The organism is Streptomyces sp. NPDC104761 (genome assembly GCF_055583445.1).
Genome location: NZ_JBVJNZ010000012.1, coordinates 145,875 through 261,217, shown reverse-complemented (window position 1 = coordinate 261,217; position 115,343 = coordinate 145,875). Strand labels below are relative to the sequence as shown.

The following is a 115,343-nucleotide window of genomic DNA, read 5'->3' as shown; positions in this document are numbered from 1 at the left end:
GCACCCGCTTCGGTCGCCGGCGAGGGGCCGATGGAGGCTGACCAGCGGAAGCCGGCACTGGTCCAGCTGGTCCGCAGCCGGTTTCCTCAGGTGCGGGTACTACGCTCGCCCGCCATGACCGCACACGCCGGATCGGACGCCGAACCCGTCGGGACACCCGGGCCCGAGGCCGCGGACGACGAGGGTGAGGACCTCTACGAGGACGCCCGCAGGGCCCGCTGGACCGCCACCGTGACCGGGGTGCTGCTGGCCCTGATGGGGCTCACCGCCGCGCTGATGAGAGTGGGCGGCGGCGTGCCCGCCCTGGTGCCGGCCGCCTACGGCTCCGGCTCCGCCGTGTGCGTGCTCGCGGCGGTCCTGGGGGCCCGCGGCCGTACCCGCTGGGCGCTCTGGCTGATGATCCTGGGGGTCATGACCATGGCTCTCGGTGACCAGTTCGACTGACGCACCCGCGCCGGACCGGCATCGGGCCGCCCGGGCACCGCGCCGCACATGAGAGGCTCGACGTGCCGATCGAGGACGCGGTGGAACTGGAGAAGACGATGTACGCGATATCCCTGGGCGACGACGCCGAACTGCGCCCACTGGAGCCCTGGCACGCCGAGGAGTTCCTGGCCCACCTGGACCGCGGGCGGGAGTTCATCGGACAGTTCATCTCCTTCGGCTCCAAGGAGACGGACGTGCCCGCCGCACGGGCCATGCTCCAGCGGTACGCGGACATGCGCGCCGCCGACACCGCCTCCCTGCACGGCCTGTGGCTTCAGGGCACGCTCGTCGGCGGGGTGCTCTTCCTGAACTTCGACGCCGAACACGGGAACGCCGAGGTCGGCTGCTGGCTGGAGCCGGCCGGCACCGGGCGCGGACTCGTCACGCGCGCGATGCGGGTCCTGCTCGACTTCGCGGTCGACCAGCGCGGCATCCACCGGATCGAGTGGGTCGCCGCCTCGGGCAACGAGCCCAGCCTGAACGTGGCCCGGCGGCTGGGGATGACCCGCGATGGCGTACGCCGTCAGGCGCACCCCTATGGTGGCGTACGGCACGACCTGGAGGTGTGGTCGATCCTCGCCCCGGAATGGCGTGAAGCACGCGCGCGTGCCGCTGCGAACGATCATTAAGACGCCTCTCAGACAGGATCCGTACGGTGCCGGACATGGGAACCAAGACAGCTGACGAGACCGGTGCCGCGACGGGCGCCGAGGCCACGACCGACGAAGAGAAGGTGAGCGTCACCAAGAACGCCGACGACATGCCGGAGGCCGCTGCCGAGGCCGCTTCCGAGACCGCCGACGGCACGGACACCGACCTCGACGCGGAGAACGCGGAGAACGCGGAGGACCTGGAGGACGACGCCGACCTTGCCGAGGCCGAGGCCCCGTCCGGGGTCGGGCAGGGTGCCGCCGCCGTCGTCTCCGCCGCGCTCGGCCTGGTCTCCCTCACGGGTGGCTGGATCGGGACGGTGGCCGCCGCCCGCGAGACCCTCGTCGGCCAGCTCCAGACCTCGTCGAGCGCGAGCGTCGCCAAGCAGGTCAAGGAGGTGTACGGCGACGCGTGGGCGACCACCGCCCTGTGGGCCGGCCTGTTCGCGCTGGCCGCGCTGCTCACCGGCGTCGTGGTGCTGGCCCGGCCCGCCTTCGGCGCTCCCGGCAGGCAGCAGGCGCCGTGGATCAAGTCGGTGGCCTGGGCGGGTGTCGCGCTCGGCGTCATCGGCCTGCTGCTCGCCGTCCTCAAGTACTCCGACGCACTCCTCGGGCTGCCGTCGACCAGCTGAGCCCGCCGCGACGGCGCGGTTCGGAGGGGCCTTAGGGCGTCCGTAAGCACCTTACGGACGGTCTGAGGCCCCTTACGCGTGTCCGGGGTCCGGCGGCCCCGCGAAGATGCGGAACTCTCCCGATGTGGCGCACCCCCCTGGGAGACGAAGGTGGAGGCATCGCGAGAAGCGAAGCCCGATCACCCGATCTCACAAGGGACACACCATGTTCGAGTACGAACTCCACCGGATCCGATCCGCCGAACTGCGCCGGCAGGCCGCGGACGCCCGTCTCGCCCGCGAGGCCGTCCGCTCCCGCCGCGCCGCCCGCCGCGAGGCCCGGGCAGCCGGGGCGGCCGGGCACACCACGGCGACGGCAGACGCCCTGGCGGCTCAGGAGGCCCATACCGACCGCCGTGACCGGCGCCGGCTCCCGCGCGCCGCGTGAACACGGCAGGCCCGGGCGGGACAGGCCGCCCGGAGACCGGGAACGGGGAAGCCGGTGGCCGCACGGGGGTCGGCCACCGGCTTCCCCCGTTGCCGTCCACCGGTACGACAAGCGCACCGGCGCTGTGGAAAACCGCTGCCGTGGGCTCCGCGGCCCATGCGATGCTCTGGCCTGTGGAAACCAGGTCCGTGAGTCCCGTGTTCGTAGGCCGCAACGACGAGTTGGACACACTGAACGACGCGCTGGAGCGTGCCGGGGCCGCCGAGCCGCAGGCGCTGCTGCTCGGCGGCGAGGCCGGTGTCGGCAAGACCCGGCTGGTCGAGGAGTTCGCCACCGCCGCCTGCCGCCAGGGCGCGGTCGTCGCCCTGGGCGGCTGCGTGGAGATCGGCGCCGACGGGCTGCCGTTCGCCCCCTTCTCCACCGCGCTGCGCGCGCTGCGGGCCGCGCTGCCCGACGAACTGGCAGAGGCCGCCGCGGGCCAGGAGGACGAGCTGGCCCGGCTGCTGCCCGAACTCGGCGAGGCCACCTCCGGCCGCCATGACGAACAGGGCATGGCCCGCCTCTTCGAACTCACCGCGCGTCTCCTGGAGCGGGTCGCCACCGAGCGCACGGTGGTCCTCGCCCTGGAGGACCTGCACTGGGCCGACGCCTCCACCCGCCACCTCCTCGCCTACCTGCTGCGCACCCTGCGCACCGGCAGGCTCGTCGTCCTCGCCACCTACCGCTCCGACGACATCCACCGCCGCCATCCGCTGCGCCCCCTGCTCGCCGAACTCGACCGGCTGCGCACCGTCCGCCGCCTCGAACTCGCCCGGTTCACCCGTGAGGAGGTCGGCCGCCAGATCGCCGGCATCCTCGCCGCCGAACCCGACCCCGCCCAGGTCGACGAGATCTTCGAACGCTCCGACGGCAACGCCTTCTTCGTCGAGGAACTCGCCGTGGCCGGCGCCGAGGGCTGCTGCACCGGGCTCACCGACTCCCTGCGCGACCTGCTCCTGGTCCGGGTCGAGGCGCTGCCCGAGAGCGCCCAGCGGGTCGCCCGGATCGTCGCGGAGGGCGGCTCGACCGTCGAGTACCGGCTGCTGGCCGCCGTCGCCCAGCTCGCCGAGGACGACCTGATAGAGGCGTTGCGGGCCGCCGTCGGCGCCAACCTCCTCACCGCCACCCCGGCAGGCGACGGCTACCGCTTCCGGCACTCCCTGGTCCGCGAGGCCGTCGCCGACGACCTGCTGCCCGGTGAACGCTCCCGGCTCAACCGCCGTTACGCCGAGGCACTGGAGGCCGACCCCCAGCTGGTGCCGGCCGACGCGCGCGTGACCCGCCTGGCCAGCTACTGGTACCAGGCACACGACCCGGCCAAAGCCCTGCCCGCCGCCCTCGACGCCTCCGTCGTGGCCCGCCGCCGGCACGCCTACAGCGAACAACTGCGGCTCCTGGAGCGGGCGATGGAGCTGTGGGACACCGCCCCCGAGGAGGTCCGTGCGGCCCTGCGCCCCGTCGACTACACCGACGTCTACCCTCCTTGCGGCTGTGATCCCGCCACCACCCCGCTGCGCTACCTGGACCTGATGGCGGAGGCGGCCGTCGCCGGCCGCTTCTGCGGCGAGCGCGAACGCGCCCTGAAGATCACCAAGAAGGCGCTGCGGATCCTCCAGGACGAGCACGACCCGCAGCGCGCCGCCTGGTTCTGGGTACAGCGCTCCCGGCTGGTCCAGGGCCTGGCCCGCGGCGACGGCTGGCAGGAACTCGGCACCGCCCAGGACCTGGTGCGCGGCCTGCCGCCCTCCGAGGTGCACGCCGACGTGCTGGCCAACGCCGCCGCCTGGTCCATGCTGCACGAGCCGGGCCCGGAGGCCTTCGCCGCCGCCGAACGGGCCGTGGAGTACGCGCGGATGGTGGGCGCCCGCGAGATCGAGCTCAACGCGCGCGTCACCCTGGGCACCCTCATGGTCGACGCGGGCGACGTCGACGACGGCCTCGCGGAGCTGGAGCGCGTCAAGGACGCCGCGCTCCAGGAAGGCGTCGCCCACGTCGCGGGCCGCACGTACACGAACCTCCCCTCCGAGCTGGAGTCGGTCGGCCGCTCCCGAGAGGCGGTGCCGATCCAGCGCGAAGGCATCGCCTTCACCCGCAGATACGGCCTGCTGGACGCCGAGGCATGGGTCTGGGGCAACCTCTCCGAGTCGCTGTACGCGCTCGGCCGGTGGGACGAGGCCGCCGAGGCCGCCGCGGGCGCCCTGGGCTCCGCGGCCAGCGCCAAGCCCCGCGGCGCCGGCGCCCTGCACCTCGCCCACATCGCCCTCGCCCGGGGCGACACGGCCGAGGCCGCCCGCAGGCTCGCCATCGCGCGCGCCCACTACGGCACCCACGACCCGATGCCCCAGGCACAGCTGCCGGTCGCCCGGATCGCGATCGGCGTCGCCGCCGCGGAGGGCAGGCTCCTCGACGCCCGCACCGAGCTGGAGCGCGCCCTGGCGGCCGGCTTCCCGCCGGGCACCCACCGCTACGGCTGGCCCCTGCTGCTGGCCGCCGCCACCGCCGAGGCCGACGCCCGCGCCCTGCCCGCGGCGGCCGACGGCCGCGCCGAGACCCTCGACCGGCTCGCCGAGACCACCCGCAAGCTCGCCACCGTCGCACCCCTGTGGCAGGCGTACGAGCGCTGGACCCGAGCCGAGCTGCACCGCGCCCGGGGCACCGACACCGCCGCCCTCTGGTCGGACGTGGTCACCGACTTCGAGTGCCTGGACCGCCCCTACGACCTCGCCCGGGTCCGCCGCCGCCTCGCCCAGGCCCTGCTCGAAGAGGCCACCGGGGACGACGAACGCGACCGTGCGACGGAACTCCTCCGGCTGGCCGGGGCCGTCGCCGACCACCTCGGTGCCCGCCCGCTCGCCGAGGCCGTCGCCCTCCTCGCCCAGCGCGCCCGCCTCACCCTCGCCGCCCGCGCCGCCCGCCCGGTCCTCGACCCCGTGGAGAGCCTCGGCCTCACCAGCCGGGAGCGTGACGTCCTGCGCCTGGTCTCGGCCGGCCGCACCAATCGCCAGATAGCCGAGGAGCTCTTCATCTCCCCGAAGACCGCGAGCGTCCACGTCTCGAACATTCTGGGCAAGCTGGGCGTTGCAGGGAGGGGCGAGGCGGCGGCGGTGGCACACAGACTGGGGATGTTCCCCGCCGAGGCACTCGACCCGATCAGGTGAGGGGACGGCGGAGGAGGCACCGTGTTCAACATGTTCGAGGAGCTGTTCGCACCCGGCCGCAAACACACCCACGAGGAGCAGAAGCGGCTGGAGCTGACCCGGGAGGACGTGGGAGACACGGATCCAGGGCGCGGGCCGATAGACCTCGCGTCCGGCAAGGTCGTCATACGGCTTCCGCAGGAGGACCCGGCGGCGGAGTCGGCGGCGGACGTCGGGGACGAGCCCGCGGCGGACGTCGGGGACGAGCCCGCGGCGGACCCCGGGGACGACGAGGCGTGAGCGGCGCCGCCCGCGCCGGCTACTTCACCTCCAGCTCCAGGATCCGGTCGTCGCCCGGTTTCGGCTTGCCCCGCCCGTCGGTGTTGCTGGTCACCAGCCACACCTTGTCGCCGCCGGCCGCCACGACCGTGCGCAGGCGGCCGTACCTACCGGTGAGGAAGGCCTGCGGAGCCGCGGCCGCGGTGGTGCCGTCCAACGGGATGCGCCACAGCCGCTGCCCCTTCAGACCGGCCATCCAGATGACGCCGTCGACGTAGGCGATGCCGCTCGGGGAGGCGTCGTCGGTGTGCCACTGGGCGATCGGGTTCACGTACTTCGGGTCCGACGACCTGCCCTCCGCGTCCGGCCAGCCGTAGTCGCCGCCCGGCTTGACGGCGTTCAGCTCGTCCCAGGTGTCCTGCCCGAACTCCGAGGCGAACAGCCGCTGCTTGTCGTCCCAGGCGAGGCCCTGCACGTTGCGGTGGCCGTAGGTGTAGACGGGGGAGTTCGGGAACGGGTTGCCGGGGGCCGGGTCGCCCTCCGGCGTCAGCCGCAGGATCTTGCCGCCGAGCGACTTCCTGTCCTGCGCGAGCCCCCGCTGTCCGCTCTCCCCGGTCCCCGCGTAGAGCATGCCGTCCGGGCCGAACGCGATCCGCCCGCCGTTGTGGATGTACCCCTTCGGAATCCCCTTGAAGATCGTGTCGGGGGCGCCCAGCTGCTCCTTGGCCGGCTTGCTCTCGTCCCACAGCATGCGGACGATGCGGTTGTCGGAGGCCGACGTGAAGTACGCGTAGATCATGTGGTCGGAGGCGAAGTCGGGGGAGAGCGCGATCCCCAGCAGGCCCCCCTCACCGGCCGCGGACACCCCGGAGACGACGCCCAGTTCCGTGATCTTCCCGGTCTTCTCGTCGACCTTGCTGATCGTCCCGTCGTCCCGGTCGGACACCAGCAGCCCCGCCCCGTCCGGCAACGGCGCGAGCCCCCAGGGCGACTTCAGCCCCTCGGCGACCGTACGCACGACCTTGACCGACCCCTTGGCGGGCGCCGCCGAGTCCGATGCCCCGACGGACGCGGAGGTCCCCGAGCCGCTCGCAGACGCCCCTCCGGCAAAGGACGGCGTGGGCAGGTCCCCACCACCACCCCCGGAGGAACACCCCGCCACCAGCACGAGTCCGGCCGTCGCCAACAAAGTGGGCACAGCTCGACGTCGCACGATCACAGTCCCTTCGAACAGCCCGGCTCGTCCGACCGACGGTAGTACAGCGCGCCCCCAAAGGGGCGCTGGGGGCACCCCCGGCCGAAGGCTGGGGGAGGAACTGCGCGACCAGCTCCCACGGCGCCGCACCGGACCACCGGCAGAGCGCGGCAGTCCCCGGGCTAGTCCCAGGAGCCCTGCGCGGCAGGCAGCCCGCCCAGCTCCGCCAGATCCTCCGCCGTCAGCCGGACCTCCACCGCACCGGCGTTCTCGGCCACCCAACGCCCCTGCTTCGTCCCCGGCACCGGCACCACATGCGCCCCCTGCGCCAGCACCCACGCCAGCGCCACCTGAGCGGCGGTGACACCGCCACCCCTCTGCCGGCCCGCCACCCTCCGCAGCCCCGCCACGATCGGCTGGTTCGCCGCCATCATCTCCGCCGTGAAGCGGGGGTGCCGCGCCCGCAGGTCGTCCGGCTCGAACCCCTCACCCGGCGTGAGCGTCCCGCTCAGGAAGCCGTTGCCCAGCGGCATCGCCGCGAGGAACCCCACCCCCCGGGCCGCACACCACGGCAGCAGCGACTCCAGCGCCTCCGGCGACCACACCGACAGCTCCGCCTCGACCGCGCTCACCGGAAACACCTGCTGTACCCGCTGCAGCTGCTGCAGGGTAGCGTCGTGCAGTCGCGCGCCGGACCTGCGCCCCCCGCGCGCCCCCACGGCGCACAACCCCAGCGCCCGCACCTTTCCCGCCTGCACCAACTCCGCCATCGCGCCCCAGGTCTCCTCGACGGGAACCTCGGGGTCGGCGCGGTGCAACTGGTAGAGGTCTATGACATCGGTCTGCAGCCGCCGCAGCGACGCGTCGCAGGCCCGCTTCACATAGCCGGGCCTGCCGTTGGCCACGATGTGCTGGTCGCCCACCAGCAGCCCCACCTTCGTCGACACGAAGGCCTCCGCACGCCGCTCCCTGAGCACCCGCCCCAGCAGCAGCTCGTTGGTGAACGGACCGTACATGTCCGCCGTGTCAAGGAGTGTCACGCCCAGGTCCAGCGCCCGGTGCACCGCTCTCAGCGACTCCTCGCCCCGCTGCCGCGACCCGCTGTACCCCCAGCTCATCGGCATGCACCCGAGTCCGACGGCCCCCACCGTGAGCGCCCCCGCGCCGATCGTCCTGCGCTCCACCAGCCCGTGAACCTCCTTCTTGGGCTCCCAACCTAACCCGCCCGCCGCGGCGGCCCTGACATAGCCTCCTGACCATGACCCAGGACGCATGGCTCCCCATCCCGCCCGACGAGTTCACGGACCTGCCCGAAGGGCTCAACTACCTCTTCTGGGACGGTGACCAGGAGTTCCCCGGTGACCCCGCCGAGTGCGCCGTGTACGTCGTCCCCTACATGAAGCGGCAGGCCGTCAAGGTGCGCCCGCTGGCGGGAATGCGCACCGTGCGGCTCATCCAGACCCTCACCGCGGGCGTCGACGACATGACCGCGGCCCTCGACCTGATCGTCCCCGGGGTGCAGCTCTGCAACGCCCGCGGCGTGCACGAGGCGAGCACCGCCGAACTCGCGCTCACCCTGACGCTGGCCTCCCTGCGCGGTGTCCCGGGGTTCGTCAGGGCCCAGCAGCAGGAGCACTGGCAGGGCGGCTTCCACCAGGCCCTCGCCGACAAGTCCGTCCTCATCGTCGGCTACGGCGCCATCGGTTCGGCCGTCGAGGACCGGCTCGTGCCCTTCGAGGTTGCGCGGGTGGCGCGCGTCGCGCGCTCCGGGCGCGCCTCGGCGCGCGGTCCCGTGCACCCGCTCACCGAACTGCCGGATCTGCTTCCGGAAGCCGATGTCGTCATCCTCACCACGCCCCTCACGGACACCACGCGCGGCCTGGTCAACGCGGAGTTCCTCGCACGGATGAAGGACGGCGCACTGCTCGTGAACGTCGCGCGCGGGCCCGTCGTGGACACCAAGGCCCTCCTCGCCGAACTGGAGAGCGGCCGCCTCACCGCGGCCCTGGACGTCACCGACCCCGAGCCGCTGCCGGCCGGACACCCCTTGTGGCAGGCGCCCGGCGTGCTGATCAGCCCTCATGTCGGCGGCCCCACCTCGGCCTTCCTGCCGCGCGCCAGGCGACTCGTCACCGACCAGCTGAACCGTTTCGTGAACCGGGAGCCGTTGCGCAACGTGATTTTGACGACGGGGTCCACCGACAACTGACCATCGCGGCAATACGCGTGTAATCCGCTTCCGGTACGGTCCGCAACCTTCCGGGCGCGGTGCGTGCGCGCATAGCCGCTGGTCGTCACGGAGCGTAGAGAAGCTATGTCCCTGAGTGACGAGACTGGTGTATCGTCCCGGAAGGGGCTGCGCCGCGCACAGTACGGCGCCGGGGATGGACATTTCAGATTTGTGAGGGGGGCGACGGGCGATGCACGGCCTATGGACGAACGATCCGACGCGGCGGAGCCGCCGGCGGCGACCCTGGCGCACAGCTGCGCGCAGACGCGGCCACCACACCAGCCATCACCACCACCACAGGCACAGCGGACGCAGGAGGCACGCTCACCCGGCGCACCGGGACCCGCGGGACCCGGGAGCGGTGCGGACCGGGAGGGTCCGGTGACGACGCCGACGCCTGTGACGACCACCCTCCCCGGAGCGCTGCGGGCGCAGCCTCCGGCGGGGAAGCAGTACCCCCGGCCGCCGGCGACCGGCGGCGGGACCGGCGTGGTCCGCCAACTCGTCCTGGCCCTGATCTGCGCGGGATACGCCGTCGGTGCCGCGTTCGACTGGGGCTCGAACCAGATCGCCCTGTTCATGGGCGACTTCGGTCTGACCGCGGCCGCCGGCACCGCCGCCGTGTCGTGCTTCTTCTACGCCCGCTCCCCGCGGGTCCGCTTTCGACCTGCCTGGCTCCTGTTCGCCCTCTCCTCGGCGATGGCGGCCCTGGGCAACGCGGTCTGGGGATGGTACGAGGTCGTGCTCCACCGGCCCGTGCCCAGCCCCAGCTACGCCGACCTGTTCTTCCTGTGCTTCGCCCCGCCCGCCATCGTCGGCCTGCTGGTGCTGGCCAAGCGGCCCATGACCAGGGCCGGCTGGATCTGCCTGGCGCTGGACGCCTGGCTGATCGGCGGCTCGCTGCTCACCCTGTCGTGGAGCCTCGCGCTCGCCCAGGCCGCCCGGTTCGACGGCCCCAGCGTCGCGCACACCGCGCTCTCGCTGGCGTATCCGCTGCTGGACATCGCCCTGGTCAGCATGGTCCTCGCACTGCACTTCCGGCGCTCGCCTGGCAACCGCACCGCGGTGAACACCGCGATCGGCGCCCTCGCCCTGACCGTGATGTGCGACGCCCTGTTCACCTCGCCGCTGCTGCACAGCAGTTACCGCTCCGGCCAGCTCCTCGACGCGGGCTGGTTCGCCGGCTCGCTGCTGCTCGCGTACGCCCCCTGGGCCGCCCCCCGGCCGCAGGGCGCCCAGGATCCCGAGGGGCACACGCGCGTGGTCCACGAGCACGTGCCCGGCGGGCGTGCCCCGGCGGCCAAGCAGCCGCCGGCGCCCGCCCCGGGAGGTGATCACAGCCGGTACCCGGCCGGACGGCCGATCACCGGATCCCTGGCCGCCCTCACCCCGTACCTGGCCGCCGCCGTGTGCACCCTTGGCATCCTCTACAACGTCCTCAACGGCCGCAGTCCGGACCACGTCGTCCTGATCACCGCCGGCTGCGTGGTCCTCGCGCTCGTCGTGCGGCAGGGCATCATGCTCCTCGACAACATCACCCTCACCCAGGAACTGGCGCAGCAGGAGAACCACTTCCGCTCCCTGGTGCAGGGCTCCAGCGACGTCATCATGATCGCCGCACCCAACGGCATCCTCCGGTACGTCTCCCCGGCCGCCGCCGGGGTCTACGGCAGGGCCGCCGAGGACCTGGTGGGCTCGGAGCTGGCCAACCTGATCCATCCCGAGGACCTGGGCTGCGTGGTGCACGAGGTGCGCCGCTTCCTCGCCGCCAGCTCCGCGGAGGAACCCACCACCCGCATCGAGTGCCGGTTCCGGTCCGGCGAGGGCGGCTGGCTCAACGTCGAGTCCACCGTCAACCGCCACCACGGCGGCCTCATCTTCAACAGCCGGGACGTGACCGAGAGAGTGCGCCTGCAGGCGCAGCTCCAGCACAACGCCGAGCACGATCCGCTCACCGACCTGCCCAACCGTGCCCTGTTCACCCGGCGCGTGCAGCAGGCCCTGTCCGGCCGCCGCTCCTCCGACCGGGGCCCGGCCCTGAGGAACACGGCGGTGCTCTTCATCGACCTGGACGGGTTCAAGGCCGTCAACGACACGATCGGGCACCAGGCCGGGGACGAGCTGCTCGTCCAGGCCGCGCGCAGACTCCAGGACGCGGTCCGCCAGGGCGACACCGCGTCCCGGCTGGGCGGCGACGAGTTCGCGGCGCTGATCGTCGGCGACGGCACCCGTGACCGCAGTGCCCGGGAGCGGCACATCCTGGAGCTCGCCGACCGCCTCAGGGTGACCCTCTCCCAGCCGTACGCCATTGACGGCAACGATGTCCGTGTCAACGCGTCCATCGGTGTCGCCTTCGCCGAACCGGGTCTCGGCGCGGGCGAGTTGCTGCGCAACGCCGACCTGGCGATGTACCGCGCCAAGTCGGCCGGCAAGGGCTGCGTCAAGCTGTACAAGCCGCAGATGCAGCAGGACGTCGTACGCAAGGCGGAGCTGGCCACCCGGCTGCGGGCCGCCCTGCACGACGGCGAGTTCGCCCTGCTGCACCAGCCCGTGGTGTGCCTGGAGAACGGCCGGATCGAATCGGTCTCCGCGCAGGCACGCTGGCGCTCCTCGCAAGGGGTGCTGTTCACGCCGGCCGAGTTCCTGCGGGTCGCCGAGGACAGCGACAAGACGGCCGAGCTGGACCGCTGGATCCTCCAGGAGGCGGTCGAGCAGGCCGCCGAGCGGGCCGCCGGCGGGCTCGTGGTGCCGGTCGCCGTCCGGACGTCCGCCCGGCGGCTGCTCGACCGGACCTCGCCGCTCGGCTCCGTGGAGGCCCTGCTCGCCCGGCACGGGCTGCCCTCGGGGGCGCTGCTCCTGGAGCTGTCCGACACCGACCCCAGGGTCCCGCTGGACGAGCTGGAACGGCGGCTGACCGCGCTCAGCCGGCACGGTGTCCGGATCGCGCTGGACGGCTTCGGCAGCGGCTACGCGGCGATCACGGCTCTGCGCAAGCTCCCCGTCGACGTGCTCAAGCTCGACCGCAGCCTGGTCGAAGGGGTCGTCGAGTCGGCCCGGCTGCACAAGATCACCAGCGGGCTGCTGCGGATCGCCTGCGATCTCGGCCTGCAGTCCGTGGCCGAGGGCGTGGACCTGCCCGAGCAGGTCACGGCGCTGCGCGCGATGGGGTGCACGCACGGGATGGGCATGGCGTTCTCCGGCCCGGTGGACGAGTACCGGCTGCGCCGGGCGCTCGGGTCCGGCCACTATCCGGTTCCGCACGCACCGGCCGAGCCGGCGTTCGCGGGAAGCGGCCCGGGGGTGTACACCGGTGGTGTGCCTGCCGGTGTACCCGCGGTGCTCGGAGGCGGAAGTGGCCTACGCTCACATAATGAGACTCCTGTCCCACCCACTTGACACGTGGTGCGCGTCAGAGGGAGGGTCAGTTCCATGCGCACCCGAATTCTCGTACTTGGACAGCGCGTCGGCTGAGCTGGGACCCACCGGAGGACGATCCGGAATCCCCAGCGACCACACCGGCGCGCTCCCCTCGCTTGCCTTTTGGCACGAGGGGTTTTTTGTTGCACCAGCACCAGACGTACGGCAGCGAAAACCCGTACGAACCTCGCAAAAACCCTCAGCATCGAGAAGAGAATGCCGATGACCGAGCAGGCCACCGGGGCCCACCATCCGCAGCCGCGGCCCCGTTCCGGAGGACAGCACACCCCGACCGTCGAGCACGTCACGGGTGCGAAGTCCCTCATCCGCTCGCTTGAGGAGGTCGGCGCTGACACGGTATTCGGCATCCCCGGTGGCGCGATCCTGCCGGCCTACGACCCGCTGATGGACTCCACCCGGGTGCGCCACGTCCTGTGCCGGCACGAGCAGGGTGCGGGCCACGCGGCCACCGGCTACGCGCAGGCGACCGGCAAGGTCGGCGTCTGCATGGCGACGAGCGGTCCGGGTGCGACGAACCTGGTGACGCCGATCGCGGACGCGCACATGGACTCGGTGCCGCTCGTGGCGATCACCGGGCAGGTCGCGTCCTCCTCGATCGGCACGGACGCCTTCCAGGAGGCGGACATCGTCGGCATCACCATGCCGATCACCAAGCACAACTTCCTCGTCACCAAGGCCGAGGACATCCCCCGGGTGATCGCCCAGGCGTTCCACATCGCCTCCACCGGCCGCCCGGGCCCGGTCCTCGTCGACATCGCCAAGGACGCCCTCCAGGCGAAGACCACCTTCTCCTGGCCGCCGGTCATGGACCTGCCCGGCTACCGTCCGGTGACCAAGCCGCACGCCAAGCAGATCCGCGAGGCCGCCAAGCTGATCACCTCCGCGAAGCGGCCCGTCCTCTACGTCGGTGGCGGCGTCATCAAGTCGCACGCCACCGCCGAGCTCAAGGTCCTCGCCGAGCTCACCGGAGCGCCCGTCACCACCACCCTGATGGCGCTCGGCGCGTTCCCCGACAGCCACCCGCTGCACGTGGGAATGCCGGGCATGCACGGTGCGGTCACCGCCGTCACCGCGCTGCAGAAGGCCGACCTGATCGTCGCCCTCGGAGCCCGCTTCGACGACCGCGTCACCGGCAAGCTGGACAGCTTCGCCCCGTACGCGAAGATCGTCCACGCCGACATCGACCCCGCGGAGATCGGCAAGAACCGCGCCGCCGACGTGCCGATCGTCGGCGACGCCCGCGAGGTCATCGCCGACCTGATCCAGGCGGTGCAGAAGGAGCACGGCGAGGGCCACCAGGGCGACTACACCGCCTGGTGGAAGGACCTCAACCGCTGGCGCGAGACCTACCCGCTCGGCTACGACCTGCCCGACAACGGGTCGCTCTCGCCGCAGCAGGTCATCGAGCGCATCGGGCAGCTCGCCCCCGAGGACACGATCTTCGCGGCGGGCGTCGGCCAGCACCAGATGTGGGCCGCGCACTACGTGCAGTACGAGCAGCCCGCCACCTGGCTGAACTCCGGCGGCGCCGGAACCATGGGCTACGCGGTCCCGGCCGCCATGGGCGCCAAGGCCGGCCAGCCGGGCAGGACCGTCTGGGCGATCGACGGCGACGGCTGCTTCCAGATGACCAACCAGGAACTGACCACCTGCGCCCTGAACAACATCCCGATCAAGGTCGCCATCATCAACAACGGCGCCCTCGGGATGGTCCGCCAGTGGCAGACCCTCTTCTACAACCAGCGGTACTCCAACACGGTGCTGCACTCCGGGCCCGACGACGTCAACCCGGACGCCCGCGGCACCCGGGTCCCCGACTTCGTCAAGCTGTCGGAGGCCATGGGCTGCTACTCCATCCGGTGCGAGTCCCCGGACGACCTCGACAAGGTCATCGAGGAGGCGAACTCCATCAACGACCGCCCCGTCGTCGTCGACTTCATCGTCCACGAGGACGCCATGGTGTGGCCGATGGTCGCCGCCGGCACCTCCAACGACGAGATCCTGGCCGCCCGGGACGTCCGCCCCGACTTCGGCGACAACGAAGACGACTGAGCGAGAGACACCAAGAGAGACGCTGAGAGAGAGACGCAGAAGAAAATGTCCAAGCACACGCTCTCCGTCCTGGTGGAGAACAAGCCGGGCATCCTGGCCCGCATCGCCGCCCTGTTCTCCCGCCGCGGCTTCAACATCGACTCGCTCGCCGTCGGGGTCACCGAGCACGCCGACATCTCCCGCATCACGATCGTGGTGAGCGTCGAGGCGCTGCCGCTGGAGCAGGTCACCAAGCAGCTCAACAAGCTCGTCGAGGTGCTCAAGATCGTCGAACTGGAGCCGGGTTCGGCCGTTCAGCGCGAACTCGTTCTGGTGAAGGTGCGCGCCGACAACGAGACGCGCTCCCAGATCGTCGAGATCGTCCAGCTGTTCCGCGCCAAGACCGTCGACGTCTCCCCGGAGGCCGTCACCATCGAGGCCACCGGCAGCAGCGAGAAGCTGACCGCGATGCTCAAGATGCTGGAGCCGTTCGGCATCAAGGAACTGGTGCAGTCCGGCACCATCGCGATCGGACGCGGGGCCCGTTCGATCACCGACCGGTCGCTGCGCGCCCTCGACCGATCTGCGTAAGGCTTGAGCAAGGCTTGACACGGGCGGCCGACGATCCGCCTTGGCCCGCCGGCCGCCCGTATGCCGAGACCCCGAAACTTCCCGTCCGCCCACCGTCATACGGTGGGACGCAACACCTGCACACCAAGGAGAGAACCCAAAGTGGCCGAGCTGTTCTACGACGCCGACGCCGACCTGTCCATCATCCAGGGCCGCAAGGTCGCGGTCATCGGCTACGGCAGCCAGGGTCACGCCCACGCGCTGTCGCTGCGCGACTCGGGTGTCGACGTGCGTGTCGGTCTGCACGAGGGCTCCAAGTCCAAGGCGAAGGCCGAGGAGCAGGGCCTGCGCGTGGTGACCCCGTCCGAGGCCGCCGCCGAGGCCGACGTCATCATGATCCTCGTCCCGGACCCGATCCAGGCCCAGGTCTACGAGGAGTCCATCGCCCCGAACCTGAACGACGGCGACGCCCTGTTCTTCGGCCACGGCCTGAACATCCGCTACGGCTTCATCAAGCCCCCGGCCGGCGTCGACGTCTGCATGGTCGCCCCCAAGGGCCCGGGCCACCTGGTGCGCCGTCAGTACGAGGAGGGCCGCGGCGTGCCCTGCATCGTGGCCGTCGAGCAGGACGCCACGGGCAACGGCTTCGCGCTGGCGCTGTCGTACGCGAAGGGCATCGGCGGCACCCGCGCCGGCGTCATCAAGACCACCTTCACCGAGGAGACCGAGACCGACCTGTTCGGTGAGCAGGCCGTCCTGTGCGGCGGTACCTCCGCCCTGGTCAAGGCCGGTTTCGAGACCCTGGTCGAGGCCGGCTACCAGCCGGAGATCGCCTACTTCGAGTGCCTGCACGAGCTGAAGCTCATCGTCGACCTGATGTACGAGGGCGGCCTGGAGAAGATGCGCTGGTCGGTCTCCGAGACCGCCGAGTGGGGCGACTACGTCACCGGCCCGCGGATCATCACCGATGCCACCAAGGCCGAGATGAAGAAGGTCCTCGCCGAGATCCAGGACGGCACCTTCGCCCGCAACTGGATGGACGAGTACCACGGCGGTCTGAAGAAGTACAACGAGTACAAGAAGCAGGACTCCGAGCACCTGCTGGAGACCACCGGCAAGCAGCTGCGCAAGCTGATGTCCTGGGTGAACGAAGACGCGTGAGCCCCAGGTGACAGGGCCGGGGCGAGCCGCCCCGGCCCTGTTGTCCACCCCGTCGAACCCCGGACGGGTGATCCTTCCGCAGAGGCGCAGGACGACCTCCGTCCCGCCACTACACTGCCGTACTACATACGCGTCAGGCCCACAGCGTCGTGCGTCTCCACGCGGCTAGCCAACCTCCACCGCCTGCGGCCGTCGGGACGGCCGTCCGCATTGGACATGTGAGGACTCACGTGAGCTCGAAACCTGTCGTACTCATCGCTGAAGAGCTGTCGCCCGCCACCGTCGACGCGCTGGGCCCGGACTTCGAGATCCGGCACACCAACGGAGCAGACCGAGCCGAACTGCTCCCCGCCATCGCCGACGTGGACGCGATCCTGATCCGCTCCGCCACCAAGGTCGACGCCGAGGCCATCGCCGCGGCGAAGAAGCTGAAGGTCGTCGCACGAGCCGGCGTCGGCCTGGACAACGTCGACGTCTCCGCCGCCACCAAGGCCGGCGTGATGGTCGTCAACGCCCCGACCTCCAACATCGTGACCGCCGCCGAACTCGCCTGCGGTCTGCTGATCTCCAGCGCCCGCCACATCCCGCAGGCCAACTCCGCGCTGAAGAACGGCGAGTGGAAGCGCAGCAAGTACACCGGTGTCGAGCTCGCCGAGAAGACCCTCGGTGTCGTCGGCCTCGGCCGGATCGGCGCCCTGGTCGCGCAGCGCATGTCGGCCTTCGGCATGAAGGTCGTCGCCTACGACCCCTACATCCAGCCCGCCCGCGCCGCCCAGATGGGCGTCAAGGTGCTGTCCCTGGACGAGCTGCTCGAAGTCGCCGACTTCATCACCGTGCACCTCCCGAAGACCCCCGAGACGGTCGGTCTGATCGGCGACGAGGCGCTGCGCAAGGTCAAGCCGTCGGTGCGGATCGTCAACGCCGCGCGCGGCGGCATCGTCGACGAGGAGGCGCTGTACGCGGCGCTCAAGGAGGGCCGGGTCGCCGGCGCCGGCCTCGACGTCTACAGCAAGGAGCCGTGCACCGACTCCCCGCTCTTCGAGCTCGACCAGGTCGTCTGCACCCCGCACCTCGGTGCCTCCACCGACGAGGCCCAGGAGAAGGCGGGCATCGCCGTCGCCCGGTCCGTCCGCCTCGCCCTCGCCGGTGAGCTGGTCCCGGACGCGGTCAACGTCCAGGGCGGTGTCATCGCCGAGGACGTCAAGCCGGGCCTGCCCCTCGCCGAGCGCCTCGGCCGCATCTTCACCGCGCTCGCCGGTGAGGTCGCGGTCCGCCTCGACGTCGAGGTCTACGGCGAGATCACCCAGCACGACGTGAAGGTGCTGGAGCTCTCCGCGCTCAAGGGCGTCTTCGAGGACGTCGTCGACGAGACGGTGTCGTACGTCAACGCCCCGCTGTTCGCGCAGGAGCGCGGCGTCGAGGTACGGCTGACGACCAGCTCCGAGTCGGCCGACCACCGCAACGTCGTCACCGTGCGCGGCACCCTCGGCAGCGGCGAGGAGGTCTCGGTCTCCGGCACGCTGTCCGGCCCGAAGAACCTCCAGAAGATCGTCGCGGTCGGCGACTACGACGTCGACCTCGCGATCGCCGACCACCTGCTGGTGCTGCGGTACGAGGACCGGCCGGGTGTCGTCGGCACCGTCGGCCGCATCCTCGGGGAGGCCGGGATCAACATCGCCGGCATGCAGGTCGCCCGTGCGGCGGCGGGGGGCGAGGCGCTGGCTGTGCTCACCGTCGACGACACGGTGGCCCCCGGCGTGCTGGCCGAGGTCGAGGCGGAGATCGGGGCCACGTCGGCTCGTTCGGTGAACCTCGTCTGATTCTTCTTGCCCGCCCGCCCACCCGACTCGGTGGGCTGGAAGGCTCGCGTCATGTCCTCAAACGCCGGACGGGCTGAGTGGATCAGCCCGTCCGGCGTTCGCATGGTCAGCTTCTGCGCAGTTCACCCCCTCCGCAGCGTCAGAGCCGCTCCCACCGCCGCCAGTGCCAGCAGTACCGCCCCCGCGATCGCCGCCCCCTGCATCCCACTCGTGAACGCCTCCCGGGCGGAGCGGACCAGGGACTCTCCCGCGGGCCCCGGCAGCCGGGCCGCCGTCGCCAGGGCGCCGCCCAGGGTCTCGCGAGCGCCTGCCGGAGCCGTGGCCGGCATCTCGTGGCGGTAGACCGCCGTACCGATCGAGCCCAGTACGGCCATGCCGAGCGCACCGCCGAACTCCGCGGCCGTCTCCAGGAGCGAGGACGCCGTCCCGGCCCGCTCCACCGGAGCCCCGGTCATCGCCAGGTCGGTCAGCTGGGAGACGATCGCGACCATCCCGCAGGCGAGGACACCGGCCCCGGTCAGCACCAGCCACAGCGAGTCGGTGCCGGTCAGGGCGAGCAGCACGAACCCGGCCGCCATGGCCGCGAAACCGCCGGCGACCACGTACCCCCGGTCGGCGCCCCGCTGCACCAGCTGTGCCGTGAGCGGCCCCGCGGCCCCGATGAACACCGAGGGCAGCAGACTCCACAGCGCCGCCGCGAGCGGGCTCATCCCGAGGACCGACTGCAGGTACTGCGTGGTGTAGATCGCCGAACCCATCATCGCGAGCGAGGCGACCAGGTTCAGGACCAGCGCCGGGGTGAAGCCCCGGGCCGTCAGCAGGGCCGGCGGGATCAGCGGGGATGCGGTGGTGCGCTGACGGTGGACGAAGAGGGCGGCGAAGAGCAGGCCGACGGTGACCGAGACGACGTAGAGCGGGTGCCAGCCCTCGGAGGGGATCTCCTTGACGCCGTAGACCACGGGGAGCACGGCGGCCATCGAGAGCGGGACGCTCAGCCAGTCGAAGCGGCCGGGGGAGGGGTTGCGGGACTCCGGGAGCAGGAACGGGCCGACGACCAGGAGCAGGGCCATCGCCGGGAGGTTGACCAGGAAGACCGAGCCCCACCAGAAGTGCTCGACGAGGATCCCACTCATCACCGAGCCGAGCGCGATCCCGCCCGTCATCACTCCCGACCACAGGCCGATCGCCTTCGCGCGCTGGCCCGGGTCGGTGAACATCGTGCGCAGCAGCGCCATCGTCGACGGCATCAGGGTCGCGCCGCCGATGCCGAGGACCGCGCGGGCGGCGATCAGGGTCCCGGCGCTGTCCGCGTACGCGGCGAGCAGCGAGGCGCCGCCGAAGGCCGCGGCGCCGGACAGCAGCAGGCGCCGGCGGCCGATGCGGTCGCCAAGGGCGCCCATCGTCATCAGCAGACCGGCCAGGACGAAGCCGTAGATGTCGAGGATCCACAGCTGCTGGGTGCCGCTCGGAGCCAGGTCCGCGCCGATCGCCGGGAGGGCGAAGTAGAGGACCGAGACGTCCATCGAGACCAGGAGCAGCGGCAGCATCAGCACGCCGAGTGCGGTCCATTCACGGCGCCCGGCAAGGGAGTTGGGCTCGGGTGTGCTCGTCGTCGTGCTCGTCGGGTTCGTCATGCCAAGGAATGTACGGGCGTCTTAAACGCTTGTCTAGAACGATTGTATAATTCACGCGTCTAGGACGCTTGTATGGAACTCGGGTAGGGTGGCCGGCATGGGACACCGTGAGGATCTGCTGGAAGGCGCCAAGCGCTGCCTGCTGGAGAAGGGGTTCGCGCGGACGACGGCGCGCGACATCGTCAGGGAGTCGGGCACCAATCTCGCCTCGATCGGCTACCACTACGGCTCCAAGGACGCGCTGCTCGCCCAGGCCTACATCGCGCTGGTGGAGGAGATGTCCTTCGAGGGCGGCGACGGGGGGCTGACCGGAGCCCCCGGCTCCCTCGAACGGTTCCGCGAGGTGTGGACGAACATCGTCGGCAGCATGCGCGAGCCCGGCACGATGTGGCGGCTGAGCGTGGAGATCATGGCGATGGGTGATCAGATGCCCGAGGTGCGCGACCAGTTGGCCCGCGCCCAGCGCGAGGGCGGCCGCGGACTGACCTCACTGATGATGGGCGTACCGGAGGAGGAGGTCTCCGACGAGACCGCGGACACCCTCGGCCGCTTCTACATGACCCTGATGTCCGGCCTGATCTCCGCATGGACCTTCGACCCGAAGACCGCACCCGACGGCGACGCGCTCACCGAGGGACTGCGCCGGATCGTCGAGGCCGCGAACCGGGGCTGACGCGCCTCACGGGCCGGTGCCGGGGCGCCGGTCAGCCGAGCGGGTACGTGATCACGGCACGGGCCGGGAACCGGAGGGCGTCGCCGTACAGCGGTGAGCGCTCCACGGTGACCCGGACGCCGTCGACGGAGTGGTAGTACCAGACGGGGCTCCGCAGGGCGGGCCCGCACAGGCCGTCCGGGAGCCTGTACGGCTCCCCGGCCACGCCGACGCTGCCGTGGCGCTCGTCGAACAGGTCCGCGGCCGCCGGCACGATGCCCGCGTCGCGCAGGTAGTCCGGGAGCAGGCCGCTGCGGAAGGACACGGTGGCGCTGCCGTTCCGGGTGAAGTAGTGGACGTCCGCGGCGTCGGAGGGGATCGGCGTGCCATGGACGAGGATCCGGTCAGGCAGCCGCTGCTCGCTTCCGGCGCAGGCCCGTTCGTCGCCGAGCGGATGGGGCAGGTCGTCCCGGAAGAGCCAGACGGCTCCGGACGCGCAGCCCGCGAGGGCGAGCGCCCCGATCCCCAGTGCGGCCGCCCGGCGGCCCGGCCGGAGCCGTCCGCGGGCCCGGCGCTCCGCCGCCGCCGGCTCGGCGGCGCCGCCCTGCCGTATGCCCGGACCCGCATCACCCATCGTCCGCCCCCGCCGACACCCTTGATGTGAACACGCGGAGCATACGCCGACCGGCCTCCCGCCAAGGCACCGGGAACGCGCGCCTCAGGCGAGCCGGGCCGCCTTCAACGCCATGTGCAGCAGCAGGCGGTCCTCGCCGTCGTCCAGGTCGAGACCGGTGAGCTGTTCGACGCGGGACAGGCGGTAGTACAGGGTCTGACGGTGGATGCCGAGCGCGGTGGCCGTGCGGCCCGCCTGGCCCGCGTGGTCGAGGTAGACCTCGGCGGTGCGGGCCAGTTCGTGGTGGGCCGGGGTGAGGAGCGGGGCCACGGCCGGGTCCTGCGGGGCCTGTGGCGGCAGCGCGGTCAGCAGGCGGTACGGGCCGATCTCCGCCCACTGGGCGACCGGCCCGAGCCGCGGCTCCGCCAGCGCCGCCCGGGCGGCCGCCGTGGCCTCCTGCCAGACCGCGCCCAGCCCCGCCAGCCCGGTCCGGGCCCCGCCCACCCCCGCGGCGCAGCCCTGCGGCGCCGGGGCCGGCCCGGCCAGCCCCGCGGCGACGGCCGCCGCCGTCCGTGCCCCCGCCCCGCGGGCCGTCGCCGACCGGGCCTCCTCCGCCTCCTTGAGCAGCCGGGCGGCCGCCGTCAGGGCCGGCGTGGCCGCGTCCGTGCTGCGCAGCCGGACCAGTACGGCGAGGCTGTGGCCCGTCGCGCCCCAGGGCAGGGCGCACAGCGCGGTGGCGTGCGGGACCGTGCGCGGGGACGGGGCGTCGTCCGGGTCGGCGGACGGCCAGGGCGCGACACAGACCAGGGTGTGCGGGGCGTCCGCGCGGGTGCCGAGGGCGGTACGCAGTTCGGCCACCGCCATGTCCCGCTGCCAGCCGCCCTCCGCGACCAGCACCGCCCGCAGCTCCCGGCCGAGCCCGGCCCCCGCCTGCGCCTCGTCCGCGAGCAGCGCCCCGATCCGCCCCGCCACCCCCATGGCCGCGGCCAGCTGGGCGTCGGTCGGACCCGGGTCGGAGTCGAGCAGCCACACATAGCCGAGGACGACACCCCGATGGCGTACCGGAAGGCAGATCCGCCCCCGGTACACGCCGGCCTCCGGGGTCGGCGGGATCCGCACCGGACCGGTCGCCCGGGTGATGCCGAACCCCTCGAACCAGGTGCGGACCGCAGCCGTCGATCGCCGGGTCAGGATCGAGCGGGTGCGGACCGGGTCCAGCGCCGACGGATCGAGATCGCCCTCGCTGTCGTACGCCCCGAAGGCGATCAGCTCGAAGTCGCGGTTCTCCAGGGTCGCCGGGACGCCGAGGAGCTCCGAGATCTCGTCGACCAGCTCCTGGTAGTCACCCTTGAATTCCGACGTCACCCGGGCATTCTCCCCCAATCCACGGCCGCCTTCATACATCTGTCTGAGATCCCCTGCACGGATGCGTGACAGCTGTCGATGGCCCACGATCGGAGGGATCCCCGACTATCACGGTGGTTCCCCGTGCCGTATCCACATCGTCGGATCGCGGCCTGTCTGGCATGTGTTGTGGAGGTGCCCCGTGCTGGGTCCCGTGATTCTCGCCGCGTCGCGCAGCGACCGGATGCGACGTCTGATCTCGGCGGCCCCGGTGACGAAGCAGGTCGTCGACCGCTTCATCCCCGGCGAGTCGGTCGCGGACATCGTCCCGATCATCGAGGAGCTCACGGGCCGCGGCCTGGAGCTGACGATGGACGTCGTCGGCGAGGACATCACCACCCCCGAGCAGGCCGCCGCCGCCCGGGACGCCTACCTGGCGCTGATCGACCGCCTGCGCGAGCTGGGCCTCGGCGAGCGCGTCGAGATGTCGGTGAAGCTGTCCATGTTCGGCCAGGCGCTGGAGGGGGGCCACGAACTGGCCCTCGCCAACGTCCGCCCCGTCGTCGAGGCCGCCGCCGCCATCGGTACGACCGTCACCCTCGACGCCGAGGACCACACCACCCTCGACTCGATGTTCGCCATCCACGAGGAACTGCGCCGGGACTTCCCGCAGACCGGCTGCGTCATCCAGGCCTACCTCTTCCGCACCGAGGCCGACGCCCGCCGTCTCGCCGCCTCCGGCAGCCGGGTCCGCCTGGTCAAGGGCGCCTACAAGGAGCCCGCCGAGGTCGCCTACCAGCAGAAGCACGAGATCGACAAGGCGTACGTACGGATCCTGCGGACTCTGATGGACGGCGAGGGGTACCCGATGGTCGGCTCCCACGACCCGCGCCTGATCTCCATAGCCCAGGAACTCGCCCGGCGTGCCGGCCGCAAGCCCGACGAGTACGAGTTCCAGATGCTGTACGGCATCCGCGGCGACGAGCACCTGCGGCTGGCCGCCGAGGGCCACCGGATGCGCGTCTACACCGCGTACGGCACCGACTGGTACGGCTACTTCATGCGCAGGCTCGCGGAGAAGCCGGCCAACCTGCGCTTCTTTTTGAGGAGCATGATCAGCCGTGGCTGATGTGACTTGGCTGTGCGGCGGCTCCGGCCGGGGGTCCGGGGGTTGTCCCCCGGGCAAGCACAGCCTGCGCTCGATGGTCAGCAAGGGCTGAGCCCCGCCAGGCGCCCGCCGAGCCGCGACAAGCCAGCCGCGACAAGCCAAGCCGCGACAAGCCTCAACACCCGCTCAAGTTCAAGGAGTTACGGATCCCATGGACGCTGTGACCCAGGTCCCCGCCCCCGTCAACGAGCCGGTGCACGGCTATGCCCCCGGCTCCGCCGAGCGCACCCGCCTGGAGGCGAAGCTCAAGGAGCTCGCCGAGAACCCGCTCGAGCTGTCGATGACCATCGGCGGCGAGAAGCGGCTCGGCGGCGGCGAGCCCTTCCAGGTCGTGCAGCCGCACAACCACAAGGCCGTCATCGGCACCGGCCGGCACGCCACCCAGCAGGACGCCCGGGACGCGATCGACGCGGCCCTCGCCGCCGCTCCCGCCTGGCGCGCGATGTCCTTCGACGACCGCGCCGCGATCATCCTGCGCGCCGCCGAACTGCTCGCCGGCCCCTGGCGCGAGACGATCGCCGCCTCCACCATGCTCGGCCAGTCCAAGACCGCCCAGCAGGCCGAGATCGACACCCCGTGCGAGCTGGTCGACTTCTGGCGCTTCAACGTCCACTACGCCCGCCAGATCCTGGCCGAGCAGCCCCCGGCCAACTCCCCGGGCGTCTGGAACCGCCTCGACCACCGCCCGCTGGAGGGCTTCGTCTACGCGATCACGCCGTTCAACTTCAGCGCGATCGCCGGCAACCTGCCGACCGCGCCGGCCCTCATGGGCAACGTCGTCGTGTGGAAGCCGTCCCCGACCCAGACCCACGCCGCCGTGCTGCTGATGCAGCTGCTGGAGGAGGCCGGTCTGCCCAAGGGCGTCATCAACCTGGTCACCGGCGACGGCGTCGAGGTCTCGAAGGTCGCTCTCGAGCACCGGGACCTGGCCGGCATCCACTTCACCGGCTCCACCAAGACCTTCCAGTACCTGTGGAAGACGGTCGGCAACAACATCGAGAAGTACCGGTCGTACCCGCGTCTGGTGGGCGAGACGGGCGGCAAGGACTTCCTCGTCGCCCACCCGAGCGCCGACCGGGCCGTCCTCAAGACGGCGCTCACCCGCGGCGCCTTCGAGTACCAGGGCCAGAAGTGCTCGGCGACCTCCCGCGCCTACATCCCCGCGTCCATCTGGAACGACGGTTTCCGCGAGGAGTTCGCCGCCGAGGTCGACTACCTGACCATGGGCGACGTCACCGACCTGTCGAACTTCATCGGCGCCGTCATCGACGACCGCGCGTTCGCCAAGAACAAGGCCGCGATCGACCGCGCGAAGACCGATCCGACCTGCGAGATCGTCGCGGGCGGCTCCTACGACGACTCGGTCGGCTACTTCGTCCGCCCGACGGTCGTCGTGTGCAGCGACCCGGAGAACGAGGTCTTCCGCACCGAGTACTTCGGCCCGTTCCTCGCCGTGCACGTCTACGAGGACGACCAGTACGACGAGATGCTGACCCAGATGGAGTCGGTGTCCGACTACGCGCTCACCGGCTCGGTCATCGCGGGCGACCGCGCGGCGGCGGCGTACACGATGGAGAAGCTGCGCTACGCGGCCGGCAACTTCTACATCAACGACAAGTCGACCGGCGCCGTCGTCGGCCAGCAGCCCTTCGGCGGCGGCCGCGCCTCCGGCACCAACGACAAGGCCGGCGCCCCGCAGAACCTGCTGCGCTGGACGCTGACCCGCGCGATCAAGGAGACGCTGGTCGCCCCGACCGACTACGCGTACCCGCACATGGGCTGACCCCCCAGCCCTCCCGAGCACGGGCCGGGAAGCCTGACCCACGAGCAGGCTTCCCGGCCCGTTCCCATGCCCGGCCCCGTCGCCCGCCGGTTGGTACGAGACTTGGGCCATGTCTCTCCGCATCGCGCACACCGCCGACCTCGACCCCGCCGACCTGCGCGCCGCGCGCACCCTCCTCCACGAGGCGTTCGGCGGGGACTTCGCCGACAGCGACTGGGAGCACGGGCTGGGCGGCCTGCACGCCCTCGTCCACGACGAGGCCGGGCTCGCCGCCCACGGCTCGGTCGTCATGCGCCGCGCCCGGCACCGGGGCCGCTGGCTGCGCGTCGGCTACGTGGAGGCGGTGGGCGTACGGCCCGACGCCCGGCGCCGGGGGCACGGCGGGCGGGTGATGGCGGCGCTGGAAAGGATCGTCGAGCGGGCGTACGACCTCGGCGCGCTCGGCGCGAGCGACGACGGCGCCCGGCTGTACACGGTCCGGGGCTGGCAGCGCTGGCCCGGCCGGATCTGCGCGCTGTCCCCGGACCGCGGGATCGTGCGGCTCGTGGCGGAGGAGGGGGACGTGTTCGTGTGGCCCGCCCTGGCCGGTGCCCTGGACCCCGCTCACGAGCTGATCTTCGACTGGCGCGACGGAGACGTCATGTAACCCGTTCGCCCCAGCTGCCCCAGGGGTCAAAACCCCAGCTCGGGGGCGGGTGGCCGACCTCGCCGTCTCAGATAGTAGGAAGTCCGAGTAATTGTGCAGACAGAAGCGGGCCGCTCCCTTACTTTTGTAGGAGCCGAACGTCTCGCTCGATCAAGCGAATGGCGGTCGTGAGCCGGGCCCCGTGCAGGCAACCCCTGCGGCACCGCTCCCCGCCCCTTCCGGCGTCTCGTATCCCCCTGCCGTACTCCACGTATGCCGAAGGAGTCGATTCCCATGGCCGAGACGACCGTCCGCCGCCGGGTCCGCCACGTGTCCCGCACCAGCGAGTCCGAGCGCAAGAACGCCGCAGCCGCCCTCCAGCGCGCCCTCGACCGCCGCGACAACGGCGGCGAGACCGGCCACTGAGCCGTCGGCGCACCGTTGACGCACCGCCGGTAACCCGTGTAGCAACCCCTCAACGGGAGCCGCACCCGCACGGAGTACGGCGCGGCCGGGACAGCCGCGCCGTACTCCGGGGATCAGCCGCCCCGGCGGATCTCGAAGTGGTCGATCCGCGCACCGCTCTGCGCCAGTGCCGACACCTTCAGCCGCGGGGACGGACCCGCCTCCGCCTCGACCCTGAGGAAGGAGAAGCCGGTGTACCGCACCCGCGACCACTCCACCGTCTCCGCGACGTTGTGCTGCCCCGCGGCCCAGTGGAAGCTGTGCACCGCGTCGTGCCGGGTGACGTGCCCCTCGTAGCTGTCCCGCACCCCCGGGGGGAATCCGTACAGGTCCCGCCCGCCGCCGCCCGCCGTCACGTACACGATCCCGTCCCGCGTCGGGTCGGTCGAGCCGCCGACCGGGACCGCGCGGCCGACCCCGCCGCCCTTCACCGCGTCGGTGCGTTCGTACACGTGGTTGTGCCCGTTGATCACCAGGTCCACCTGGTACCTGGTGAACAGCGGCAGCCAGGCCGCCCGGATCCCGCCGTCGGAGGCGTGCGAGGACGTCGAGTACGCGCAGTGGTGGAAGAAGACGACGACGAAGTCCACGTCCTTCGCCGCCCGCAGCTCCTTCAGCTTCCGCTCCAGCCACCTCGTCTGCCGGCCGCCGCTGTAGCCGAGGTTGGCGGGGATCTCGTACGACACGTCGTTCGCGTCCAGCGCCACGAAGCCGACGTTGCCGTAGGTGAACGCGTACACGCCCGGTGAGCCGTGCGGGTCGAAGCCGTTGTCGGGAAGGGCGAAGCGGGCGTACTGGCCGCCGTAGCCGTCGGGGGAGTACCAGGCCTCCATGTCGTGGTTGCCGGTCGTCACCATCCACGGCACGGACCGCGCCACCGGGTCGTTCTGCTTCAGGAACCGGTCCCACTCCCGGGCGTCGTAGCCGTCCGAGGTCTTCCCCGCGCCGTTGCCGTCCGCGTAGCAGATGTCGCCCGCGTGCAGGTGGAAGGCCGGGTTCTGCTTCAGCAGCGCGTTGTCACTGGCCTTCCCGGCCCGGCTGACGCCCTGGTCGCCGAAGGCCGTGAACACGAACCGCTCCGGGGTCGCGGGCGCGGTGCGGAACGGGGTGATGGTGGCGCGGTGGCCGGGGGCGGCCGGGTCCCAGCCCTCGTGGCCGACGCCGTAGTAGTACGTGGTGCCGGGAGCGAGGCCGGTCAGGGCCGCGTGCGCGTAGTACTGCTCGACCACCGGGCGCACCCCCCGCACCCCGGGCGTGTGCAGGTGCCGGATCTCCGCGGCGGCGCGCGTGCCCAGCTGGTCCGGGCGCGTCCCGATCCGCACGAACGGCCTCTTCACGGCGGACGGCACCTGCCAGGAGATCCGCATCTGCGTCCGCGGGTCGGCGCCGAAGGCGAGGTGCCGGCCGAACGGCACGACCGCCGCACCGCGGACCGCGGAGGTGGCCGGAGCCGGGCTCCCCGACCTCGCGCAGCCGCTCACCAGCGCACCGCCCGCCACCGCGCCCGCCGTCACCAGCGTGCGACGGCTCACCAGCCGACCGCGCAGATACTCGTACTGCTCGGCCATGCTCATCCGGGCGGCGAGCCGCGGCGGGACGCCGAAGCCGGGGATGTCCGTGCCGGGGCGGCCGGTGCCGGGGATGTCCATGCCGGGAGCGTGCCCGGCACGGGCCGACACCAGCCCCACGTACGGGTGAACGCCGGTCGAAGGAACAACCCGCCGCGTCCGCATGCCGGACGGTGTGTGTCATCCCATGGGACGCGGAGTAGGGTGCCGACATGTCTCGCAGCATCGATCTCGCAGTGATCCCCGGTGACGGCATCGGGCAGGAAGTCGTGGCCGAAGGCCTCAAGGTCCTCTCCGCCGTCCTCCCCGAGGACGTGAAGCTGGAGACCAAGGAGTACGACTTCGGCGCCAAGCGTTACCACGCCACCGGTGAGACCCTCACCGACGCCGACCTCGACGCGCTGAAGCAGCACGACGCCATCCTGCTGGGCGCCATCGGCGACCCGAGCGTGCCCTCCGGCGTCCTGGAGCGCGGCTTCCTGCTGAAGCTCCGCTTCGCCTTCGACCACCACGTCAACCTGCGTCCGTCGAAGCTCCTCCCGGGTGTCGCCACCCCGCTGGCCGGCGAGCCGCAGATCGACTTCGTCGTGGTCCGTGAGGGCACCGAGGGCCCGTACACCGGCAACGGCGGCACCATCCGCAAGGGCACCGCCCACGAGGTCGCCACCGAGGTGTCCGTCAACACGGCCTTCGGCGTCGAGCGTGTCGTCCGGGACGCCTTCGCCCGCGCCCAGGCCCGCCCGCGCAAGAAGCTCACGCTGGTCCACAAGAACAACGTGCTGACCTTCGCCGGGCACCTGTGGACGAACGTCTTCAACAAGGTGGCCGCGGAGTTCCCCGAGGTCACCACGGACTACATCCACGTCGACGCGGCGACTATCTACCTCGTCACCGACCCCGGCCGCTTCGACGTCATCGTCACCGACAACCTCTTCGGCGACATCATCACCGACCTCGCCGCGGCCGTCTCCGGCGGCATCGGCGTCGCGGCGAGCGGGAACATCAACCCCTCCCGCGAGTTCCCGTCCATGTTCGAGCCGGTGCACGGGTCCGCGCCCGACATCGCCGGCCAGGGCAAGGCCGACCCCACCGCCACGGTCCTGTCCGTCGCCCTGCTGCTGCGCCACCTCGGCTACGAGGCCGAGGCCGCCCGCATCGACGAGGCCGTCACCGCCGACCTCACCGAACGCCAGGGCAAGCCCGCCCGCTCCACCTCGGAGATCGGCGACGCCCTCGCCGTACGAGTAGCCGGCTGACCCGCCGAGCCCCTCGAAGACACTTCGAAGCCGCCGGGTCGCTCCAGCGCCCGGCGGCTTCCCCATGCCTGCCGCCGGGTGCCACCATCAACCCCGGGTCCGCATTCACCCCGATTCCTTCCACCTCGGCCCCCGCGCGATAATCGAACGCGGAGCCGCGCCCTGAGGGAATGCTCGGACGTCCTAGGACAAGGGTGTGAGCGCGGCCCATCACTACAACCGGTGAAGGACACCTACTCATGACGACGCCCACGATCGAGCTCAAGCCGTCCGCACACCCGCTGCCCGCCGCGGAGCGCGAGGCGATCCTGGCCAGCCCCGGATTCGGCCGCCACTTCACCGACCACATGGTGACGATCAAGTGGACCGAGGGCCGCGGCTGGCACGACGGCCAGCTCGTCCCGTACGCGCCGATCCCCCTCGACCCGGCCACCAACGTCCTGCACTACGCCCAGGAGATCTTCGAGGGCCTGAAGGCGTACCGCCGCCCCGACGGCTCGGTGGCCACCTTCCGCCCCGACCAGAACGCCAAGCGCTTCCAGCGTTCCGCCCGCCGGCTCGCCATGCCCGAGCTGCCGGTGGAGACCTTCATCGAGGCCTGCGACCTGCTCGTCCAGCAGGACAAGGCATGGGTCCCGGCACACGGCGGCGAGGAATCCCTCTACCTGCGCCCCTTCATGATCGCCACCGAGGTCGGTCTGGGCGTCAAGCCGGCCAACGAGTACCTCTTCCTGGTCATCGCCTCCCCGGCGGGCGCCTACTTCCCCGGCGGCGTGAAGCCGGTCTCCATCTGGGCCTCCGAGGACCGCGTCCGCGCCGTCCCCGGCGGCATGGGCGACGCGAAGACCGGCGGCAACTACGCGGCCTCCCTGCTCGCCCAGGCCGAAGCCGCCGCCCAGGGCTGCGACCAGGTCTGCTACCTCGACGCGGTCGAGCACAAGTGGGTCGAGGAGCTCGGCGGCATGAACCTGTACTTCGTGTACGGCGACAGGATCGTCACCCCGACCCTCACCGGCTCCATCCTCGAAGGCGTCACCCGCGACTCCCTCCTCACCGTCGCCCGCGACCTCGGCTACGAGTCCGAGGAGGCCCGGGTCTCCATCGAGCAGTGGCAGCGCGACTCCGAGAACGGCACCCTCACCGAGGTCTTCGCCTGCGGCACCGCCGCCGTGATCACCCCCGTCGGCACGGTCAAGCGCGCGACCGCCGAGTGGCAGCAGTCGGGTGGCGAGCCCGGCGAGGTGACCATGAAGCTCCGCGAGGCCCTCCTCAACATCCAGCGGGGCACGGTGGCGGACAAGCACGGCTGGATGCACCAGCTCGGCTGATCGATCTTCGGCTGTCCGTTCGACGCGTATCACCTCCCCCGTACGGGTATCTCCTGAGTCCACACGGGGGAGGGAGCACGCGTGAGCGGACGGTCGCCATGGTCACGGCTGCGCTGGCTGATGCGCACGTTACGCACCCCGCGCCGCCCGCAGAGCCTCACCGTGCTCGCCCTGCTCACCGCCGTCGCGGGCCTGCTGCTGTGGCGGGCCTCGACGATGGACAACTACGGGCAGAACCTCGCCCTCAACCTCGGCACCGACATCGTCGGCGTGGTCGTCACCGTGTTCGTCATCGGCCCGCTGATATCCCGGGCCCAGGAGGGCCGGGTCCGCGAGCACACCCGGCTGGACTACGAGTGGTTCGCCGCCCAGGTGCACGGCTCGACGTCCAACGTGAAGGTCCTCGACACCTTCTCCAACCTGTTCGGACCGCAGTTCTCCGAGCGCCTGTTCCGGGGCGTCAGATCGGCCACCGCGAACGGTGCCCGGGTGCAGATCCTGCTCCTGGATCCCGACTCCCTCGCCGTCATCCTGCGCGGCCGCGAACTGGGCGAGCAGAGCGCCGACATCCGCCGCGACATCATGCGCAACCTGCGCACGCTCGACGGGTTCGCCCGCCGCCTCGACGCCACCTCCCGGCAGCTCCTGGAGGTACGGCTGTGCTCCACCTCCCCGGGCGTCACCCTCTACCGCTGGGACGAGCGCTGCCTGGTCTCCTTCCTGACCGTCGGCCGGCTCTCCGGCGAGGGGGTTCAGCTGGAGGTCGCGGTCCGCTCCCCGCTGGGCACCTTCGTCGAACAGCGCTTCGACGAACTGTGGCAGCAGGGCAAGCCGATGGAACGCTTCACCCGCCTGCCCGTCACCCTCGTCGACGCCACGGACGGGCGACGCGAGTTCGTCTGCCACTTCGTCTTCCTCGACGACCGCCTGTACGTCGCCGCGCCCGACCTCGTCACCTATCTGGCCCGCCGCCGCCTCGACCAACTCAGCGCCTACAGCGAAGCGCTGACCGGGTCCGGCGCGCACGACGTCATCGTCGTGGACGACGAGAGCGAGCTGCACCGGCGGCTCATCCTCCACTTCGGGGAGAAGTACGATGCGCAGGCGGCCGCCTTCGTGGAGTTGCGGCCGTCCACGGTCCTGGTCACGGAATAGAGGGCCCCCGCACGATGAGTTCAGCGCACCACCCCCGTTTCCGCGCCTTCACGCCCCGTGACCTGGACGGCCTGCTCCGGCGGGTCTCCCTGACGGACGATCAGCGGCTGGCGCTGCGGGCGGTCTCCTCGGTCCTGCCGTTCCGTACGAACGCCTACGTCGTCGACGAGCTGATCGACTGGTCGGCCGTGCCCGAGGACCCGGTCTTCCGGCTGACCTTCCCGCAGTCCGGGATGCTGCCCGCGCCGGACGTGCGCCGGATGGCCGACCTGCTGACGGGGGACGCGCCGCGTGCCGAGATCCAGCGTGCCGCGCACGAGATCCGGATGCGGCTCAACCCGCATCCCTCCGGCCAGCTCGACGCCAACGTCCCCGTGCACGAGGGGCAGCGGCTGACCGGCCTCCAGCACAAGTACCCGGAGACGGTGCTGGTCTTCCCGCGCCAGGGCCAGACCTGCCACGCCTACTGCACCTACTGCTTCCGCTGGCCGCAGTTCGTCGGCGAGGCCGACCTGCGCATCGCGACCGACGACATCGCCGCGACCGATGCGTATCTGCGCGCCCACCCCGAGGTCGCCAGCATCCTGGTCACCGGCGGCGACCCGCTGGTGATGAGCACGGCAGTACTGCGCCGCTACGTCGAGCCGCTCCTCGCGATCGACACGGTCCGCTCGATCCGCATCGGCACCAAGTCCCTCGCCTTCTGGCCGTACCGCTTCACCACCGACCGCGACGCCGACGACCTGCTGCGGCTCTTCGAGGAGGTGGTGGCGAGCGGCCGGCACCTGGCTCTGATGGCCCACTTCACGCATCCGCAGGAGCTGCGGCCGCCCGTCGTCCGGGAGGCGATGCGGCGTGTCCGGGACACCGGGGCCGTGATCCGCTGCCAGGGCCCGCTGGTGGCGGGGATCAACGACAGCGCGGACGCCTGGGCCGAGCTGTGGGAGGAGACGACCACGCTGGGGGCGGTGCCGTACTACCAGTTCGTGGAGCGGGACACCGGCCCCCAGGGCTACTTCGGCGTCCCGCTCGCCCGCGGCCACGCCGTCTTCCGCGACGCCTACGCCCGCGTGTCGGGCCTCGCCCGTACGGTCCGCGGGCCGGTCATGTCGGCGATGCCGGGCAAGGTCTGCGTGGACGGCGTCGCCGAGGTGGCCGGTGAGCGGGTCTTCGTCCTGCACCTGATCCAGGCCCGCGATCCGGGCCTCGTCGACCGGCCGTTCTTCGCCGCGTACGACGAGGGGGCGACGTGGTGGACCGACCTGAAGCCGGCGTTCGGGGCGAGCCGGTTCCTGCCGGGGCTCGAACCGGGGTGATGGGCGGCGGACGTCGTCGGGTGCGGCGCCCCCAGACCCCCCTTCGGCCTGAACGGCCTCGTCCTCAGACGGCGGACGGGCTGAGGTGTGGCTGGGCGTCGTCGTCGGACATCGGTCGAGGTGTGTCCGTCCGGTTCGACGTCAGAAACAGGTAGACCAGTCCGCCCACGGTCCCCGACAGCAGGAAGCTGCAGTCCACCCCGCCCGTCAGGGACAGCAGGGGGCCCTCGTACGACGGCAGGGAGACCGCGAGCAGGCCGACGGCCGCTCCCAGTGCCCAGGACGCGGTCGCCCGGACGTTCCAGCCCGCCCGGTACCAGTAGATGCCGCCCCGCGAGCGGCGGTTGAAGACCTGGAGGGCGTCCGCGTCGTACACGCCCCGGCAGCGGGCGAAGCCGATGAGGGTGATGACCGCCCAGGGGGTGCCGATGGCGGTGAACAGGAGGACGAAGGAGGTCATCGCGGACTGCGCGTTCCAGGCGTAGTGGCCGGCGAAGACGCAGGCCGTGGCGACGACGGCGACCGTGTAGGTGGCGCGGGCGCGGGACGCCCGGGGGAGGATCGCGTCCAGGTCGAGGCCCATGGAGTAGAGCATGAGGCCCGCGTTGCCGACCGAGCCCGCGGAGGCGGAGAGCAGGAGCGGGACCAGGTACCAGGCGGGGGAGGCCGACACCAGCGGACCCGCGTAGTCCGTGGCCGCCCGTGCCGCGTACGCGGTGAACGTGCCGAAGAGCTGCGGGACCAGCAGGCCCAGGATCAGGCCCAGCCAGGTCGCGTGCAGCACCCGGCGGGAGGTGTGGCGGGCCGGGGAGATGTAGCGGGTGTAGTCGCCGAGGAGGGTGATGAAGGCGACCGGCCCGGACAGGCCCGCCGCCACCGCAGCCAGGCACCAGGTCGGCCAGAAGCCGCCCAGCAGGTAGCCGCCCGCCTCAGGCAGCGCGGAGGTGGTGAAGTGCGGCGCGTAGGCGAGGATGCCGAGGATCAGCAGGGCCGTCATGCCGACGGCGAGGACCTTGGACATGGCGAGCAGCACCCGGTAGCCGTAGACCGCGCCCGCCACCGTCGCCGCCGCGAGCACCGTGTAGACCACGGCGTACGCCGCCCCGTCCGCGGGCAGCCCGAAGAGCCGGCCCAGCACGCTCACCATCACGTCGCCGCCGATCCACACGGTCAGCGCGGTGTAGCCGAGGGCCAGCAGGAGGCCCACCACCGAGCCGACCAGCCGCCCGCGCACCCCGAACTGGGCGCCCGAGGAGGTCGAGAGGTTGGTCGCGGTGCGCAGCGAGACCAGCGCCAGCGGGGCCGTGAACACCGTGCCGATCAGCGTGCCCGCCACGATCGCGCTCACCGACGCCCACCAGCCGAGCCCGAAGGACGGCGGCAGCCAGCCGAAGATGATCACGCCGAGGCAGAGGTTGGAGCCGAGCAGGATCGAGACCAGGTCCTTCGGGCCGCTGGCGCGTTCCCCGTCCGGGATCGTGTCGACTCCGCGCTGTTCTATCGGCATGGCTGGTCTCCTTCGACGGCCGCCCACAAGTTAGAGCGACGTTCAATGTGGGCGACCTGGCGTGTGATGTCAATGGTTCCCTTCTCGTAATCCGGCATTTAGAGTGTTGTTCTAAATGGAGCCAGGGATGAGGAAGCCAAGGAGGTGCCGGGCGTGCGACTGACCCCTACGGAACGGGACCGGCTGCTGCTCTTCGGAGCCGCCGAGCTGGCCCGTGCCCGCCGCGCGCGGGGCCTCAGGCTCAACGTGCCGGAGGCCACCGCGCTGATCGCGGACACCGTCTGCGAGGCCGCCCGGGACGGCCGGCGGCTCGCCGAGGCGATCGAGGCGGCCCGCTCCGTCCTCGGCCCGGCCGACGTGCTGCCCGGCGTCGCCGACATCGTCACCGAGGTGCACGTCGAGGCCGTCTTCGACGACGGGTCCAGGCTCGCCGTGGTCACCGACCCGATCGGGGGCGGGGGACTGGGCGAGGACGCGCCCGGCGCGCTGCTGCCGGGGCCCGAACACGCCGACCCGGAGGCGGTCGTACGGCTGAGCGTCATCAACACCGCGACCGTGCCCGTCTCGGTCACCTCGCACTTCCACTTCTTCGAGGCCAACCCCCGCCTCGACTTCGACCGCGCCGCCGCCTACGGCCTGCGGCTCGCCGTGCCCGCCGGGTCGTCCGTGCGGTTCGGGCCGGGGGACTCGCTGGAGGTCGGTCTGGTGCCGATCGGCGGCGACCGGGTCGCCATCGGCTTCGCCGGTCTCGTCGACGGGCCGCTGGACGCGCCCGGCGCCCGCGAGGAGGCGCTGCGCCGCGCCGCCGCCTGCGGATACCTGGGGGTACGAGAGACACAGGAGGCCGATCGATGAGCCGCCCCGGAGGCCACCCCGCCGAGGCCCGCCGCCTCACCCCGCACGAGTACGCGGCCACCCACGGCCCGCGCGCCGGCGACCGCGTCCGCCTCGGGGACTCGGGCCTCGTGATCCGCGTCGAGGACGACTCCCAGCGCTACGGCGACGAGTTCCTGGCCGGCTTCGGCAAGACGGCCCGGGACGGGCTGCACCTCAAGGCCGCCGCCGTCCGCGAGACCTGCGACGTCGTGATCAGCAATGTCGTCGTCATCGACGCCGTGCTCGGGATCCGGAAGGTCTCCATCGGCATCCGCGAGGGGCGGATCTGCTCGATCGGGCGGGCCGGGAACCCCGACACCCTCGACGGGGTCGACGTCGTGGTCGGCACCGGCACCTCGATCGTGTCCGGAGAGGGGCTCATCGCCACCGCCGGGGCCGTCGACACGCACGTCCACCTGCTGTCGCCGCGCATCATGGAAGCCTCGCTGGCCTCCGGTGTCACGACGATCATCGGGCAGGAGTTCGGTCCGGTGTGGGGCGTCGGCGTCAACTCGCCCTGGGCACTGAAGCACGCCTTCAACGCCTTCGACGCCTGGCCGGTCAACATCGGTTTCCTCGGCCGGGGTTCGTCCTCGCACGCGGCTCCGCTGGTCGAGGCCCTCGCCGAGGGCGGCGCCTCGGGCTTCAAGGTGCACGAGGACATGGGCGCCCACACCCGGGCGCTGGACACGGCCCTGCGTGTCGCCGAGGAACACGACGTCCAGGTCGCCCTGCACAGCGACGGGCTGAACGAGTGCCTGTCGGTCGAGGACACCCTCCGGGTCCTCGAGGGCCGCACCATCCACGCCTTCCACATCGAGGGCTGCGGCGGCGGACACGTGCCCAACGTCCTGAAGATGGCCGGCGTCCCCCACGTCATCGGCTCCTCCACCAACCCCACCCTGCCCTTCGGCCGGGACGCGGTCGCCGAGCACTACGGGATGATCGTCTCCGTCCACGACCTCAAGACCGACCTGCCCGGCGACGCCGCCATGGCCCGCGACCGGATCCGCGCCGGCACCATGGGCGCCGAGGACGTGCTGCACGACCTGGGCGCGATCGGCATCACCTCGTCCGACGCGCAGGGCATGGGCCGGGCCGGGGAGACCGTCCGCCGAACCTTCGCCATGGCCGGCAAGATGAAGGCCGAGCTGGGCGCCCCGGACGACGGCCACGACAACGAGCGCGTGCTCCGGTACATGGCCAAGCTGACCATCAACCCGGCCATCGCCCACGGCCTCGCGCACGAGGTCGGCTCGATCGAGGTCGGCAAGCTGGCGGACATCGTGCTGTGGTCGCCCGAGTACTTCGGGGCCAAGCCGCAGCTCGTCCTCAAGTCCGGCTTCCCGGCGTTCGGCGTCACCGGTGACCCGAACGCGGCCACCGACACCTGCGAACCCCTCGTCCTCGGCCCCCAGTTCGGGGCGCACGGCGCCACCCCGGCCGACATCTCCGTCGCGTTCGTGGCGCAGGCCGCCCTCGACCAGGGCCACGACACCCTGCCCACCCGGCGCCGCCGGGTCGCCGTCCGCGGCACCCGTGGCATCGGACCGGCCGACCTGCGGCGCAACTCCCGCACCGGAGCGGTCGACGTCGACCAGCGCACCGGCCTGGTCACCCTCGACGGCGAACCGCTCCGCTCGGAGCCCGCCGACTCCGTCTCCCTCAACCGCCTGTACTTCCTCTGAGGATCACCGATGACTGCTGCCTCCGACGGTTTCCGGATGCCCGCCGAGTGGACCCCGCACGCGCGTACCTGGATGGCGTGGCCGGGTCCCAACCCCACCTTCGACGACGCCGACGACCTCGTCGCCGCCCGGGCGGCCTGGGCGTCGGTGGCCCGTGCCGTCCTGCGCTTCGAACCGGTGACCGTCGTGTGCGGCCCCGGCCAGTCGGCGGCGGCTCAGGCGCTGCTCGGGCCCGGCATCGACACCGTCGAGCGGGACCTGGACGACGCCTGGATGCGGGACATCGGCCCCACCTTCCTGACCAACGGGCGTGAACTGGCGGCCGTGGACTGGACGTTCAACGGCTGGGGCGCCCAGCACTGGGCCCGCTGGGAGCACGACGCGAAGATCGCCGCGCATGTCGCGGACCTCGCGGGCGCGCGGACGTACGCCTCGAAGCTGGTCAACGAGGGCGGTGCGATCCACGTCGACGGCGAGGGGACCGTCCTGCTCACCGAGACCGTGCAGCTGGGCCCCGAGCGCAACCCGGGCTGGACGAAGGCGGAGGTCGAGGCCGAGATCCACGGCATGCTCGGCACCCGCAAGGCGATATGGCTGCCCCGCGGCCTGACCGGCGACTACCCCCCGTACGGCTTCGGCACCCTCGGCCATGTCGACATCGTCGCCGCCTTCGCCCGCCCGGGAGTCGTCGTCGCGCACTCCCAGCCGGACCCCGCGCACCCGGACCACGAGGTGAGCAAGGAGGTCATCGGCCTGCTGCGGTCCCAGACCGACGCCCGCGGCCGCAGCCTGGAGGTGGTCGAGGTGCCCGCCCCGACCGTCCTGGAGGCCGACGGCCACTGGGCCGACTACTCCTACATCAACCACTACCTCTGCAACGGCGGGGTCGTCCTGTGCGGCTTCGACGACCCGCGCGACGAGATCGCCGCCGGGATCTTCCGCCGTCTCTTCCCCGAGCGGACGGTGACCCTCGTGGACGCCCGTACGATCTTCGCTGGGGGTGGCGGTATCCACTGCGTCACCCAGCAGCAGCCGAAGGTCCAGTAGCAGTTCGAGGAGCCGAAGATGGCCGGTGGGCGCAGACAGGCCCCGCCCCGCGAGGACGTGCTCGCCGCCGCCATGACGATGATCGCCGGACGGGGCCTGGAGAAGCTCACCATGGCCGCGCTCGGCCGTGAGGTCGGGATGAGCAGCGGCCATCTCCTCTACTACTTCCACTCCAAGGACGAACTCCTGCTCCAGACCCTGGAGTGGAGCGAGGGCCGGCTGGGCGCCGAGCGCGGCCGGCTGCTCACCCGGCGCGGCACCGCCCGCGAGCGCCTCGACGCCTACGTCGACCTGTACGTCCCCGACGGGCACCGGGACCCGCACTGGACGCTCTGGCTGGAGGTCTGGAACCGCTCGCAGAACGCCGACGAGGCGGCCCGCGACCGGCAGGCCGCCATCGAGGGCGCCTGGCACCGCGACCTGGTCGCGCTGGTCGCCGAGGGCATCTCGCGCGGCGAGTTCCGGCCCGTCGACCCCGACCGGTTCGCCGCCCGGCTGCGCGCCCTGCTCGACGGCTTCTCCATCCACGTGGCGATCGGCCTGCGCGGCACGGACCGGGCGCAGGTGCTCGGCCACGTGCGCGACTTCCTGGCGGCGGAGCTCCTCGCGGACGCGTGACGGACTGCACACTGTTCGCATCATGAGACGGACGGTGAGCACGGGGGCGGTCTGTGCCAGACTGCGTCCGTGCTCTCGTTCGCCATGATTATTGGCAGCAGGCGCGCCGGTCCGCAGTGACCACCACGTACGACCAGGTACGGGTGGCCATCGTCGTCCTCGACCCGCGCGCAGACCTCTCGCACCCGCGAGGGGTTTTTTCGTTTTCCGGCCCACCTTCAGCCGGGGGACGGGCGCGAGGGACCATGGAGGGACGGTGGAGCCGGTCATTCCGGTACGACCGAGATTCGACATCAGGAGCCTTGAGACCATGACCGAGACGGAAACCAACGAGCTGGACGACTCGTTCCACGTCTTCGACACCACGCTGCGCGACGGCGCGCAGCGCGAGGGCATCAACCTCACCGTCGCGGACAAGCTGGCCATCGCCCGGCACCTGGACGACTTCGGCGTGGGCTTCATCGAGGGCGGCTGGCCGGGCGCCAACCCGCGGGACACCGAGTTCTTCGCCCGTGCCCAGCAGGAGATCGACTTCAGGAACGCCCAGCTGGTCGCCTTCGGCGCCACCCGCCGGGCCAACGCCAAGGCCGCGGACGACCCCCAGGTCAAGGCGCTGCTGGACTCCGGCGCCCCGGTGATCACTCTGGTCGCCAAGTCCCACGACCGGCACGTCGAGCTGGCGCTGCGCACCACCCTCGACGAGAACCTGGAGATGGTCCGCGACACGGTGTCCTTCCTCAAGGGCCAGGGCCGCCGGGTCTTCGTCGACTGCGAGCACTTCTTCGACGGCTACCGCGCCAACCCCGAGTACGCGAAGGCCGTCGTACGGGCCGCGTCCGAGGCCGGCGCCGACGTGGTCGTGCTCTGCGACACCAACGGCGGCATGCTCCCCGCCCAGGTCAACGCCGTCGTCTCCACCGTCCTCGCGGACACCGGCGCCCGGCTTGGCATCCATGCCCAGGACGACACCGGCTGCGCGGTCGCCAACACCCTGGCCGCCGTCGACGCCGGTGCCACCCACGTCCAGTGCACGGCGAACGGTTACGGCGAGCGGGTCGGCAACGCCAACCTGTTCCCGGTGGTCGCCGCCCTGGAGCTGAAGTACGGCAAGAAGGTGCTGCCCGAGGGCCGGCTCCGCGAGATGACCCGCATCTCCCACGCCATCGCCGAGGTCGTCAACCTCACCCCCTCCACCCACCAGCCCTACGTGGGTGTCTCGGCCTTCGCGCACAAGGCGGGCCTGCACGCCTCCGCGATCAAGGTCGACCCCGACCTCTACCAGCACACCGACCCGGCCCTGGTCGGCAACACCATGCGCATGCTGGTCTCCGACATGGCCGGCCGCGCCTCGGTGGAGCTCAAGGGCAAGGAACTCGGCGTCGACCTCGGCGGCGACCGCGAACTGGTCGGCCGGGTGGTGGAGCGCGTCAAGGAACGCGAGCTGAAGGGCTACACCTACGAAGCCGCCGACGCCTCCTTCGAACTCCTGCTGCGCGCCGAGGTCGAGGGCAAACCCCGCTCCTACTTCCGCGTCGAGTCCTGGCGGGCCATCGTCGAGGACCGCCCCGACGGCACCCACGCCAACGAGGCCACCGTCAAGCTCTGGGCCAAGAGCGAGCGCATCGTCGCCACAGCCGAGGGCAACGGCCCGGTCAACGCCCTCGACCGCGCCCTGCGCGTGGGCCTCGAGAAGATCTACCCGCAGCTCGCCAAGCTGGACCTCGTCGACTACAAGGTCCGCATCCTGGAGGGCAAGCACGGCACCGAGTCCACCACCCGCGTCCTGATCTCGACCTCCGACGGCAGCGCCGAATGGTCGACGGTCGGCGTCGCCGAGAACGTCATCGCCGCCTCCTGGCAGGCCCTGGAGGACGCGTACACATACGGCCTGCTGCGCGCGGGCGTCGAGCCGGCCGAGTAGCCGGACACCGGCGGCTGCCGCCGCCCCACCGTGCCGGCGGCCGGGTACTCGTGTACCCGCCGTGTCGGGGCCGGGTGCCCGTGCCCGCCGTGCCGGCTGCCGGCTGCCCGCCCCCGCCGTGCCGGACACCGGGTGGAGGGCCCGGCGCCGGTTCGGCCGACGCCGGGTGGGGGGCCTCTCACCTTTCTCCCGACCGAGTCGGGTGGTGGGTGGGCGAAGGCCCGGGGGTCCAGGGGGCGGAGCCCCCTGGGGTGGGTTCGCCTACTGCAGGTGCCACTTCTGGTTGGCGGCGCCCGTGCAGGACCAGATCTGCGCCCGCGCCCCGTTCGCCGACGAGTTGTCCGTGACGTCCAGGCACTTGTTCGCCGCCGTGTTCACCACGTCACCGGTGGACGAGTTGTACGACCACTGCTGCGCACCGGTTCCGTTGCAGTCGTACAGCTGCACCTTCGCGCCGTCCGCCGTCGACGCCGAGGTCACGTCGAGGCACTTGCCGAGGGCGCGGACCGACCCGTCGGACTGCACAGTCCACTGCTGGGCGGTGGAACCGTTGCAGTCGTAGAGCTGGACGGCCGTGCCGTTCGCGGTCGCACCGCCCGCCACGTCCAGGCACTTGTTCGCGAGCCCCACGAACGCGCCGGTCTGGCTGCCGCCGCCCGACTGGGTGCCGGACCAGGTGAAGGTCGCCGAGGTCTTGCCGGGGAGCGAGTAGGTGGCGTGCTGGGAGCCCCAGTTGATGGTCACCGTCTGCGCGCTCGACGAGTCGTTGTAGGCGATCAGCGCCTTCGAGCCGTCGGGGTTGCGCCAGGCCACGTTCGGCACGGTGGTGGACGCGGTGGAGGCGATCCGCTGCGCGCCGGGCCGGACGAACTTGGTCAGGTGGCCCATGTCGTAGTACTCGACGGTGTAGTCGACCGTGCCGCTCGCGCCGTCCCCGTTGTGCACGGTGATCAGCCCCGTGCAGGTGCCGCAGCCGCCGTTGTGCGGGCCCATGTTCTGGTCCACGGCCAGCGACCACTTCGTCACCGACTTCGCCCAGTTGCGGGTGTAGTCGATGATGTTGGACATGTCCTCCTTCTGCTGGTTGGCGACCCAGGTGCCGCCGGAGTGCTCGGTGCCGAAGGCGTCCAGCGTCGGGTACTGGTTGTGCACGGTGGTCTGCTCGGAGACGTCACCGCCGTAGCCGTGCCAGGCGATCCCGCCGAAGTTCGGGTGGTTGCGGATCGTGGAGTCGTTGACGAGGGCGGCCGCGTAGGAGTCGTACACGTCCCAGTTCCAGTCGTGCGCGAGGACCTTGGTGGACAGGCCCGCCGACTGGAGCTGCGGCAGCAGGTCGTTCTTGAGGAAGTACTGCAGCCCGGACGCGTTCCAGCTCATCGACGGGTAGCCGGAACAGCAGGTGGGCTCGTTCTGCGGGGTCACGTAGGAGACCTTGACGCCCTGCGCCTGGTACGCCTGGAGGTACTTCACGAAGTACGCGGCGTAGGCGGCGTAGTCCTCCGACTTGAGCCAGCCCCCGTTGAGCGAGCCGCTGTCCTTCATCCAGGCAGGCGCCGTCCATGGCGAGGCCATGACAGTCAGAGAGGGGTTCAGCTGGAGCGCCTGCTTGGTGAGCGGCACGACGTCCGCGAGGTCGTGCGAGATGGAGAAGCTGTTGAGGTTCGGGTCGGTCTGCCCGGCGGGTACGTCGTCGTACGTGTACCCGTACCGTGCCAGGTCCGAGGCGCCCATCGGATTGCGCAGGAACGAAAGACCGATGCCGTTCGTCGGCGAGAACAGCTTCTGCATGGTGGCGTCCCGGGTGGCCTGGGACAGCGCCCCGCTGCTGTTCATCAGCCAGGCCGCGGTGTCCGTGAAGGACGCGCCGCCGCCGGTGAAGGTCTGGTAGCGGGTGTTCTCGTCGACGGTGATGTTCGTGCCGCCGCCCCCGGTCCCGGAGGAGAAGGCGAACGGCGTCTGCGCCTGGAGCCCGCGGGTGACATGGCGCCCGGCGGAGTCGTCGGTGGTGGTGAGGTACGCGGTGACCTGCTCTCCGGCCGCGTGCGCCGACGGCACGACGGCGCTGAAGCCGGCCGCGGTGAGCAGCCCGGCCAGCAACAGGCGCAGGGTGTGGGGGGTTTTTCTCATGGGCACATCGCCCTTCCTGACGGGACGTCTTGACGGGGGTGCGAGCCGTTAGTTAACTCACGACGTGATCTAAGCCATGAGTGAACTGTGAGAGCCCCGAGTGAACCAGAGAGTCGAGGGAAGGTCCATGCCAAGAGCCGCCCTGCTCGTCTCCACCGCACTGCTCGCAGCCCTGATCCCCCTGTCCGCCGCCAGCGCCGCCGACGACCCCGCGCCCACCCCCGTCGACCTGTTCGAGGGTGAGGTCCCCTTCGCCTCCCAGCCCGCCGAGGGCATCTTCACCTGGGGAGGCGACAGCGACGACCCGCCCGCCCTCCAGTTCGCCGACCGCGCCGACGCCCCCGAGGGCGCCAAGGTCCTCTCCGGGACCTACGACATCAGCGGCTACGGCGGCTTCACCCACGACTTCGCCGCGACCGAGCCCGCCCACGACTGGTCCGGGCACAAGGGCATCCGCTTCTGGTGGGACGGCCAGGACAACGGCAAGAAGATCGCCTTCGAGATCAAGGACGGCGGCACCAACGGCGAGGCCTCCGAGCTGTGGACGACGTCCTTCACCGACGACTTCACCGGCTGGAAGCAGATCGAGATCCCGTTCACCGACTTCGTCTACCGGACCGACTACCAGCCGGTCGGCGGCATCGACCACGTCCTCGGCCTGACCCAGATGTGGGGCTACGCGGTCACCCTCCCCGTCGGGGTCAAGGGGCAGTTCGCCATGGACGACGTGGAGCTGTACGGCAAGGCCGACCAGGCGCTGCGCGCGTCGGTCACCACGGACGCGGCCGTCTACCCGGTGAAGGAGGGCTCCACGGCGAGCGTGAAGGTCACCGTCGCCACCACCGGCTCGGCCCCGATCGACGACCCGGTCACCGTCGCGTACACGACGCAGGGCGGGACCGCCGAGGCCGGCAAGGACTACAAGGCGGTCTCCGGCACCGTCACCTTCCCGGCGGGCACGGCCTCCGGGACCACGCAGACCATCAAGGTGCCGACGCTGAAGGACCGGTCGGCCGAGTCGGCCGAGACCGTCCCGCTGAAGCTCACGGTCACCGGCGCCAAGGCCCCCGCGGAGACCCCGCAGGTCGTCATCGACGCGCACGGACTGCCGTACCTCGACAGCAAGCTGCCCGTGAAGAAGCGGGTCGCCGATCTCCTCTCCCGGATGTCCCTGGAGGAGAAGGTCGGCCAGATGACCCAGGCCGAGCGGGGCGCCGTGGGCACCGGCGGTGACGTCGCCGCGTACGACCTCGGCTCACTGCTCTCCGGCGGCGGCTCGACCCCCACGCCCAACACGGCCGCGGCCTGGGCGCAGATGATCGACGACTTCCAGCTCCGGGCGCAGGCCACCCGGTTCCAGATCCCGCTCGTCTACGGCGCCGACGCCGTCCACGGTCACAACAACCTGGCCGGCGCCACGATCTTCCCGCACAACATCGGCATCGGCGCCACCCGCGACCCCGGGCTCGCCGAGCAGGCCGGTGCGGTGACCGCCTCCGAGGTCCGGGCCACCGGCGTCTCCTGGGACTTCGCCCCCTGCCTCTGCGTCAGCCGTGACGAACGCTGGGGCCGTTCCTACGAGTCCTTCGGCGAGGACCCGGCGCTCGTGAAGTCCATGGAGACCGTCATCCAGGGCCTCCAGGGGCGCGCCGACGGACGGGACCTGAAGGACGACGACAAGGTCCTGGCCACCGCCAAGCACTTCGTCGGCGACGGCGGCACCGCCTACGGCTCGTCCACGACCGGCACGTACACCATCGACCAGGGCGTCACCACGGTCACCCGGCAGCAGCTGGAGGCCATCCACCTGGCGCCGTTCCAGACGGCCGTGGACCGGGGCGTCGGCACGGTCATGCCGTCGTACTCCTCGCTGGAGATCGTCGGCGACGGCCAGGGTCCGGTGAAGATGCACGCCCGCGCCGACATGATCACCGGGGTGCTCAAGGGCCGGATGGGCTTCCAGGGCTTCGTGATCAGCGACTGGAACGCCATCGACCAGCTCCCGGGTGACTACGCCTCCCACGTCAGCACGGCCGTCAACGCGGGCGTCGACATGATGATGGTGCCGTACGGCTACAAGGACTTCACGTCGACCCTGATCGCCCAGGTGAAGGCCGGCACCGTCAGCGAGCAGCGCATCGACGACGCGGTGTCCCGCATCCTCACCCAGAAGTTCAGGCTGGGCCTCTTCGAGCACCCCTACGCCGACACGTCCGGTGCCTCGAAGATCGGCTCCACCAAGCACCGGGCCGTCGCCCGCCAGGCGGCCGCCGAGTCGCAGGTGCTGCTGAAGAACTCCGACGGCGTCCTGCCCCTGAAGAAGTCGCAGAAGGTGTACGTCGCCGGGTCCAACGCCGACGACCTCGGCAACCAGACCGGCGGCTGGACCATCACCTGGCAGGGCCAGTCCGGCACCCACACCACCGGCACCACCATCCTCCAGGGCATGAAGAACGCCGGGGGAGACGTCACCTACTCCAAGGACGCCTCGGCGCCGACGAGCGGGTACGACGTGGGCGTGGTCGTGGTCGGCGAGACCCCGTACGCCGAGGGCGTCGGCGACGTCGGCAACGGCAACGACCTCGTGCTGTCGGCCGCCGACCAGGCCGCCGTGGACAAGGTGTGCGCGGCCATGAAGTGCGCCGTCCTGGTCGTCTCCGGGCGCCCGCAGCTCATCGGCGACCGGCTCGGCGAGATCGACGCCCTGGTGGCGTCCTGGCTGCCGGGCACCGAGGGCGACGGCGTGGCCGACGTGCTCTACGGCAAGAAGGCCTTCACCGGCCGGCTCCCGGTCACCTGGCCGAAGTCCGAGGCGCAGCTGCCGATCAACGTCGGCGACGCGTCGTACGACCCGCAGTACCCCTACGGCTGGGGTCTGACCACGCTGACCAAGGCACCCAGGGGCGGTGAGGCCACCCTGAAGGCGCTCGGCGCGGCGGCGAGGGCGGCCGAGCGCGCGGGCTCCGGCTCGGCGGGCCGGAAGGTGGTCACCCAGGCCCGGCTGCTGGTCCAGGCGAAGATCGGGCAGTCGGTCACCGCGGCCGTCTCGAAGCCCTTCGCCGACGCGGACCACCTGCTGCTGACCGGCAAGTACGCGGCGGCGGTGGAGAAGCTGACGGAGGCCTACCGGGCAGCGTAGGAGGACAGCGCTGCACAGGAGGCTTCGGGGTAGTTTCGAAGCATGAACGCGGTGCGACGGACCACCCGAAGCCTCCCGGGGCTGCTGTTCCTGGCCCTTGCGCTGGCCCTGGTCGCCCTGGCCGCGCCCGCCCCCCGGGCGAGCGCGGCCACCGGCGTTTCGGCGGTGGCCGACGCCTTGCGCAAGAACCCGGTGTACGTCGACCCGGCGGCCGCCGCCCAGCTCTCCACGGCCGACGCCGACGCGCTGGCCCGACAGATCAAGGACGCGGACAAACCCCTGTTCGTCGCGGTCCTGCCCGCCGGTTACCCCACCCAGGACCTCTTCACCGACCTGCGCACCGCCACCGGCATCACCGGCCTCTACGCCGTCCGCCTCGGCGACCGCTTCGACGCCCGCGCCGACTCCTCGGTCCTGCCCAGGACGGCCGTGCAGAACCTGGTCACCAGCGTCCAGGGCGAGAGCGCCAAGGCCCAGCTGACCGACTTCACCGACCGCGCCCTGACCAACATGGGCGGCAAAGCCCCCGCGAGCTGGGGCGGCGGCGGCACGGGCGGCTCGGGAGTCTCCAGTACGGCGCTGATCGCGCTCGGCGCCGTGGTCGTGGCCGGCGGGGCGGGCGCCTACGCCCTGGTCCGCCGGGGCCGCCGCCGCCACGAGGAGGAGCAGCGGGCCGCCCTGGACCGGCTCCGGGTGGTCGTGGACGAGGACATCACCGCGTTCGGCGAGGAACTGGACCGGCTCGACTTCCACCCGGCCGAGCCGGGCGCCGACGACGCGATGCGCGCCGACTACGAGAACGCGCTCAACGCCTACGACCGGGCGAAGTCCGCGATGGCCGGCGCCCGCCGGCCGGAGGACGTCCGGGCGGTCACCCAGGCACTGGAGGACGGCCGTTTCTCGCTGGCCCGGCTGGCCGCCCGCCGCGAGGGCCGACCGCTCCCGGAGCGCCGCCCGCCCTGCTTCTTCGACCCCCGGCACGGCCCGTCCGTCACCGACGCCACCTGGACCCCGCCCGGCGGCGCGCCCCGCGAGGTCCCGGTCTGCGCGGCCGACGCCACCCGCCTCGCCGACGGCCGCGATCCCGCGGTCCGCGAGGTCGACACCGACTACGGCCGCCGCCCCTACTGGGACGCGGGCCCTGCCTACGGCCCCTGGGCGGGCGGCTACTTCGGCGGCGGCATCCTCCCCGGCCTCCTCATCGGCACCGCCCTGGGCGGCTGGATGTCCGCCCCCGCCTACGCGGCCGACTACGGCACCGGGTACGGCGACTTCGGCGGCTTCGACTCCGGCGGCTACCAGGGCGGCGACGTGTCGGGCGCGGACTTCGACCCCGGGGACTTCGGCTCCTTCGGCGGGGGCGGGGACTTCGGTGGCGGCGGGGACTTCGGGGGCGGGGGCGGCGACAGCGGGGACTTCGGCGGCGGTTTCTGAGCCGGCTGGGCTACTCCGCGTCCCCCAGCCGCTCCAGCACGGCGGCGGCGAGCGACAGCACCCCGCGCTCGGTCTCGCCCAACGCCCCGAGCGCCCCGGCGAGCCAGGCGTCCCGCTGTGCCATGTCGTCCTCCAGGGCCCGCCGCCCGTCCTCGCTGAGGCTCAGTACGGACTGCCGCCGGTCCGACGGGTCCGGCGCCCGCCCGATCAGCCCCTCCGCCTCCAGTTCCGCGAAGACCCGCGTCAGCGACTGCGGCCGCTGTCGCTCGGCGGCCGCGACCTCGCCGGGCGTGGACGGCCCGTGCCGGTACAGATGGCCGAGCACCGTCAGCTGATTGGCACTGAGGCTCCCGTCTCCGCGCTCCTGCCGCAGCCGGCGGTTGAACCGGAGGACGGCACGACGGATACGGGCGGCATCGGCGAGGTGCTCCATGGCGGAAAATCATACGCGATGACTTACTACTTCTCCGCATCCATGCCCGTATTATCGCCACCGTGACCGCCAAACTCATACGCAACGCGTACGAAGCCGGGCTGACGATGACGGCCGTGCTGCTCTCCTGGGGAGCCGCGCTGGCGCTGGAGGGGATAGCCGGGCTGCACACCGACGTGCTGGTCCTCGCGGTCGCCCTCACCCTGACCCTCGCCTCGACGCAGCGCACCGCCGACACCCGCCGGCGGCTGACGTCACTGGTGCTGCTGCCCGTGACGGCCGCCGCCTCGATCTTCGTCGGCCGCCTGTTCGCCTCCCACTACGCGGCGGGCGCGGCCGTCTACACGGCCGGGATGGCACTGGCCATCTGGATCCGCCGCTTCGGCCCGGCCGCCACCAAGGCGGGCACGCTGATCGCCCTCCCCCTGGTGGCCCTGCTCGTGGTCCCCGGCCCCGCGCTGCCGGCACAGGCCCAGAGCGGGCTGGTGACCTGGGGCTGGTCGGCGCTGATCGGGGCGATGGCGTGCGGCTCGGTCTGGCTGGTGCAGTCCCTCGGCGACCGTTTCGCCCCCTGGCCCCCGGCCCCGGCCCCCGCCACGCCCTCGCGCCGGTCCCGCCTCCATCCCCGCCCCAGCACCCGCATGGCACTCCAGATGGCCGCCGGGATCGCCGCCGCCTTCACCGTCGGCCACCTGCTCTTCGACGACCACTGGCCCTGGGTCGTGCTGACCGCCTACGTCGCCGCGAGCGGCAACCGCGGCCGAACGGACGTACTGCGCAAGGGAATCGAGCGCCTGGCCGGCGCCTGCGCGGGCACCCTCCTGGCGACGGGCGTGGCGGCCATCGGCATCACGGGCCACACCGCCGTGGCCCTGATGTTCACGACCCTCGCGATCGCCCTCTGGCTGCGCCCCCTCAACTACGCCTGCTGGGCCGCCGGCATGACCTGCGCCCTCTCCCTCCTCCTCGGCTACTTCGGCCAGCACGCGGCCTCCCTGCTGCCGACCCGCCTGGAGGGCATCGCGGTGGGCGCGGTCCTCTCGGTGGCCTCGGCGTGGTGGCTGCTACCGGTACCGAAACGCCGCGAGCCCGCCACGACACGGCCCGCGTGGACCTGATGGTGCCGCGTCGGGTTCTGGGTCTGGTTCTGGGTCTGGTTGTGCTGGTGGTGAGGGGCGGGCCACAGATGGTGCATGTGCCGGTTCAGCACCGCAGCAGGTCCTGAAGGGCGCTGCAGGGCCGGAAGCGGGCGAGGTATGCCGGGCTTGGGCCGTGGCGCTCGGTCAGGTGGAGGCCGGCGGCGTCGGCGAGCCGGTGCAGCCGGCCGAAGGGGATCCAGTGCCGGTCGAAGAACTCGCCGATCACCAGCCGCCCGCCTGGTGCCAGCACCCGTGCCGCCTCGCGCAGCACCCGATCCGGCTCGGGGATCTCGCCGAGCGCGGTCACGGCGTAGACGGCGTCGAATGTCCCGTCGGCGTAGGGCAGTTCACGTGCGTCCGAGCGGGTGGGCCTGATCGTCGTCAGGCCGTCGCGCTCGGCGCGGCACATCACGTGGTCGAGCATCTCCTGCTGGATGTCGAGCACATCGAGCCGCCCCTCCGGCCCGAGCTGCGGGGCGACGTGCAGCGACTGCAGGCCCGTCCCCGGGCCGATCTCCAGGATCCGCTCGCCCGGCCGTGGTTGCAGTACGGCGTCCATCCGTTCGGCTGTCAGGAACGGCAACGGCACGTCGAGGAGGCCGCGTTGGGCATACGGATAGGGCGCCCTGTCGCCCAGCCACCAGGCGGCGGCCAACGCGGCGCCCACGCCGGCGGCGACCGCCCAGCGGGTCCGGGCCGGGATCGGGGCGACGGGGGCGGTGGTGATGCGGTGCATGGTGTTCTCCGGTGATCGATGTCGTCCGCGGTATGGGGCTGGGCGGTCACCTCAGGCGGGCCGGCGCAGCGCCCGCAGCGCCAGCCGGCCGCACAGCGCGGCGAGCGGCAGCTCGGCGCCGAGCGCCATGGCGACCGCGGTGGCGAAGTCGCCGCCCGGGGTTGCGGTCGTGGTGTCGAACCAGGCGTCCACCACGAGCAGCGTCGCGGTCGCGGCGGCTGCCAGGGCGTGCCGCCGGTCACCGCGGGCGGCGAGGAGGCCGGTGGCGATCAGGCCGAGCGCCTCCAGCGCGTCGAGCCCGACCCAGGCGACCGGCCAGTGCGCCGCGGTCGCGGTGGCCGGCAGGCCGGTGGCCAGCACGTACAGCCACGGCAGCAGACCGAGCCCGCAGGCGACCAGCAGTCCCCCGGCCCGCCGCATGCCCCGCGCCGGGCGCGGCTCCTCCGCCTCTTCGTGGAGCGGGATGACCGCGGCGCGGTCGAAGCCCTCGGCACCGGCCAATTCGTCATTGCGCAAGACCAGTTGACGCATCGTCTTCTCCCGCTCCCCGTCGGCTCTCCCCTTCACGTGCTCCACCCTCCGCTGCACACGGGGGCGCCGTCAGTCACGCAGGGTTCCGACCCGGGGTGGAGAAAAGTGCACCCCCGAACCGGAAGGGAGCGTCATGGCACGGGGATGGCCTGCGGCTTTACCGTGTGACGCATGCAACTCACCACGTGGCTGCGGCTGGCGCTGGTCCGGCCGTTCCGCAGGGCGGGACACCGGACCACGCTCGTCGCCGCCGGCCTGCCGCTCCACCTCGCCGTCATACCACTGTGGCTCTGGCTGGCCGGCGCGATCGCGGGGGCGCCGGCCGTGATTCCGCTGCCCGTACTGCTCACGCTCGTGGTGACACCTCTGCTGACCGCCGGGCAGCGGCGGCGCTACCGGGCGCTCGTCGGCCAGGACCTCCCGCGCCCCGCCGTACCCAGGCCGGGACGCAACTGGAAGGCGGCGGTACGCCGGCTGACCACGCGCGCCTTGTGGCGGCAGGCCTGCTACCACGCCGTGGCGGGTCCGCTGCTCGCCGTCCTGGACCTCGCCGTCCTCGCCGTCTGGGCGGCCGCTCTCGTGGCCGCCTCCCTCTACGTGTGGATCTGGGCGCTGCCCCCGCAGTGGCGGGTCGCCGACCTCGGGTACAGCACGCAGGCCGCGTACCTCACCGCCGGCGGCCTCGCCCTGCTGTTCCTCGGGCCCCGGCTGACCGGCGCTCTGGTGCGGCTGGACACCCGGACGGCCGAGGTCCTGCTCGGCCCCAGCCGCACGGAGAGGCTGGCCCGCCGGGTGGCCGACCTCGCCGAGAGCCGGGCCGGTGTGCTCGACGCCGCCGACGCCGAGCGGCGGCGGATCGAGCGTGACCTGCACGACGGCGTGCAGCAGCGCCTCGTCTCGCTGGCCGTCAACCTGGGCCTGGCCAGGTCCACCCTCGGCGACCTGCCGGAGGACGCCCGCAAGGTGATCGACGAGGCGCACCGCGAGGCGAAGGAGGCGATCGCCGAGCTGAACGACCTGGTGCGCGGCCTGCATCCGGCCGTCCTTGAGGACCGCGGCCTCGACGCCGCGCTGTCCGGGGTCGCCGCCCGGCTCCCGATCCCGGTGCGTGTGACGGTGGACCTGCCGCAGCGCCCCTCACCCACGGTCGAGGCCGTCGCGTACTTCGTGGTCTCCGAAGCCCTGACGAACGTGGTCAAACACGCCCAGGCGACCCGGGCGGACGTGACCGTGGAACGGATCGGGGAGACACTGCTGGTCGTCGTCGCGGACGACGGCGCGGGCGGCGCGGACCTCGCGGCGGCCGGCGGTGGCACCGGGCTCGCCGGGCTCGCCAAGCGCGTCGCGTCCGTCGACGGTACGTTCTCCTGCCGCAGCCCCGCCGGGGGCCCGACCGTCATCACCGTGGAGCTGCCGTGCGCGCCGTGATCGCCGAGGATTCCCTCTTGCTGCGCATCGGCGTGGTCAAGGTGCTGGAGGCGGCCGGCTTCGAGATGTGCGCGCAAGTCGCCGACGCAGAAGGGCTGCTGGCAGCCGTCGAGGAGCACCGGCCCGACATCGCCGTGGTAGACGTGCGCATGCCGCCCGGCTTCACCGACGAGGGAGTGCGCGCCGCGCTGGTGATCCGCCGCCAGTACCCGCGTACCGCCGTGCTCCTGCTGTCGCAGTACGTGGAGGAGCGGTACGCCGCCGATCTGCTCGCCGCCAACACCTCGGGCGTCGGCTATCTGCTCAAGCAACGGGTCGCCGACGTCGAGGAGTTCACCGAGGCGGTACGCCGGGTGGCGGCCGGCGGCACCGCGCTCGACCCGCAGGTCGTCGCGCAGCTGCTGGTGCGCCGGCACAGCGATCCGCTCGACCGGCTGACACCGCGCGAGCGGGAGGTGCTGGAGCTGATGGCGGGCGGCCGGTCCAACTCCGGCGTCGCCGCCGAGCTGGTCGTGAGCGAGAGCGCGGTCGCCAAGCACATCAACAGCATCTTCACCAAGCTCGACCTGCCCAAGGCCGACGCCGACCACCGCCGCGTCCTGGCGGTGCTGCGCTTCCTGGGCGTTGCGACCGCGTAGTGCGCGATCACGCTCCCATGCCCGGTCGACAACGGTGCTGAGCAGCACTTGGCGGGGAATGCGGCGCCTTCGGACAGGTGCTCTCCACCAGGCTTTGCCGCGCCGGGTGCAGAAGACGGCGGCCGGAGCGGACGTGATGCCAGGGCGGTCGTCGCGTCAGCTTGGGCCGCCGGTCATGGGGAGGCCGGGCCTCCGGTAGTTCGCCGCCGGTTGAGGAAGGCGGTGGCGTCCCGCCCCGGTCTCGGTCAGGAGCCGTCGGCTGAACCCGGTGTCCTTCGATCCGGAGGTGCGGTGGCATAACGCAGCCCGGCGGAGCATGCCACCACGCGGGCGGGGAAGGGCCGTTGACGGCGGAGGACGGCTGTTCCGGGTGCAGGCCGAGCCGCCGGAGGGCACCGGCCTCGACCGACAGGCCTGTCCACCCGCGCCAGCGCCCGGTGGTCTCCCGGCGGCAGGCGAGGTCCCACCGGAGTTCGTCTTGCGTGAACGGCATCCAGTCGATGCCCCGCTCACGCAGTCAGGCGCAGAGCCCGGCGAAGGGGTGAGGACTCCCCGGCAGGTTCTCGTACGAGGTGATGAGGACCCAGTCGGTCTGCTCAGTCGCGGGTGACGCGGTCAAGGAACTCGCTCCAGGTGGAGGGGGAGACGGTGAGTATCGGCCCGTCGGGTGCCTTGGAGTCACGGACGTGGACGGTGGCGGGTGCGGACGCGACCTCGACGCAGTCGCCGCCCTGGCTGCCGCTGTAGCTGGACTTGAACCATGTCAGTGCTGCGGTCTTCATGACTCTCCAAGCAGTCCATTCAAGAGACGCACGCTCTCGTCGGGAGAGAGGGCCTGTGACCGCAGCATTCCATACTGGAGGTGGTAGTCGCTGACCTCGTCGGGGTCCGCGACCAGGAAGCTGGCGCGCTGCACCTCCAGGTAGACCAGGCGCTCGAACTCCGGTGTTTCCAACAGCACCATCGGGCCGTCGAGGCAGGCGTGCGGCGTCCGTGCCTCGGGCATGATCTGAAAACTCATGTGGACCGGCTCGGTGTACGCCAGGATCTGCTGGATCTGCTCCCGCATCGCCTCCGAACCTCCGACCTTCCGCCGCAGGACGCTCTCCTCGATCACGAAGTGACCCACGGGCGGCCGTTCCCGCTGCCAGATCAACTGCCGTTCCATGCGGGCGTTCACCCACTGCTCGGCGGTCTCGCTGCCGATCGCCGGATATCGATAGCCGAAGACCGCGCGACAGTAGTCCCTGGTCTGCAGGAGCCCCGGAACCACCTGGCTCTGGTACGAGAGAACGCTGACCGCCTCCTGCTCGTGATCCACCAGCCCCTGCGCGAACTGAACGATCCGCTCCCGCACCGGCAACTTGGCCACCAGCACCCCCAACACCCCGCCCGTCTGCAACAGTTCGTCGAACTGCTCGGCCCGGTCCGGCTGGAGCGCCAGCCTCCCCTGCTCGATGGACCCCACCGTGTCCACATGGATGCTCGCCATCTCGGCGAACTGCTCCTGCGTGACGCGGGCCTGCTTCCTGCAATGGGCCAGCACCGCCCCGACTGCCTGCCAGGATCCGACCTTCTTGGCCCTGCTCACCGAGTGCATGCGTGGTCCTTTCCCCCGTGCGCATCCGAAGTCCTCGTAGTGGGGTCGTAGCAATCAGAACTACGTCCTCACTCACTGATCCATGGTAGTGACGCACAGTGACACTCGCCTCATGAACCTGGAACCCCAACACCTGCGCACCCGCACGGCGTTCTACCGCCGTGATCGCAGATCCGTACGCCTGGCCCGGGACTTCACCCGCGAAGCCCTCGCGGACTGGGAGGCCGGCCCGCGCACCGACGACGTGCTGCTCTGCGTGAGCGAACTGGCCACCAACGCGCTGCTCCACGGCGTCCCACCGGGCCGCGGCTTCCGTCTCCGGCTGGCCCTGCACCCCGACGGGGTCCTCCGCACCGAGGTCCACGACAGCGGTCCGGGCGAACTCCGCTACGGCGACACGTCCCCGGAGTCGGGACACGGCCGGGGGCTGTTGCTGGTCACGCTGCTCGCGGACAAGTGGGGGGTGGGGGAGCGGGAGCCGGGGAAGGTGGTGTGGTGCGAGTTCGCGGTCAGGGGGATCCAGGAGCCTTCTGCGGAGCCGGCAGTCGAAGACCGGGGAGGATCGCCCACGGGGGCCGGCGTCGCTCTAAGGTCTTTCGTAACGCCGTATCCCCGTGACGAATGACTGGAGCCGCCCATGAGCGGACGGATCTGTCAGGTCTGCGCCGCGCCGCTGGCGGATCGCGGCCGTGGCCGGACCTCCCTCTACTGCTCGGCGGCCTGCCGTCAACGCGCCTACCGCCGTCGGCGCACCACGACCGACCAGCCGGCGGCCGACCTCCTCGCGGACATCGAGCGGCGGGTGAGGACCCTGGCCCTGCAGCCTCCCCATGCGTTCCGCTCGGACGCCGAGGCCCTCACCGCGGCGGTCCGCAAGCTGCGGCGGCTGGCCCGTGACGTCACGCAGACCGCCGTGACGAAAACCGCGGAACGGCCGCCGGAGGCCGACGGCGAGGCGGACTTCGCCGCACTCGTCGAACCCCACCGGAAATGGCTGCACCTGCACTGCTACCGCATGGTCGGCTCCTACGACGACGCCGAGGACCTGGTGCAGGAGACCCTGCTCAAGGCCTGGCGCGACCGGTCCGGTTTCGAGGGCCGAGCGGCGCCCCGTACCTGGCTGTACCGGATCGCCACCAACACCTGCATCGACCACCTGCGCCGCACCGGCCGCCGTCCCCAGCGCTACGAACCGGTCCCCGGCATCGAGTCCGGCAGCGGCGAGCCGCCGGACCGTCTGCCCTGGCTGCAGCCCTACCCGGACCGGCTGCTCGACGAGCTGTCGGCCGACGACGAGCAGCCGGAGACCGCCGCCGAGTCGCGGGAGACCATGGAACTGGTCTTCCTCGCCGCACTCCAGCACCTCCCGCCCCGGCAGCGCGCGGTGCTGATCTTCCGTGACGTGCTGGGCCGTCCCGTGGAGGAGGCGGCGAAGCTGATGGACATGAGCGTCGCGGCGTCCAACAGCGCCTTGCAGCGGGCCCGGCAGACGCTGCGTGAGCGGCTGCCCCGGCGGCGGACGGACTGGGCAGCCGGGCGGCACAGTCAGCAGGAGCGCGACATCGTGCGCCGGTACATGGCCGCGGCCGAGCGCGCGGACCTGTCGATGATGGCCGACCTGCTCGGCGCCGACGTGGTGGTGACGATGCCGCCCAATCCGGTGTGGTTCGCCGGCCGGGACGCGCTGCTCCAACAGCTCGGCCGGGTCTTCGACCCGGCCTCGCCGGGATACTTCGGCCGCTGGCGGCACCTGCCGGTCCGGGCGAACCGGCAGCCGGCCGTCGCCGGGTACGTACAACGCCCGGGGACCTCGGTGTACCGGGCGCAGCTGGTCGACGTGCTGCGCATCGAGGCCGGACACATCGTGGAGATCACCACGTTCGAGGCCCACCTGGTCACCGCGTTCGGCCTGCCGCTCAGGCTGCCGGTCGAACGCGCCGCCGACGGGGACCGATGACGAATCCCCCCGGCCGACGTCCAACTCTTCGAAGCCATCACCGAACAGGGAACCCAGGAGAGAACATGACCACGCAGAAGATTCAGGTCGAGCGCACCTACTCCGCCGCACCGGAGAGGATCTGGGAGCTGTGGACCACCGGCGCAGGCATCGAGGCCTGGTGGGCGCCGGAGGGGTTCACCGTGCACGTCGACGCCCTGGACCTGAGCGTCGGCGGCACCTTGACCTACACGATGACCGCGACCGGCCGCGAGCAGATCGCGTTCATGGAGAACGCGGGCCTCCCGCTGAGCTCGACCTCGCACAAGACCTTCACCGAGGTCGAGCCCACCCGGCGTCTGGCCTACAGCACGCTCGCCGACTTCATCCCGGGCGTCGAGCCGTACGAGTTCCTCACCGAGGTCGAGCTGCGTCCGGCCGCCGGCGGCGGAACACACGTGACCATGACGGCCGACGCCATGCACGACGAGGAATGGACCGGGCGGCTGGCCGCCGGGCGGACGAACGAGATGGACAACCTCGCCAAGGTGGTCGCGTCCTGACCGTCGGCCTGCGAACAAGCGCCCCCTCGGCCACACCGGCCCGCGGCGGGCGGCTCACGACAGGAGCGGCCGAGGCCCTCGTCCTAGACTCGAAGGACGGTTACGGGGGACGCCTGCCCCGGGAGGACGCGATGGTGCGGCAGACCAGGCTGGACGGGGAGTCCGAGGACTACCTCGCTGCCCGGGAGAAGCTGCGGCTGGCCGAGATCGACCTGATGCGGCGCCGGGAGGAGGTCGCGGCGCTGCGCCGGGCGCTCCCGCCGGGACCGGCCGTCGACGACTACGTCTTCCTCGAAGGGCCCGGCGACCTCGGCGCGGGCGACGCCCCGGTGCGCGAGGTCGCGTTGAGCGAGCTGTTCACCGGGCCCGAACGGCCGCTGATCGTCTACCACTTCATGTACGGCAAGCTCCAGACCAGCGCCTGCCCGATGTGCACGATGTGGATCGACGGCTACAACGGCATCGCCCACCACGTCACCCGGAACGCCGACTTCGTCATCGTCGCGGCCGCCGACCCGCCCACCCTCCGGCAGTATGGCCGCGACCGCGGCTGGCACCGGCTGCGACTGCTCAGCTGCGGTGACAGCACGTTCAAGTACGACCTGGGCAGCGAGGACGAGGACGGCGCCCAGGACTCCACGGTCTCCGTCTTCACCCGCGACGGCGACGGCACGGTCCGCCTCACCTACTCCGCCCATCCGCGCATGGCCGACGACATCCAGGAGCGCGGCATCGACCTGCTCACGCCCGTCTGGCACCTGCTCGACCTGACCCCGCAGGGGCGGGGGGACTGGTACCCGACCATCGACTACTAGGAGCAGCTCCTCCGGCCTCCAGGGCCTCCTGGGGCCCCTAGGACCTCCTGGGCCCCCGAGGACCTACTGGGCGCGGCCACGAGGGACGTCCGGACACGGCAGAGCGCCGCCCTCAGGGGAGTAGTGGAGGGCGGCGCTCAGCGGGCGTGCTCGGGGCCGGCGGTCCGGCACCGCGGGCTCACGCGCTCTTGATCGCCGAGATGTCGAAGTTCAGCTTGATCTTGTCGGAGACGAGGACGCCACCGGTCTCCAGCGCCGCGTTCCAGGTGACGCCCCAGTCGGAGCGCTTGATCTCGGCCTTGCCCTCGAAGCCGACGCGCTCGTTGCCGAACGGGTCCTTGGCGGCGCCGTTGAACTCCAGGTCGATGGTGACCGGCCGGGTGACACCGAGGATCGTGAGGTCGCCGGTGATGCGGTAGTCCTCGCCGCCCAGGGCCTCCGCCTCGGTGGAGCGGAAGGTCATCGTCGGGAACTCGTCGATCTTGAAGAAGTCGGCCGACTTCAGGTGACCGTCGCGGTCCGGGCTGCCGGTGGTGATGCTGTCCATCTTGATGTCGAGGGAGGCCGTGGACTTGGACGGGTCGGTGCCGTCCAGGTGCAGGGTGCCCTCGAACTCCTGGAAGCTGCCCTTGACGTTGGTGACCATCGCGTGGCGGGCCACGAAGCCGAGCGTGGTGTGCGCCGGGTCGATCGTGTAGTCGCCGGTCAGCGCGGCCGTCTCGGGGGTCGTGCCGGCGGCGGGGGTCTCGTCGTTCTTGCGGCCGAAGATGCCCATGAGGTGCTCCTTGAGGGGTGATGTTTAACGTTCAACGAACTCAACGAGAGATACCGTAGACCCATTCCCTTCAACCTTCAACATCATCGACATGCGTGTCGCCCCCCTTACTCACCGTAACGCCGCGTGACCCGACGGCGCGCCGGGACCCGCTGGGGGAGCCGCTAGGCTCTGTGTGGGTGAACCGCCGTCCGGAGGCCTGTGTCACTCCGCGGGTGGTACGGACCGGCCATGAATGTGAGGCGCATCTCGGCCCCGCCCTTGTGGCACCCCTACAACGGCAAAGCCCCCTGAGCAGTCGGAACGGCTGCATGGGGTTCTGGTTCTGTTCGGTGGTTCCAGGAAAACGTGCCGGAGACTGTACGGAGTCGACGTCTCGCAATCCTTGGTGTCCTTCGTAAGGTCGCTACATGACCGTTTTGGAAGAGACGACGGGTGAGCCCACCGGTGAGCCGACGGACGCGCGCGGGCGGGTCGCAGAACTGCACGGGATCCGTGCGGCGGCCGTGGCGGGCCCCGGCGACAAGGCGACCGAGGCGCAGCACGCCAAGGGCAAGCTGACGGCCCGGGAGCGCATCGAGCTGCTCCTGGACCCGGGTTCCTTCCAGGAGGTCGAGCAGCTGCGCCGGCACCGCGCGGTCGGCTTCGGCCTGGAGGCCAAGAAGCCGTACACCGACGGCGTCGTCACCGGCTGGGGCACGGTCGAGGGCCGTACGGTCTTCGTCTACGCGCACGACTTCCGGATCTTCGGCGGCGCGCTGGGCGAGGCGCACGCCACCAAGATCCACAAGATCATGGACATGGCCATCGCGGCCGGCGCCCCGCTGGTCTCGCTGAACGACGGCGCAGGCGCCCGCATCCAGGAGGGCGTCAGCGCCCTCGCCGGTTACGGCGGCATCTTCCAGCGCAACACGAAGGCCTCGGGCGTCATCCCGCAGATCTCCGTGATGCTCGGCCCCTGCGCCGGCGGCGCGGCCTACTCGCCCGCCCTCACCGACTTCGTCTTCATGGTCCGCGAGACCTCGCAGATGTTCATCACCGGACCGGACGTCGTCAAGGCCGTCACCGGCGAGGAGATCACCCAGAACGGGCTCGGCGGCGCCGACGTCCACGCGGAGACCTCCGGCGTCTGCCACTTCGCCTACGACGACGAGGAGACCTGCATCGCGGAGGTCCGCTACCTCCTCTCGCTCCTCCCGCAGAACAACCGCGAGAACCCGCCGCGCGTCGAGTCCACGGACCCCGTCGACCGCCGCAGCGACGTCCTCCTCGACCTGGTCCCGGCGGACGGCAACCGGCCGTACGACATGGCCAAGGTCATCGAGGAGATCGTCGACGACGGCGAGTACCTGGAGGTCCACGAGCGCTGGGCGCGGAACATCATCTGCGCGCTGGCCCGGATCGACGGCCAGGTGGTCGGCATCATCGCCAACCAACCGCAGGTCCTCGCGGGCGTCCTGGACATCGAGGCGAGTGAAAAAGCTGCGCGCTTTGTCCAGATGTGTGACGCTTTCAATGTTCCGATCGTCACCTTCCTGGACGTACCGGGCTTCCTCCCCGGTGTCGACCAGGAGCACGGCGGGATCATCCGCCACGGCGCGAAGCTCCTCTACGCCTACTGCAACGCGACCGTGCCCCGGATCTCCCTGATCCTGCGCAAGGCGTACGGAGGTGCCTACATCGTCATGGACTCCCAGTCGATCGGTGCCGACCTGACCTACGCCTGGCCGACGAACGAGATCGCGGTCATGGGCGCCGAGGGTGCCGCCAATGTGATCTTCCGTCGGCAGATCGCCTCCGCCGAGGACCCCGAGGCCATGCGGCAGAAGATGGTCAAGGAGTACAAGGCCGAGCTGATGCACCCCTACTACGCGGCCGAGCGCGGCCTGGTCGACGACGTCATCGACCCGGCCGAGACCCGCGAGGTGCTCGCCAAGTCGCTGGCGATGCTGCACACCAAGCACGCCGACCTGCCGTCCCGTAAGCACGGCAACCCCCCGCAGTAATCCTGCGGAAACCTCTCTCACGGAGACTGACACCCATGAACGTGCCTGACATCCGCGTCGAGAAGGGCAACGCCGACCCGGAGGAAGTCGCCGCCATCACGGCGGTCCTCCTGGCCCGCGCGGCCGCCCGGCCGACCGCCGACACCGAGCAGACCCACCGCGGCCGCGCCAAGGCAGGCTGGCGCCGCCTGGAGCGCGAGAACGGCTTCCGCGCCCCGCACAGCTGGCACTGAGCCCTCCGGGCGACGTGCGCCACGGCCCCGCTCTCCTCCGGGAGGGCGGGGTCAGTGTCGTTTCACGCGGACGCCGGGGATGGCGGTGGCGGGCGCCCGGACCTGCGCCGGAGCGATCACCACCAACCGCCTCTGATGCGGACCACGGGCCAGCGTGCGCAGGTCGAGGGGGTTTTCCGCGCTTGTCGGGTGCGTACGCAGGTCCAGTGTGCGCAACTGGTCCAGCGCGCCGATGGGCCCCAGGTCGGCCGGCAGCCGGCAACCGTACAGTTCGAGTCTGGACAGCCCGGGTGGCCAGCTCTCCTGGGCGGGAAGCCACGTGCTCAGGTCGTAGCCGCACAGGCTCAGGTGGGTCATGTCCGTCAACCGCCCGAGCCCGCCGAGGCCCCGTGGCACGCCGGAACCGGTGAGGAAGAGGCTCTGCCAGGGAGCCCGCTCCAGCAGCGGCGCCAGGTCGACGTTCTCGGCGAGGGTGCCCAGCCCCAGGCTCACCAGGGACTCCGGCACGGGGATGGCGTCGAGCTTCGGCAGGGAGGTCCAGTTCTGCAGTTGCAGGTTGGTCAGCCCGGTCAGACCGCGCAGCGGTTCGACGTCGGGCAGCGGCAGGTCGTCCATGCCGCACAGGACCAGATTGCGCAGCCCGGACCGTTCGGCGAGGGGTGAGAGGTCGTTCTCGCCCACCAGGCTCGGCACCCAGAGCTGGTCCAGTTCGCCGAGTGCCGACGTGGCGGCCAGCCCTTCCCTGAACTCGTATCCGATCCATATCCGCCGGGCCCCGCGCAGCTTGAGCACCGCCGGCCACTGAGCGGGGTGGGACAGATGCAACTCCACCGCGTCGAGCGGAAGCCGGGACAGCACCCGGCGCGCGTACGCGTCCGGGTCGAAGTACTCCCAGGACTCGACGAGTTCGTCCCGTACGCCGGCGTCGTCGCTGGCCGCCGCGTAGCCGGCCAGCCGGTTCATGGCCTCCTCGCCTCCGATCAGCGCCGCCGTGCGTACGGTCGTCCGCGCCGCCCGGGCCGAGAGCCCGTCCAGGGTCGCGGGCAGCCGATGCGTCAACGCGGGCCCCACGGCCGCGAGCGACCTCGCCTCGGACTCGCGCCGGGGCGGGAGCAGCACGCCCAGCGCCTCGTCGAGCCGGCGTGCCACGTCGTCCGGCACGGTCGTCATGGTCTCCAGACAGGACGCGGCGAGCAGTCGCAGCCGCCGGGCGTGGCGGGGCTCGTCGGCGGCCCGGTCCAGGAGGGCGCCGACCAGTTCCCGCCGCTGCCTCAGGTTCGCGTGCCCCGCCGCCATCACGACCGTCTCGCGCCACAGGTCGAGGTGGGCGCGCTCGACCAGGTTGCCCAGGTTGTCCTCGTCCGCCGCGTCCTCGGCGGCGAGGTACTCCTGAAAGGTGCGGTGCACGAAGTCGACGCGGCCCGCCACGGGGGAGCGCAGGACCCCCGACCGTCCGATCAGGTGGTCCAGGACCGCGTCGCCGTCGGCCTCGTCCAGGTGCCGCATGGACGCCAGCCGGGAGGCGACGTGCCGGCAGGCCTGCTCCGTGGAGATCTCGGTGCGGTTGTTGTCGGACAGCCGCCACGCCAGGTCGCGCAGCACGCACAGCTTGTCCGACAGGGTGAGCGGGCTGTCCAGGGCGCTCGGCACCCGGCGGTCCGCGTCCCGGTGCTGGACCAGCGTCTCCAACGCGATCTTGTACAACTCCATGCGATTACGCGGTAGTTGACGGCCCTTGCTGAGATGCAGGGTGCAGATCAGCGCGGCCAGCAGCGGGTTGGCGGCCAGCGACTGGAGGTGCGGGCGGTCCTGCAGACTGGTGAGCAGCGACTGCTCGTACTGCGGAAGCTCCTCGACCGCGCACGGCAGTTCGTCCCCCTGTTCGCGTACCGCGCGGTGCCACTGCCGGACGAACGCGGTGAGGTCGGCCGGGGCCAGCCGGTCCAGTTGGTAGGCCGTGAAGTCCAGCGCGCGCAGCCAGTCCGTGCGGGCCGCCGCCGGCCGGGTCGTGACCACGGCCCGGGTGCCGGTGTACGCGTTCAGCAGGCCGGTCAGCCAGGCGCGCACCGCCTGCCGTTCGCCGGCCGGCAGTTCGTCCACCCCGTCCACCAGAAGCAGCACCCGTCCGTCGCGCAGGGCCCGGTCCATCCAGCCCTTCGGGGTATGGCCGGTGAGAGCGCCCGCGACCCCGTCCAGCAGGGCCTCCGGCAACGGCAGTTCCCGTCCCGCGTACCGCCGTAACTTCACCAGGACCGGGATCAGCCCGTTCCAGCTGCCCAGCGGTCCGGAGAAGGCTCCTCTGGCCGCCGTGACCGCCAGCCACTGCATCAGCGTGGTCTTCCCGGAGCCCGCCTCTCCGCGCAGCAGCACCCGGGAGGCACCGCCCAGGGCGTTCTCCACCCGCTTTCCGGTGCTGTCCGGCTCCTCCCAGTCCCGCAGCCCCCGCCGCAGCAGCGGACGCCTCTCGACGGCCGTCCGGCGGTGCCCGTCGTCCGGCGTGGCCCGCATGCTCACGTACGCGACCGACAGCTTCGCCCGGGTCACCTGCTCCGAGGCCACCCGGAACAGCTCCACCTCGTCCAGGGACCGGCTCACCAGGCTGAGGTACTCCCGCAGGAACGCCTCGTCCTCGTCCGAGCCCTCCGGCGCGTACAGCGAGCGGGTCGGCAACCGCTCCAGCACCCGGGCGAGTTCGGCACCCAGCGAGGTCGTGCGGCCGAGCAGTTCCGTGACGGCCCGCTCGGTGAACACGGGCAGCCGGCGCAGAACCCGTACGTAGCACTCGCAGCACTCGGCGAAGAGCACCTCGTAGTAGCGCTCCGCGGGCTCGCCCAGCCCTGCCGGCCGGGGAGTGTCCTGCCGTATCCGCCGTACCAGCTCCGCCGCGTCCGCGTCCGATTCCAGCACCGTCTCGTCGGACAGGTCGGCGTGCGCGAACGTGTCCGTGACGGCCTGGACCGCGGCCAGCCGTTCGTGCTCGGCCAGCCCCGGGAACTCGTGCGCCAGCAGCGGTTCGACCCGGGCCGCCACGGCGTCCGCGATCTCCTCGAACTGCCGTTCAACGCTCCGCTGGGACCTCAGACCGGGAACCCGCGCCCGGATCAGGTCCGACATCTCCGCCCGGCGTTCCTGCTCCTGCCGCCGGGCACCCAGCCACAGCCGTACCGCACTCGTCGCCACCGTCTGCCCCAGGCGCACCGCGGCCACTTCGATGCTCATCCCCGCCTCCCCCACTCGGCAGATGGCTCATTGTGGCAGCGGGGGACGGCAAAAGGGCCCCTGCCTGACAGAAAGGGGCCCCTGGAACCTCGGAGAACCGACCGCTACCGCAGCCGCGCCATCAGGGCGTGCTCGACCAGCGTGATCAGCGCCGACTTCGCGTCGGCACGGTGCCGCGCGTCGGTCGTGATGATCGGGGTGTCGGGGCCGATCTGGAGCGCCTCGCGGACCTCTTCGGGGTTGTACGGCTGGTTGCCGTCGAAGCCGTTGAGGGCGATGACGAAGGGGAGACCCGAGTTCTCGAAGTAGTCGACCGCGGGGAAGCAGTCGGCGAGACGGCGGGTGTCCACGAGGACGATGGCGCCGATCGCGCCGCGTACCAGGTCGTCCCACATGAACCAGAAGCGGTCCTGCCCGGGGGTGCCGAACAGGTACAGGATCAGGTCCTGGTCCAGGGTGATGCGGCCGAAGTCCATGGCGACCGTCGTGGTCGTCTTGTCCCCGGTGTGGGTGAGGTCGTCGATGCCGGCAGACGCGGACGTCATCACGGCCTCTGTGCGCAGCGGGTTGATCTCCGAGACGGCGCCGACGAACGTGGTCTTGCCCACGCCGAAGCCGCCCGCCACCACGATCTTCGCGGAGGTGGTGGAGCGGGAAGGACCGCCGCTAGAGCTTGCGAAGTCCACTGAGCACCCTTTCGAGCAGTGTCACGTCTGGCTGGCCACCGGCGTTCTCGTCGCCGCCGGGCTGATGGATGGCGACCAGGCCCGCCTCCGCCAAGTCGGCGACGAGGATCCTGGCCACGCCGAGAGGGATCGTCAGCAGGGCCGAGACCTCGGCCACCGACTTGATCTCCCGGCAGAGGTTGCAGATCCGCTGATGCTCGGGCAACTGGCCCTGCATCTGGTGCGGCTGCGCGGTGGTGTGCACCAGCGCCTCGATGGCGAGCTGGTACCGCGGGCGGGTCCGGCCGCCGGTCATGGCGTACGGACGTACCAGGGGGTTGCTGGACCCCGAGGCCGGCGCCGGCTCGGGGCGGCGCTGCGGCTGCACCGGCTGGATGCGCGGCGCGGGCGGCTGGTCGTACGGCGAGGGGCCGGGGCCCTGCGGAGCGTACGGCTGCCGGTGGCTCGGCGTGGAGGGGAAGTTGTACCGGTTCCCGGAACCGTCGCCCTGGCCCTGCGCAGGCCCGTACGACCAGTTGCCGTGATGAGAACCGCCTGGGGGTGTTGCCACTTTCTCTCCTCCTCCGACCGTGCCGGGCACCCAACCTTGTGGAGCCGCGTCCCGAAACCTTACGGCCCCGGGACGCGAAAACGCACCGTCTGACTATTAGTTGAGAAGGCTTCCCTGGAGTTCCGCACGCAGATCCGGGGTAAGGACCGTGCCCGCGCGGTCCACCAAAAGGGCCATCTCGTACCCAATCAGGCCGATGTCGGCCTCCGGGTGGGCCAGGACGGCCAGCGAGGAACCATCGGAAATGGACATGATGAACAGGAACCCCCGCTCCATCTCCACAACCGTCTGATTCACGCTGCCGCCCTCGAAGATTCGGGAGGCGCCTGCCGTCAGAGACGTCAGACCGGAGGCGACGGCCGCGAGCTGGTCGGCGCGGTCGCGGGGGAAGCCTTCGGACATCGCCAGAAGGAGTCCGTCGGCGGAGACCACCACCGTGTGGGACACCCCCGGGGTGTTGTCCACGAAGTTGGTGATCAACCAGTTCAGGTTCTGTGCCGCCTGGCTCATCGGGCTCACACTAACGCTCCTGGTTGTAGGTGCTGTCAGGACCGAAGCCCTGGCCGTTCGTTTCACTGCCTGCGCTGCGCCCGCGCTGGACGCCTCGACGCAGGTTGCTCAGCCTGCCCCGGACGTCCTCCGGGGCGCGGGAGACCTGTGGGCCTCCCTGGGGGGTGCTCGCGGCGGCTCCCTCGACCAGGTTGGCCTTGGGCACCCGCCTCGGCAGGCCGGAGGAGGTGACCCCGCCCGCCTTGGGCCTGCGCAGCGCCGAGGCCTGCTGCCAGCGCTCGTCGTTCTGCGACCGCCAGGAGTCGTCGCCGGCCGGCTCGGAAGCCGGGGCCGGTGCGGCCTGCGCCGCAGCCGCCGGTGCCGCGGCCGGAGCCTGCTGCACGGAACCCGCGCCGTTCGGGCCGCCCGTGCCACCGCCGGAGCCCCGGCGGGGCAGCCCGGCGTCGGTCAGCCGGTGGCCGTTGGAGGGGGCCGTTCCCGGACGGTCGAAGCCTACGTGGTTCCGCTCGTCCACGTCACCGGCCTGCGCCGATTCCGCCTGCGGAGCGTACTGGGCCGGGTAGCCGTTCTGGTAACCGCCCTGCTGCGGCCAGTCGTCCTGGTAGGGCTGCTCGCCGAAGGCCGGGAACGAGTCTGCGGCGGCGGCCTGCGCGGCCGCGGGCTCCTCCTGGGCCGGCTCCTGATAACCGGGCTCCGGGTAACCGCCGTTGCCGGAGAACGCGTCGGGGGAGAACGTGTCGTTCTGTGGCAGGCCGCCGTTCGGCGCGTAGTACTGCTCGTCGTACGTGCCCTGCGACTGCTCCTGGTACGCCTGCCGCCCGTCGTAGCCCGTGGGCTGCTCCTGGAAGCCCGTACCGCTCGGGTCGTAGTCCGCCCGGCCGCTGTCGAACTCGTCGGCGTACGCCGGGATCTCGGCGGTCTCCTGCGGGGCCTGCGGAGGCTGCGTCTGGGCCTCCAGGGCCGCGCGGCGCTCCTCGCGCATCAGCGAGCGGCCCACGGGGTCGAGGTCGCGGATGTCGTCGGGGACCTCGATGTAGCGGCTGTCGTCGAAGCCGAGCTCGGCCGCCGTACGCATCGGCTGGAGCTGCGGCTGGTTGAAGTTCTCGGCCTGGAACTGCTGCTCCGGGATGATCTGCGACACCGTGAACTCGTCACGGTCCAGCTGCTGTTCGCCGCCACCGCCGTGCGTGATCGCGTCCGGCAGCATGACCAGCGAGGTGGTGCCGGCCTGCTCGCCGGAGGGGCGCAGCTGGACCCGGATGCCGTGCCGGTCGGAGAGCCGGCCGACCACGAACAGGCCCATGCGCTGGGAGATCGCGGCGTCCACGGTCGGCGGGTTGGCCAGCTTGTGGTTGATGTCCGCGAAGTCCTCGGCGGTGAGACCGATGCCCTTGTCGTGGATCTCGATCATGATGCGGCCGTCGGGCAGCCGGGTCGCGGTGACGCGGACCTTGGTCTGCGGCGAGGAGAACGTGGTCGCGTTCTCCAGGAGCTCGGCGAGCAGGTGCACGAGGTCGGTGACCGCACGGCCGTGGATCTCGGCCTCCGGGACGCCGGAGAGCTCGATGCGCTCGTACTGCTCCACCTCGGAGGAGGCGGCGCGCAGCACGTCGACCAGCGGGACCGGCTGGTCCCAGCGGCGGCCGGGCTCCTCGCCCGCGAGGACCAGGAGGTTCTCGCCGTTGCGGCGCATACGGGTCGCGAGGTGGTCCAGCTTGAAGAGGTTCTCCAGCTGGTCCGGGTCGGCCTCGTTGTTCTCCAGGTCGGTGATCAGGGTCAGCTGGCCCTCGATCAGCGACTGGTTGCGGCGCGAGAGGTTGGTGAAGATCGCGTTGATGTTGCCCCGCAGCAGGGCCTGCTCGGCGGCGAGCCGCACGGCCTCGCGGTGGACCTGGTCGAACGCGCGGGCGACTTCGCCGATCTCGTCGGTCGAGGTGATCGGGATCGGCGCCACCCGGGTGTCGACCCGGCCCGGGTCGGTACGGGAGAGCTGGTCGACCAGCATCGGCAGGCGCTGCTCGGCGATGCCGAAGGCGGCGTTGCGCAGCTGGCGCATCGAGCGGGACATCTGGCGGGCCACCATGCCGGCCAGGATGAACGCGGCGAGCAGCGCGACCATGACCGCGGCACCCGTGATGAACGCGTCCGTCTTCGCGTTGTCCGCGATGCCGGAGGCCTCGGTCACCGCCTTGTCGGCCATGTCCGACTCGATCGTGCGGTAGGCGTTGTACTTGAGGGTGTTGACCGTCCACCAGTTCTCGGCGGTGATGCCCTGGGAGGCCAGCGCCTGGCGGGTGCTCGCGTTGGTGTCCTGCAGCGTGGCCAGCGCGTTGACCATCGCGTTGTCCTTGGACGGCGGGGCCACGTAGTTCGGGTCCTTGGCCTTGGCCTGCTGGACCAGCGCCGCGCCGTCCGTCTTGATCTTCTTCTCGAGGTCGGTCAGCTTCTGCGCGTCCGCCTCGGTGCCACCGCCGATGTACTCCTCGACGGCGATGCCCTCCAGGTAGGCGTACGAGGAGAGGGCGACCCGCTGGCTGGCCAGGTTGCCGGCGTCCGGGCCGGGCTTGACCAGCAGGTGCATGCCGATCGACCGCTCCAGCGACAGGGCCGCCTTGGTGAGCGAGATGGCGTAGACGGTACGGCCGTAGGAGGTGATGTTTCCGGTGCCCAGACCGAGTTCGTTGGCGAACTCCATCAGGGGGTGGGCGACCGCGACGTACCCCTCTTCGGTCTGCACGCCGGAGAGCTTGCTGGTGTACGAGGCGGCGCGCAGGTTCGTGAGGTTGGGCTCGGCCTCGCGGAACAGCTTCAGCCGGCGCTCGAGGCCCGGCTTCTGCGGCATGTTCTGCGCGGCCGCGTCGAAGGCGTCGGCGGCCTTGTCGGTGGCGGCGCGGGCCTGCGTGACCGTGGCCTTGTTCTTGTTCAGGAGCAGCGGGGCCGCGCTGACGTCACGCTCGTTGTAGAGAGCGTCGGCGTAGGTCAGGGCGGCACGGACCAGGCGCGCGGTGTTCTCCGCGTCGCGGGCGTCCTGCCAGGTGTCGATGGAGCTCTTCACCTGGAAGCCGCCCATCACCAGGCCGACGGCCACGGGTATGAGCAGGATCGCGTTCAGCCTGGTCGGCACTCGCCAGTTCCGCGGGGAGAAACGGCCGCCGCTCTTCGCGGGCGCGGCCGGTGGTTCCGCGGCTGGCACAGGGGTGGGCGCCGCAGCGCGCGGCGGCGGGGTGAAGTTGCCCCGTGCCGACGGCTCGGGACCGTTCTTGCTTCGCCTCACTCGACCAACAACCTCTCGGCGGCGGGCACCTATCGTCGTGCCGCAGTCTCTCAGAGCCCGGTGTGTCATCGACCACTACTGAGTACGTCTTTGACTAATGGGCAGTTCAGGCATTCCAGCACGGGGGCCGGTGCACTTCCAAACAGTCCATTGGGGCAGAGCGCACGGATGTAAGCCCCAGATAAAACGGTCATAAAGAGCGAGCCCCGCCAAAAGGCGGGGCCATTGTGAGCGCAGCGGCACCGCACGACCGCGACGCGTGGCGATACCACTGGATTCCTCTGCCGAAACGTTATGAACACCGGAGCCGACCGTGTCAAAGGCCACAGTCGGCTCCGGTTTCCATACGACAACTGCCGTACACGACGTCGGACTTGGGTACCGCCGGGGCGCTACCGCAGGCGGGCCATGAGGGCGTGCTCGACCAGCGTGATCAGCGCGCTCTTCGCGTCGGCGCGGTGCCGGGCGTCGGTCGTGATGATCGGCGCGTCCGGTCCGATCTGCAGCGCCTCGCGCACCTCTTCGGGTGTGTAGGGCTGGTGTCCGTCGAAGCCGTTGAGGGCGATGACGAACGGCAGACCGCTGTTCTCGAAGTAGTCCACGGCCGGGAAGCAGTCGGCCAGACGCCGGGTGTCCACGAGCACCACCGCGCCGATCGCACCGCGTACCAGGTCGTCCCACATGAACCAGAAACGGTCCTGACCGGGCGTGCCGAACAGGTACAGGATCAGGTCCTGGTCGAGGGTGATACGGCCGAAGTCCATGGCCACCGTGGTGGTGGTCTTGTCCCCGGTGTGCGTCAGGTCGTCGATGCCCGCCGAGGCGGACGTCATCACGGCCTCCGTGCGCAGCGGGTTGATCTCGGAGACCGCTCCCACGAACGTGGTCTTGCCGACGCCGAAGCCGCCCGCCACCACGATCTTCGCGGAGGTGGTGGCCCGCCCTCCGTCAGAGCTTGCGAAGTCCACTGAGCACCCTTTCGAGCAGCGTCACGTCAGGAGCGCCGCCGTTGTTCTCGTCGCCGCCCGGCTGGTGGATGGCGACCAGGCCGGCCTCGGCGAGGTCGGCCACCAGGATCCGGGCCACACCGAGCGGCATGGCGAGCAGCGCCGAGACCTCGGCCACCGACTTCACCTCGCGGCACAGGTGGCAGATGCGCTGGTGCTCCGGGAGCAGCCCCATGAGCGCTGCCGGGTCGGCCGTCGTGCTGATCAGCGCCTCGATGGCGAGCTGGTAGCGCGGCCGGGTCCGGCCGCCGGTCATCGCGTAAGGACGTACCAGCGGCTGGTCGCCCTCGTCCCCGTACGGCTCCGCGTACGGATCATGAGAGGCGGTGGGCGGGGTCATCGTTCCTCCGGGCGGGACAGCAAGTCGGTCGGGCTAGCCGTCGGACGTGGCCGGTGGGGGGATTGTGGCGGCCGGACGGTGATTTGGTGAGGCGGGTTGGATCCGGGCTGTCAGTGGAGCAGACTGCCTTGCAGTTCAGCGCGCAGGTCAGGCGTGAGGACCGCGCCCGCGCGGTCGACCAGGAGCGCCATCTCGTAGCCGACGAGGCCGATGTCGCACTCCGGGTGGGCCAGGACCGCGAGGGACGAGCCGTCGGAGATGGACATCAGGAAGAGAAAGCCGCGTTCCATCTCGACGACCGTCTGCGCCACGTTGCCGCCCTCGAAGATCCGGGAGGCCCCGGCCGTCAGCGAGGTGAGCCCGGACGCGACGGCCGCCAGCTGGTCGGCACGGTCGCGTGGGAAGCCTTCGGACATCGCCAGAAGGAGGCCGTCGGCGGACACGACGACGGTGTGGGACACACCTGGGGTGTTGTCCACAAAGTTGGTGATCAACCAGTTGAGGTTCTGTGCCGCCTGGCTCATCGGACTCAACTAACGCTCCTGCTGGTGAGTGGGGCTCGGGAAGGTGCCGGTCTGCGGGCCGGTGCCGGCCTGCCGACCCTGTGCGATACCCCGACGGAGATTGGTCAGCCGACCGCGAACGTCATCAGGCGAACGCGAGACCTGCGGACCCGCTTGGTGCTGTTGCTGCTGTGCCGTGCCCGGGACGAGGTTCGCCCGGGGGACCCGGCGCGGCAGACCGGAGGTGGTGACACCGCCCGCCGCCGGCTGCCGTACACGCTCCGCCTGCCGGACGAGGTCGTCGTTCGGGGAGGTGCGCCAGGCTGCCTGGGCGGGACGCTGGGGGGCCGCGGCCGCGGGGGCCGGCGGCTGGGCGGGCACCGGCGGGACCGGCGGAACCGACGCCGCCGAGCCGTTGCCGTTGCTCTGGGGGCGCTGCTGCTCCTGCTGGCCGCCGTGGAACCAGTTGGTCTCCAGGGTGTCGTACAGCGGGGTACGACCGTCACCCGGACCGGTGGCCGGCGGCAGCGCCTCCGGCTCCTGGCGGGCCGGCGGCACGGGCGGGCGCTGCGGCGCACCGTAGTCGAGGCCGCGGCCGTCGGACCCCGGACGCTCGAACTGCCCGGTGCCGTACTGCCCGTTGCCGTTCTGGCCGTTGCCGTTCTGGCCGTTGCCCGGGTAGCCGTTCTGCCGGCCCGGCAGGGAGTGCTGACCGGTCGAGCTGCCGTCGTAGGACGGCGTGGCGAACTGGCCGGTGGAGCCGTTGTCGTAGGCCTGCGGGGCGGCGAACTGCCCGGGGTTCCGCGAGCCGTTCTGCGGCGCGGCCGGCGTACCGAAGACGTCGGAGCGCACGAACTGACCGGAGTCCTGCTGGCCGTTGACGTTCGGGCGCGGGAACGACCCGGTGTCGTGCCGGCCGTTCACGTTCGGGCGCGGGAAGGAGCCGGTGTCCTGCGGGCCGGTCGTACCCGGCCGCGGGAACGATCCCGTGTTCGGCGAGCCGTTCGGCGCGTTGAAGTCCGGGCGCGGGAACTCGCCGGTCGACGGAGCCTGCGGGACCGCCGGCATCTGCGAGGTGGCGCCGAGGTCGTGCCGGTCGTCGATGCGGGGCATCGGCGCGGTGTGGGCCGGGTCCTGCTCGTCGTGACCGCGCGGGGTGTCCAGCGAGGCACGGGACAGCGGCGGCTGGGCGTTGTCGTCGCTCCAGCTGGGCCTGCCCGCCGGCGGGTTGGCGCCGGGCAGTTCGGCCCGCGGGCCGCCACGCGGCGGCAGCTGGGGCTGACGGCCCTGGTCGGAGGAGTTCGCGGAGCGCTGCGGCGGGACCGGGCCGCGGTTGCCGAAGGCGTCCTGGCCACCGAAGTCCTGCGGGTTGCCGAACGCGTCCTGGTTGCCGAAGGCACCGGCACCCGCGTTCGGCCGGCCCTGCGAGCCGCGTCCGCCGCCCTGCGTACCGGGACGGCCGCTGTTCGGGCCCGCGCCGGGCAGCGCGGCCCGGGGACCCTGGCCGGTGCCGACCTGGCCGCGCGGACCCGCGCCGGCGCCGAGCTGGCCGCCGCCGGAGGGAGCGCCGGAGCCGAGGGCACCGCCGCGTCCGCCGGCCGTACCGGCACCGCCGCCGACCGCCGGGGCCGGAGCACCCGCGCCGAGCGGACCACCGGCACCGCCCTGGCCGCCTCCGCGGCGGGCGGCGGCCGCACCGGCCGCGGCCTGCGCGGCGACCGGACCGCCGGACTGAGCGGGGGCACCGGGCTTGCCGGGAGCGGGCTTCTTGCCGCCCTGGGCGACGTCGACCGGGAGCATGACCAGCGCGGTCGTGCCACCGGAGTCGGACGGGCGCAGCTGGATGCGGATGCCGTGCCGCTGCGACAGACGACCGACCACGAAGAGGCCCATGCGGCGGGAGACCGAGACGTCCACGGTGGGCGGCGAGGCGAGCCGCTCGTTGATCGCCGCGAGGTCCTCGGGGGAGAGGCCGATACCGGTGTCGTGGATCTCGATCAGCACCCGCCCGTCGGGCAGCGCGTGACCGGTGACCTTGACCTTGGTCTGCGGCGAGGAGAACGAGGTGGCGTTCTCGAGCAGCTCGGCGAGCAGGTGCACGAGGTCGTTGACCACGCGGCCGGCCACTTCGGTGGTCGGCACGGCGGCCAGTTCGATGCGCTCGTACTGCTCCACCTCGGAGGCGGCGGCGCGGAGCACGTCGACCAGCGGGACCGGGCGGGTCCAGCGGCGGCCGGGCTCTTCACCGGCGAGGACGAGAAGGTTCTCACCGTTACGGCGCATACGCGTCGCGAGGTGGTCGAGCTTGAAGAGGGAGGACAGCTGGTCCGGGTCGGCCTCGCGGGACTCCAGTTCGGAGATGAGCGAGAGCTGACGCTGGATGAGGCCCTGGGAGCGGCGCGAGAGGTTGGTGAACATCGCGTTGACGTTGCCCCGCAGGAGGGCCTGCTCGGCGGCGAGGCGGACCGCCTCGCGGTGCACGTCGTCGAAGGCCGCGGCCACCTGGCCGATCTCGTCCCGGGAGTGCACACCGACCGACTCCACGGACGTGTCGACGTCCTGCGGGTCGGACTCGGAGAGCTGCTTGACCAGCTCGGGCAGGCGGTCCTGGGCGACCTTGGTGGCGGTCTCCTGGAGGCGGCGCAGCGAGCGGATCATGGAGCGGGCCACGATGAAGGCGCCGACCAGCGACACACCGAGGACGAGCAGGATCAGCGCACCGGAGATGATCGCCGACTGCTCGGAGGAGGCCCGCAGCTCGCGCGCCTTCTGCTGCATGTCCTCGAGCAGGGTGTGCTCGATCTTCTTCATCTGGTCGATCTTGGTCGAGCTGTCGTCGACCCAGTCGAGGTACGAGCGCTTGCTGAGCTCGTTCAGACCGTTCTCGGCGCCGAGCGCGCGCTTGGCGTAGGTGTCGGCGGCCTCGATCGTCGGGTTGTTGCCGTCGATCGGGCTGAGCAGGTCGGCCGCGTTGCCGGAGTAGATCTTCCGGAAGATCGTCAGCTCGGAGGTCTCGCTCGCCTGGGCGGACTCGCCGTACAGGCGGTCGTTCTCGGAGAGGTCGCCGGCGCTGGTGCCGTTGGCGGGCAGGGCCGCGGCGATGACGGCGCGCTGCACGGACGCGTACTCCTTGGCGGTGGAGAACGCCGCCAGGGCGCGGGTGCGCTGGATCATCTCCGGGTTGCTGGAGGCCTGCGCCATGTCCTGGGAGAGGTCGATCAGCTGGGTGATCAGCCGGTGGTAGGCCTCGACCGTCTGGGTCGAGTTCTCCTTCTGCTGATAGGCGTCCTTGCGGATCTTCGCCAGGTCGTCCAGCTGGCCGGCCAGACCGACGAGGCTGTCGCGGACGCCCTGCAGCTGTCCGTTCTTGCTCGCGGTGTCGATCGACTCGGAGGCGTTGAGGAAGTTCTCGCGGGCGCGGTCGGTCTGGTCCTCGTACCCCTTGACCGCGACGCTCGAGACCGACCCGCCGTGCGCCAGCGGACCGGCGGTCTTGTCGCGCTCCGTCTGGAGCGCGGTGGCCAGCTCGGTCGCCTGGGAGGTCATGTCCGTCAGCAGCTGCATGTTGTCGAGCTGCTGGATGTCGTCGAGCGAGCCGTTGATGCGCACCGCGCCCAGCGTCGTCGCCGCCACCACGGGGAGGGCGAGCAGCGACACCAGGCGCGTGGAGATACGCCAGTTGCGCAGGGCCATGCGCGAGCCCGGGTTGCTGGGACCCTGCGCGGGCTTGATCGTCGGAGTCGGGGTCGCGGCCGGCTGGGGGCCCGCGGACCCCGAGGACGCAGACGTGGCGGGGCGCCCGGAGCGCTCACCGCCGTCACCACCGCCGCCGGCCGGGGCCGGGTTCTGGGCGTGCTGGGGCGAGGAACCGCGGTCGGTCCCGCCGTGCGCCTCCGGCTCCGCCGAAGCGCTGCCATCCCTCTTGAAACGTCCCTGCACTAGCGTCGCAACCTCTGGACCAGGCGCCCTTCCGGGAACGGAAGGACACGGTGTCGGCGTTGAACGGGGAGCGCCCTGAATACGCACCCTGTTGGTCGTGAGTGTGACCGGCGCTGGCTCCCCCTGTCTCGCCGCCACTCGGCGCTGCGTTGCGCCCCCTGCGCGCCGGCTCGATCCTGCGGCGGTTCCGTGGAATTCCAGCACAGTGCCGGATCTCCAACAAGGGCCGTGGACCGAGCTGTGACCTCCGTGACAGCGTGTGAGTGACACGTTACGAGATGTGGAAGCCGATCGCGTACATAAAGGGCGTATCCCTGTCAGTCACCGGTGCGCGGGCCGTGTCCCAGTCGCCATGATCAGGAGCGGAATGACAGGTTCAGTTCGCCAATGTCCGTTTCGTTGCGGTGACTTGTCAGTCGGATATGACCGCTTTGACCCCCGGGTCGTGAGCAAACTCACATGGAGATCAGGGCCTCTTCACGGCTTCGGCCGGGAATTCGATGTTTAGCCTGGCGCTTTACAAGAGGGAAGTCTCTGCCAACCCACACACGACGGGGTCCAGTACAACCGTGAAGACGACGATGATGTTCCGCAACATAGCCAACCCCCGGCGCACCACCCTCGCCCACCTCAAGGACGCCGAGGAACTGCAGACCCCCGAGCTTCCCGAGCACACCCTCGACCTTCCCTCCCAGACCGCCAACCCCCGGCGCACGATCCTCATGGAGATCCCCGCCGGGACCTCGGTCGCGGAGTAGTACGGCCCCCGGCCGCCGATCACTCACCCACCCGGTGACCGGGTTGTACCCCGGCGGCCGCCCCTCACCGCGTTAGCCTGGAGCGTCAGACTCCAGCCGGTTCAGTGAGGGGCGCCAGGATCCCGTGCGCATCGCCAGGTTCTCCATCGACGGGAACGTCGCCTTCGGCGTCGTCGAGGGCGACAAGCAGGACGAACTCGTCCTCGACATCATCAAGGGCATTCCGTTCGCGGACTTCGAGCTCTCCGGTACGAAGGTGCCGCTGAGCAAGGTCCGCCTGCTCCCGCCGGTGCTCCCCAACAAGGTCGTCGCCTACGGCCGCAACTACGCGGAGCACGCGAAGGAGCTGGGCAACGAGGTCCCGGACGTCCCCTTCGCCTTCTTCAAGCCGTCCACCTCGGTGATCGGCCCCGGCGACGACATCCAGTACCCGTCCTTCTCCCAGGACCTCCACCACGAGGCCGAACTGGCCGTGGTCATCGGCCGCATGTGCCGCGAGGTCCCGCGCGAGCGCGTGGCCGACGTCATCCTCGGCTACACCTGCGCCAACGACGTCACCGCCCGCGACGTCCAGAAGCGCGAGAAGCAGTGGGCCCGTGCCAAGGGCTTCGACACCTCCTGCCCGCTGGGCCCCTGGGTGGAGACGGACCTGGACCTCGCCACCGCGTCCGACCTGACGATCCAGCTCACGGTCAACGGCGAACAGCGCCAGCTCGGCCGTACGAGCGAGATGATCCACTCCATCGCGGACCTGATCGTCAACATCACCGAGGCCATGACGCTGCTCCCCGGCGACGTCATCCTCACCGGCACCCCGGCAGGGGTCGGCCCCCTCAGCGTCGGCGACGAGGTCGCCGTCACCATCGAAGGCATCGGCACTCTCACCAACAAGGTTGTCAAGCGTGGCTAGCGCACCCGGCACTCCCGTTCGCGTTCGTTTCTGTCCGTCCCCCACCGGTAACCCCCACGTGGGCCTAGTCCGCACCGCCTTGTTCAACTGGGCGTTCGCCCGGCACCACCAGGGCACGCTGGTCTTCCGCATCGAGGACACCGACGCGGCCCGCGACTCCGAGGAGTCGTACACCCAGCTGCTCGACGCGATGCGCTGGCTGGGCTTCGACTGGGACGAGGGCCCCGAGGTCGGCGGCCCGCACGCGCCGTACCGCCAGTCGCAGCGCATGGACCTCTACGCCGACGTCGCCGCCAGGCTCCTCGAGGCCGGCCACGCCTACCACTGCTACTGCTCCCAGGAGGAGCTGGACAGCCGCCGCGAGGCCGCCCGCGCCGCCGGCAAGCCGTCCGGCTACGACGGCCACTGCCGCGACCTGACCGAGGAGCAGGTGGCGGAGTACAAGGCCCAGGGCCGGACTCCCATCGTCCGCTTCCGGATGCCCGACGAGACGATCACCTTCACCGACCTGGTCCGCGGCGAGCTGACCTTCACCCCGGAGAACGTCCCGGACTACGGCATCGTCCGCGCCAACGGCGCCCCGCTGTACACGCTGGTCAACCCAGTCGACGACGCCCTGATGGAGATCACCCACGTCCTGCGCGGCGAGGACCTGCTCTCCTCCACCCCGCGCCAGATCGCCCTCTACAGGGCGCTGATCGACCTCGGCATCGCCCGGCAGATCCCGGCCTTCGGCCACCTCCCCTACGTCATGGGCGAGGGCAACAAGAAGCTCTCGAAGCGCGACCCGCAGTCCTCCCTCAACCTCTACCGGGAGCGCGGCTTCCTGCCCGAGGGCCTGCTCAACTACCTCTCCCTGCTGGGCTGGTCGCTCTCCGCGGACCAGGACATCTTCTCGGTCGAGGAGATGGTCGCGGCCTTCGACATCTCCGACGTGAACCCCAACCCGGCCCGCTTCGACCTGAAGAAGTGCGAGGCGATCAACGCCGACCACATCCGCATGCTGGACGTGAAGGACTTCACGGAGCGCTGCGCCCCCTGGCTGCGGGCCCCCTTCGCCCCCTGGGCGCCGGAGGACTTCGACGAGGCGAAGTGGGAGGCGATCGCCCCGCACGCCCAGACCCGCCTGAAGGTCCTCTCGGAGATCACCGAGAACGTCGACTTCCTGTTCCTTCCCGAGCCGGTCGAGGACGAGGCGTCCTGGACCAAGGCGATGAAGGAGGGCAGCGACGCCCTCCTCGCCACGGCCCGCGAGAAGCTGGAGTCGGCCGACTGGACCTCCCCCGAGTCCCTGAAGGAGGCCGTCCTGGCCGCCGGCGAGGCGCACGGCCTCAAGCTCGGCAAGGCCCAGGCCCCGGTCCGCGTCGCCGTCACCGGCCGCACGGTCGGCCTGCCCCTCTTCGAGTCCCTGGAGATCCTGGGCAAGGAGAAGACTCTGGCCCGGATCGACGCGGCCCTGGCCAAGCTAACGGCGTAACGCCCGGACATGCGCGAGGGGCGGCACCCGGTGACTCCGGGGGCCGCCCCTCGGGCGTTCGGCTGAGACGGCGGCGGCCTTGTCGATCAGGTGCCGGGCCGCGCTACCGTCGGAGCCATGAGCATCAGAGCCGTGGTCTGGGACGTCGACGACACCCTTTTCGACTACACCACCGCCGACCGTGAGGGGATGCGGGCGCACCTCGCGGCGGAGGGGCTGCTCGCGGGGTGGGGGAGTGCGGAGGCGGCGCTGGTGCGGTGGCGGGAGATCACCGACCAGCAGTGGGCGCGGTTCTCGGCGGGTGAGCTCTCCTTCGAGGACCAGCGCCGCGACCGGGTGCGGGTCTTCCTCGGCACGGAGCTGACCGACGTGCAGGCCGACGACTGGTTCAGCCGCTACCTGACGCACTACGAGGCCGTCTGGGCCCTCTTCCCGGACGTCCTGCCGGCCCTGGACGCCCTCGCGGCCGGTTACCGGCATGCCGTGCTGTCCAACTCCAGCCGGCACGTCCAGGACCGCAAGCTGCGCACGCTCGGCGTGCACGAGCGCTTCGAGGCCGTCCTGTGCGCCGCCGAACTGGGCGTGTCCAAGCCCGCCGCCGCTGCCTTCCTGGCGGCCTGCGAGGCCCTGGCACTCGCCCCGCACGAGGTCGCGTACGTCGGGGACCACCCGGAGATCGACGGGCGCGGCGCCGCCGACGCCGGGCTGCTGTCGGTGTGGATCGACCGCCGCGGACCGTCCGGCGGCCCGGCCACCAGGGCCGACGCCCCCGGCGGCCCGCACCGGATCGCCTCCCTCGCCGAACTGCCCGCGATCCTCCGCGCCGATACCCGTTTTGGAGCCCCGTCCACCTTCAGGTAATGTTCTTCCTGCGCCGCCGGGGAGCGGGCCGAAAGGCCGGAACCGGAGGCGCGAAACTAGAACAAGATCCCCTCAGGGGCTTGCGTTCCAGTGGCCTATGGTGTAATTGGCAGCACGACTGATTCTGGTTCAGTTAGTCTTGGTTCGAGTCCAGGTAGGCCAGCTCGCAGAGCTCATCTGCAAAGCCCCCGTTGTGTAGCGGCCTAGCACGCTGCCCTCTCAAGGCAGTAGCGCCGGTTCGAATCCGGTCGGGGGTACGGAGATCTTCCACGGATGATCGCTAGGGCCCCCGTTGTGTAGCGGCCTAGCACGCCGCCCTCTCAAGGCGGTAGCGCCGGTTCGAATCCGGTCGGGGGTACGAACTGGTCTAAACCATCATTGGTCTATGGTGTAATTGGCAGCACGACTGATTCTGGTTCAGTTAGTCTTGGTTCGAGTCCAGGTAGACCAGCTCGGATCTGCGGCGGTGCAGTTTCAAACGCTCGTAAGATCCACGCCCCCGTTGTGTAGCGGCCTAGCACGCCGCCCTCTCAAGGCGGTAGCGCCGGTTCGAATCCGGTCGGGGGTACGTTGAAGAAGGCTCTCCGTTTTGGCGGGGGGCCTTCTGCCTGTGCGGGCGGCGCCCTACTCGAAGCCGTAGCGCCGGGCCGACTCCTCCTCCTGGGCCAGCCGGTGCAGCGCCTGGAGCATCGGCTCCACCAGCACCGCGCTGGCCACCGCGGCCTCCACCTTCTCCTCCTCCGACGGACGCGTCTCCAGGAAGTCCAGGTCGGCGACGGCCGCCTGGTACATCAACTTCGCGTGCGGTACGAGGAGTTCGGCGCCCCAGTCGTAGCCGAGCCGACGGAACGCAGCCAGTGCCACCACCAGCTGCCGGTACGCAGGCGAGATCGTCGTCAGCTGCTTCGCGTTGTCCCAGCCGAGAGTCTCCAGCAGGGCGTCGGCCTCCCGGTGCGCGCCCCGCACGTACTCGTCGTCCTCGTCCGGCTCCGGCAGCTGCGGCAGCGCCCACAGTGCGGCGCCCACCCGGATCGTGCGGCCCAGCGAGTCGTCGTCGACATGCCCGAGCACCTCGCGGACCGTCGCCACGGGGACCCGTCCCACCTGGATCATCGCCCGCACCAGCCGCAGCCGCCGCAGGTGCCCCTCGTCGTACTCGGAGGTCGTGGCGTTGACCTGCCGGCCCGGCGGCAACAGCCCCTCGCGCAGGTAGTACTTGATCGTCGCGGCGGACACCCCGCTGCGCTCGCTCAACTGGGCAAGCCGCATGTCTTGCGCGCCTCCTTGGTAAGTGCCACTATCCAAGCATCGACAGAAGGATAGTGCCGCTATCCGACAGGCTTCCGGGGGTGCCGTTCCTCATGTCCGCCAAACTGATTCGGGGCCGTACGACCGCTGCCCGCGAGGGTGACGCCGTGGTTCTGCTCATCGGCATGCGCATCAACCACTTCCGGGCGGTCCACCAGTGGCTCCCGGTCATGCTGTCGATGTTCCGCATGCTGAAGGAGCTGGCGCGGGACCCCGGACGGGGGCTGCTCGGCCGCGTCCTGCTGACGGCGTCGCCGCGGACGTACTACGTCGTCCAGTACTGGGAGTCGAAGGAGAAGCTGTACGCGTACGCGAGTTCGCCGGACATGGTCCACCACGGGATGTGGAGCATCGTGAACCGCAAGGAGCGCGCGGGGAAGCTGCGCGGCCATGTGGGCCTGTGGCACGAGACGTACGTGGCGCCCGAGGGCGGGTACGAGTCGATCTACTTCGACATGCCCGAGTTCGGCCTGGGCGCGGCGAGCGGGACGGTCCCCGTGGAGCGCCGGGGGCGCTATGGGAAGGACCGGTTCGCTTACCGGAGCGCCCCGTAGGGGCGCGGGGAACTGCGCGACCAGCCACGACGGCGTCGCGGACGGCCGACGGCCGGTGGCGGCACATTCTGCGCCGCGGGAGCTTCGCTCACTGGGCGGCTGCGGGCAGCATGTGGCTGGTCGCGCAGTTCCTCCCCCAGCCTCCGGCCGGGGGCGCCCCCAGCGCCCCTAGGGGGTTGCACACCCGTCGGAAGAGGCCTGCCGCGGCGTTGAGGCCGGCCTCTTCCTCCAGGGGGGCGTCGGCTCTCAGCCGGAACGGCGAAGCGCCTCGGAGAGGCGGGCCGCCGCGTCGATCACGGCCTGGGCGTGCATGCGGCCGGGGTGCCGGGTCAGGCGCTCGATGGGGCCGGAGACGGAGACGGCGGCCACCACCCGGTTCGAAGGGCCCCGCACCGGCGCCGACACCGACGCCACGCCCGGCTCCCGCTCGCCGATGGACTGGGCCCAGCCACGGCGGCGCACACCCGACAGGGCCGTCGCCGTGAAGCGGGCGCCCTGGAGGCCGCGGTGCAGCCGCTCCGGCTCCTCCCAGGCCATCAGGATCTGGGCCGAGGAGCCGGCCTTCATCGTGAGGGTCGAGCCGACCGGGACCGTGTCCCGCAGACCGGACAGGCGTTCCGCGGCGGCCACGCAGATCCGCATGTCGCCCTGGCGGCGATACAGCTGTGCGCTCTCTCCGGTGATGTCACGGAGGTGCGTCAGCACCGGGCCCGCCGTCGCGAGCAGGCGGTCCTCGCCGGCCGCCGCGGCCAGCTCCGCGAGTCGCGGGCCGAGAATGAAACGGCCCTGCATGTCGCGTGCCACCATGCGGTGGTGTTCCAGGGCCACGGCCAGCCGGTGGGCCGTGGGTCGTGCCAGTCCGGTGGCCCCGACCAGACCCGCGAGGGTGGCCGGACCGGACTCCAGGGCGCTCAGGACAAGGGCCGCCTTGTCCAGCACGCCGACGCCGCTACTGTTGTCCATGCAACGATACTCACGTCTCACTCTGTGAAACGCAAGTTCAATTTTCCGTGGAACGCGCCACCCTGGAATCACACAGTGGCCCGCAGACCAACGGGCCCGGCGGCGGACGCCCGGAACCACGACTTCAGGGGCCCGGAACACGGGCAGCCGCCTCCTCAAGATCTCTAGTTGGGCCGGTGCACGTCTGCCGGCCGGAGGGAAAGCGATGGGTAGGACACTCGCGGAGAAGGTCTGGGACGACCACGTCGTCCGGCGCGCCGAGGGCGAGCCCGACCTCCTCTTCATCGATCTGCACCTGCTGCACGAGGTGACCAGCCCGCAGGCCTTCGACGGGCTGCGCCAGAACGGCCGCCAGGTGCGCCGCCTCGACCTCACCATCGCGACCGAGGACCACAACACCCCGACCCTCGACATCGACAAGCCCATCGCGGACCCGGTCTCCCGCGCCCAGCTGGAGACGCTGCGCAAGAACTGCGCCGAGTTCGGGGTGCGCCTGCACCCGCTGGGCGACGTCGAGCAGGGCGTCGTACACGTCGTCGGCCCCCAGCTGGGCCTGACCCAGCCCGGCACGACCGTGGTCTGCGGTGACTCCCACACCTCCACGCACGGCGCGTTCGGCGCGCTCGCCTTCGGCATCGGCACCTCCCAGGTGGAGCACGTGCTGGCCACCCAGACGCTGCCGCTGGCCCGCCCGAAGACCATGGCCATCACGGTCGACGGCGAGCTGCCCGAGGGCGTCACCGCGAAGGACCTGATCCTGGCGATCATCGCGAAGATCGGTACCGGCGGCGGCCAGGGCTACATCCTGGAGTACCGCGGCTCCGCCATCGAGAAGCTCTCGATGGAGGCCCGTATGACCATCTGCAACATGTCGATCGAGGCCGGCGCCCGTGCGGGCATGATCGCCCCCGACGAGACCACCTTCGCCTACCTCAAGGGCCGTGCCCACGCCCCCGAGGGCGAGGAGTGGGACGCGGCGGTCGCGTACTGGAAGACCCTGAAGACGGACGCGGACGCCGAATTCGACGCCGAGGTGCACATCGACGCCGCCGCGCTCTCGCCGTTCGTCACCTGGGGCACCAACCCGGGGCAGGGCGCGCCGCTTTCGGCACACGTCCCCGACCCGGCTTCGTACGAAGACGCTTCGGAACGCCTCGCCGCCGAAAAGGCCCTGGAGTACATGGGGTTGGAGGCCGGCCAGCCGCTGCGCTCGATCACCGTGGACACCGTCTTCGTAGGCTCCTGCACCAACGGACGGATCGAGGACCTGCGCGCCGCCGCCGAGATCCTCAAGGACCGCAAAGTCGCCGACGGCGTACGGATGCTGGTCGTCCCCGGCTCCGCGCGGGTCGGTCTGCAGGCCGTCTCCGAGGGCCTGGACGTGGTCTTCAAGGAGGCCGGCGCCGAATGGCGGCACGCGGGCTGCTCGATGTGCCTCGGCATGAACCCCGACCAGCTGGCCCCCGGCGAGCGCTCCGCGTCCACCTCCAACCGCAACTTCGAGGGGCGGCAGGGCAAGGGCGGCCGTACCCACCTGGTGTCGCCGCAGGTCGCGGCCGCGACCGCCGTCCTGGGCCACCTGGCCTCCCCGGCCGACCTGTCCGACGTTCGTACGCCCGCTGGAGTCTGATCAGCCATGGAAGCATTCACCACGCACACCGGCCGGGCCGTCCCGCTGCGCCGCTCCAACGTCGACACCGACCAGATCATCCCTGCTCACTGGCTCAAGAAGGTCACCAGGGACGGCTTCGAGGACGGTCTGTTCGAGGCCTGGCGCAAGGACGAGAACTTCGTCCTCAACCGCCCCGAGCGGCAGGGCGCGACCGTCCTGGTCGCCGGCCCCGACTTCGGCACCGGCTCCTCCCGTGAGCACGCCGTCTGGGCGCTGCAGAACTACGGCTTCAAGGCCGTGATCTCCTCCCGCTTCGCCGACATCTTCCGGGGCAACTCGCTGAAGAACGGCCTGCTCACGGTGGTCCTGGACCAGAAGATCGTGGAGTCGCTGCAGGAGCTCTCGGAGAACGACCCGCAGGCCGAGATCACCGTCGACCTGGAGAACCGCGAGGTCCGCGCCGAGGGCGTCACCACCTCCTTCGACCTGGACGAGAACTCCCGCTGGCGGCTGCTGAACGGCCTGGACGACATCTCCATCACCCTCCGGAACGAGGCCGACATCGCCGCCTATGAGGCCAAGCGGCCGTCGTACAAGCCGCGGACGCTCCAGGTCTGACCCGGATCCGCTGCGGCGGGATCCACCACATCTGAATACGGCTGGTTTCAGCCACCGCAGCGCCCCGCCTGTACCCCCGATCGCCACGATTGGGGGTACAGCCATGTCTGCACCCGAACGGGCGCTCGCGTTGTCGCAGGTCTTGCCAACTTCCCACGTTAGGGCGGATGTTGTCGGGGTAAGTGAGTGCTGTGCCCGCGGCTTCCGCAAGTGCCCGGAAGGCCATTTGAGGCGCCAGTTGCACCCTGCGCAGGCGACAACTCGCCCCAGATGGCACAATCTGTGCATGGAACACGACGGCCAACTCCAGCTCTATGCGGCGGTCGCGGGCCAACTCAAGGAAGCGCACACAAAAGTGCGCGCACTGCAAGTCCCGGAGGGCGTACGGATGGCGCTGACCCGGAAGCTGCTGGTCATTACGGCCGCGGCCAAACACGACGTCGCCGACGCGGCGCGGCGGCTCGAACGGTTCAACGCGGACCTCGACGCGGGTCGAATCCCCGAAGAGGACCGCTGACCGGACCGTACGAGCCGGCCGAGTCCGTTGCGGCACAAGGGTGATTAGCCCGTTTCGTGTTTGATTTGCGGTATATATCTGCCTAACGTGCGAAAAAGCTTGAACACATTCGTTCTGGCGATGTCTCCGAAGGGGAAGACGTGAACAAGGCGCAGCTCGTAGAAGCGATTGCCGACAAGATGGGCGGCCGCCAGCAGGCCGCCGAGGCTGTCGACCATGTCCTGGACGCCATCGTCCGCGCGGTCGTCGCGGGTGAGCGGGTCTCGGTCACCGGCTTCGGGTCCTTCGAGAAGGTGGACCGCCCCGCCCGTTACGCCCGCAACCCCCAGACGGGCGAGCGGGTTCGGGTCAAGAAGACCTCCGTGCCGCGTTTCCGCGCCGGTCAGGGCTTCAAGGACCTGGTGAGCGGCTCCAAGAAGCTTCCGCGCGGCGGAGAGGTCTCGGTCAAGAAGGCGCCCAAGGGCAGCCTGACCGGCGGCGCTTCGGCGACGGTCAAGAAGGCTGCGGCGAAGAAGACCACGGCTGCCGCGAAGAAGACGACGGCGAAGAAGACCACGGCTGCCGCCAAGAAGACGACGGCCAAGAAGACCACGCCCGCGACCGCGAAGAAGACCGCGGCCAAGACCACCGCCAAGAAGACCACGGCGACGGCGAAGAAGACGGCCGCGAAGAAGGCGCCGGCGAAGAAGGTCACCGCGAAGAAGGCGCCGGCGAAGAAGTCGACCGCGCGCAAGGCCACGGCGAAGAAGACGACGGCCGCACGCTAGGGCGGAGCCCGCTCGGCAGCGGGGTCGGGATACTCACGCGACGGGCCGGATTCCCTTGGGGAGTCCGGCCCGCGGTGTGTCTGAGACGCCGAGTTGCGTTGTGTTTCGGGTGCGGGCCGGTGGGGGCCGGTCGCGCAGTTCCCCGCGCCCCTTACGGGGGCTTGCGCTTCAGAATGTTTGCAAGGTCACCAGGGTCACGCGAAGGCTTTCGCCCGATCCCTCGGTCTCGATCCGCACCCGCTGCCCGGGGCGCAGCAGGCGCAGGCCGCCCGCCTCGAAGGCCTTGCCGTCGAACGGCACCGGCGTTCCGTCGTCGAGGAGTACCTGACCGCTGCGGGTCTCGGGGTCGTACGTGTATGCGGTCGCCTGCATGAGCGCAGCCTACTGGTCCGGGATCAGCAGGCGGGCGGCCACCGCGGCCGTGCGGGGGCCCACGCCCAGGGCGAGGGCGGCGCGCAGGTCGGCGCCGGTGTCCACGTCCTGGCGGACCGAGTCCACGCCCACCAGGCGCAGTTCCGCGGCGCCCGAGGCGGCGTGCCGGGCGCGGGAATCCGGGCCGAATGCGGGCGCCAATTCCTGGCCGGGGACCGCCGCCAGCAGGGTGGTGCCGATTGTCGCGGCGTCCGGCAGAAAAGCACGCGGAAATTCCGCGGCCGCATCGAGGACCCGAGCCAATTCCAGCGGGCGGACGGCCGGGAGATCGGCGTTCAGCGCTGCCACGGGGCTTTCCGGACGCGATGCCCGGACGGCCGCCGCCCCGTGCCGCAGCGCCGCGTTCAGGCCGCCGGCCGGAGTGTCCGGGACGATCCGCGCGCCCAGCGCCGACAGCTCCCGCCCGGCCAGCGCGTCGTCCGTGACGACCGCCACATCCTTCACCGACTGGCAGGCCAGGGCGGCCGCCACCGTGTCCTGGGCGAAGGCGAGGGCCAACGACGGGCGGACGCCGTCCGCCGCGGTGTCCGCGAGCCTGCTCTTGGCACGGGCCAGCGGCTTGAGCGGGATGACCAGGGTCCACTGCACAGTCGTACCGTCCCTCCCTTGTTGCCTCATTGTCACCCGGGCCCACGGGGTGGTCGCGGCACCGAGGCGTACGGTGTTCTCGACAGGCCGGCGGGCCGGGGCCACACTTCTTCCCGATCCCAGGCCGGGAAGAAGTCCTAGAGGAAGGTGTCCGCGTGCCCCGCCGGAGAATCGGCTTCTGGTACCGCTTCGCTGCGGTGCTCTGCAAACCTCCGCTGGTGGTTCTGATCAAGCGGGACTGGCGTGGAATGGAGAACATTCCGGCCGAGGGCGGTTTTATCACCGCGGTGAACCACAATTCTCACATCGACCCCTTCGCCTACGCCCACTATCAGTACAACACCGGCCGTGTTCCGCGATTCCTCGCGAAGAGCGGGCTTTTCAAGAAGGGATTCGTCGGCGCCGTCATGCGCGGCACCGGCCAGATCCCCGTCTACCGCGAGTCCACCGACGCGCTCAGCGCCTTCCGGGCCGCGATCGACGCCGTGGAGCGCGGCGAGTGCGTCGCCTTCTACCCTGAGGGAACGATCACCCGCGACCCGGACCAGTGGCCCATGGCCGCCAAGACCGGTGCCGCCAGGGTCGCCCTGCAGACCAAGTGCCCGGTGATCCCGGTCGCCCAGTGGGGCGCCAACGAACTCCTCCCGCCGTACGCGAAGAAGCCGCGTCTGCTGCCGCGCAAGACGCACCACGTCCTGGCCGGCCCGCCCGTCGACCTCACGCGCTTCTACGGCAGGGAGATGACCCAGGACGTCCTCAAGGAGGCGACCGAGGTCATCATGGCGGCCGTCACCCGCCAGCTGGAGGAGATCCGCGGCGAGAAGGCTCCCGAGACCCCCTACGATCCACGCCAGGTGCGGATCGAGCAGCGACGCCGCACGCGTGCGCAGAGTGGTCTGGAAGAGGAGAGCGGCAAGTGAGCATGCCTGCCAAGGCGGCGGTCTTCAGCGCGGGTTCGTGGGGTACGGCCTTCGGGATGGTGCTCGCCGACGCCGGGTGCGAGGTCACCCTGTGGGCGCGGCGCCCGGAGGTGGCGGAGGCCGTCAACTCCGGCCGTACCAACCCCGACTACCTGCCGGGTGTGGAACTCCCCGGGAACCTGCGGGCCACCACCGACCCCGCCGAGGCGGCAGCCGGCGCCGACTTCACGTTCCTGTCGGTGCCGTCCCAGACCATGCGGGCCAACCTCGCCGAATGGGCGCCGCTGCTCGCGCCCAGGACGGTCCTCGTCTCCCTCATGAAGGGGGTCGAACTCGGCACCGCCATGCGGATGAGCGAGGTCATCGAGGACGTCGCCAAGGTCGGCCGGGACCGCGTCGCCGTCGTCACCGGCCCCAACCTCGCCCGGGAGATCGCGGCCCGCATGCCGGCCGCCGCCGTGGTCGCCTGCACCGACGAGACGGTCGCCCGGCGGCTGCAGGCGGCCTGCCACACGCCGTACTTCCGGCCGTACACCGAGACCGACGTGATCGGCTGCGAACTGGGCGGCGCGGTGAAGAACGTCATCGGCCTCGCCGTGGGCATCGCCGACGGCATGGGGCTCGGCGACAACGCCAAGGGCTCGCTCATCACGCGCGGTCTCGCGGAGACCGCGCGCCTGGGCACCGCCCTCGGTGCCGACCCGCTGACCTTCTCGGGGCTCGCCGGGCTCGGCGACCTGGTGGCCACCTGCTCCTCCCCGCTCTCCCGCAACCACACCTTCGGCACCAACCTCGGCAAGGGCATGACCCTGGAGGAGACCATCGCGGTCACCAAGCAGACCGCCGAGGGCGTCAAGTCCTGCGAGTCCGTGGCCGATCTGGCCCGCCGGCACGGCGTGGAGATGCCGATCACGGAGACGGTCGTCGACATCGTGCACGAAGGCAAGCCTCCGGTGGTCGCCCTCAAGGAGCTGATGTCGCGCAGCGCGAAGCCCGAGCGACGCTGAGCGACCCCGTCCCGCCGACGCTGTCTCGGGGCCCTACCACCGGGTACTCTCAACGCGATATGAGCACCGAGAACCTCCCCCAGAGCCCTGAGCAGCCCTCTCGCAAGCCGCGTGTGGCCGTCGTCTTCGGCGGCCGCAGCTCCGAGCACGGGATCTCCATGGTCACCGCCGGAGCCGTCCTGAGCGCCATCGACCGGACCAAGTACGACGTCCTGCCGATCGGCATCACCCGGGAAGGCCGCTGGGTGCTCACGGCCGACGAACCCGAACGCATGGCGATCACCGAACGCCGTACGCCCGAGGTCGCCGACCTCGCGGAATCCGCCGAGGGCGGCGTTGTGCTCTCCGTCGACCCGGCCGACCGCGAGGTCGTCTACAGCGAGCCCGGTTCGGTGCCCAAGGCGCTCGGCGAGGTCGACGTGGTCTTCCCGATGCTGCACGGCCCGTACGGCGAGGACGGCACCCTGCAGGGTCTCCTGGAGCTGTCCGGCGTCCCGTACGTCGGCTCGGGTGTGCTCGCCTCGGCCGTCGGCCAGGACAAGGAGTACATGAAGCGGGTGTTCGCCTCCTTCGGGCTCGTCGTGGGCCCGTACCTGGTGATCCGGCCCCGCGAGTGGCAACAGGACGAGTCCGCCGCCCGCAAGCGGATCGTCGACTTCGCCGGCGAGCACGGCTGGCCGCTGTTCGTGAAGCCCGCGCGCGCGGGTTCGTCGATCGGCATCACCAAGGTCGACGACCTCTCCGGCCTGGACGAGGCGATCGCGGAGGCCCAGTCCCACGACCCGAAGATCCTGATCGAGGCAGCCGTCCGCGGCCGCGAGATCGAGGTCGGCGTCCTGGAGTTCGAGGACGGCCCGCGGGCCTCGGTGCCGGCGGAGATCCCGCCGCCCTCGGAGCACGCGTACTACGACTTCGAGGCCAAGTACATCGACTCCACCCCCGGCATCGTCCCGGCCCCCCTCACCCCCGAGGAGACCGCCGAGGTCCAGAAGCTCGCGGTGGACGCCTTCGAGGCCGCGTCCTGCGAGGGCCTGGTCCGTGCCGACTTCTTCCTCGCGGAGGACGGCCGTTTCGTCATCAACGAGATCAACACGATGCCGGGCTTCACGCCGATCTCGATGTACCCCCAGATGTGGCAGGCGACCGGCGTCGCCTACCCCGAACTCATCGACCGCCTGATCCAGGCGGCGCTCAACCGTTCGACGGGCCTGCGCTGACGCGCCCCCTTGGGGGCGCGGGGAACTGCGCGAGCAACCACCGACGACCCGCGGTCGACTGCGGCGCCGCCGTGACTGGTCGCGCAGTTCCTCCCCCAGCGCTCCTGAAGGGGCGCTGCTGCCTAGTCGGCAATCCCTTCCGGAATCGCCTTCTTGATGGCCGGCGCCAAGCTCACCAACGGTGCCATGCCCTCGGCGGTCCGCCCCGCGGGGATCGTCACCTCGACGTACGCCTTCCGCAGCGTCGTGGTGAACCGAAACGATTTGTCGGACTCCTGTTCCAGCAGCCACCCGACCCCGTTCACCTCGACCCCGTCGGCCTCGGCGTCAGCCATCTTCGCAGGCCGTTCGACACCACAGCGCAGTATGATCGCCGGGTCGCCGCCCCAACCTGCGGTCAGCAAAGACGCCGGTTCGGGATCCTGCCGGCCGAGCTTGTCGACCTTCGTCGGCAGCACCCGGTCAAGGCGATCGCAGAGCGTCGCAACCGCCCCGCCCGGACTGGGAACCGCCACCGACGGGGCGTCGTCTGCTGATGAGCAGCCCACTGCCGCGATCATCAGCGCGGCGAGCACGGGCAGACCGAATGGCCGGTGACGGAAGAAGTTCACCGGCCAAGGGTAGACGGGGGCTACAGATGGACGACCGGGCAGGTCAGGGTGCGCGTGATGCCGTCCACTTGCTGGACTCTCGCGACCACCAGCCGGCCGAGTTCGTCGACGGTCTCCGCTTGCGCGCGCACGATGACGTCGTACGGTCCTGTCACATCCTCGGCCTGGAGGACTCCAGGGATCTTGCTGATGATCTCGGCGACGGTCGACGCTTTGCCGACCTCCGTCTGGATCAGGATGTACGCCTGTACCACGGAACCTCCAGGGCGGCCACGAGGATCATGTGGGGAAAAGGAACGCCACGGTATCGCGTCGCCGCTCACCGAGGGGAGATCTGCGCGGACAGGGGCTTGCGCGCCGGGGTGCAGGCAGGACAGAAGTTGACGGTCACCTCGACCGTATCCAGGACGACGGTGACGCGCGAGCGGGCACGGCAAGGCAGAGAAGGGGCGAAAGGGCAATGAAGGGCACTGTTGGTGAGCTGGGGGAGTTCGGGCTCATCAGGGAGCTCACCTCCCGTCTCACCACCACTCCGGCGGTCCGGGTCGGTCCCGGCGACGACGCCGCGGTGGTCGCCGCGCCCGACCGCCGGGTGGTGGCGAGCACCGACATCCTGCTGGAGGGCCGGCACTTCCGCCGCGACTGGTCCACGGCCTACGACGTGGGCCGCAAGGCGGCCGCGCAGAACCTCGCGGACATCGCCGCCATGGGCGCCGTGCCGACCGCCCTGCTGCTCGGCCTGGTCGTGCCCGCCGAACTCCCGGTGACCTGGCCCAGCGAGCTGATGGACGGCATCCGGGACGAGTGCCAGGTGGCCGGCGCCTCGGTGGTGGGCGGCGACGTGGTCCGCGGCGACACGATCATGGTGTCCATCACCGCCCTCGGCGACCTGCGCAACCAGGAGCCGGTCACCCGGGCCGGCGCCCAGCCCGGCGACCTGATCGCGGTCACGGGCTGGCTGGGCTGGTCCGCGGCCGGCTACGCGGTGCTCTCCCGCGGCTTCCGCTCGCCCCGGGCGTTCGTGGAGGCGCACCGCCGACCCGAGCCGCCGTACCACGCGGGCCCGGCCGCCGCCGCCCTCGGCGCGACCGCGATGTGCGACGTGAGCGACGGGCTGATCGCCGACCTCGGGCACATCGCCGAGGCCAGCAAGGTGCGGATCGACATCCGCTCCGGCGCGATCGACATCCCGACCCAGATGAACGACATCGGCCAGGCCGTCGGCGTCGACCCCATCCAGTGGGTGCTCACCGGCGGCGAGGACCACGCGATCGTGGCGACCTTCCCGCCGGACGTGAAGCTGCCCGCCCGCTGGAAGGTCATCGGCGAGGTCCTCAACCCGTCCGCGCTGCCCCAGGTGACCGTCGACGGCGCGCCCTGGACCAGCAAGGGCGGCTGGGACCACTTCGGGGACATCGAGTCGTGAGCCTGCCGCGCGTACTGACGGTCGCGGGCTCCGACTCCGGCGGCGGGGCCGGGATCCAGGCCGACCTGAAGACCATGCTCGCGCTGGGCGTGCACGGGATGAGCGTGCTCACCGCGGTCACCGCGCAGAACTCCGTGGGTGTGCAGGGGGCTTGGGAACTGCCGGTCGAGGCCGTCCGTGCCCAGTACCGCAGCGTGGTGGACGACATCGGGGTCGACGCGGTGAAGACCGGGATGCTCGCCTCCGCCGAACTCGTGGAGACGGTGGCCGAGTTGCTCGCCGGGACCGACGCGCCCGTGGTCGTCGACCCGGTCGGCGTCTCCAAGCACGGCGACCCGCTGCTCGCCGCCTCCGCCCTGGACTCGGTCCGCACCAGGCTCCTCCCACTGGCCACCGTCGCCACCCCGAACCTCGACGAGGTGGCCCAGCTCACCGGCGTGCACGTCGAGTCGGAGGCCGATCTGCGCCGGGCCGCGGCGGCCGTGCTGTCGTACGGCCCCACCTGGGTGCTCATCAAGGGCGGGCACCTGCCCGGCGAGGCGGTCGACCTGCTCACCGACGGCACCGACGAACTCCTGCTGCGCGCTCCCCGGTACGACAACCGGCACACCCACGGCACGGGCTGCACCCTCGCGTCCGCGATCGCGTCGCGGCTCGCGCAGGGGCGGTCCGTGCCGGAGGCGGTGACTGCGGCCAAGGAGTACGTCACCGGGGCGATCGCGGCCGGGTTCCCGCTCGGCGCCGGGATCGGTCCCGTGGACCACGGCTGGGCCCTCAGGGCCGGGACAGGGCCGGGTACTCCCGCAGCCTGATGTCCGTGGCCGCCTTCTCGGTCATCCTCTTGAAGAAGCGGGCCAGCGGACGGGAGGCGAGCACCCGGTACATCCGGTCCCGGCTGCGGATGCGCCGCTCGGTCGGCGGGGCGAAGAACGGGCCCGCGTTCCCGGAGATCTTCTGGCAGCCCTTGGCGAAGTCCCGGATCCGGGACTCGTACTCGGCGAAGGCGGTACGGAAGTCACCGCCCGCGAGGGCCAGTTCACCGGCGAGGACATAGGCGCCGACGATCGCGACGCCCGTCCCCATCCCGCCCATCGTCGCCCCGTACCCGGCGTCCCCGAGCAGCGCCACCCGCCCCTCGACGAGCCGGTCGACGTGGATCTGGGCGATCGCGTCGAAGTACAGGTCGTCGGTCTCGTCGAGGGCCTTGAGCAGGGCGGGGCCCTCCCAGCCCATCCCGGCGAAGCGGTCCATGACGATCCGCTTGACCGCCGCGAGGTCCCGGCGGTCGTACGACAGCTCCTCGGAGCGGAAGACCAGCAGCGCCCCGGCGCGGTCCGGGTCGCCGTCGTAGTTGCCGATGACGACCGCGCGGCCGGGCTCGCTGTAGACGCGGCCGGTGCGGTCCAGGCCCAGGTGGTTGGGGACGTCGAAGCCGGCCACGTAGTGGTCGAAGAAGCGCAGGTAGCGGGACTCGTCCCCGAAGACCAGGCGGCGGGTGTTGGAGTGCAGTCCGTCCGCGCCGACGACCAGGTCGAAGCGGCGGGGCGCGCCCTTGTCGAAGGTGACGTCGACGCCCTGCGGGTCCTGGGCGACGGAGGCGATCGAGTCGCCGAAGACGTACTCGACGTCGTTCCTGGTGCGTTCGTACATGATCTGCGCGAGGTCGCCGCGGAAGATCTCCACGTCGCCGCTCATCAGCTCGGCGGGCAGGTCCACCCGCGGGCTGCCGTCGGCGTCGACGACCGTCTGGCGGCCCATGTGGGTCTGGCGGGCGTGGATCTCGTCCCAGATGCCCATGGCGGTCAGGACGGTGCGGTGGACGTCGCCGCGGAAGTCGACCGCGAAGCCGCCGCCGCGCAGTCCGGCCGCCTTCTCGACGACGGTGACGCGGGCGCCGAGCCGGGCGAGGTTGAGGGCGAGGGCGGGTCCGGCGACGCTGGCGCCGGAGATCAGGACGCTGAGGTGGGCGAGGTTCTTCGCGGTGGTCTGGGCCGTGTTCTTCGTCATGCGACGAGCTTCGGCGGGGGCGCTGACCGTCCCCCTACCGTTCGCTGACCGCCGCTGACCGTCGCCGTCGGCCCCGCTCGAAGGCCTGGTCGTACGCCTCGGCGGAGAGCTTCGCCCGCGCCTCCCGCTCGACGCGTACGACGTCCGGGTCGCCCTCGGTCCGGCCGCCCCGCAGGCCCGCCGCGGCGCCCAGCAGCTCCGCGGCCCGCTCGGCGGAACCGGCGGCGGAGGCCAGTGCCTCGGCCGCGTCGGCGAGTTCCAGGACGCCCGGCCCCTCCACGGCCAGCTCGGCGGCCTGCCGGAACCAGTCGCCGGCCTCCTCTGCCTGCCCCTCGGCGGCGGCCGTGCGGCCCAGCCCGATGAGGCTGCGGACGGTCTCCCCGACGCTGAACCAGTTGGCGGCGCACTCCCGCAGGGCGATCTCGTAGTGCACGCGCGCGTGGGCCGGGTTCCCGGACAGCCGGGCCGCGTCGCCCAGGCCGCGCCGGGCGGCAGCCACCTTGTCGGGGAGCCCGGCGCCCCGCGCGAGCGCCAGCGCCTCCTCGAAGTGGGCCACCGCCGTCGCCGTCTCGCCCCGGTGCAGCAGCACGGTGGCCCGGCTGCGCAGCAGGTCGGCGGTCTCCTCGGGTGCGGCCAGCTCCCGCACGTACGCCAGCCCCTCGTCGAGCAGCTCCAGGGCGCGTTCGGACTCCCCGCGCGCGTGGGCGAGCAGGCCGAGCGGGTCGAGGCAGTTGGCCAGGCCCCAGCGGTCTCCGGCGGCCCGGTATCCGGTGAGCGCCCGGGCGAAGTACTCCTCGGACTCCCGCGGCCGTCCCGCGAACTGCGCCCGGAAGCCGAGGCCCACGTCGAGCAGGGCGCGCGCCCAGGGGGAGCCGCCGGACAGGGCGAGCGCGTGCGCGTCGGTGGCGGGCCGCGGACCGGCCGCGACCGCCCACAGCACGAGGATGTACGGCAGCCGCAACGGCCCCCGGTACGCGTCGAGAACGGCGTCCACGCGCGCGATGAGCTCCGGTTCGTCGCCCGCGCCGGAGAGCGCGTTGACCGCGCACAGCACGTACTCCTCCTCAAGACCGGGCGGCGGCGCGTCCCCGGCCGCGGCCAGCAGTTCCCGGGCCGTCGCCACGCGTTCGCCGTGCACCCCGCGCAGCCGCCAGAACCAGGACAGGGGGCCCATGAGGCGCAGGGCTGCGCTGGTGTCGTGGCGCACGAGATGGCGCAGGGCCGCGTCCAGGTTGGCCTGCTCGGCGGCCAGCCGGGCCAGCCAGGGCAGCTGCCCGCCACCGCGCAGGTGCGGCTCGGCCTCCTCGGCCAGCCGCAGGAAGTGGCCGGCGTGGGCGTCCGCCAGGTCCTGCGGAGCGGACAGGCTCTCGGCGGCGAAGGCCCGGATCGTCTCCAGCATCCGGTAGCGGCCCTCGGTCCCCGCCACGAACTCCACGAACGACTTCTCCACCAGCGAGGCCAGCACGTCCTCCGGATACGGCAGCCCGCACACCGCCTCGACCGCCGCCAGGGTCGCCCCTCCGGAGAAGACGGTCAGCCGGCGCGCCAGCTCCCGCTCCTCCTCGTCCAGCAGCCCCCAGCTCCATTCCACGACCGCGCGCAGGGTGCGGTGCCGGGGCGCCTTGGACCGGTCGCCGCGGGACAGCAGCCGGAAGCGGTCGTGGAGGCGGTCGGCGAGTTCGTCGGGCGTGAGGGTGCGCAGCCGGGCCGCGGCCAGCTCGATGGCCAGCGGCAGGCCGTCCAGGGCGGCGCAGATGTCCGCCACGCGCGCGTGCCCGTCGAATCCGGGGCGCACCGCGCGGGCCCGGTCCAGGAAGAGCCGCACCGCGGGCTCCGGCGGCAGCGGGGGCACCGGGACCAGGACCTCGCCGGTGATGCCGAGCGACTCCCGGCCGGTGGCGAGCACGCGCACCCCCGGGCAGGCGGCGAGGAGCAGCGCGGTGAGCCGTGCGGCCTCCTCGACCAGGTGCTCGCAGTTGTCCAGGACGAGCAGCAGCTCGCGCTCCTCCAGGGCGGCCAGCAGCCGGTCGGTGGTGTCGGCGGCGGGGCTGCGCAGGCCCTCGCGGACGCCGAGGGCGGCCAGGACGGCGTACGGGATCGCGGCGCCGTCGGTGAGCGGCGCGAGCTCCACGAAGCAGGCGCCGGGGTGCTGGTGGGCCGCCTCGATCGCGAGCCGGGTCTTGCCCGCCCCGCCCGGGCCGGTCAGCGTGAGCAGCCGGGAGGCGGCGAGCCCGGCGGCGATCCGGGCGAGTTCGGGCTCGCGGCCGACGAAGCGGGTGAGCTGGACCGGGAGGCGGGACCGCTCGGGCGCCGCGCCCCGCAGCAGCTCCAGGTGGAGCGCGGACAGCTCGGGGGAGGGATCGGCGCCCAGCCGGTCGGCGAGGGTGCGGCGGGCCTCCTCGTAGACGGTGAGGGCCTCGGCGGGCCGCCCGGCCGCGTGCAGGGCCCGCATCAGCTGCCCGTACAGCCGCTCGCCCAGCGGCCGGCCGGCCAGCAGCGCCCGCAGCTCGGGCACCAGGTCCGCGCCGCCGCCGAGCGCCAGGTCCGCCTCGATGCGGTCCTGTACGGCGGCCAGCCGCAGCTCTTCGAGCCGCGCCGCCTCGGCCTCGGCGTCCGGGAGGTCTGGCAGCGCGGGGCCGCGCCACAGGGCGAGGGCCTCGCGGAGCCGGGCCGCGGCGGCCCGGTGGTCGCCGGCGGCAAGGGCGGCGCGCCCGGCCGCGGACCAGGTTTCAAACTGGTGTGCGTCCACGGTGTCGGGGGCGGCCGCGACCCGGTACCCGGTCGCGGTGGCCTCGATCTCCGCGTGCGGGGCCAGCCGCCTGCGCAGCCGCGAGATCTGCGACTGGAGCGCGTTGGCGGCCCCGGCGGGCGGCTCGGCGCCGTACAGGCCGTCGGTGAGGCGCTGGGTGGAGACCGGCCGGCCGGCGTCCAGGAGCAGCAGGGTGAGCAGGGCGCGGGGGCGGGGGCCGCCGGGGTCGACAGGGGTGCCGTCGTCGGTGCGTACGTCCAGGGGGCCCAGGATGCCGAAGCGCATGGGATCAGCTTGTCAGGCCCGGTGCCGTGCCCGGCCGGGCACGGCAGAAAGCCGGCCCACCCGGAGGTGGACCGGCTCTGTGCAGCGAACCAGCGGTGGCCGCGCGCTCAGCGACAGTGCGTCAGCGCGAGACCTTGCCGGCCTTGATGCACGAGGTGCAGGCGTTCACGCGCTTCGGCGTCCCGCCGACCACGGTACGCACACGCTGGATGTTCGGGTTCCAGCGGCGGGACGTACGGCGGTGCGAGTGCGAGATGTTGTTGCCGAAGCCCGGCCCCTTGCCGCAGACGTCGCAGTTGGCAGCCACGGGTCACTCCAAAGACTTCAGATGCACTTACGGATGAATCCCGGCGTGCCGGGATCGAGATCCTGGGGATCTGAGATCTTGAGTGGCCTGCCAGGGGAATGGCCCGATCGGATCGGGCAACCGGAGCAGCATACAACGACCGCGTCCGTTAGACGAAACTAGCATGGCAGCTCAGGGGCCCGCCCCCGGCCCTCTTCCGGCGGACACCCTTCCGGGGTCTACGCTGCGTCCACGTTCGGCCGGCTCAAGGAGGCGCAGGTGGCGCAGGTGCCGCAGACATTCTTCGATGCTCTCGCGGTACGCACCTGGTGCGGACTGGCGCTCGGGGCGCTCGGGCGGGCGCGCGAGGAGATCGACGCGATCAACGTCTACCCCGTGGCCGACGGCGACACCGGCACGAACCTGTACCTGACGGTCGAGTCGGCCGCCGGGGCCGTGGAGGCAGTCTTCGCCGGCTACGAGCTGGGCGAGGAGGTGCCGACCCTGGCCGACGCCGTCCGCGCGATGGCGCACGGCGCCCTCATAGGCGCGCGCGGCAACTCCGGCACGATCCTGGCGCAGTTGCTGCGGGGCATGGCCCACGTCCTCACCGAGGGTGAGGCGACTCACATCGACGCGGACCGGCTGCGGCTCGCCCTGCGGCATGCCGCCGACGCCGCCCGCCGGGCCGTTGCGCACCCGGTGGAGGGCACGGTGCTCTCGGTCGCGGCGGCCGCGGCGGACGCCGCCGACGCGGCCGAGGGCGACTGCGGGGCGGTCGCGCGGGGCGCCTACGAAGGCGCGTGCGAGGCGCTCGCGGCGACGCCGGGACAACTGGCCGTACTGGAGCGGGCCGGGGTGGTGGACGCCGGCGGCCGGGGGCTGGTCGCGGTGCTCGGGGCGCTGGTGGAGGCGTTCACGGGGGAGACGCCGGCCGCTCTCGGCCCGGACGCGCGCGCGGCGGGCGGGGTCGTCCACGCGCGCGTGGACGCCGTCTCCGGCGCCCAGACCGAGAGCTGCGCGGAACGCGCCGGCGGACCCGCGTTCGAGGTCATCTACCTCCTGGAGGCCGAGGACGCCGCCGTGGACCGGCTGCGGACCCGGCTCGACGTCCTGGGTGACTCCCTGGTGATGGTCGGCGGCGACGGCCTCTGGAACGTCCATGTGCACGTCGACGACGCCGGCGCCGCCGTCGAGGCGGGTGTGGAGGCCGGGCGCCCCCACCGGATCCGGATCACGCACTTCGGCGCCGGGGACGTGCACACCGGCGGGGCGCGGCCGCCGCGCGAGCGGGTGCAGCGGGCCGTGGTGGCCGTCGTGCCGGGGGAGGGGCTGGCGGGGCTGTACGCCGAGGCCGGCGCGACCACCGTGCTCGCGCGCCCGGGGGAGCCGCCCGCCAGCGGGGAACTGGTGGACGCCGTGCGCCGCGCCAACGCGCGCGAGGTGGTGCTGCTCCCCAACGACGCCGACCTGCGGCACACCGCGGCCGCCGCGGCCGAACAGGTACGCGCGGAGGGCGTCCGGGTCGCCCTCATCCCGACCCGCTCGGCGGTCCAGGGCATCTCCGCGCTCGCCGTGCACCAGCCGGAGCGCCGCTTCGACGAGGACGTCGTCCAGATGACCTCGGCGGCCGGCGCCACCCGCTACGCCGAGGTCGTGTTCGCGGAGCGGCAGTCCTGGACCATGGCCGGCATCTGCCAGGCGGGGGACGTACTGGGGCTGATAGACGGGGACGTGGCGGTGATCGGCTCGGACGTGACGGCCACCGCCGAGACCGTCCTCGACCGCATGCTGCAGGCCGGCGGCGAGCTGGTCACCCTCGTCCTCGGCGACGAGGCCCCCGACGGCGTCGCCGACCGCCTGGAGGCACGCGTGCGCGAGGCGTACCTCGCCGTCGACACGGTGGTCTACCGGGGCGGCCGGCAGGGGGCCCCGCTCCTCATCGGCGTCGAGTGAGCCCCCCGCGCCGGTCCTCGTTCAGTCCTCCGTGGGCTCCAGCAGCTGCCGGGCCTCCGCCCGCCGGGCCCGGACCGTCTCGTCGGCCGGGTCGGCGCCCTCGTAGGCGTCCAGCACCGCACGCGCGCGTGCCGTCGCCGCGGCCGGCCTGCTGAGGTCGGCCTCCAGCCAGCCCGCGGCCAGTTCCGCGGCGGTACGGCTGTGCAGCCCGTCCTCGCCGAGCCCGGCGAACACCGAGATCGCAGCCGTCATCTGCGCGAGCGCCGCCTCGAACGCCCCCTGGATCGCCGGGTCGTCCGCGTCCTCCGGCACCGAACGGGCCAGCAGGTCGCCGAACTGGCGGTGGGTGTGCCCGAGTTCACCCGCGAGCCGCTCCGCGGCGGCCGGGTCCCCGGCCGTCTCCAGCGCCGCCTCGCACTCCCGGACCGCCTCCGCCATCAGCCGCCGCGCGCCCTCAGGACCCGCCTCCGTCCGCAGCGCCAGCCAGGCGCGGGCCCGCAGCGAACGCACCAGGAAGTGCACGTTGCCCATCGCCCGCCACAACTCGCCCGCCCGCGTGTACGCCCGGTCCGCCTCCGCGGGCAGCCCCGCGTTGCCCAGCGACTCGGCGGCCAGGTGGGCGAGGGTGGCGTGGTCGTGCTGCTCGGGCCAGTGCCGGGCGATCTCGGCCGCCTGCAGCCGCCGTTCGGCCGCCGCGTGGTGCTCGCCGAGCTCGCTCAGGCAGTCCCCGAGCCACCACTGGGTCTGCACGACCGCGCCGTCGCCGTGCGTCTCGGCGCTCAGGTCGGCCAGCGCCGACTCCAGCACCTCCGCCGCCTCCGCGAACCGCCCCTGCCGCAGCAGGAAGCCGCCCAGCTGGTGCCGGGCCCAGGCGCCCAGCGTGCCGCTCTGCCCGGCCTCGTCGGCCCAGTGCGCCGCCTCCAGGGCGTGCTCGGCGGCCTCCTCGGCCGCGCCCCGGCCGCCGACCACCTCGGCGAGCTGGAGATGCAGCTGGGCCCGCCCGACCGGCTCCACGTACGGGCCGCCGTGCTCCAGCGCCGCACGCAGCGCCCGCTCCGCCTCGGCCAGGTCGCCCTGCTCGTGGGCGAGCGCGGCCACCCGCACCTCGTACTCGACCGCGAACCACGGCAGCTCCGCGCCCACGAACTGCGCCGTCGCCTGCCGGAACAGCTCGCCCGCCCGCTCCCCGTCCCCGGCGTGCTCGGCCAGCTCGGCCAGCATCGCCCGCCCCTCGGCGGCCCGGGACACCAGCCGCAGGTCGGACCCGCCGCGCCCGCCCACCAGCGCCAGCAGCTCCCGTACGGCCTGCTCGGCGTCCCCGGCGCCCGCGGACCGCTCGTGCACCCGGCGCATCAGGATCCGCGCCCGGCTCATCAGCACGGACGCCGTCTGCCGCACCCCGGTCGCGTCGTCCGCGTAGAGGGCGAGGATCCGGTCGTACGGCTCGTCGATCGCGGCCAGCGCCTCGTCAAGCTCCCCCGACAGCGCGCGCACGTAGGCGGCACGCGCGCGTGCCGCGATCGCCTCGCCCTCGTCGCCGGCCTCCGCGTACAGCTCCGCCGCCCGCTCGAACAGCTCGACCCCCTCGGGGCCGCGCCCCATCGCCGTGTGGTCGGCGATCTCCGCGCGGACGTACGTGTCCACCTCGGTCTCCTCGGCGGCCCGCGCCACCGCGGCCCAGGCCTCCATGGCGTGCGGCCGCAGCGTGTCCGACATCCGGCGCGCCTCGGCCAGGAGCGCGGGGAACGACGGCTGCTCCGACGGCTCCGGCGCGGGCGCCGGGGCGGCCGGCGTGCGGGGCCCGGCGGGCGCCGTCCGAGGCGCCCGCACGCCCAGCGGCAGCCGGTCCACCAGCGGCCGCTGCGCCATCCGCTCGCGCAGCTGGTCGCCGACGTAGGAGGTGCCGTTGCGGGCGTCGAACCGCGCGGCCAGCTCCAGGGCCTCCGCGCGCGCGTGCCCGGCGAGTTCCCCCGCGGCCCACGCCCGCCCGGCGGGCCCCGGCACCCGCTGCCCGCCCAGCCCCAGCCCGGTCAGCCGGTCCATCAGCAGCGCCACCACCGCCAGGAAGTCCATCCGGCTGCGCGGCTGACCGGTGTCCGTGAAGTAGGCGGGACGTTCCGCCAGCAGCTCGAGACCGCGCGCCTCGTTGCCGGTCAGCGCGCAGAACTCGACATGGTCCGCGTAGGCGCCCCGCATGCTCTCCATCGGGCGCACCAGACGGAAACCGCGCAGGTGGTGCGCGCGGGCCTCGTCGACGCGGCCGAGCCGCAGCAGCGGCACCAGGGAGGACGCCAGGACCGTGTGCGGCTCGTGGGCGCAGCTGTACTCGCCGTCCAGCACCGGCCCCCACAGCTCCAGGGCCGCCTCGTCCCGGCCGTTCTTCAGCTGCCAGCCGCCCTGCCCGTGCAGCTCGCACGCGTGGCAGTCGGCCATCCGGTCCCGGTCCGCCGCCAGCCAGGCCGCGTACGCCCGCTCCGCGCGCGGCAGGTCACCGACGTGCCCGGCGACACTGAACTCCGCGCTGCGCACCGCCCGCTCGGAGTGCCCGGCCAGCCGGTAGCGGTGCTCCATCTCGCCCAGCCACTTCTCGATCGAGGCGAGCGGGATGTGCGGCTGGTCGAGCATCCCGGCCGTCATCCACTTGAAGACCCAGTGCAGCGAATGCGTCTCGTACTCGTCGAAGTCCTCGGGCCGCTCGTCCCACATCCGCAGCAGCCGCGCGAACGGGACGAACATCTTGTCCTTCTCGGAGCTGTAGTTGTAGACCTTCAGCTGGTGTCCGAGCGCCTCGATCACGGCGAGCGGGATGTTCAGCCGCTCGGCCTCCGCGAGCAGCTGCTCCGCGCGCGCGTTGCGGGCGGGGCCCTCCGGCTCCTCGGAGTTCTCCGCCATCGCCCGGCGCAGCGAGTCGAAGTCAGCAATCTCCATCAGCGATCGTCTTCCCCATGAGTGGCCCACTCCAGGAGGCCGATGAACGAGCGGTTGAGCAGCGCCGAGTCGGCCGGGCGCAGCGGGCGCTGGGCCATCAGCAGCGCCTGACCGTAGAGCGACTCGGTCGCGGTGCCGATCAGCTCCGGGTCCTTGAGGGCGCTGATCCGCCGGACCAGCGGGTTGAGGTGGTTGAGCACCAGACGGGCGCGCGGCGCGCTGCCGCGCAGCGAACCCAGGATGCCCGCCCACAGGTCGTCGGCCTGCTCCTCGGCCTCCGCACGGGCCTGTTCGTGGCGGGCGGCGCGGTCGTCGAGGTGGAGGGCGGGGACCGAGAGGGGGTGGAAGGCCCTCAGTGCAATGTCACATTGCAGTGGGTCCAGCCTGGCCCGCGCCACCGCCAGGAACCCCGCCACCGCCAGCTCCTCCGCCGGATCCACGGCGTCCAGATGCGCGGTCACGGTGTCCGCGTCCAGCTCCGCGACGACCGTCCCGGGCCGCACCGACGGCAGCGTCTCGACCAGCTCGCTGTCGTAGGTGTAACCGCCGTTGATCACCCCGATGCCCTGCGCGGAGGCGATCGGCGCGACCTGCCGGTACTCCTCGACCGTCCGCGTGAAGTGCACCACCGGGTGCCGCTGCGCGAACTCCTCCAGCGAAAGCTGCCCGTCCGTCGTCTCGAAGGGAAGCCACGGCAGCATCGTCCGCAGCATCTCCGCGTCGTGCCGCGCCAGCGACTTCACCCCGAGGTGATGCACGGACAGGAACGCGGAGAGCCGTTCCGGGTCCCCGGCCGCGAGCCCGGTCAGCCAGGACCGAATCCTTTCGCCGAGCGCCTCCCGTACCGCGGCCAGCGTCTCGTCCTCGTACAGCGACTCGCGCGAGGCCGTCGGCCGCAGACTGTCCGTGTCCAGGACACAGCGCACGAAGAACGCCCAGTCCGGCAGCAGCTGTTCGGCCCGCTCGGTGAGCAGCATGCCCTTGAGGTGCACGCGGTGCGTGGCCCGCTGCGCCGGACTCACCGCGGACGGCAGCACGTACGCCACCCCCCGGATCCCGGCCAGCGGCACGTCCAGCGCGATCGAGTCCAGCGGCGTGAAACCGAACAGCTCGTGACAGTGCCGGGCCAGCGCCACCCGCCGGGTGCCGGGGGAGGGGTACGGCCGGTCCCAGGGTGCCGGGAGGTCGGTGACCGCCTCGTCGCCCACCCGGACGTCGTACGGCAGCAGCGAACCGAAGTCCCGCGCCAGCGCGAGCACCCGCCGCTCGTCCAGCCACTCCGCCGCACCCGCCCGCGCCACCAGGTACACGGTGGTACCGGGCTCGGGCCGGGCCTCGTGCGCCAACGTCCTTACGGTGTACGACCCGTCGTCCCGGGCCGTCCACTCCACGGGCGGCGCGTCCGGCGTCCGGGCGCTGCGGCTGACCACCCGGATCCGCTCGGCGACCACGAAACAGGCCAGCAGCCCGATGCCGAACTGGCCCAGGAAGTCGGAGCGGGCCTCCTGCAGCCCGTCGCCGCGCTTGGAGCTGCGCCCGATCGTGGCGAGCAGGCTGTGCACGTCCGACTCGGTGAGCCCGACGCCGCTGTCCTCCACCCGGAGCGAGCTGCCGTCCGCGTACAGCCGCACCCGCGCCCGGGCGTCTGGCTGCTCGGCCCGTCTCGCGGTGATCGCGTCCACCGCGTTCTGCAGCAGCTCGCGGAGGTAGACCTTGGGGCTGGAGTACAGGTGATGGGAGAGCAGGTCCACCAAACCACGCAGGTCGACCTGGAACGTATGAGGTGACTGTGATGCCTGGGATGACTGTGAGGTCTGGGAGTCCATCGTCGCTGCGCCGGAGGGGGGAAGACGTGGTCGGCGCGGGGTCGGGCGGTCCCTGGTGGGGCGGTGACCGCGGAAGGATGGCCGGAGCGCGCCATCCTATGACTCAAAACGGCCGCCTGACCAGGGGTTTCCCGAGACATATACGGCATTGTCAGTGGTGTGGTGTGCAATGGATCTCGTGCCCGCACTGCAAGAACCACTGAAGAAGGTGCTCGGCCCAGCCACCGCGAAGGTGATGGCCGAGCATCTCGGCCTGCACACCGTCGGCGACCTCCTGCACCACTATCCCCGCAGATACGAGGAGCGCGGCCAGCTCACCCACCTCGCCGACCTGCCCATGGATGAACACGTCACGGTGGTCGCCATGGTCGCCGACGCCCGCCTGCACACCTTCGCCTCCGCCAAGGCGCCCCGCGGCAAGGGGCAGCGCCTGGAGGTGACGATCACCGACGGCAGCGGCCGGCTCCAACTGGTCTTCTTCGGCAACGGCGTGCACAAACCCCACAAGGAACTCCTGCCCGGCACCCGCGCGATGTTCGCCGGCAAGGTCTCGGTCTTCAACCGGCGCCTCCAACTGGCGCACCCGGCCTACGAGTTGCTGCGCGGCGACGACCCGTCCGAATCCGTGGAGACCTGGGCCGGAGCCCTGATCCCGCTCTACCCGGCCACCGCCAAACTGGAGTCCTGGAAGATCGGCAAGGCCGTCCAGACGGTCCTCCCCAGCGCCCAGGAGGCCCTGGACCCCCTCCCGCCGGCCCTCCGCGAGGGCCGCGGGCTGGTCTCCCTCCCCGAAGCCCTCCTCAAGATCCACCGCCCGCACACCAAGGCGGACATCGCCGCGGCCCGCGACCGCCTCAAGTGGGACGAGGCCTTCGTCCTCCAGGTCGCCCTGGCCCGCCGCCGCCACGCCGACGCCCTGCTCCCGGCGGTGGCCCGCAGACCGTCCCCCGACGGCCTCCTCACCGCCTTCGACGACCGCCTCCCCTTCACCCTCACGGACGGCCAGCAGAAGGTCTCGAAGGAGATCTTCGACGACCTGGCGACGGAGCACCCGATGCACCGGCTCCTCCAGGGCGAGGTCGGCAGCGGGAAGACTCTGGTCGCCCTGCGCGCCATGCTCGCCGTCGTCGACGCGGGCGGTCAGGCCGCCATGCTCGCCCCCACCGAGGTCCTCGCCCAGCAGCACCACCGGTCGATCACCGAGATGATGGGCGAACTGGCCGAGGGCGGCATGCTCGGCGGCGCGGAGCACGCCACCAAGGTCGTCCTCCTCACCGGCTCGATGGGCACGGCGGCCCGCCGCCAGGCGATGCTGGACCTGGTCACGGGCGACGCGGGCATCGTGATCGGCACGCACGCCCTGATCGAGGACAAGGTCCAGTTCCACGACCTCGGCCTGGTCGTGGTCGACGAACAGCACCGCTTCGGCGTCGAACAGCGGGACGCCCTCCGCGGCAAGGGCAAGCAGCCGCCCCACCTCCTCGTCATGACCGCCACCCCCATCCCCCGCACGGTGGCGATGACGGTCTTCGGCGACCTCGAGACCTCCGTCCTGGACCAGCTCCCGGCAGGCCGCTCCCCGATCGCCACCCACGTCGTCCCCGCCGCCGACAAGCCCCACTTCCTGGCCCGCGCCTGGGAACGGGTCAGGGAGGAGGTCGGCAACGGCCACCAGGCCTACGTCGTCTGCCCCCGCATCGGCGACGAGGAAGACGACCCCAGGAAGGCGAAGAAGTCCGTCGAGGACGAGGCGGAGAAACGCCCCCCGCTGGCCGTCCTCGACGTCGCCGACCACTTGGCCAAGGGCCCGCTCAGCGGCCTCAAGGTCGAGGTCCTGCACGGCCGCATGCACCCCGACGACAAGGACGCGGTCATGCGTCGCTTCGCGGCGGGGGAGACCGGCGTTCTCGTCGCCACCACGGTCATCGAGGTCGGCGTCAACGTCCCCAACGCGACCGCCATGGTGATCATGGACGCCGACCGCTTCGGCGTCTCCCAGCTCCACCAGCTGCGCGGCCGGGTGGGCCGCGGCTCCGCCCCCGGCCTGTGCCTCCTGGTCACGGAGATGCCGGAGGCGAGCGCGGCCCGCCAGCGCCTCACGGCGGTCGCCTCGACCCTGGACGGCTTCGAGCTCTCCCGTATCGACCTCGAACAGCGCAGAGAGGGCGACGTCCTGGGCCAGGCCCAGTCGGGCGCCCGCTCCAGCCTCCGCGTCCTCGCCGTGATCGAGGACGAGGAGATCATCGCGGAGGCACGGGAGGAGGCGACGGCTCTGGTCGCCGATGACCCGGAGCTGACCGACCTCCCCGGACTGCGAACGGCCCTGGACGCCCTCTTGGACGAGGAGAGAGAGCAGTACCTGGAAAAGGGCTGATGGGCATCGCCCCTGAAAGGAGCGCGGGGAACTGCGCGAGCAACCACGACGCACCTACTGCCAAACTGACTCCGTAACCACCCCGGAAAACTCACCGGACCGAGGATTCAAGATGACCCGCGTGATCGCCGGCCAGGCAGGCGGACGGCGCCTCTCCGTGCCGCCCGGCACCGGAACCCGGCCGACATCCGACCGCGCACGCGAAGGCCTCTTCTCCACCTGGCAGTCCCTCCTGGGCGGCCCCCTGGACGGCGAACGCGTCCTCGACCTCTACGCGGGATCCGGGGCCGTGGGCCTGGAGGCCCTCTCCAGGGGCGCCGGCCACACCCTGCTCGTGGAGGCCGACCCCAGAGCCGCCCGCGTCGTACGTGAAAACGTAAAGAACCTGGGCCTGCCCGGCGCCGAGGTGAGAGCGGGCAAGGCCGAGCAGATCATCCAGTCACCGGCGCCCACACCGCCGTACGACATCGTCTTCCTGGATCCTCCGTACGCCGTCACCGACGACGATCTTCGGGAGATTCTCCTCACACTCCACTCCGGGGGCTGGCTCGCGCCGGACGCTCTCGTCACCGTGGAGCGCAGCACCAGAGGTGGCGTTTTCAACTGGCCGGCCGGCTTCGAGGGCCTCAGGTCCCGTCGCTACGGCGAGGGAACGTTTTGGTACGGTCGCGCCGCCGCTACGTGCGAAGACGCACGATGACCGGACCGGAGAGCGAGGGATCTCAAGTGCGCCGCGCCGTCTGTCCCGGGTCGTTCGACCCCATCACCAACGGACACCTCGACATCATTGCCCGTGCGTCCCGTCTCTACGACGAGGTCTACGTCGCGGTGATGATCAACAAGTCCAAGAAGGGCCTGTTCGAGATCGACGAGCGGATCGACCTGATCCGCACGGTCACCGCCGACTACGGCAACGTCCGGGTCGAGGCGTTCCACGGCCTCCTCGTCGACTTCTGCAAGCAGCGCGACATCCCTGCCATCGTGAAGGGCCTCAGGGCCGTCAGCGACTTCGACTACGAACTGCAGATGGCCCAGATGAACAACGGTCTGTCGGGAGTCGAGACGCTGTTCGTGCCGACCAACCCGACCTACAGTTTCCTCTCCTCCTCGCTGGTGAAGGAGGTGGCCCAGTGGGGCGGCGACATCGCCCACCTGGTTCCGCCGGCCGTTCTGGAGGCCCTCAACAAGCGTCTCGGCAAGGACTGATGGGGCTACAGTCGTCCCGTCCGTCTCCAACCCAGCTGTAGAGAGTGGCGAGCACAGGTGGACGTGCAGAAGAAGCTCGACGAGATCGTGAGCACGGTCTCCGGCGCCCGGTCCATGCCCATGTCGGCGTCGTGCGTGGTCAACCGTGCCGACCTGCTCGCGATGCTCGAAGAGCTGCGCCAGGCGCTGCCCGGCTCGCTCGCGCAGGCCGAGGAGCTGATCGGCGGCCGGGACCAGATGGTCGAGCAGGCCCGCATGGAAGCCGAGCGGATCATCGAGACCGCGCACGCCGAGCGGGGCTCGCTGATCTCCGACACCGAGGTGGCCCGCCGCTCCCAGGCCGAGGCCGACCGGATCCTCGCCGAGGCCCGCCAGGAGGCCGAGGAGGTCCGTGCCGACGCCGACGACTACGTCGACTCCAAGCTCGCCAACTTCGAGGTCGTCCTCACCAAGACCCTCGGCTCGGTCGGCCGCGGCCGCGAGAAGCTGCTCGGCACCGGCCCGGGCCTGGACGAGCAGGGCTACGAGGACGAGGACGCCCCCGAGCGCAGCCACGACCCCGAGACCCTGCGCCGGGACGCCGACGCGTACGTGGACGCCAAGCTCGGCGCCTTCGAGGCGGTCCTCGCCAAGACCCTGGAGGCCGTCGGCAAGGGCCGCGCCAAGCTGCACGGCCGGATCGCCTCCGACGCCCTCGGCGCCCTGGCCGACGACAACACGACGTTCCAGCACTCCAGCGACGCCGACTACCTGGCCGACCTCGCGGCCCTCGCCGACCAGGACGAGCGGGCGGCCCAGGCCGAGCAGCCCGCCGCCCAGCCCCAGCACCAGCAGCAGCCCCAGCCGCAGTACGACCAGCAGCCCATGCAGCAGCCCGTGGCGCAGGATCCGTACGGCTACCCCCAGCAGCAGCCCGTCTACGCCCAGCAGGACGCGTACGGCTACCAGCAGGACCCCTACGGCTACCAGCAGGCCGATCCGTACGCCGCCGCCTACCAGGGCTACGACACCGGCCAGCAGCCCGTCTACGACCCCCAGCAGCAGGCGGCCCAGCAGCATCAGCAGCACCAGTCGTACGCCCTCGACGAGACCAGCCTCTTCGACACCAGCATGATCACGCCGGAGCAGCTGCGGGCCTACGAGCAGGGGCGGGGCCTGTAACAACGCCCGGACCAACCCGGCGGAGGGCGGCCAAGGACCGGCGGATTGGGCCGACAGCGAAAGGTCCAGTATCCTGGCTCTTCGGTCGCGTCTACGTCCGCGATCCACGCTGCCCGGAGGCGTCTCCGGACGGCGTCCCTCTGAACTCGTAGATCGAAAGCAGGAATGGCTCCTCACGCGCGCCTCGACCACCGCAACCCGTTCGTGTTCGACACGCACGAGCTGGGACGGCGTCCTGGTGCCCTGCAGCGCCTGACCCGCACGATCGACGCTCCCGAGGACTTCGGGATCAAGGGGGTCATCGGAGTGCCGCAGGGCGCCCCGGTGGAGCTCGAACTCCGGCTCGAGTCGGTCATGGAAGGTGTACTCGTCACAGGCACCGCCCGTGCACAGGCCGAGGGGGAGTGCGTAAGGTGTCTGGAGCCGGTCGGGCAGGAGCTCGAAGCGGACTTCCAGGAACTGTTCTCGTACCCTGACGCCGACGACCGGGGCCGCGTGATCGCGGAACCGGGCGACGACGCCGAGGACGACGAGGACAGGTTCTTCATCGAGGACGGCCTGTTCGACCTCGAACCCGTGCTGCGCGATGCGGTGGTGCTCGCACTGCCGATGCAGCCGGTGTGCCAGGACGACTGCCTGGGCCTGTGCTCCGAGTGCGGAGCCCGGCTCACGGACGACCCGGACCACCACCACGACGCCGTCGACATCCGTTGGGCGGCTTTGCAGGGACTCGCCGGATCCATGAAGGACGGCGAGAAGGACGAGATGAGCGGCGCTGACGCGGAAGCGGGCGTCGACGAGAAGCAGGAGAAGTAGCCGTGGCTGTTCCGAAGCGGAAGATGTCGCGCAGCAACACGCGCCACCGCCGGTCGCAGTGGAAGGCTGCGGTCCCCACCCTGGTTGCGTGCGAGCGCTGCCACGAGCCCAAGCAGCAGCACATCGCGTGCCCGTCTTGCGGCACCTACAACAAGCGCCAGGTCCTCGAAGTCTGAGCGGCCAGGTGAGAGGCACTGTGTCCAGTCCCAAGAAGGGCGATGAGCCCAAGGCGGACCCAACCGCCAAGAAGAAGACGGACAGCACGGCCTCGTCCCACACGCTTCTGGAAGGGCGGCTCGGCTACAAGCTCGAGTCCGCCCTTCTGGTGCGTGCGCTGACCCACCGTTCCTACGCGTACGAGAACGGCGGCCTGCCGACGAACGAGCGGCTGGAGTTCCTCGGTGACTCCGTCCTCGGTCTCGTCGTCACGGACACGCTGTACAACACTCACCCCGACCTGCCCGAGGGCCAGCTGGCCAAGCTCCGGGCCGCGGTGGTGAACTCGCGTGCGCTCGCGGAGGTGGGCCGCGGTCTCGACCTGGGTTCCTTCATCCGGCTCGGCCGGGGTGAAGAGGGCACGGGCGGCCGGGACAAGGCGTCCATCCTCGCCGACACCCTGGAAGCGGTGATCGGCGCGGTCTATCTCGACCAGGGCCTCGATTCGGCGTCCGAGCTGGTGCACCGGCTCTTCGACCCGCTGATCGAGAAGTCCTCGAACCTCGGAGCCGGCCTGGACTGGAAGACCAGTCTCCAGGAGCTCACCGCGACGGAGGGCCTCGGCGTGCCCGAGTACCTGGTCACGGAGACCGGCCCCGACCACGAGAAGACCTTCACTGCTGCCGCCCGCGTCGGAGGCGTCTCGTACGGCACCGGCACCGGCCGCAGCAAGAAGGAGGCGGAGCAGCAGGCCGCCGAGTCCGCCTGGCGCGCCATCCGCGCCGCGGCGGACGAGCGGGCCAAGGCCAAGGCAGCCGAGCAGGCGGCCAAGGCCGAAGCCGAGGAGGACGACGGCCCGCCGTCGTCCGCCGCCTCCGCCTGACGAACAGCGCAGCCCGAGCGCCCGCCACCGGTCCACGGAGGCGGGCGCTCGGATCGTCCACGGTCCTTCCCGGGAGTCCCGATGCCTGAATTGCCCGAGGTCGAGGTCGTCCGGCGCGGCCTGGAGCGGTGGGTCGCCCATCGCGTCGTGGCCGAGGCCGAGGTCCTGCACCCGCGTGCCGTACGACGGCATGTGGCCGGCGCCGACGACTTCGCGCACCGGCTCAAGGGCCACCGCATCGGCACTCCGAGCCGGCGCGGCAAGTACCTGTGGCTGCCGCTGGAGGACACCAACCAGTCGGTCCTCGCGCATCTCGGCATGAGCGGCCAGTTGCTGGTGCAGCCGCACGAGGCGCCGGACGAGAAGCACCTGCGGATCCGCGTCCGGTTCGGCGACGGCCTGGGCACCGAACTCCGGTTCGTCGACCAGCGCACGTTCGGCGGACTGTCGTTGCACGACAACACGCTCGACGGACTGCCGGACGTCATCGCGCACATCGCCCGCGACCCCCTCGACCCGCTGTTCGACGACGAGGCCTTCCACCAGGCGCTGCGCCGGAAGCGGTCCACCATCAAGCGGGCGCTGCTCGACCAGTCGCTGATCAGCGGAGTCGGCAACATCTACGCGGACGAGGCCCTCTGGCGCGCCCGCCTCCACTACGAGCGGCCGACCGCCGGCTTCACCCGCCCGCGCACCGCCGAACTCCTCGGCCATGTACGGGACGTGATGAACGCGGCCCTGGCCGTCGGCGGCACCAGCTTCGACAGCCTGTACGTCAACGTCAACGGCGAGTCCGGGTACTTCGACCGCTCGCTGGACGCCTACGGCCGCGAGGGGCTGCCCTGCCGGCGATGCGGGACGCCGATGCGCAGGCGGCCCTGGATGAACCGGTCCAGCTACTTCTGCCCGCAGTGTCAGCGGGCGCCGCGCGTCTCGTCGTAACGCTCGCGGGCGGCCAGCACCTCGTCCATCCGGCCTTCCACGAAGTGCACGACGGCCAGCAGGCGCTCGGCGACCCCGCGGCCGAGCGGGGTGAGCTCGTAGTCGACGCGCGGCGGGTTGGTCGGCTGCGCCTCGCGGTGCACCAGGCCGTCGCGCTCCAGCGCCTGGAGCGTCTGGGAGAGCATCTTCTCGCTGACACCGTCCACGCGCCGGCGCAGCTCGTTGAACCGGAACGACCCCTCGTGCAGCGCGCTCAGGGTGAGCCCGCCCCAGCGGCCCATGACGTGCTCGAGGGTCGTGCGCGAGGGGCAGTCCCGGGCGAAGACGTCGTACGGAGGCTGCGGCTCCACGACGCCGTCCTGGGTGATGGTCATGCCCCAAGCGTACGGGAATGCAGCGCTAACCCGACAGGGTGCGCTAACTGTTGGTTAGTACCGCTGGCGACGGGTCAGCGTGGCCGACGGCGAACGAACGGCCTGGCCGGCGACGCGCTCAGTAGCCGAAGTCCTGTGTCCACCAAGGACCGCCCTCGCCGAAGTGGACGCCGACCCCGAGGGTCTTGAAGTCGCAGTTCAGGATGTTGGCGCGGTGGCCATCGCTGTTCATCCAGGCGTCCATGACGGCCTGGGCGGTGGCCTGGCCCCGGGCTATGTTCTCGCCGCCGAGGTTGGTTATGCCGGCCGCCGCGGCTCGGTCCCACGGCGACTTGCCGTCCGGGTCGGTGTGGTCGAAGAAGTTCCGCGCGGCCATGTCGTCGCTGAACGCCTCGGCCAGCCTGGTCAGCGAGGAGCTCGCGGACAGGGCGCTGCAGCCGACCTTCGCCCGCTCCTCGTTCACCAGTTTCAGCACCTCGGCCTCGACGACCGCCTCCTGGGAGGTGGTGATCGGCGCGGCGGTCTTCACCGGCGCCTTGGTGGCCGTCCTGCTCGGGCTCGCCGTCGCCTTCCTGGACGGCGTTTCGGCGGTCGTCGGCTTCTTGGTCGCCGTCTTCGTCGGGGTGGCGGACGCGGACGCGGACGCCGACGCGGAGGCTGAGGCTGAGGCGGACTTCGAGGCGGACGCCGACGGGGCCGCCGGCGAGGCGGAGCGCTGGGTGTCACGGCTGGTCGAGGAGCCGGTGCCGCGGCTCTCGGCGCTGCCGGAGGTGCCGCCCTGCTCGGTGGCCGTGTTGGTGGGCGCGCCGTCGGCCTGCACCCGCTCGCCGCCGGTCGTGCTGCTGCCGCCGCCGAGCTTGTAGTTCTCCAGGCCGGGCACCAGACCGGTGGCCACCGCGACCGTGCCGATGGCAACGGCGGCGGAGACCCCGAGCAGCCCGGTGGCCACGGGCCGCCCCGACTTCTTGCGGCGCCGGTGCCCGCCGCCCGAGGAGGAGCCACGGCGCGCGGTGAGCTCCTCGACCGGGAACTCGGCGGTGTTCATGAAGCGGGCGTAGTCGTCCTCGTTCGCGAAGAGGTAGGCCGAGCTGCGCGCGTTGGCGTCGGCGTACTCCTCCTGGCGCAGGTAGGCCGCCGTGCCCGTGCCGTAGCGGAGGCCCGCGTACGAGTCCTGCGGGTCGTGGCCGCCCGGGTAGGAGCCGTCGTGCTCCGTGATCCCCGTGGCGTGGCCCGTGGCGGCGCGGCCGGCGGCGTGGCGTCGGTGGCGTCCCATGTCCTTGCCCTCTTCCCTCGTCCTCGCGATCCGGTCGACCAGGGGCCGGTGTGGCTCATGACTCCGTCTGGTCAACCAGACTCACCCGATCGAGTGAGTTTCATATGAGATTCATTGGGTGGGGACGGTACCGCATGCCGCCGAACGAGGGAGTGCCCCGAGTGACATTGGCCGGTTAGGTTGCACCCCATGAGCGAGGATGTGCGACTGGTCGCCTGGGTGCGCGGACGTGTACAAGGCGTGGGTTTCCGCTGGTTCACGCGGGCCAAGGCGCTGGAGATCGGGGGCCTGAGTGGTTTTGCTCTCAATTTGGGCGACGGCCGCGTCCAGGTGGTTGCGGAGGGCTCCCGGGCGGGCTGCGAAGGGCTGCTCGACTGGCTCCAGGGCGATGACACGCCCGGGCGGGTGGAGGGTGTCACCGAGATCTGGGACACACCGCGGGGCGGCTACGACGGCTTCGCCATCCGCTGAGCCCGCGCCGTGGAGCCGCACGGGCGGAAGCGGAGCGAACTGCCACCGGCATGTGCCCCGAGCAGAAATGGCCTGGTGGTTGCCAAGAACCGCGTGTCGTGGCAGGCTCCGCACTTACAGATGATCGCCACGCCCTGAGGGCCCCGTGAGAGTCGCAGCGTCGCCCGAACAGGGCCGCCCGACTACGGGTTCGCCCGCCAATGCAGGGCGTGATCGTGTTGACCGTCAAACTTTTTGGTGAGACGCTGAAAGCCCCGCGCACCTGAGCTGTTTGGCATGGCGCAACAGTCGAGAAACACTCGGATGTGTCAAGCACCACGGGTGCGAATCCCTCACGACCCACACCGCTTCGGTCGGTCACTCAGTGTGGAGGACCATCCATCATGGCAAAGGCGCTTCTCGGTTACGTCGGCGGCTCCGACCCGCGACTCCTCGCCGAGATGCGACGGCTCCAGCAGCGTGTCCAGGACCTCGAATCCGAGCTCGTACGGATCCAGGCCGAGAACGACGCGCTGACGGCTGCCGCTTCTCCCGACAGGATCATGGAGAGCATCGACGCAAACCAGGCGGAGCCTGCGCTCACCTGATCGCTGCATCGCTCCACAACAGCACATACGGCGGTCGGGCAGCCCTTTCAACCGCTTAAGTTGTCAAGATTTGCAAGGGACGCCTCGGCGTCCCTTCTTTCTTGCGCTCCCGCCCCGTTTCAGCCTCGCGCATCCTTTCACCTTCTTTAACGTCTGGTGTGCCCTGCATGTTCATGCGCGAAACCGCGAGGTTGCGAGGGGTCGTGGAGTGCGGTAGCGGCGCCGGGTAGAGTCCCACGGCGTGCACCTCAAGGCCCTGACCCTCCGAGGGTTCAAGTCGTTCGCCTCGGCGACCACGCTCCGGTTCGAGCCGGGGATCACGTGTGTCGTCGGTCCGAACGGCTCGGGCAAGTCCAACGTCGTGGACGCGCTCACCTGGGTCATGGGCGAGCACAGCGCCAAGTCGCTGCGCGGCGGCAAGATGGAGGACGTCATCTTCGCCGGCACCACCGGCCGCCCCCCGCTGGGCCGTGCCGAGGTGTCCCTGACCATCGACAACTCCGACGGCGCGCTGCCCATCGAGTACGCCGAGGTCACCATCACGCGGATCATGTTCCGCAACGGCGGCAGCGAGTACCAGATCAACGGCGACACCTGCCGTCTCCTGGACATCCAGGAACTCCTCTCCGACTCCGGCATCGGCCGCGAGATGCACGTCATCGTCGGCCAGGGCCAGCTCGACTCCGTCCTGCACGCGGACCCGATGGGCCGCCGGGCCTTCATCGAGGAGGCGGCCGGTGTCCTCAAGCACCGCAAGCGCAAGGAGAAGGCGCTGCGCAAGCTGGACGCGATGCAGGCCAACCTCGCGCGCGTGCAGGACCTGACCGACGAACTGCGCCGCCAGCTCAAGCCCCTCGGACGGCAGGCCGCCGTCGCTCGCAGAGCCGCCGTCATCCAGGCGGACCTCCGCGACGCCCGCCTGCGCCTGCTCGCCGACGACCTCGTACGACTGCGCCAGGCGCTCCAGACCGAGGTCGCCGACGAGGCCGCCCTCAAGGAACGCAAGGAAGCCGCCGAGCAGGAGCTGAAGAAGGCCCTCCAGCGGGAGGCGCTCCTGGAAGACGAGGTACGGCAGCTCACCCCGCGCCTGCAGCGGGCCCAGCAGACCTGGTACGAGCTCTCCCAGCTCGCCGAACGCGTCCGCGGCACCATCTCGCTGGCCGACGCCCGGGTGAAGAGCGCCACCTCCACGCCCCCCGAGGAACGGCGCGGCCGCGACCCCGAGGACATGGAGCGCGAGGCCCACCGCATCCGTGAGCAGGAGGCCGAGCTGGAGGCCTCCCTGGAGGCGGCCCAGCACGCCCTGGACGACACCGTCGCGCACCGGGCCGAGCTGGAGCGCGCGCTCGCCCTCGAAGAACGGCGCCTGAAGGACGTGGCCCGCTCCATCGCCGACCGCCGCGAGAGCCTGGCCCGGCTGAACGGCCAGGTGGGCGCGGCCCGCTCCCGTGCCGCGTCCGCCCAGGCCGAGATCGACCGGCTGGCCGCCGCCCGCGACGAGGCCCAGGAACGGGCGGTCTCGGCGCAGGAGGAGTACGAGGCGCTGAAGGCGGAGGTCGACGGCCTCGACGCCGGCGACGAGGAACTGGCCGGCCGGCACGACGAGGCCAAGCACCGGCTGGCCGAGGCGGAGGCGGCCCTGACCGCGGCCCGCGAGGCCCTCACGGCGGCGGAACGCAGACGCGCCGCGACCCAGGCCCGCCACGAGGCGCTGGCCCTCGGCCTGCGCCGCAAGGACGGCACCGGCATACTGCTCGGTGCCCGTGACCGCCTCACCGGCATCCTGGGCCCGGCGGCAGAACTCCTCACCGTGACCCCGGGCCACGAGGTAGCCCTGGCAGCAGCCTTCGGCACCGCGGCGGACGCGATCGCGGTGACCACTCCGTCCTCCGCGGCCGACGCAATCCGCCTGCTCCGCAAGCAGGACGGCGGCAGGGCAGCACTCCTGCTGGCGGGAACTCCGGAGACACCTCAGCCCGGCGTGCCCCAGTCGGGCGCGCCCCCAAGGGGCCCGGGGAACGGCGTGACCAGCCACGACGCCCCCGCAGCCGGCGACGCTGATCCCGGGGCGGCGCCCCAAAGGGTCGCGGAGCTGCATCGACCGCCGGCACCGTCCCAGGGCGCGCCCAGCCACGATGCGCCCGCAGCTGAAAACGCCGATGCCGGGGCAGCGCCCCCAAGGGGCGCGGGGAACGGCGCGGCCAGCCACGACGCCCCCGCAGCCGGCGACGCTGATCCCGGGGCGGCGCCCCAAAGGGTCGCGGAGCTGCATCGACCGCCGGCACCGTCCCAGGGCG

Annotated in this window: 98 protein-coding genes, 5 tRNA genes and 1 pseudogene; 68 read left to right on the top strand and 36 right to left on the bottom strand. The window is 71.6% G+C overall.

Annotated elements, in window-relative coordinates:
• Positions 1-114 precede the first annotated feature (114 nt).
• The 6 genes from ACZ63F_RS30200 (at position 115) to ACZ63F_RS30175 (ending at position 5,671) form a co-directional block, all read left to right on the top strand.
• Positions 115-444 carry a hypothetical protein gene (locus ACZ63F_RS30200; RefSeq protein ID WP_469715608.1) on the top strand — a complete coding sequence of 110 codons (330 nt, stop codon included), beginning with the start codon at positions 115-117 and terminating at the stop codon, positions 442-444.
• A 98-nt stretch (positions 445-542) separates the two neighbouring features.
• A complete protein-coding gene (locus tag ACZ63F_RS30195) occupies positions 543-1,115 on the top strand; it encodes a GNAT family N-acetyltransferase (RefSeq protein WP_351961379.1) in 573 nt (190 codons plus the stop codon).
• Between the two features lie 35 nt (positions 1,116-1,150).
• Positions 1,151-1,768, top strand: a complete 618-nt coding sequence (locus ACZ63F_RS30190; RefSeq protein ID WP_469715606.1) for a hypothetical protein — start codon at positions 1,151-1,153, stop codon at positions 1,766-1,768.
• 205 nt (positions 1,769-1,973) lie between these two features.
• Complete coding sequence (locus ACZ63F_RS30185) at positions 1,974-2,195, top strand: hypothetical protein (RefSeq protein WP_469715604.1); 222 nt, start codon at positions 1,974-1,976, stop codon at positions 2,193-2,195.
• A gap of 161 nt (positions 2,196-2,356) precedes the next feature.
• A complete protein-coding gene (locus ACZ63F_RS30180) occupies positions 2,357-5,392 on the top strand; it encodes a helix-turn-helix transcriptional regulator (protein WP_469715751.1) in 3,036 nt (1,011 codons plus the stop codon).
• 30 nt (positions 5,393-5,422) lie between these two features.
• Entirely contained in the window at positions 5,423-5,671 is a 249-nt protein-coding gene (locus ACZ63F_RS30175) for a DUF6191 domain-containing protein (RefSeq protein WP_469715748.1), read from the top strand.
• A gap of 19 nt (positions 5,672-5,690) precedes the next feature.
• Here ACZ63F_RS30175 and ACZ63F_RS30170 read toward each other — a convergent pair whose 3' ends face one another.
• Positions 5,691-6,869, bottom strand: coding sequence for a PQQ-dependent sugar dehydrogenase (locus ACZ63F_RS30170; RefSeq protein ID WP_469715602.1), 1,179 nt, complete (start codon positions 6,867-6,869; stop codon positions 5,691-5,693).
• A 158-nt stretch (positions 6,870-7,027) separates the two neighbouring features.
• Complete coding sequence (locus ACZ63F_RS30165; RefSeq protein WP_469715599.1) at positions 7,028-8,029, bottom strand: aldo/keto reductase; 1,002 nt, start codon at positions 8,027-8,029, stop codon at positions 7,028-7,030.
• 74 nt (positions 8,030-8,103) lie between these two features.
• Between ACZ63F_RS30165 and ACZ63F_RS30160 the strand changes: the two genes are divergently transcribed.
• From ACZ63F_RS30160 to serA, 6 genes are all read left to right on the top strand, one after another.
• Entirely contained in the window at positions 8,104-9,054 is a 951-nt protein-coding gene (locus ACZ63F_RS30160) for a 2-hydroxyacid dehydrogenase (protein ID WP_469715597.1), read from the top strand.
• A gap of 402 nt (positions 9,055-9,456) precedes the next feature.
• The gene (locus ACZ63F_RS30155) at positions 9,457-12,471 is read left to right on the top strand and encodes a putative bifunctional diguanylate cyclase/phosphodiesterase (protein ID WP_469715594.1); all 3,015 of its coding nucleotides are present in this window, start codon (positions 9,457-9,459) and stop codon (positions 12,469-12,471) included.
• 243 nt (positions 12,472-12,714) lie between these two features.
• Complete coding sequence (locus tag ACZ63F_RS30150) at positions 12,715-14,565, top strand: acetolactate synthase large subunit (protein WP_469715590.1); 1,851 nt, start codon at positions 12,715-12,717, stop codon at positions 14,563-14,565.
• Between the two features lie 45 nt (positions 14,566-14,610).
• On the top strand, positions 14,611-15,135 hold the full coding sequence (gene ilvN, locus ACZ63F_RS30145; protein ID WP_046726929.1) for an acetolactate synthase small subunit: 525 nt from the start codon (positions 14,611-14,613) through the stop codon (positions 15,133-15,135).
• A 141-nt stretch (positions 15,136-15,276) separates the two neighbouring features.
• Complete coding sequence (ilvC, locus tag ACZ63F_RS30140; RefSeq protein ID WP_294004239.1) at positions 15,277-16,275, top strand: ketol-acid reductoisomerase; 999 nt, start codon at positions 15,277-15,279, stop codon at positions 16,273-16,275.
• Positions 16,276-16,505: 230 nt separating this feature from the next.
• On the top strand, positions 16,506-18,095 hold the full coding sequence (serA, locus tag ACZ63F_RS30135; protein WP_469715586.1) for a phosphoglycerate dehydrogenase: 1,590 nt from the start codon (positions 16,506-16,508) through the stop codon (positions 18,093-18,095).
• Between the two features lie 122 nt (positions 18,096-18,217).
• Here the strand turns inward: serA and ACZ63F_RS30130 are convergent, their stop codons facing one another.
• Positions 18,218-19,729: an MFS transporter gene (locus ACZ63F_RS30130; RefSeq protein WP_469715583.1), complete on the bottom strand. Its 1,512-nt coding sequence runs from the start codon at positions 19,727-19,729 to the stop codon at positions 18,218-18,220.
• Between the two features lie 97 nt (positions 19,730-19,826).
• Here ACZ63F_RS30130 and ACZ63F_RS30125 point away from each other — a divergent pair, with 97 nt between their 5' ends.
• Entirely contained in the window at positions 19,827-20,402 is a 576-nt protein-coding gene (locus ACZ63F_RS30125) for a TetR/AcrR family transcriptional regulator (protein ID WP_469715581.1), read from the top strand.
• 31 nt (positions 20,403-20,433) lie between these two features.
• Here ACZ63F_RS30125 and ACZ63F_RS30120 read toward each other — a convergent pair whose 3' ends face one another.
• Together ACZ63F_RS30120 and ACZ63F_RS30115 are read right to left on the bottom strand one after the other, a co-directional pair.
• Positions 20,434-21,015, bottom strand: a complete 582-nt coding sequence (locus tag ACZ63F_RS30120; RefSeq protein ID WP_469715579.1) for a hypothetical protein — start codon at positions 21,013-21,015, stop codon at positions 20,434-20,436.
• Between the two features lie 84 nt (positions 21,016-21,099).
• On the bottom strand, positions 21,100-22,398 hold the full coding sequence (locus tag ACZ63F_RS30115; RefSeq protein WP_469715577.1) for a PucR family transcriptional regulator: 1,299 nt from the start codon (positions 22,396-22,398) through the stop codon (positions 21,100-21,102).
• Between the two features lie 142 nt (positions 22,399-22,540).
• Between ACZ63F_RS30115 and ACZ63F_RS30110 the strand changes: the two genes are divergently transcribed.
• From ACZ63F_RS30110 to ACZ63F_RS30095, 4 genes are all read left to right on the top strand, one after another.
• Positions 22,541-23,467, top strand: coding sequence for a proline dehydrogenase family protein (locus tag ACZ63F_RS30110; RefSeq protein WP_469715575.1), 927 nt, complete (start codon positions 22,541-22,543; stop codon positions 23,465-23,467).
• 190 nt (positions 23,468-23,657) lie between these two features.
• The gene (pruA, locus tag ACZ63F_RS30105) at positions 23,658-25,289 is read left to right on the top strand and encodes an L-glutamate gamma-semialdehyde dehydrogenase (protein ID WP_469715573.1); all 1,632 of its coding nucleotides are present in this window, start codon (positions 23,658-23,660) and stop codon (positions 25,287-25,289) included.
• 109 nt (positions 25,290-25,398) lie between these two features.
• Positions 25,399-25,935 (top strand): GNAT family N-acetyltransferase, encoded by a 537-nt coding sequence (locus ACZ63F_RS30100; RefSeq protein ID WP_351961297.1) that lies wholly within the window; start codon positions 25,399-25,401, stop codon positions 25,933-25,935.
• Between the two features lie 273 nt (positions 25,936-26,208).
• Positions 26,209-26,340 carry a hypothetical protein gene (locus ACZ63F_RS30095; protein ID WP_089098576.1) on the top strand — a complete coding sequence of 44 codons (132 nt, stop codon included), beginning with the start codon at positions 26,209-26,211 and terminating at the stop codon, positions 26,338-26,340.
• Positions 26,341-26,453: 113 nt separating this feature from the next.
• Here the strand turns inward: ACZ63F_RS30095 and ACZ63F_RS30090 are convergent, their stop codons facing one another.
• Positions 26,454-28,028, bottom strand: coding sequence for a purple acid phosphatase family protein (locus ACZ63F_RS30090; RefSeq protein ID WP_469715569.1), 1,575 nt, complete (start codon positions 28,026-28,028; stop codon positions 26,454-26,456).
• Between the two features lie 131 nt (positions 28,029-28,159).
• Between ACZ63F_RS30090 and ACZ63F_RS30085 the strand changes: the two genes are divergently transcribed.
• The 4 genes from ACZ63F_RS30085 (at position 28,160) to ACZ63F_RS30070 (ending at position 33,002) form a co-directional block, all read left to right on the top strand.
• A complete protein-coding gene (locus ACZ63F_RS30085; RefSeq protein ID WP_352367271.1) occupies positions 28,160-29,203 on the top strand; it encodes a 3-isopropylmalate dehydrogenase in 1,044 nt (347 codons plus the stop codon).
• A gap of 239 nt (positions 29,204-29,442) precedes the next feature.
• The gene (locus tag ACZ63F_RS30080) at positions 29,443-30,531 is read left to right on the top strand and encodes a branched-chain amino acid aminotransferase (RefSeq protein WP_352367270.1); all 1,089 of its coding nucleotides are present in this window, start codon (positions 29,443-29,445) and stop codon (positions 30,529-30,531) included.
• Positions 30,532-30,612: 81 nt separating this feature from the next.
• Entirely contained in the window at positions 30,613-31,686 is a 1,074-nt protein-coding gene (locus ACZ63F_RS30075) for a hypothetical protein (protein WP_469715565.1), read from the top strand.
• A 14-nt stretch (positions 31,687-31,700) separates the two neighbouring features.
• Positions 31,701-33,002: a KamA family radical SAM protein gene (locus ACZ63F_RS30070; protein WP_469715562.1), complete on the top strand. Its 1,302-nt coding sequence runs from the start codon at positions 31,701-31,703 to the stop codon at positions 33,000-33,002.
• A 64-nt stretch (positions 33,003-33,066) separates the two neighbouring features.
• Here the strand turns inward: ACZ63F_RS30070 and ACZ63F_RS30065 are convergent, their stop codons facing one another.
• Positions 33,067-34,509: a cytosine permease gene (locus ACZ63F_RS30065; RefSeq protein ID WP_469715559.1), complete on the bottom strand. Its 1,443-nt coding sequence runs from the start codon at positions 34,507-34,509 to the stop codon at positions 33,067-33,069.
• 153 nt (positions 34,510-34,662) lie between these two features.
• Here ACZ63F_RS30065 and ureA point away from each other — a divergent pair, with 153 nt between their 5' ends.
• From ureA to cimA, 5 genes are all read left to right on the top strand, one after another.
• Positions 34,663-35,364, top strand: coding sequence for an urease subunit gamma (gene ureA, locus ACZ63F_RS30060; RefSeq protein WP_469715557.1), 702 nt, complete (start codon positions 34,663-34,665; stop codon positions 35,362-35,364).
• Entirely contained in the window at positions 35,361-37,073 is a 1,713-nt protein-coding gene (locus ACZ63F_RS30055; protein ID WP_469715556.1) for an urease subunit alpha, read from the top strand. The genes ureA and ACZ63F_RS30055 overlap by 4 nt, the downstream gene beginning before the upstream one ends.
• Positions 37,074-37,082: 9 nt before the next feature.
• Entirely contained in the window at positions 37,083-38,120 is a 1,038-nt protein-coding gene (locus ACZ63F_RS30050) for an agmatine deiminase family protein (protein ID WP_469715554.1), read from the top strand.
• Between the two features lie 18 nt (positions 38,121-38,138).
• A complete protein-coding gene (locus ACZ63F_RS30045; RefSeq protein ID WP_351497699.1) occupies positions 38,139-38,738 on the top strand; it encodes a TetR/AcrR family transcriptional regulator in 600 nt (199 codons plus the stop codon).
• A gap of 310 nt (positions 38,739-39,048) precedes the next feature.
• On the top strand, positions 39,049-40,659 hold the full coding sequence (gene cimA / locus ACZ63F_RS30040) for a citramalate synthase (RefSeq protein WP_469715551.1): 1,611 nt from the start codon (positions 39,049-39,051) through the stop codon (positions 40,657-40,659).
• A gap of 261 nt (positions 40,660-40,920) precedes the next feature.
• Here the strand turns inward: cimA and ACZ63F_RS30035 are convergent, their stop codons facing one another.
• The gene (locus ACZ63F_RS30035) at positions 40,921-42,786 is read right to left on the bottom strand and encodes a ricin-type beta-trefoil lectin domain protein (RefSeq protein WP_469715549.1); all 1,866 of its coding nucleotides are present in this window, start codon (positions 42,784-42,786) and stop codon (positions 40,921-40,923) included.
• Positions 42,787-42,913: 127 nt separating this feature from the next.
• Between ACZ63F_RS30035 and ACZ63F_RS30030 the strand changes: the two genes are divergently transcribed.
• Positions 42,914-45,925 carry a glycoside hydrolase family 3 protein gene (locus ACZ63F_RS30030; protein WP_469715546.1) on the top strand — a complete coding sequence of 1,004 codons (3,012 nt, stop codon included), beginning with the start codon at positions 42,914-42,916 and terminating at the stop codon, positions 45,923-45,925.
• 42 nt (positions 45,926-45,967) lie between these two features.
• Positions 45,968-47,359, top strand: a complete 1,392-nt coding sequence (locus ACZ63F_RS30025; RefSeq protein WP_469715544.1) for a hypothetical protein — start codon at positions 45,968-45,970, stop codon at positions 47,357-47,359.
• 10 nt (positions 47,360-47,369) lie between these two features.
• Here ACZ63F_RS30025 and ACZ63F_RS30020 read toward each other — a convergent pair whose 3' ends face one another.
• The gene (locus tag ACZ63F_RS30020; RefSeq protein WP_469715542.1) at positions 47,370-47,792 is read right to left on the bottom strand and encodes a MarR family winged helix-turn-helix transcriptional regulator; all 423 of its coding nucleotides are present in this window, start codon (positions 47,790-47,792) and stop codon (positions 47,370-47,372) included.
• Positions 47,793-47,854: 62 nt separating this feature from the next.
• Here ACZ63F_RS30020 and ACZ63F_RS30015 point away from each other — a divergent pair, with 62 nt between their 5' ends.
• Complete coding sequence (locus ACZ63F_RS30015) at positions 47,855-48,910, top strand: FUSC family protein (RefSeq protein WP_469715540.1); 1,056 nt, start codon at positions 47,855-47,857, stop codon at positions 48,908-48,910.
• An 85-nt stretch (positions 48,911-48,995) separates the two neighbouring features.
• Here ACZ63F_RS30015 and ACZ63F_RS30010 read toward each other — a convergent pair whose 3' ends face one another.
• Both ACZ63F_RS30010 and ACZ63F_RS30005 read right to left on the bottom strand, forming a co-directional pair.
• Entirely contained in the window at positions 48,996-49,667 is a 672-nt protein-coding gene (locus ACZ63F_RS30010) for a class I SAM-dependent methyltransferase (RefSeq protein ID WP_469715537.1), read from the bottom strand.
• Positions 49,668-49,718: 51 nt separating this feature from the next.
• Positions 49,719-50,198 (bottom strand): hypothetical protein, encoded by a 480-nt coding sequence (locus tag ACZ63F_RS30005; protein ID WP_469715535.1) that lies wholly within the window; start codon positions 50,196-50,198, stop codon positions 49,719-49,721.
• A gap of 171 nt (positions 50,199-50,369) precedes the next feature.
• On the opposite strand from ACZ63F_RS30005, the gene ACZ63F_RS30000 reads away from it, so the two are divergent.
• Positions 50,370-51,626 (top strand): sensor histidine kinase, encoded by a 1,257-nt coding sequence (locus tag ACZ63F_RS30000; RefSeq protein ID WP_469715534.1) that lies wholly within the window; start codon positions 50,370-50,372, stop codon positions 51,624-51,626.
• Positions 51,614-52,264 (top strand): response regulator transcription factor, encoded by a 651-nt coding sequence (locus ACZ63F_RS29995; protein WP_189908279.1) that lies wholly within the window; start codon positions 51,614-51,616, stop codon positions 52,262-52,264. Before ACZ63F_RS30000 ends, ACZ63F_RS29995 begins: the two co-directional genes overlap by 13 nt.
• Positions 52,265-52,860: 596 nt before the next feature.
• Here the strand turns inward: ACZ63F_RS29995 and ACZ63F_RS29990 are convergent.
• Positions 52,861-53,046 carry a DUF397 domain-containing protein gene (locus ACZ63F_RS29990; protein WP_469715530.1) on the bottom strand — a complete coding sequence of 62 codons (186 nt, stop codon included), beginning with the start codon at positions 53,044-53,046 and terminating at the stop codon, positions 52,861-52,863.
• Entirely contained in the window at positions 53,043-53,864 is an 822-nt protein-coding gene (locus tag ACZ63F_RS29985; RefSeq protein WP_469715527.1) for a helix-turn-helix domain-containing protein, read from the bottom strand. The genes ACZ63F_RS29990 and ACZ63F_RS29985 overlap by 4 nt, the downstream gene beginning before the upstream one ends.
• A gap of 112 nt (positions 53,865-53,976) precedes the next feature.
• On the opposite strand from ACZ63F_RS29985, the pseudogene ACZ63F_RS29980 reads away from it, so the two are divergent.
• From ACZ63F_RS29980 to ACZ63F_RS29965, 4 genes and pseudogenes are all read left to right on the top strand, one after another.
• Positions 53,977-54,375: pseudogene (locus ACZ63F_RS29980) on the top strand (ATP-binding protein); the annotation flags it as partial.
• A gap of 126 nt (positions 54,376-54,501) precedes the next feature.
• A complete protein-coding gene (locus tag ACZ63F_RS29975; protein WP_469715523.1) occupies positions 54,502-55,821 on the top strand; it encodes an RNA polymerase subunit sigma-70 in 1,320 nt (439 codons plus the stop codon).
• A 65-nt stretch (positions 55,822-55,886) separates the two neighbouring features.
• Positions 55,887-56,363: an SRPBCC family protein gene (locus ACZ63F_RS29970; protein WP_469715519.1), complete on the top strand. Its 477-nt coding sequence runs from the start codon at positions 55,887-55,889 to the stop codon at positions 56,361-56,363.
• A gap of 131 nt (positions 56,364-56,494) precedes the next feature.
• The gene (locus tag ACZ63F_RS29965; protein WP_469715517.1) at positions 56,495-57,178 is read left to right on the top strand and encodes a DUF899 family protein; all 684 of its coding nucleotides are present in this window, start codon (positions 56,495-56,497) and stop codon (positions 57,176-57,178) included.
• A 178-nt stretch (positions 57,179-57,356) separates the two neighbouring features.
• Here the strand turns inward: ACZ63F_RS29965 and ACZ63F_RS29960 are convergent, their stop codons facing one another.
• The gene (locus ACZ63F_RS29960) at positions 57,357-57,953 is read right to left on the bottom strand and encodes a YceI family protein (RefSeq protein ID WP_469715515.1); all 597 of its coding nucleotides are present in this window, start codon (positions 57,951-57,953) and stop codon (positions 57,357-57,359) included.
• Positions 57,954-58,363: 410 nt separating this feature from the next.
• Here ACZ63F_RS29960 and ACZ63F_RS29955 point away from each other — a divergent pair, with 410 nt between their 5' ends.
• Complete coding sequence (locus tag ACZ63F_RS29955; RefSeq protein WP_469715513.1) at positions 58,364-59,959, top strand: acyl-CoA carboxylase subunit beta; 1,596 nt, start codon at positions 58,364-58,366, stop codon at positions 59,957-59,959.
• Between the two features lie 35 nt (positions 59,960-59,994).
• Entirely contained in the window at positions 59,995-60,192 is a 198-nt protein-coding gene (locus tag ACZ63F_RS29950; protein ID WP_089098553.1) for an acyl-CoA carboxylase subunit epsilon, read from the top strand.
• Between the two features lie 51 nt (positions 60,193-60,243).
• Here the strand turns inward: ACZ63F_RS29950 and ACZ63F_RS29945 are convergent, their stop codons facing one another.
• The 9 genes from ACZ63F_RS29945 to ACZ63F_RS29905 all read right to left on the bottom strand — a co-directional run bounded on the left by ACZ63F_RS29945 (position 60,244) and on the right by ACZ63F_RS29905 (position 74,220).
• Positions 60,244-63,411 (bottom strand): NACHT domain-containing protein, encoded by a 3,168-nt coding sequence (locus ACZ63F_RS29945; RefSeq protein ID WP_469715510.1) that lies wholly within the window; start codon positions 63,409-63,411, stop codon positions 60,244-60,246.
• Positions 63,412-63,515: 104 nt separating this feature from the next.
• Positions 63,516-64,097: a GTP-binding protein gene (locus ACZ63F_RS29940; RefSeq protein WP_046729246.1), complete on the bottom strand. Its 582-nt coding sequence runs from the start codon at positions 64,095-64,097 to the stop codon at positions 63,516-63,518.
• Positions 64,078-64,647 (bottom strand): DUF742 domain-containing protein, encoded by a 570-nt coding sequence (locus ACZ63F_RS29935; protein WP_352367124.1) that lies wholly within the window; start codon positions 64,645-64,647, stop codon positions 64,078-64,080. Before ACZ63F_RS29935 ends, ACZ63F_RS29940 begins: the two co-directional genes overlap by 20 nt.
• A 96-nt stretch (positions 64,648-64,743) precedes the next feature.
• Positions 64,744-65,157 (bottom strand): roadblock/LC7 domain-containing protein, encoded by a 414-nt coding sequence (locus ACZ63F_RS29930; protein ID WP_004983065.1) that lies wholly within the window; start codon positions 65,155-65,157, stop codon positions 64,744-64,746.
• 10 nt (positions 65,158-65,167) lie between these two features.
• Complete coding sequence (locus ACZ63F_RS29925; RefSeq protein ID WP_469715508.1) at positions 65,168-68,431, bottom strand: nitrate- and nitrite sensing domain-containing protein; 3,264 nt, start codon at positions 68,429-68,431, stop codon at positions 65,168-65,170.
• A 392-nt stretch (positions 68,432-68,823) separates the two neighbouring features.
• Positions 68,824-69,399 carry a GTP-binding protein gene (locus tag ACZ63F_RS29920; protein WP_046729249.1) on the bottom strand — a complete coding sequence of 192 codons (576 nt, stop codon included), beginning with the start codon at positions 69,397-69,399 and terminating at the stop codon, positions 68,824-68,826.
• Complete coding sequence (locus ACZ63F_RS29915) at positions 69,380-69,778, bottom strand: DUF742 domain-containing protein (protein WP_019058642.1); 399 nt, start codon at positions 69,776-69,778, stop codon at positions 69,380-69,382. Before ACZ63F_RS29915 ends, ACZ63F_RS29920 begins: the two co-directional genes overlap by 20 nt.
• A 110-nt stretch (positions 69,779-69,888) precedes the next feature.
• On the bottom strand, positions 69,889-70,302 hold the full coding sequence (locus tag ACZ63F_RS29910; protein WP_030382516.1) for a roadblock/LC7 domain-containing protein: 414 nt from the start codon (positions 70,300-70,302) through the stop codon (positions 69,889-69,891).
• Positions 70,303-70,311: 9 nt separating this feature from the next.
• Positions 70,312-74,220: a sensor histidine kinase gene (locus ACZ63F_RS29905; RefSeq protein ID WP_469715506.1), complete on the bottom strand. Its 3,909-nt coding sequence runs from the start codon at positions 74,218-74,220 to the stop codon at positions 70,312-70,314.
• A 569-nt stretch (positions 74,221-74,789) separates the two neighbouring features.
• On the opposite strand from ACZ63F_RS29905, the gene ACZ63F_RS29900 reads away from it, so the two are divergent.
• The 9 genes from ACZ63F_RS29900 (at position 74,790) to ACZ63F_RS29860 (ending at position 78,794) form a co-directional block, all read left to right on the top strand.
• Positions 74,790-74,978, top strand: a complete 189-nt coding sequence (locus ACZ63F_RS29900; RefSeq protein WP_469715504.1) for a hypothetical protein — start codon at positions 74,790-74,792, stop codon at positions 74,976-74,978.
• Between the two features lie 124 nt (positions 74,979-75,102).
• Positions 75,103-75,888 (top strand): fumarylacetoacetate hydrolase family protein, encoded by a 786-nt coding sequence (locus tag ACZ63F_RS29895; RefSeq protein ID WP_469715502.1) that lies wholly within the window; start codon positions 75,103-75,105, stop codon positions 75,886-75,888.
• Entirely contained in the window at positions 75,881-77,365 is a 1,485-nt protein-coding gene (gene gltX / locus ACZ63F_RS29890; RefSeq protein WP_469715499.1) for a glutamate--tRNA ligase, read from the top strand. The genes ACZ63F_RS29895 and gltX overlap by 8 nt, the downstream gene beginning before the upstream one ends.
• A 117-nt stretch (positions 77,366-77,482) precedes the next feature.
• On the top strand, positions 77,483-78,226 hold the full coding sequence (locus ACZ63F_RS29885; protein ID WP_469715496.1) for an HAD family hydrolase: 744 nt from the start codon (positions 77,483-77,485) through the stop codon (positions 78,224-78,226).
• Positions 78,227-78,317: 91 nt separating this feature from the next.
• Positions 78,318-78,389 (top strand) — tRNA-Gln (locus ACZ63F_RS29880).
• A 21-nt stretch (positions 78,390-78,410) separates the two neighbouring features.
• A tRNA-Glu gene (locus ACZ63F_RS29875) sits at positions 78,411-78,483 on the top strand.
• Between the two features lie 28 nt (positions 78,484-78,511).
• Positions 78,512-78,584: transfer RNA gene (locus ACZ63F_RS29870), tRNA-Glu, on the top strand.
• Between the two features lie 21 nt (positions 78,585-78,605).
• A tRNA-Gln gene (locus tag ACZ63F_RS29865) sits at positions 78,606-78,677 on the top strand.
• 44 nt (positions 78,678-78,721) lie between these two features.
• Positions 78,722-78,794: transfer RNA gene (locus ACZ63F_RS29860), tRNA-Glu, on the top strand.
• A 56-nt stretch (positions 78,795-78,850) separates the two neighbouring features.
• Here the strand turns inward: ACZ63F_RS29860 and ACZ63F_RS29855 are convergent.
• On the bottom strand, positions 78,851-79,495 hold the full coding sequence (locus tag ACZ63F_RS29855) for a MerR family transcriptional regulator (RefSeq protein ID WP_469715494.1): 645 nt from the start codon (positions 79,493-79,495) through the stop codon (positions 78,851-78,853).
• 92 nt (positions 79,496-79,587) lie between these two features.
• Here ACZ63F_RS29855 and ACZ63F_RS29850 point away from each other — a divergent pair, with 92 nt between their 5' ends.
• Positions 79,588-80,088 (top strand): DUF4188 domain-containing protein, encoded by a 501-nt coding sequence (locus ACZ63F_RS29850; RefSeq protein ID WP_469715492.1) that lies wholly within the window; start codon positions 79,588-79,590, stop codon positions 80,086-80,088.
• A 246-nt stretch (positions 80,089-80,334) separates the two neighbouring features.
• Here the strand turns inward: ACZ63F_RS29850 and ndgR are convergent, their stop codons facing one another.
• Positions 80,335-81,051 carry an IclR family transcriptional regulator NdgR gene (gene ndgR, locus ACZ63F_RS29845; RefSeq protein WP_123973900.1) on the bottom strand — a complete coding sequence of 239 codons (717 nt, stop codon included), beginning with the start codon at positions 81,049-81,051 and terminating at the stop codon, positions 80,335-80,337.
• Between the two features lie 205 nt (positions 81,052-81,256).
• Here ndgR and leuC point away from each other — a divergent pair, with 205 nt between their 5' ends.
• The 4 genes from leuC (at position 81,257) to ACZ63F_RS29825 (ending at position 84,565) form a co-directional block, all read left to right on the top strand.
• Positions 81,257-82,681, top strand: coding sequence for a 3-isopropylmalate dehydratase large subunit (gene leuC / locus ACZ63F_RS29840; RefSeq protein WP_469715490.1), 1,425 nt, complete (start codon positions 81,257-81,259; stop codon positions 82,679-82,681).
• A 6-nt stretch (positions 82,682-82,687) separates the two neighbouring features.
• On the top strand, positions 82,688-83,281 hold the full coding sequence (gene leuD / locus ACZ63F_RS29835; protein ID WP_469715489.1) for a 3-isopropylmalate dehydratase small subunit: 594 nt from the start codon (positions 82,688-82,690) through the stop codon (positions 83,279-83,281).
• 286 nt (positions 83,282-83,567) lie between these two features.
• Positions 83,568-83,798 (top strand): SCO5555 family protein, encoded by a 231-nt coding sequence (locus ACZ63F_RS29830; RefSeq protein WP_181802287.1) that lies wholly within the window; start codon positions 83,568-83,570, stop codon positions 83,796-83,798.
• Positions 83,799-83,938: 140 nt separating this feature from the next.
• Complete coding sequence (locus tag ACZ63F_RS29825; protein ID WP_352363363.1) at positions 83,939-84,565, top strand: HU family DNA-binding protein; 627 nt, start codon at positions 83,939-83,941, stop codon at positions 84,563-84,565.
• Between the two features lie 168 nt (positions 84,566-84,733).
• On the opposite strand, the gene ACZ63F_RS29820 is transcribed toward ACZ63F_RS29825, so the two are convergent.
• Both ACZ63F_RS29820 and cofC read right to left on the bottom strand, forming a co-directional pair.
• Positions 84,734-84,937: a hypothetical protein gene (locus tag ACZ63F_RS29820; RefSeq protein WP_469715486.1), complete on the bottom strand. Its 204-nt coding sequence runs from the start codon at positions 84,935-84,937 to the stop codon at positions 84,734-84,736.
• A gap of 9 nt (positions 84,938-84,946) precedes the next feature.
• Positions 84,947-85,585 (bottom strand): 2-phospho-L-lactate guanylyltransferase, encoded by a 639-nt coding sequence (gene cofC, locus ACZ63F_RS29815; protein WP_469715485.1) that lies wholly within the window; start codon positions 85,583-85,585, stop codon positions 84,947-84,949.
• 155 nt (positions 85,586-85,740) lie between these two features.
• Between cofC and ACZ63F_RS29810 the strand changes: the two genes are divergently transcribed.
• The 3 genes from ACZ63F_RS29810 to ACZ63F_RS29800 are packed head-to-tail and all read left to right on the top strand — an operon-like array spanning position 85,741 to position 88,729.
• A complete protein-coding gene (locus ACZ63F_RS29810) occupies positions 85,741-86,505 on the top strand; it encodes a lysophospholipid acyltransferase family protein (protein WP_469715482.1) in 765 nt (254 codons plus the stop codon).
• A complete protein-coding gene (locus tag ACZ63F_RS29805; RefSeq protein WP_352363370.1) occupies positions 86,502-87,512 on the top strand; it encodes an NAD(P)H-dependent glycerol-3-phosphate dehydrogenase in 1,011 nt (336 codons plus the stop codon). The genes ACZ63F_RS29810 and ACZ63F_RS29805 overlap by 4 nt, the downstream gene beginning before the upstream one ends.
• Positions 87,513-87,571: 59 nt before the next feature.
• Positions 87,572-88,729, top strand: coding sequence for a D-alanine--D-alanine ligase family protein (locus ACZ63F_RS29800; protein WP_469715480.1), 1,158 nt, complete (start codon positions 87,572-87,574; stop codon positions 88,727-88,729).
• 122 nt (positions 88,730-88,851) lie between these two features.
• Here ACZ63F_RS29800 and ACZ63F_RS29795 read toward each other — a convergent pair whose 3' ends face one another.
• Together ACZ63F_RS29795 and ACZ63F_RS29790 are read right to left on the bottom strand one after the other, a co-directional pair.
• Positions 88,852-89,340, bottom strand: a complete 489-nt coding sequence (locus tag ACZ63F_RS29795; protein WP_469715479.1) for a DUF3515 domain-containing protein — start codon at positions 89,338-89,340, stop codon at positions 88,852-88,854.
• A 20-nt stretch (positions 89,341-89,360) separates the two neighbouring features.
• Entirely contained in the window at positions 89,361-89,594 is a 234-nt protein-coding gene (locus tag ACZ63F_RS29790) for an Lrp/AsnC family transcriptional regulator (RefSeq protein ID WP_469715477.1), read from the bottom strand.
• Between the two features lie 206 nt (positions 89,595-89,800).
• Between ACZ63F_RS29790 and ACZ63F_RS29785 the strand changes: the two genes are divergently transcribed.
• Both ACZ63F_RS29785 and thiD read left to right on the top strand, forming a co-directional pair.
• Positions 89,801-90,766 (top strand): thiamine-phosphate kinase, encoded by a 966-nt coding sequence (locus tag ACZ63F_RS29785; protein ID WP_093498874.1) that lies wholly within the window; start codon positions 89,801-89,803, stop codon positions 90,764-90,766.
• Positions 90,763-91,578 carry a bifunctional hydroxymethylpyrimidine kinase/phosphomethylpyrimidine kinase gene (thiD, locus tag ACZ63F_RS29780; RefSeq protein ID WP_469715476.1) on the top strand — a complete coding sequence of 272 codons (816 nt, stop codon included), beginning with the start codon at positions 90,763-90,765 and terminating at the stop codon, positions 91,576-91,578. The genes ACZ63F_RS29785 and thiD overlap by 4 nt, the downstream gene beginning before the upstream one ends.
• Here thiD and ACZ63F_RS29775 read toward each other — a convergent pair.
• The 3 genes from ACZ63F_RS29775 to rpmB form a co-directional block, all read right to left on the bottom strand.
• Positions 91,541-92,773 carry an FAD-dependent monooxygenase gene (locus tag ACZ63F_RS29775; protein WP_469715474.1) on the bottom strand — a complete coding sequence of 411 codons (1,233 nt, stop codon included), beginning with the start codon at positions 92,771-92,773 and terminating at the stop codon, positions 91,541-91,543. The two genes, thiD and ACZ63F_RS29775, sit on opposite strands and share 38 nt — an antisense overlap.
• Before the next feature lie 34 nt (positions 92,774-92,807).
• Positions 92,808-95,807 carry an AfsR/SARP family transcriptional regulator gene (locus ACZ63F_RS29770; protein ID WP_469715473.1) on the bottom strand — a complete coding sequence of 1,000 codons (3,000 nt, stop codon included), beginning with the start codon at positions 95,805-95,807 and terminating at the stop codon, positions 92,808-92,810.
• Positions 95,808-95,928: 121 nt separating this feature from the next.
• Entirely contained in the window at positions 95,929-96,114 is a 186-nt protein-coding gene (gene rpmB, locus ACZ63F_RS29765) for a 50S ribosomal protein L28 (protein WP_003993230.1), read from the bottom strand.
• A 258-nt stretch (positions 96,115-96,372) separates the two neighbouring features.
• Here rpmB and ACZ63F_RS29760 point away from each other — a divergent pair, with 258 nt between their 5' ends.
• Complete coding sequence (locus ACZ63F_RS29760) at positions 96,373-98,049, top strand: DAK2 domain-containing protein (protein ID WP_469715471.1); 1,677 nt, start codon at positions 96,373-96,375, stop codon at positions 98,047-98,049.
• Between the two features lie 21 nt (positions 98,050-98,070).
• Here the strand turns inward: ACZ63F_RS29760 and ACZ63F_RS29755 are convergent, their stop codons facing one another.
• On the bottom strand, positions 98,071-100,980 hold the full coding sequence (locus ACZ63F_RS29755; RefSeq protein WP_469715746.1) for a tetratricopeptide repeat protein: 2,910 nt from the start codon (positions 100,978-100,980) through the stop codon (positions 98,071-98,073).
• Positions 100,977-102,803 (bottom strand): HSP90 family protein, encoded by a 1,827-nt coding sequence (locus ACZ63F_RS29750; protein ID WP_469715470.1) that lies wholly within the window; start codon positions 102,801-102,803, stop codon positions 100,977-100,979. Before ACZ63F_RS29750 ends, ACZ63F_RS29755 begins: the two co-directional genes overlap by 4 nt.
• Positions 102,804-102,972: 169 nt before the next feature.
• Here ACZ63F_RS29750 and recG point away from each other — a divergent pair, with 169 nt between their 5' ends.
• From recG to mutM, 8 genes are all read left to right on the top strand, one after another.
• Entirely contained in the window at positions 102,973-105,177 is a 2,205-nt protein-coding gene (recG, locus tag ACZ63F_RS29745; RefSeq protein WP_469715468.1) for an ATP-dependent DNA helicase RecG, read from the top strand.
• A 112-nt stretch (positions 105,178-105,289) separates the two neighbouring features.
• Entirely contained in the window at positions 105,290-105,877 is a 588-nt protein-coding gene (rsmD, locus tag ACZ63F_RS29740; protein WP_469715465.1) for a 16S rRNA (guanine(966)-N(2))-methyltransferase RsmD, read from the top strand.
• 26 nt (positions 105,878-105,903) lie between these two features.
• Entirely contained in the window at positions 105,904-106,383 is a 480-nt protein-coding gene (gene coaD / locus ACZ63F_RS29735) for a pantetheine-phosphate adenylyltransferase (protein ID WP_294004943.1), read from the top strand.
• Positions 106,384-106,440: 57 nt separating this feature from the next.
• Positions 106,441-107,544, top strand: coding sequence for an ATP synthase F0 subunit B (locus ACZ63F_RS29730; protein ID WP_469715462.1), 1,104 nt, complete (start codon positions 106,441-106,443; stop codon positions 107,542-107,544).
• A 165-nt stretch (positions 107,545-107,709) separates the two neighbouring features.
• A complete protein-coding gene (locus tag ACZ63F_RS29725) occupies positions 107,710-108,360 on the top strand; it encodes a YceD family protein (protein WP_093498866.1) in 651 nt (216 codons plus the stop codon).
• A 2-nt stretch (positions 108,361-108,362) separates the two neighbouring features.
• Positions 108,363-108,536, top strand: a complete 174-nt coding sequence (gene rpmF, locus ACZ63F_RS29720) for a 50S ribosomal protein L32 (RefSeq protein WP_003951102.1) — start codon at positions 108,363-108,365, stop codon at positions 108,534-108,536.
• Between the two features lie 8 nt (positions 108,537-108,544).
• Complete coding sequence (gene rnc / locus ACZ63F_RS29715) at positions 108,545-109,399, top strand: ribonuclease III (RefSeq protein WP_469715459.1); 855 nt, start codon at positions 108,545-108,547, stop codon at positions 109,397-109,399.
• Between the two features lie 81 nt (positions 109,400-109,480).
• Positions 109,481-110,341, top strand: coding sequence for a bifunctional DNA-formamidopyrimidine glycosylase/DNA-(apurinic or apyrimidinic site) lyase (mutM, locus tag ACZ63F_RS29710; RefSeq protein ID WP_469715457.1), 861 nt, complete (start codon positions 109,481-109,483; stop codon positions 110,339-110,341).
• Here the strand turns inward: mutM and ACZ63F_RS29705 are convergent.
• A complete protein-coding gene (locus tag ACZ63F_RS29705; RefSeq protein ID WP_469715456.1) occupies positions 110,314-110,715 on the bottom strand; it encodes a winged helix-turn-helix transcriptional regulator in 402 nt (133 codons plus the stop codon). The two genes, mutM and ACZ63F_RS29705, sit on opposite strands and share 28 nt — an antisense overlap.
• A gap of 118 nt (positions 110,716-110,833) precedes the next feature.
• Complete coding sequence (locus ACZ63F_RS29700) at positions 110,834-111,988, bottom strand: CAP domain-containing protein (protein WP_469715454.1); 1,155 nt, start codon at positions 111,986-111,988, stop codon at positions 110,834-110,836.
• Between the two features lie 189 nt (positions 111,989-112,177).
• Between ACZ63F_RS29700 and ACZ63F_RS29695 the strand changes: the two genes are divergently transcribed.
• The 3 genes from ACZ63F_RS29695 to ACZ63F_RS29685 form a co-directional block, all read left to right on the top strand.
• Positions 112,178-112,459, top strand: a complete 282-nt coding sequence (locus tag ACZ63F_RS29695) for an acylphosphatase (RefSeq protein WP_352219379.1) — start codon at positions 112,178-112,180, stop codon at positions 112,457-112,459.
• A 383-nt stretch (positions 112,460-112,842) separates the two neighbouring features.
• Positions 112,843-113,046, top strand: coding sequence for a hypothetical protein (locus ACZ63F_RS29690; protein WP_093498859.1), 204 nt, complete (start codon positions 112,843-112,845; stop codon positions 113,044-113,046).
• Between the two features lie 241 nt (positions 113,047-113,287).
• Positions 113,288-115,343 (top strand): chromosome segregation SMC family protein (locus ACZ63F_RS29685; protein WP_469715449.1); only part of this gene is annotated, 2,056 nt, incomplete at its 3' end.

Bases quoted from the DNA above. Each gene is read 5' to 3' on its own strand.
- ACZ63F_RS30160 (WP_469715597.1), top strand. From the start codon at position 8,104: ATGACCCAGGACGCATGGCTCCCCATCCCGCCCGACGAGTTCACGGAC.
- ACZ63F_RS30085 (WP_352367271.1), top strand. From the start codon at position 28,160: ATGTCTCGCAGCATCGATCTCGCAGTGATCCCCGGTGACGGCATCGGG.
- mutM (WP_469715457.1), top strand. From the start codon at position 109,481: ATGCCTGAATTGCCCGAGGTCGAGGTCGTCCGGCGCGGCCTGGAGCGG.
- ACZ63F_RS30095 (WP_089098576.1), top strand. From the start codon at position 26,209: ATGGCCGAGACGACCGTCCGCCGCCGGGTCCGCCACGTGTCCCGCACC.
- ACZ63F_RS29970 (WP_469715519.1), top strand. From the start codon at position 55,887: ATGACCACGCAGAAGATTCAGGTCGAGCGCACCTACTCCGCCGCACCG.
- ilvN (WP_046726929.1), top strand. From the start codon at position 14,611: ATGTCCAAGCACACGCTCTCCGTCCTGGTGGAGAACAAGCCGGGCATC.
- ACZ63F_RS30190 (WP_469715606.1), top strand. From the start codon at position 1,151: ATGGGAACCAAGACAGCTGACGAGACCGGTGCCGCGACGGGCGCCGAG.
- ACZ63F_RS30185 (WP_469715604.1), top strand. From the start codon at position 1,974: ATGTTCGAGTACGAACTCCACCGGATCCGATCCGCCGAACTGCGCCGG.
- ACZ63F_RS30080 (WP_352367270.1), top strand. From the start codon at position 29,443: ATGACGACGCCCACGATCGAGCTCAAGCCGTCCGCACACCCGCTGCCC.
- ACZ63F_RS29700 (WP_469715454.1), bottom strand. From the start codon at position 111,988: ATGGGACGCCACCGACGCCACGCCGCCGGCCGCGCCGCCACGGGCCAC.
- ACZ63F_RS29965 (WP_469715517.1), top strand. From the start codon at position 56,495: ATGGTGCGGCAGACCAGGCTGGACGGGGAGTCCGAGGACTACCTCGCT.
- ACZ63F_RS30035 (WP_469715549.1), bottom strand. From the start codon at position 42,786: ATGAGAAAAACCCCCCACACCCTGCGCCTGTTGCTGGCCGGGCTGCTC.
- ACZ63F_RS30055 (WP_469715556.1), top strand. From the start codon at position 35,361: ATGAGCCGCCCCGGAGGCCACCCCGCCGAGGCCCGCCGCCTCACCCCG.
- ACZ63F_RS30175 (WP_469715748.1), top strand. From the start codon at position 5,423: ATGTTCGAGGAGCTGTTCGCACCCGGCCGCAAACACACCCACGAGGAG.
- ACZ63F_RS29695 (WP_352219379.1), top strand. From the start codon at position 112,178: ATGAGCGAGGATGTGCGACTGGTCGCCTGGGTGCGCGGACGTGTACAA.
- ACZ63F_RS30010 (WP_469715537.1), bottom strand. From the start codon at position 49,667: ATGCACCGCATCACCACCGCCCCCGTCGCCCCGATCCCGGCCCGGACC.
- ACZ63F_RS29990 (WP_469715530.1), bottom strand. From the start codon at position 53,046: ATGAAGACCGCAGCACTGACATGGTTCAAGTCCAGCTACAGCGGCAGC.
- ACZ63F_RS30025 (WP_469715544.1), top strand. From the start codon at position 45,968: ATGAACGCGGTGCGACGGACCACCCGAAGCCTCCCGGGGCTGCTGTTC.
- ACZ63F_RS30180 (WP_469715751.1), top strand. From the start codon at position 2,357: ATGCTCTGGCCTGTGGAAACCAGGTCCGTGAGTCCCGTGTTCGTAGGC.
- ACZ63F_RS30130 (WP_469715583.1), bottom strand. From the start codon at position 19,729: ATGACGAACCCGACGAGCACGACGACGAGCACACCCGAGCCCAACTCC.
- ACZ63F_RS30120 (WP_469715579.1), bottom strand. From the start codon at position 21,015: ATGGGTGATGCGGGTCCGGGCATACGGCAGGGCGGCGCCGCCGAGCCG.
- ACZ63F_RS29945 (WP_469715510.1), bottom strand. From the start codon at position 63,411: ATGAGCATCGAAGTGGCCGCGGTGCGCCTGGGGCAGACGGTGGCGACG.
- ACZ63F_RS29785 (WP_093498874.1), top strand. From the start codon at position 89,801: ATGAAGGGCACTGTTGGTGAGCTGGGGGAGTTCGGGCTCATCAGGGAG.
- ACZ63F_RS29770 (WP_469715473.1), bottom strand. From the start codon at position 95,807: ATGCGCTTCGGCATCCTGGGCCCCCTGGACGTACGCACCGACGACGGC.
- ACZ63F_RS29800 (WP_469715480.1), top strand. From the start codon at position 87,572: ATGAGCACCGAGAACCTCCCCCAGAGCCCTGAGCAGCCCTCTCGCAAG.
- ACZ63F_RS29950 (WP_089098553.1), top strand. From the start codon at position 59,995: ATGAACGTGCCTGACATCCGCGTCGAGAAGGGCAACGCCGACCCGGAG.
- ACZ63F_RS29885 (WP_469715496.1), top strand. From the start codon at position 77,483: ATGAGCATCAGAGCCGTGGTCTGGGACGTCGACGACACCCTTTTCGAC.
- ACZ63F_RS30150 (WP_469715590.1), top strand. From the start codon at position 12,715: ATGACCGAGCAGGCCACCGGGGCCCACCATCCGCAGCCGCGGCCCCGT.
- ACZ63F_RS29855 (WP_469715494.1), bottom strand. From the start codon at position 79,495: ATGCGGCTTGCCCAGTTGAGCGAGCGCAGCGGGGTGTCCGCCGCGACG.
- ACZ63F_RS29915 (WP_019058642.1), bottom strand. From the start codon at position 69,778: ATGACCCCGCCCACCGCCTCTCATGATCCGTACGCGGAGCCGTACGGG.
- leuC (WP_469715490.1), top strand. From the start codon at position 81,257: ATGGGTAGGACACTCGCGGAGAAGGTCTGGGACGACCACGTCGTCCGG.
- ACZ63F_RS30030 (WP_469715546.1), top strand. From the start codon at position 42,914: ATGCCAAGAGCCGCCCTGCTCGTCTCCACCGCACTGCTCGCAGCCCTG.
- ACZ63F_RS30115 (WP_469715577.1), bottom strand. From the start codon at position 22,398: ATGTATGAAGGCGGCCGTGGATTGGGGGAGAATGCCCGGGTGACGTCG.
- ACZ63F_RS30050 (WP_469715554.1), top strand. From the start codon at position 37,083: ATGACTGCTGCCTCCGACGGTTTCCGGATGCCCGCCGAGTGGACCCCG.
- ACZ63F_RS29775 (WP_469715474.1), bottom strand. From the start codon at position 92,773: ATGACGAAGAACACGGCCCAGACCACCGCGAAGAACCTCGCCCACCTC.
- ACZ63F_RS30125 (WP_469715581.1), top strand. From the start codon at position 19,827: ATGGGACACCGTGAGGATCTGCTGGAAGGCGCCAAGCGCTGCCTGCTG.
- ACZ63F_RS29725 (WP_093498866.1), top strand. From the start codon at position 107,710: ATGGCTCCTCACGCGCGCCTCGACCACCGCAACCCGTTCGTGTTCGAC.
- ACZ63F_RS30045 (WP_351497699.1), top strand. From the start codon at position 38,139: ATGGCCGGTGGGCGCAGACAGGCCCCGCCCCGCGAGGACGTGCTCGCC.
- ACZ63F_RS30195 (WP_351961379.1), top strand. From the start codon at position 543: ATGTACGCGATATCCCTGGGCGACGACGCCGAACTGCGCCCACTGGAG.
- ACZ63F_RS29985 (WP_469715527.1), bottom strand. From the start codon at position 53,864: ATGCACTCGGTGAGCAGGGCCAAGAAGGTCGGATCCTGGCAGGCAGTC.
- ACZ63F_RS29820 (WP_469715486.1), bottom strand. From the start codon at position 84,937: ATGCAGGCGACCGCATACACGTACGACCCCGAGACCCGCAGCGGTCAG.
- ACZ63F_RS29975 (WP_469715523.1), top strand. From the start codon at position 54,502: ATGAGCGGACGGATCTGTCAGGTCTGCGCCGCGCCGCTGGCGGATCGC.
- ACZ63F_RS29705 (WP_469715456.1), bottom strand. From the start codon at position 110,715: ATGACCATCACCCAGGACGGCGTCGTGGAGCCGCAGCCTCCGTACGAC.
- ACZ63F_RS30100 (WP_351961297.1), top strand. From the start codon at position 25,399: ATGTCTCTCCGCATCGCGCACACCGCCGACCTCGACCCCGCCGACCTG.
- ndgR (WP_123973900.1), bottom strand. From the start codon at position 81,051: ATGGACAACAGTAGCGGCGTCGGCGTGCTGGACAAGGCGGCCCTTGTC.
- ACZ63F_RS29910 (WP_030382516.1), bottom strand. From the start codon at position 70,302: ATGAGCCAGGCGGCACAGAACCTCAACTGGTTGATCACCAACTTTGTG.
- ACZ63F_RS30005 (WP_469715535.1), bottom strand. From the start codon at position 50,198: ATGCGTCAACTGGTCTTGCGCAATGACGAATTGGCCGGTGCCGAGGGC.
- ACZ63F_RS30000 (WP_469715534.1), top strand. From the start codon at position 50,370: ATGCAACTCACCACGTGGCTGCGGCTGGCGCTGGTCCGGCCGTTCCGC.
- ACZ63F_RS30070 (WP_469715562.1), top strand. From the start codon at position 31,701: ATGAGTTCAGCGCACCACCCCCGTTTCCGCGCCTTCACGCCCCGTGAC.
- pruA (WP_469715573.1), top strand. From the start codon at position 23,658: ATGGACGCTGTGACCCAGGTCCCCGCCCCCGTCAACGAGCCGGTGCAC.
- ACZ63F_RS30020 (WP_469715542.1), bottom strand. From the start codon at position 47,792: ATGGAGCACCTCGCCGATGCCGCCCGTATCCGTCGTGCCGTCCTCCGG.
- leuD (WP_469715489.1), top strand. From the start codon at position 82,688: ATGGAAGCATTCACCACGCACACCGGCCGGGCCGTCCCGCTGCGCCGC.
- recG (WP_469715468.1), top strand. From the start codon at position 102,973: ATGGATCTCGTGCCCGCACTGCAAGAACCACTGAAGAAGGTGCTCGGC.
- ACZ63F_RS29830 (WP_181802287.1), top strand. From the start codon at position 83,568: ATGGAACACGACGGCCAACTCCAGCTCTATGCGGCGGTCGCGGGCCAA.
- ACZ63F_RS29960 (WP_469715515.1), bottom strand. From the start codon at position 57,953: ATGGGCATCTTCGGCCGCAAGAACGACGAGACCCCCGCCGCCGGCACG.
- ACZ63F_RS30200 (WP_469715608.1), top strand. From the start codon at position 115: ATGACCGCACACGCCGGATCGGACGCCGAACCCGTCGGGACACCCGGG.
- ACZ63F_RS30065 (WP_469715559.1), bottom strand. From the start codon at position 34,509: ATGCCGATAGAACAGCGCGGAGTCGACACGATCCCGGACGGGGAACGC.
- rsmD (WP_469715465.1), top strand. From the start codon at position 105,290: ATGACCCGCGTGATCGCCGGCCAGGCAGGCGGACGGCGCCTCTCCGTG.
- ACZ63F_RS29955 (WP_469715513.1), top strand. From the start codon at position 58,364: ATGACCGTTTTGGAAGAGACGACGGGTGAGCCCACCGGTGAGCCGACG.
- ACZ63F_RS30090 (WP_469715569.1), bottom strand. From the start codon at position 28,028: ATGGACATCCCCGGCACCGGCCGCCCCGGCACGGACATCCCCGGCTTC.
- ACZ63F_RS29850 (WP_469715492.1), top strand. From the start codon at position 79,588: ATGTCCGCCAAACTGATTCGGGGCCGTACGACCGCTGCCCGCGAGGGT.
- ACZ63F_RS29930 (WP_004983065.1), bottom strand. From the start codon at position 65,157: ATGAGCCAGGCGGCACAGAACCTGAACTGGTTGATCACCAACTTCGTG.
- cimA (WP_469715551.1), top strand. From the start codon at position 39,049: ATGACCGAGACGGAAACCAACGAGCTGGACGACTCGTTCCACGTCTTC.
- ACZ63F_RS29750 (WP_469715470.1), bottom strand. From the start codon at position 102,803: ATGGACTCCCAGACCTCACAGTCATCCCAGGCATCACAGTCACCTCAT.
- ACZ63F_RS29690 (WP_093498859.1), top strand. From the start codon at position 112,843: ATGGCAAAGGCGCTTCTCGGTTACGTCGGCGGCTCCGACCCGCGACTC.